Source organism: Streptomyces sp. VTCC 41912, assembly GCF_045799175.1.
GTDB lineage: Bacteria > Actinomycetota > Actinomycetes > Streptomycetales > Streptomycetaceae > Streptomyces > Streptomyces albulus_C.
Window position 1 is genome coordinate 1 of the sequence record NZ_JBJMAB010000016.1, and the last position, 112661, is coordinate 112661.

Here is a 112661-nt window from a genome sequence, read left to right on the forward strand (position 1 = left end):
TCACCCCCATCCCGCCTGGCCACATACCGCTGCTCAAACAACGACGACACATTCGCATCCACCAACGGATGCAACCCACCCGCAACAGCCCCGACAGCGGGCGCACTTGTCCCCTCGGCCGACCCGGCCGCGTGCACGGGCTCGTCCATCCAGACGCGCCGACCCTCGAAGGGGTAGGTGGGCAGGGAGATCCGCCGGCGTCGCTGGTCGGCGAAGTGCCCGGACCAGTCGACGGTGCCGCCGGCCAGCCACACCCGACGCACGGTCTCCAGCGGCGCCTCCGCGCTCGCCTCCAGCACCACCGCGGCCCCGTCGTCCGCCGAACGCCCCTGTGCGACAAGCGACTTCACCGCGAACCGCGGCCTGCGCCGCCCCTCGGGGCGTCCTTCCTGGGGCCCCTGCACGAACGCGTCCACGGCACCCCGGCCCTGGTCCAGCAGCGCCATCGCGTCCTTGAGCGTGAGCGAACCCGCCACGCACGCCGCGGCCAACCCACCCGGCCCCTGCCCGTACGCGACGGCGGGCACCAGACCCCGCTCCAGCCACACCCGGCCGAGGGCGTACTGCACCGCGAAGCCCGTACCGGCCGCGCCCCGCTTGCCCGCCCCGGCCCGCCGAGCGGCCTGGTAGTACCTCTTGAAGGGTTCTTCACTTGCGCAAAGTTCGGCGGCGAGGTCCTCCGCATCGGCCAGCTCGCCCCGGAAGACGAAATGCAGCGGAATTGCCGTGCGCACCGGCTTCGGCACGGAATTCCCGGCCGCCTCGGAATCCTTCTGCAAAGCGGCTTCCAAGGCTTCCGCAGCAGCTCCGGCATCGCCATGGGAGAGCACCGCGCGACGGTGCGGATACTGCTGTCGACCGACCGCCAACGTAAAGGCCGCATCGGCCGCGGAGAGATCCGGATGGGCCCGCAGGTGACCCGCCACATTCCTGGTCATCGCGTCGAGCGCGGTGGCGGTCTTCGCCGACAGGACGAATAGGTTCGCCGGCGCTCCGGGATCGGCGGGAACGCCTTCCGGTGCCTCTTCGAGGATCGCGTGGGCATTCGTGCCGCCGATGCCGAACGAACTGACCCCGGCCCGGCGCGGAATGCCGTCGCTTTCCCACGGGCGGAACTCGTCGACCACCCGGAACGGGCTGTTCGCGAAGTCGATTTCCGGGTTGGGGCGATCGAAGTTGATGGTGGGGGCCAGCGCCTTGTGGCGCAGCATGAGGGCGGTCTTGATGACTCCGGTGACGCCCGCGGCGGCATCAAGATGTCCAAGATTGGACTTTACCGAGCCGATGCCGCAGAAGCCCTTTCGGTCGGTGGCCGCACGGAATGCCTGACTGAGTGCGGAAACCTCGACCGGGTCGCCCAAGCGGGTGCCGGTGCCGTGCGCCTCGACGTAACCGATCGTCTCGGGGTCGATTCCGGAGACGGCGTGCGCCTCGGCGACGACCGCGGCCTGCCCGTCCTTGCCCGGCGCGGCGTAACTGACCTTCAGCGAGCCGTCGTTGTTGGTCGCCGTGCCCTTGATCACCGCGTGCACGGTGTCGCCGTCGGCGAGCGCGTCGCGCAGCAGCTTGAGCACCACGACACCCACCCCGTTGCCCAGCACCGTCCCGCTGGCGCCGGCGTCGAAGACCCGTACGTGGCCGTCCTTGGACAGGATGGCGCCCTCTTCGTACAGGTACCCCTTCTCCTGCGGAAGCTTGACGGTCACCCCGCCGGCCAGCGCCATGTCGCACTCGCCGTTGACCAGCCCCTGGCAGGCGAGGTGGATGGCCACCAGCGAGGTGGAGCAGGCGGTCTGCACGGTGTAGCCGGCGCCCTTGAGGTCCAGCTTGTACGCGACCCGGGTCGCCAGGTAGTCCTTGTCGTTGCCGACCATGACGGCGAAGTGGTTGGACGTCGTGGTCTGGTCCACGTTCGGCAGGACGTTGTTCTGGAGGTACGTGTTGATGGCCGCGCCGGCATACACGCTGATGAGTCCCGGGAAACGGGACGGGTCGTACCCCGCGTCCTCCAGTGCGGCATGGCAATGTTGCAGGAAAAGCCGCTGCTGAGGGTCGATGATCTCGGCCTCGGCGGGGGTGAACTCGAAGAAGGCCGTGTCGAAGAGGTCGACGTCTGGTATGACGCCGTGGGAGCGCACATAGCGCGGATCGGCGACCAGGTCGGATTTCCGCCCGTGCGCCAGGAGTTCCTCTTCGGTGAAGTGGGTTAATCCCTCGCGTCCCGTGCGCAGAAGGTCCCAGAGTTCCCCGACGCTGGTGGCTCCGGGGAAGCTCCCCACCATACCGACGATTGCGACGTCCGGGGTCTGCTCGGACTCTTCTTCTGGCACGAACGACACAGCCACCTGCTATCCCCCATTTTCGCTGGCACACGAGCTCGTTCAAGCTGAAAGTCTTTGGCGATGTGGTGCACTACGAAGGCACGGGGGATGGTCAACACCCCGGCTCCGGCAGCCTATACATCGATTCCGCCGTTGCGCCAGGACTTTCCGATCACATGAACGCTCTGATGTCACCACGCCACGCCGGCCCCGCCGGCCCCCGCCGGATGCGGCGCGATCCTGACCACGCGAGGGCGTTCCGCGCAAGGGCCGAACGGCCGAGCCCTGGGGGCCCACCGGCCCGTTCAGCCGGCGCCGTCCCCTCGCCCGGGGCGTCCGCGGCCTGACGAAAACCCCAGGCCAGTTACCCCCTCAGCCCCCCGCCGCGATGCCCTCGACCACCTCACCACCCCCCGGCCGAACCCCGCCGGCCTCCCCAACTCTCCCGCAAGTAAAGGAAGTTGATCGACCTCTTTCCGCGGCCGAATCCATGCCCTATGATCCATAGCCGTACGGTGGGCAGGCCCGACGCCCTCACTCCATTGCGTTTGCAATACCCAGCCATTGCACAGCACACCGCCGCCGTATGTTCCGACCGGGCTGCACCGCCGGGGAGCCCGTTCCCAGGTCCCGTCACCCCACCGCACGCGCGCTGCCACGATGCGGTGCGCATCCCTCCGACGGTGCACGACCGCCGGGCTGACGGCCTGCGTTCCGGCCCTGTGGGCCGTCCGACACTTCACGGAGGCATCATGAGCAACAGCTCCCTGCCCCACGCCGACGCCTTCACCGCCGAGAGCCTGCGCGATCCGCACGCCCTGTACGCGAAGATGCGCGACGAGGCGCCGGTGCAGAAGGTGGTTCTGCCCCAGGGATTAGCGGTCTGGCTGCTCACCCGCTACGACGACGTCCGCGCCGCGCTCTCGGATCCACGGCTGCGCTCCGACAAGTCCGACGTGGACGGCATCCTGCGCAATCACCTGGTGAGCCAGGAGGCCCGGGAGAGCTGGGTCGACGAGCTGTCCGGCAACCTCCTGAACACCGACCCGCCGGACCACACCCGGCTCCGCCGGCTCGTCAACCGCGCCTTCACCCCGCGCACGGTCGCCGCGATGCGGTCTCGCATCGAAGAAGTCACCGACGAGCTGCTCGACGCCCTGCCGCGGGGCAGCGAGGTGGACCTCCTCGCCTCCTTCGCGCTCCCGCTCCCCATCATCGTCATCTGCGACCTGCTGGGCGTCCCGCCCGAGGACCGCGGCGTCTTCACCGACTGGTCCAACGCCCTGCTCTCCTCGGCGGACGCCGCCGAGACCGCCGAGGCCGGCCAGAAGATGTTCGCCTTCCTCGGCGCGCTCCTCGCCGAGAAGCGCGCCCGCCCGGCCGACGACCTGCTCTCGGGCCTCGTGCAGGTCCGGGACGAGGAGGACCGGCTCAGCGAGGAAGAGCTGATCTCGATGGCGTTGCTGCTGCTGGTCGCCGGCAACGAGTCCACCGTCAACCTCATCGGGAACTCCGTCCTCGCGCTGCTGCGCCACCCCGACCAGCTCGCCGCCCTGCGGGCCGACCCCGCGCTGCTGCCCGGTGCGATCGAGGAGTTCCTGCGCTACGACGGGCCGATCAACACGGCCACGTTCCGCTCCACCGCGGAACCCGTCACCTTCAGCGGCGTGACCATCCCCGCCGGCGAACTGGTCGTGGTCTCCCTGCTGGCCGCCAACCGCGACGCCGGCCGCTTCGCGGACCCCGACCGCCTGGACGTCACCCGTCCCGCGGGTGGTCACCTCGGCTTCGGCCACGGCGCGCACTTCTGCCTCGGCGCTCCCCTGGCCCGGATGGAGGGGGAGATCGCCCTCGGGCGTCTCCTGGCGCGCTTCCCGGACATCAAGCCGGCGCTCGCCCTCGACGAGCTGACCTACCGCTTCAGCACGATCATCCACGGTCTGGAGAAGCTGCCGGTCATCGTGTGAGGCGTCCGCCCGACGGCGGCGGGTCGCACGCCGCGGGCACCGGCCGGCGCGTCGGCGCCGCTCAGGCCACGTTCACCCGTTGGCCGGGCGGCGCCGCCTCCAGCCACGCCAGGAAACCGGTCAGCGCGTCCTCGCTCATCGCCAGCTCAAGCCGCGTCCCGCGGTGCCGGCAGGTGAGCACGATGGCGTCGGAGAGCAGCGCGAGTTCCTCCTCGCCCTGCGGGGTGCGCCGCTGGACCACCTCGATGGAGGCCCGCTCCAGCAGTCGCCGCGGGCGCGGCGCGTACGAGAAGACCCGGAACCACTCCACCCGGTCACCGTTGTAGCGGGCGACCCCGTAGATCCAGCCCTTGCCGCTGGGGTCGCCGCTCTCCTCCGGCACGTTCCACCGGAGGCTGCAGTCGAACGTCCCCCCGGACTTCTGGATGAGCCTGCGCCGCAATCCGAAGACGAACAGGCCCAGCAGCACCAGTACCACGACGATGCCGCTCACAAGCAGAGCGAGGACCATCTCGACCGACCTCCTCGCTTCGCTGTGGGGGTACCCCCGGGTGGAGTCCGGGGATAGGGAAACGCACCTGCATTGCCTCAGCCGCGGACCGCTCCGGAACTCCGGGCAGCCCGCGGCTGAGGATCGATCTCGTCGGTGACGGGGCTCAGTGAACGCCCGCCACCGCACGCAGCCGGACATCGGCGCGACGCTCGGCGGCCGCGTCGGCCGCCGACTTCGCTCGCTCCAGAGCCCGCTCCGCGCGCTGGACATCGATCTCGTCCGACAGCTCGGCCACCTCTGCGAGCAGGGACAGCTTGTTGTCGGCGAACGAGATGAAGCCGCCGTGCACTGCGGCGACGACGGTGCCGTCCCCGCTCTCACCGGTCGTACGAATCGTCACCGGGCCCGACTGCAGCACGCCGAGCAGCGGCTGGTGTCCGGGCATGACGCCGATGTCGCCCGACGGGGTGCGCGCGACGACCAGGCTGGCCTCGCCGGACCAGACCTGACGGTCCGCGGCGACCAACTCGACGTGCAGCTCAGCCACGATGGCTCCTCGGGTCTCCACCTGCCTGGTGTGGCAGGTGTTGGGTCAAATACTAGTGGTCGTACGGGCCGGAGGCGGCCAGGGCCGCCTCCGGGACCGATGGGGTCAGGAGACGCCCAGCTCCTTGGCGTTCTTCTTCAGGTCGTCGATGCCGCCGCACATGAAGAAGGCCTGCTCGGGGAAGTGGTCGTACTCACCGTCGGCGATCGCGTTGAACGCGGTGATCGACTCGTCGAGCGAGACGTCCGAGCCGTCGACACCCGTGAACTGCTTGGCAGCGTGGGTGTTCTGCGACAGGAAGCGCTCGATGCGACGGGCGCGGTGGACGATGAGCTTGTCCTCCTCGCCGAGTTCGTCGATGCCGAGGATCGCGATGATGTCCTGGAGGTCCTTGTACTTCTGCAGGATCGACTTCACGCGCGAGGCGGTGTCGTAGTGCTCCTGCGCGATGTACCGCGGGTCCAGGATGCGGGACGTCGAGTCCAGCGGGTCGACCGCCGGGTAGATGCCCTTCTCCGAGATCGGACGCGACAGAACGGTGGTGGCGTCCAGGTGCGCGAAGGTGGTGGCCGGCGCGGGGTCGGTCAGGTCGTCCGCGGGGACGTAGATCGCCTGCATCGAGGTGATCGAGTGACCACGGGTCGAGGTGATGCGCTCCTGAAGGATGCCCATCTCGTCGGCCAGGTTCGGCTGGTAACCCACGGCCGAGGGCATGCGACCCAGCAGGGTCGAGACCTCGGAACCGGCCTGGGTGAAGCGGAAGATGTTGTCGATGAAGAACAACACGTCCTGCTTCTTCACATCGCGGAAGTACTCCGCCATGGTCAGACCGGCCAGGGCCACGCGCAGACGGGTGCCCGGGGGCTCGTCCATCTGGCCGAAGACCAGCGCGGTCTTGTCGAGAACGCCGGCCTCCTCCATCTCGTCCATGAGGTCGTTGCCCTCACGGGTGCGCTCGCCGACACCGGCGAACACGGAGACGCCCTCGTGCAGCTTCGCCACACGCATGATCATTTCCTGGATCAGAACGGTCTTGCCGACACCGGCACCACCGAACAGACCGATCTTGCCGCCCTTGACGTACGGGGTCAGCAGGTCGACGACCTTCAGGCCGGTCTCGAACATCTCGGTCTTCGACTCGAGCTGGTCGAACGCCGGGGCCTTGCGGTGGATCGCCCAACGCTCGGTGACCTGCGAAGCGGCCTCCGGGTCGTTCAGGATCTCGCCGAGGGTGTTGAACACCTTGCCCTGGGTGATGTCGCCGACCGGGACGGTGATGCCCGCACCCGTGTCGACCACCGGGGCCTGGCGGACCAGACCGTCGGTGGGCTGCATGGAGATCGCACGGACCTGGCCCTCGCCGAGGTGCTGCGCGACCTCCAGGGTCAGCGTCCGCTTCTCGCCCGGGTTGGCCGGGTCGTCGACCTGGACGTGCAGCGCGTTGTAGATCTCCGGCATCGCGTCGACGGGGAACTCCACGTCGACGACCGGGCCGATGACCCGGGCGACGCGGCCCGTGGCAGCGGCCGTCTCAACAGTGGTGGTCATAGTTGTCAGTCACTCCCCGCGGTCGCGTCGGCCAGTGCGGCACTGCCGCCGACGATCTCGCTGATTTCCTGGGTGATTTCGGCCTGTCGGGCCGCGTTGGCAAGCCGCGAGAGCGACTTGATGATCTCTTCTGCGTTGTCGGTCGCCGACTTCATCGCGCGCCGCGTGGCGGCGTGCTTGGAGGCGGCGGCCTGCAGGAGCGCGTTGTAGATCCGCGACTCGACGTACCGCGGCAGCAGGGCGTCCAGGACGTCCTCGGCCGACGGCTCGAAGTCGAACAGCGGGAGGACCTCGCCCTTGGGCGCGTCCTCCGACTCCGCCGTCTTGTCGAGGCTGAGCGGCAGCAGACGGTTGTCGATCGCCGTCTGCGTCATCATCGAGACGAACTCGGTGTAGACGATGTGGAGTTCGTCCACGCCGCCCTCGGCGGTGTCCTGCTGGACGGCCGTGATGAGCGGTGCCGCGACCGTCTTCGCGTCCGCGTACGTCGGGCTGTCGGTGAAGCCGGTCCACGCTTCCACGACCTTGCGCTCGCGGAAGTTGTAGTACGACACGCCCTTGCGGCCGACGATGTAGACGTCGACCTCCTTGCCCTCGGCCTTGAGCCGCTCGGTGAGCAGGTCCGCGGCCTTGATGACGTTGGAGGAGTAGCCACCGGCCAGACCGCGGTCGCTCGTGATGAGCAACAGCGCGGCGCGGGCCGGCTTGGCCGCCTCGGTCGTCAGCGGGTGCTGGGTGTTCGAGCCCGTGGCAACCGCCGTCACCGCGCGGGTCAGTTCACTCGCGTACGGCGTCGATGCCGCCACCTGGCGCTGCGCCTTGACGACGCGCGAGGCGGCGATCATCTCCATCGCCTTGGTGATCTTCTTGGTCGCGGTGACGGAACGGATGCGACGCTTGTAGACCCGGAGCTTGGCTCCCATGGATCAGGTCCCTTCCGTCGTCACTTGCCGGTGCCGGCCGGGGCGTCCTCGCCGAGCAGCTTGCCGTCCGAGGTCTCGAACTGCCGCTTGAAGCCGTCGATGGCCTCGGACACCGCACCGATGGTGTCGTCCGACATCTTCGCGCCCTCGCGGATGCTGGTCAGGAGGTCCTTCTTCTCACGGTGGAGGTAGTCGAGGAGCTCCCGCTCGAAGCGGCGGATGTCCTCGACCGGGACGTCGTCCATCTTGCCGTTGGTGCCGGCCCAGATGGAGACGACCTGGTCCTCGACCGAGTACGGGGCGTACTGGGCCTGCTTGAGCAGCTCGGTCATGCGCTTGCCGCGCTCCAGCTGCGCCTTGGAGGCCGCGTCCAGGTCGGAACCGAAGGCGGCGAACGCCTCCAGCTCGCGGTACTGGGCGAGGTCCACGCGGAGCCGGCCGGAGACCTGGCGCATGGCCTTGTGCTGCGCGGAACCACCGACGCGGGAGACCGAGATACCGACGTTGAGCGCCGGACGCTGGTTCGCGTTGAAGAGGTCCGACTCCAGGAAGCACTGGCCGTCGGTGATGGAGATGACGTTGGTCGGAATGAACGCCGACACGTCGTTCGCCTTGGTCTCGACGATCGGCAGACCGGTCATCGAGCCGGCGCCCATCTCGTCGGAGAGCTTGGCGCAGCGCTCCAGCAGACGCGAGTGCAGGTAGAAGACGTCACCCGGGTAGGCCTCACGGCCCGGCGGGCGGCGCAGCAGCAGGGACACGGCGCGGTAGGCGTCGGCCTGCTTCGAGAGGTCGTCGAAGACGATCAGGACGTGCTTGCCCTGGTACATCCAGTGCTGACCGATGGCCGAACCGGTGTACGGGGCCAGGTACTTGAAGCCCGCCGGGTCGGACGCCGGGGCGGCGACGATGGTGGTGTACTCCAGCGCACCGTTCTCCTCCAGCGCGCGGCGCACCGACGCGATGGTGGAGCCCTTCTGGCCGATGGCGACGTAGATGCAGCGGACCTGCTTCTTCGGGTCGCCGGAACGCCAGTTGTCGCGCTGGTTGATGATCGTGTCGACGGCCAGGGCGGTCTTGCCGGTCTGACGGTCACCGATGACCAGCTGACGCTGGCCGCGGCCGATCGGCGTCATGGCGTCGACGCCCTTGTAGCCGGTGGCCATCGGCTCGTGGACGGACTTGCGCTGCATGACCGTGGGGGCCTGCAGTTCCAGGGCACGACGGCCCTCGGTCTCGATCTCGCCGAGGCCGTCGATCGGGTTGCCCAGCGGGTCGACGACGCGGCCGAGGTAGCCCTCGCCCACGGCGACCGAGAGCACCTCACCGGTGCGCTGCACCGGCTGGCCCTGCTCGATGCCGCTGAACTCACCGAGGATGACCGCACCGATCTCGCGCTCTTCCAGGTTCAGCGCAAGACCGAGCGTGCCGTCCTCGAACTTCAGCAGTTCGTTCGCCATCGCCGAGGGCAGGCCCTCGACGTGCGCGATGCCGTCACCGGCATCGCTGACCGTGCCGACCTCTTCGCGCGAGGCCGCGTCCGGCTTGTACGCCTGGACGAAGTTCTCCAGCGCGTCCCGGATCTCCTCCGGCCGGATCGTGAGCTCCGCCATCTGGGTTCCCTGCTCTCCTTGTTGGGCCCGAAGTTACTTGCGGCTGTCCGGGGGCTCGTCCCCCGGCGTCTTCCGCTTACGGCCCAACTCGGGCCGCCGTCGTGCTTGTGCTGTTCTCCCGGAGCGTCGTCCGGACCACGGCCGGACCTGTCGGTCCGGCGGGTCCGGGGTGCGGCCGCCGGGTGCGCAGCTCTTGAGTTGGTGGCTGGGTCAGCCGGCCATCCGCCGAGACACCTCGTCGAGGCGCTCCACGATGGTCCCGTTGATGACCTCGTCGCCGATCCGGACCTGCACACCACCGAGGACCTCGGGGTCCACGTCGACGTTCAGGTGGATCTGCCGGCCGTACAGCTGGGCCAGCGCGGCGCCGAGGCGCTGGCGCTGTCCGTCGCTGAGCGGCACCGCGGAGGTGACCACCGCGACCATCCGGTCGCGGCGGGCCGCCGCCAGCTTGGAGAGGGCGTCGAGCCCCGCCTCCAGGCTACGGCCCCGCGGCTGCGCGACAAGACGGATGACCAGCCGCTCGGTGACCGGATTGGCCCGGCCGCCCAGCAGCGAGTGCAGCAGTTCCGTCTTGGCGGACACCGTCGCCTTCTGGTCGGTCAGCGCACGGCGGAGCTCACCGTTGGACGCGATGATCCGGCCGAACCGGAACAGCTCGTCCTCGACGTCGTCCAGTCGGTCGGCCCGCTGGGCCGCGACGAGGTCGGCGCTGTGGGCCAGCTCCTCGACCGCGTCCGACAGGTCGCGCGAACGCGACCAGCGGTCCCGGACCATGCCGGTGAACAGGTCGAGGGTGGCCTCGCCGACCTGTCCGCCGAGGAGCCGGCGGGCCAGCTCGGCCCGCGCCTCGCCGGGCTGCGCCGGGTCGGTGAGGACCCGGCGCAACGACACCTCACGGTCGAGCAGAGCGGTGACGGCAGCCAGCTCCTCGGCGAGCTTCGCCGCGTCGACGGACGCGTTGTCCGTCAGCGCGTTGAACTGCTCGCGTGCGGAGGAGAGTGCCTCGCGGCTCGCTCCATTCATCGGCCGGCCTCAGCCTTCGTCGCGTCCGACGCCGCCTTCGCCTCGAGCTCGTCGAGGAAGCGGTCGATGGTCCGGCTCTGCCGGGCGTGGTCCTCAAGGGACTCGCCGACGAGCTTGCCGGCCAGTTCGGTGGCGAGGGTGCCCACGTCCTGGCGCAGCGACTGCGCAGCCGCCTTGCGGTCCGCCTCGATCTGGGCGTGACCGGCGGCGATGATCTCCTCACGCTGCCGCTGGCCCTCGGCGCGCATCTCGGCGATGAGCGTCGCGCCCTGCTCCTGCGCCTCCTGGCGCAGGCGCGCGGCCTCGTGACGAGCGTCGGCGAGCTGGGCCCGGTAGTCCGCGAGAACCTGCTGGGCCTCGGCCTGAGTCGCCTCGGCATCCTCGATCCGGCCTTCGATCTGCGCCCGACGCTCGTCCAGAACCTTGTTGATGTTCGGGAGGAGCTTCTTGGCGAGGAAGCCGAAGACGATGAAGAAAGCGATCAGGCCGATGACCAGCTCTGGAATCGGCGGGACGAGGGGGTTCTCAGGAACCTCCGCCGCCAAGTTGACCAGGGCGTTCACATCAGTGCCTTCCGTCTGGATGGGTAGTCGATGCGGCTTCGGTTTACTTGTAGACGAAGCCCATGACGATGCCGATCAGGGCGAGCGCCTCACAGAAGGCGAAGCCCATGATCTGGTTGGTGCGGATCAGGCCGGCGGCCTCGGGCTGGCGGGCCAGGGCCTGGGTGCCGTTACCGAAGATGATGCCGACGCCGACGCCGGGGCCGATGGCCGCGAGGCCGTAACCGATGGCGGCGACGTTGCCGACGACCGTGGTCTTCGCGGAGTCGCCGGCGGCGGCGAGGTGGTTGACCATCTCGAGAGCAGCGGACATGCCGTTACTTCCTTCTCGTTTCACGTACCGGTGGGGGTTGGCCACCGGACAGCTATTGGGGTGGGAGGCGGGGTGCTCAGTGGTGCTCGGCGAGCGCGCCCTGGACGTAGTTGCAGGCCAGAAGGACGAAGACGTACGCCTGGACGGCCTGGATGAACAGCTCGAAGGCCGTCATCAGGAGGGTCATGATGAACGAGGCACCGGCGTAGACGAAGCCGACCCCGTTCAGCAGGTACCAGCTGGCGATGGTGAACATCAGGATCAGCAGGTGGCCCGCGAACATGTTCGCGAAGAGACGCACCGCGTGGGTGAACGGCCGGATGATCAGGTTCGAGAAGAGCTCGATGACCATGAGCAGCGGCAGGACCCAGCCGAGCGACTTGTCGTAGCCGGTGAAGTTCTTGAAGGCGCCGACGAAGCCGTGCTTCTTGAAGGTGAGGAAGACCCACAGGATGTAGACGATCCCCGCGAGACCCGCCGGGAAGGCGATCACCGATGTCACCGGGAAGGCGGCGACGGGGATGATCGACCAGATGTTCATGATCCAGACGAAGAAGAACAGCGAGACCATGAAGGGGACGTACTTCTCCCCCTCCTTCTTGCCCAGCGCGTCGTAGACGAGACCGCGGCGCACGAAGTCATAACCCGCCTCGCCGATCAACTGGAGCTTTCCGGGCACGACCTTCGCCCGGCCGAATGCAGCCCAGAAGAACCACACAACAACGACCGTGCTGAGCAGAGCCAGCAGCATCGGCTTGTTGAACTCGAAGCCGCCGATGGTGAAGAGCGGCTCGAAGACGAAGTTATGAAGCCCGGGGGCATCAAAGCCGCACCCGGAAAAGATGTGGCAATCGGTCTCGAAGGCGAGCATCGTTTCAGCACTCACCGCGAGCTCCTTCAGCGTGGCGCATGGGTACGGCAACCTCGTTGTGTCGGCGCGGCGTTGAACCACGGAGCGGCACTGGACTGGTGTTACGGATTAGGGGGCGGCTGGTCGACACAAGGCCGGACCTGGGCATCGGCCGCGAGAACTTCCCGTTCCTACGCGTGGACTCCGGGAGCTCAGCCGCCTGCGCCATCAGCGCCGCAGTTGGCACCGGACGATAGCAGGCCCGCCTGAGGCCATTTATCTCGGCCCTACGTGTCACGTCGGCGACCCCGCCGTCTCCGCCTTCTTGCCCTCCGCGGAGTCGGGGTCCACGTACAGAATCTTCGCCTTCATGTGACCGCGCGTCTGAGCGGCGATCCACACGAGGGTGGCAGCGAGCAGAGTGAGCGCAAATGCCTTGGTGTCGAAGAGGTTTGTGTCCTTGAAGGCGATGAGGAACACCGCCACGAACAGGATCTGCACGGTGTACAGCAGCAGCCCCATCATCTGGAACAACTGCGGAAGCTTTTTCGCGGTCTGCTGCAGGACGATGAGTCCTGCGCCCATCACCAGCACCACCAGTACGGTGCCGACGACGGCGCCGATCGCTCCCGTCGCACCCGCGATCGCCCCGCTCACGGCAACGGCGATGGCGCCGGCGGCAACGGTGGGCACAGCGGCGTGGAGGAGTAGTCGGGCGTCATTCGACTGCATGGTGGCGCTCCGGCAATGGGTGGGGGTGTGTCGTCAGGGACGAGCGTAGACCCGGCCTGAGGAAGAACCTGAGGCCAATGGACCGTCGCACTACGGTCCTTCGGCTCTATCGCCGGGTTTCGTGAACGGTATCACAAACTATTTGATGAGGTCTTTACCTGGTTCGTGTGGATCCTGTCACACGTGAGAGTGACGCCGCCCATAGGTGCACTGACAGGCCGTCGATTGTCTGGTATGGGGTCAACCATCCCGATTCTTACGGCACGTTCGAGCGACGACGAAGCGCCTCAGCGGTGACTCCCCGCCCTCCGGCGGTCCACGAAGCGTGACCGGTCGCCGATGGCAGTGGCCCCGTGGATCCCGGCCGGAATCGGCGTCCGACGCTCCTCTCCGGCCGCCTCGTCGACCGCACCGTCCGCGGGCTCCTCCCCCGCCGCCGCGGTCGCCGACAGCGGCTCACGGACGACCCTGCGGTAGCGCGGCGGGACCAGCCGCTGGGCCCACAGCGGGGCCCGCGGGGTGAAGCGCGGCAGCAGGAGCAGCACCAGGCCGACCGCGCTGAGCAGCACGATCCCCAGGACGATCCACATGCTCGCGTCGTTCGCCGAGTACGCCACCGCACCGAACGCGATCAGCGCCGACCAGAAGTACATGATCAGCACCGCACGGCTGTGGGAATGGCCGATCTCCAACAGGCGGTGGTGCAGGTGCCCGCGGTCCGCGGCGAACGGCGACTGGCCCTTCCAGGTCCGTCGCACAATGGCCAGAATCAGGTCCGCGACCGGCACCGCGATGATCGTCAGCGGCAGCAGCAGCGGGATGTAGACCGGCACCATCGCGTGGGTCGCCTCGCGCAGGCCGCCCGCCTTCTGGTTGAGCAGGTCCGGGTCGACCTGGCCGGTCAGCGAGACCGCACCGGCCGCCATCACCAGGCCGATCAGCATCGAGCCGGAGTCGCCCATGAAGATCCGCGCGGGGTGCATGTTGTGCGGCAGGAAGCCCAGGCACATGCCCATCAGGACGACCGAGAACAGGGTGGCGGGCGCGGCCGCCTCGATGCCGTAACCGAACCAGAGCCGGTACGTGTACATGAAGAACGCGGCCGCTGCGATGCAGACCATGCCGGACGCCAGACCGTCCAGGCCGTCCACGAAGTTCACCGCGTTGATGGTGATGACGACCAGCGCGACGGTCAGCAGCGTGCCCTGCATCGGCGTCAGCGCGACGGTGCCGATGCCGGGGACCGGAAGGTAGAGGATCGTCAGGCCCTGGAGGACCATCACGCCGGCGGCGATCATCTGGCCACCCAGCTTGACCAGCGCGTCCACGCCCCACTTGTCGTCCAGGACGCCGAGGATCCAGATCAGCGCGGCGCCGGACAGCAGCGCCCGCGGCTCGTTGGTCTCGAAGACGCTCTTGAGGTTGGTCAGGTGCGCGGCCACCATCAGTCCCGCGCACAACCCGCCGAACATCGCGATCCCGCCAAGCCGCGGAGTCGGCTCGCGGTGCACGTCACGGGCGCGGATCTCCGGCACCGCTCCGGCCGCGATCGCGAACTTCCGCACCGGGCCGGTCAGCAGGTAGGTCACCGCGGCAGTGACGCACAGCGTCAGCAGGTATTCACGCACGGGCTGCCCCATCGAGATAGCTGGCCATCACAGCCCCACACCTTATGCGCGTCCGACCCCAGGCCGTGAATACGGGGAACACCAGCAAGGACGCCCACCTGCCCGCGAACGGTTCCGGAACCCGCCCGAACCCGTCCGGACCCGGACGACTGCCGTTCAGTCCTGAGCCGGATACGGCGGGAACCGACCGACCAGACCGGCGACCGCGGCCCGCACCGCGCCGTCCTCCCGCAGCGCCGCCCCGATCAGCTCGGCGATCCGGCGCATCTCGGCCTCGGTCATCCCCTGCGTCGTCACCGCGGCGGTGCCCAGTCGGATGCCGGTCGGGCAGGGGCCGGCCGGCGCGGGCGCCCCGGCACGCGGCAGCGCGCAGGTGTCCAGCACGATGCCGGCGGCGGCCAGCCGGCCGCGGGCGGTGCGCGCGTCCACGCCGAGCGGACCGGTGTCGGCGGTGATCAGGTGGGTGTCGGTGCCGCCCGTGGTGAGGAGCAGGCCCTGTTCGGCCAGCGCCTGCGCGAGCACCCGGGCGTTGGCGATGACCTGATGGGCGTAGGCCCGGAAGGCCGGCCGGGCGGCCTCCGCGAACGCCACCGCCTTCGCCGCGACCGCGTTCATCTGGGCGCCCCCCTGGGTGAACGGGAACACCGCACGGTCGATGCGCTCCGCCAACCGCCCCCGGCACAGGATCATTCCGCCGCGCGGCCCGCGCAGCACCTTGTGCGTGGTCGCGCACACCACGTCGGCGTACGGCACCGGGCTGGGCGCCGTCCGTCCGGCGATCAGCCCCATCGGGTGCGCCACGTCGGCGATCAGGTAGGCGCCGGTCTCGTCGGCGATGTCGCGGAACTCCGCGTAGTCGATGTGCCGCGGATAGGAGATCGAGCCGCAGACCAGGGCCTTGGGCCGCCGTTCGCGGGCCAGGGCGCGGATCGCGTCGTAGTCCAGCAGGCCGCTGGCCGCGTCGACGCCGTAGCCCACGAAGTCGAACCACCGGCCGGAGAAGTTGGCCGGCGAACCGTGCGTGAGGTGCCCGCCGTGCGGCAGGGACATCGCCAGGACGGTGTCCCCGGGACGCAGCAGGGCGGCGTAGGCGGCCAGCACCGCGGACGATCCGGAGTGCGGCTGGACGTTGGCGTGTTCGGCGCCGAAGAGGGCCTTCGCGCGTTCCACCGCGATCCGCTCGGCGAGGTCGACGATCTCGCAGCCGCCGTGGTGGCGGGCGCCGGGATAGCCCTCGGCGTACTTGTTGCTCAGCGGCGACCCGAGGGCGGCCAGGACCGCGGGGGAGGCGAAGTTCTCGGCGGCGATGAGCTGGAGCCCGTCGCTCTGCCGGGCGCTCTCCGCGAGCAGCACGCCGGCGATCTCCGGGTCCTGCCGCAGCAGCGCCGCGAAGTCCGGGGAGCCGGGCGGTCGGGTGACGTCGTCGCGGGCGGCGGTGGTCGCCTGCTGCTGTGCGGTCTCGGCCGCCGCGGCCATGCGGGGCTCGGCGGCCGCGGTGCGGTCGGCGGAGGACGTACGGCGGGATGACGCGGTGGTGGCGGGCATCGCTGGCTCCGGGCCTCGTACGGGACCAGGGGCACGTCGTCTCGTGCTCCCCAGGGCCCGTCCGAACCCTCATCGCCCGGGCAGGGCCCAATCCCAATGTAGGCGCGGCAGGGGGATCGGGCGCGGCGGGCGGGGCATCGGGGTCCCGGAGCCGGCCCACGGGCCGCAGAGGGGCCGTCAGGGCCGTTCCCCGGGCCGTTGCGGTGCGCGGGGCCGTCCCCGGCGCTCCGCGGGCGTTACGCCGGCGCCGGGACGCCGGTCAGCGCCGTGACCACCGGATCGAGCGCGCGGTTGATCTCGTCACCGATGGAGCGGAAGAACGTGATCGGGGCGCCGTAGGGGTCGTAGACCTCGTCGGACTCCGGGTTGGGGGCGAGCAGCCAGCCGCGCAGCGCGGCGGCCGCGCCGACCAGGGCCCGGGCGCGCTCGACGAGCCCGCCGTCGGGCAGGTCCGGGTCGGGCGCCGGCAAGGTGGCCGGATCTATGGCGCGAACCAGGCGGTTGAACTCCTTCAGCGTGAAGGTCCGCAGCCCGGCGGAGTGCCCCATCGAGATGACCTGGGCCCGGTGGTCGCGGGTGGCGGTGAGCACCAGGTCGGCCCGGATGACGTGCTCGTCGAGCAGTTCGCGGCCGATGAAGCCGACCGGGTCCGCGCCGTAGTCGGCGAGCACGGTGGCGGCGTGCGTCTCCATGGGGGCGCCCTCGTGGCCCCAGGTGCCCGCGCTCTCCACCAGGAGGCCGCAGCCGCGGACGTCGCCGAGCCGCTCCTCCAGGGCGTGCCGGTGCAGCCGTTCGGTGATCGGCGAGCGGCAGACGTTGCCGGTGCTGACGTGGAGGATGCGGAAACGGGCCGTGGGGTCCGCCGGGACGGACCCGAAGTCGTCGCCTGGTCCCGCTATGCCACGCCCCGGGGGCGGCATCAATTCGCCACCTCGAGCTCGGGGACGACCTTGCGCAGCTCCTCGGCGCTCAGCGCGCCCGCGCGCAGCAGCACCGGCACCTTGCCGGTGACGTCCACGATGGACGACGGCACGGCGGCGGGCGTCGGGCCGGCGTCCAGGTAGACGGAGACCGAGTCGCCGAGCATCTCCTGGGCGGCGTCGCAGTCCTGCGGTGACGGGTGGCCGGTGAGGTTGGCGCTGGAGACCGCCATCGGACCGAACTCGTTGAGCAGCTCGATCGCGACCGGGTGCAGCGGCATCCGCACGGCGACCGTGCCGCGGGTCTCGCCCAGGTCCCAGGTCAGCGACGGCTGGTGCTTGGCGACGAGGGTGAGCGCCCCCGGCCAGAACGCGTCGACGAGTTCCCATGCCTGTTCGGAGAACTCGGTGACCAGGCCGTGCAGGGTGTTGGGGGACCCGACCAGCACCGGGGAGGGCATTCCCCGGCCGCGGCCCTTGGCCTCCAGCAGGTCGCCGACGGCCTCCGGGCTGAAGGCGTCCGCGCCGATGCCGTAGACGGTGTCGGTCGGCAGCACGACCAGCTCGCCGCGGCGGACGGCAGAGGCGGCCTCACGCAGGCCGGTCGCGCGGTCGGTCGCGTCGCTGCAGTCGTATCGCCGTGCCATTAGCGGTCCTCCTCGTGCGGAACGGTTACGCGGAACGAAAACTGCGGATGCATCGGGTGCATCGGCGCCGGAGCGGAGCGGTTCATGGCGTCGCCCGACGCGCGGTGGCGAAGCGGGGCCGCTTGTTGAGGTCGGGGTGGTCGGCCGCGTCCGCCCAGCCCAGTTCCTCGTTGAAGATCCACGGCACCTGACCGCCCTGGGTGTCGGCGTGCTCGACGACGACCACGCCGCCCGGCCGCAGCAGACGGTGTGCGGTCCGCTCGATGCCCCGGATGGTGTCCAGGCCGTCCTCGCCGGAGAACAGCGCCAGCTCCGGGTCGTGGTCCCGCGCCTCGGGGGCGACGTACTCCCACTCGGTGAGCGGGATGTACGGCGGGTTGGAGATCACCAGGTCGACCTGCCCGTCCAGTTCGGGAAGCGCGGTGAGCGCGTCGCCGTGGTGGAGAACGACGCGGGACCCCTCGACGTTCTTGCGGGCGTACCCCAGCGCCTCCTCGGAGAGCTCCACGGCGTGCACCCGCGACCGCGGGACCTCCTGCGCCAGGGCGAGTGCGATCGCCCCGGAGCCGGTGCAGAGGTCGACGATCAGGGGTTCGACGACGTCCATGGCGCGCACCGCGTCTATGGCCCAGCCGACCACCGACTCGGTCTCCGGACGGGGCACGAACACCCCCGGCCCGACGGCGAGTTCGAGGTAGCGGAAGAACGCCCGGCCGGTGATGTGCTGGAGGGGTTCGCGCGCCTCTCGGCGGGCGATGGCCTCCCAGTAGCGGGCGTCGAAGTCCGCGTCGGGGACCGTGTGCAGCTGGCTGCGCTTGACGCCGTGCACGTGCGCGGCCAACTCCTCCGCGTCGAAGCGCGGTGAGGGCACGCCGGCGTCGGCCAGCCGCTGGGTGGCCTGGGCCACCTCCGCGAGCAGCAGGTTCACTGGTCCTCCAGCCGATCCGTCCTGGGTCTTGCAGTCTTACTGTGCGGCGGCGAGCTTCGCCGCCGCGTCGGCGTCGACGCACGCCTGGATGACCGGGTCCAGCTCGCCGTCGAGCACCTGGTCCAAGTTGTACGCCTTGAAGCCCACCCGGTGGTCCGAGATGCGGTTCTCCGGGAAGTTGTACGTGCGGATGCGCTCCGAGCGGTCGACGGTGCGCACCTGGCTGCGCCGGGCGTCCGAGGCTTCCCGCTCCGCCTCCTCCTGGGCCGCGGCCAGCAGCCGCGAGCGGAGGATGCGCATCGCCTGCTCCTTGTTCTGGAGCTGGCTCTTCTCGTTCTGGCAGGAGACCACGATGCCGGTGGGCAGGTGCGTGATGCGGACCGCGGAGTCGGTGGTGTTGACCGACTGGCCGCCCGGCCCCGAGGAGCGGTAGACGTCGATCCGCAGGTCGTTGGCGACGATCTCGACCTCGACCTCCTCGGCCTCCGGCGTGACCAGCACGCCGGCCGCGGAGGTGTGGATCCGGCCCTGCGACTCGGTGGCGGGGACCCGCTGGACGCGGTGCACCCCGCCCTCGTACTTCAGCCGCGCCCAGACGCCCTGTCCCGGCTCGGTGGCACCGCCGCCGCCCTTGGTCTTCACCGCGACCTGGACGTCCTTGTAGCCGCCGAGGTCGGACTCGTTGGCGTCGAGGATCTCGGTCTTCCAACCGGCCCGCTCCGCGTACCGCAGGTACATCCGCAGCAGGTCGCCGGCGAACAGCGCCGACTCCTCGCCGCCCTCACCCGCCTTGACCTCCAGGATGACGTCCTTGTCGTCGCTGGGGTCGCGCGGGACGAGCAGCAGCCGCAACTTCTCGGTGAGCTCCTCGCGGTGGGCGTCGAGCTCCTTGACCTCGGCTGCGAAGTCCGGGTCGTCCTGGCCGAGTTCGCGGGCGGTCTCGATGTCCTCGCCGGTCCGCTTCCAGTCCCGGTACGTGGTGATGATCGGGGTCAGCTCCGCGTAGCGCTTGTTGAGCCGCATGGCCTCGCGCTGGTCCGCGTGGACCGCGGGGTCGGCCAGCCGCTTTTCGAGGTCGGCGTGCTCGCCGACAAGTTCTTCGACCGCCTCGAACATCGTGTGTTCCTCTGCTGACTGCTGGTGTGGCTTCGCGGGGTGGCTGTGCCCCGTTGCCGCGGTGCGGCGGGCCGGCCCCTCGGCCGGAGGGCAGAGGGTACGGACGACAAAGACGCCGGTCCGGTCCCCCTTGTCCAGGGGCGACCGGAGGCCGGCGCCTTGCGGGTCGCTACTTCTTGGCGGCCTGGGCGGACTTGCCGAAGCGGGCCTCGAAGCGGGCCACGCGGCCGCCCGTGTCCATGATCTTCTGCTTGCCCGTGTAGAACGGGTGGCACTCGGAGCAGATGTCGGCGCGGATGGTGCCGCCGGCAACGGTGCTACGGGTGGTGAACGACGCGCCACAGGTGCAGCTGACCTGGGTCTCGACGTACTCCGGGTGGATGTCGCGCTTCAAGGGATTCTCCTAGGTTCGGGAGTGCACCGGGTCGTGGCGCGGATTGCGTCACGTGAACCGGGGCCGACGGTCCAGTCTGCCAGGACTGGCCGTATCTCCCAAAACCGGGGTACGGCCACCGCTATTCCCGGGCGGCTCGTGGGCGCCGACGGCTACTTCACGTAGTTGGACGTGCCGCCCTTGTCACCCGCGGAGCCCTTGATGGCGGCCTTGGGTACGTCCTGGTCGTGGCGGAGCGCGTCCCAGACCTTGCGGCCCTGGGTGGTGAGCGGCAGCACCCGGTCGGGGTTGACCGGGTCGTAGGTCACCGGGAGCGTCACCATGTCGATGTGGTCGGCCGAGATCCCGCCGAGTTCCTTGGCCAGGCCGGTCAGCGCGGTGACCGAGTCGAGGTCGGTGTCGGTGGTGACGGCCTTGGTGGCGGTGTCGGCGATGTCGTAGAGCTTGGCGGGGTTGGAGAGCACCCCGACGCTGCGGACCTGCTTCATCAGCGCCTTGATGAAGGTCTGCTGGAGCTGGATCCGACCGAGGTCGCTGCCGTCGCCGCCGGGGACGCCGTGCCGGGTGCGGACCAGGCCGAGGGCGTCCTCCCCGTTGAGCGTGTGCCTGCCGGGCTGGAGGTGGAGGTGGCTGTACTTGTCGTCGATCGCCTTGGTGGTGGTGATGTCCACCCCGCCCAGCGCGTCGATGAGCTTCTTGAAGCCGGTGAAGTCGACCTCGACGAAGTGGTCCATGCGGATGCCGCTCATCGACTCGACGGTCTTGACGGCGCAGGCCGGGCCGCCGACCTCGAAGGCGGTGTTGAACATCGCCCGCTGCTGCCCGGGGACGTTCCGCCCGCCCTGGGTGCAGTCGGGCCGGGTGACCAGGGTGTCCCGCGGGATGCTGACGACGCTGGCCTTCTGGTGGCCCTTGTAGACGTGCACCACCATCGCGGTGTCGGAGCGCGCCCCGCCCTCGTCCTTGCCGTAGGAGGCGTTCTTGCCGGCCCGGGAGTCGGACCCCATGACGAGGATGTCCATCGAGCCGTTGTCGGGGTTCTTCGGACGGTTCGCGCCGAGGGCGGCGTTGATGTCGACGCCCGTGAGGTTGCCGTTGAACTTGAAGTAGAGGTACCCGAGTCCGGCGCCGCCGAGCAGGACGACACCGACCAGCGCGCACAGCGTGCGGGTCAGGACGCGGTGGCGCCGGCTCGGGGCCTTGCGCCGCTGGCCGGTGGCACGCAGGGGGCGGCCTCGGCCGCCGGCCTGCTGCTCGGTCCCGTCGCTCTGCGCCATCTGTTCCTCAGTCCTTCGTCGGTCGACTGCTCGTGGCCGTCCCCCTGCCGCACGCAGTTGAGTGCTCTGTCAGACGGGAGGCTGTCCGGAAGGGTTGCACAGCGGGTCATGAGCGTCTTCTTAGAAAGTCGCCCCGCCCGGCCGCTGCGCGTGGCCATCGGGGCGGCTCTCACCAGGGCTTTCGTCCCGGTGCACGCTTCGGAGGAAACTGCGTACGCGGTACGGATCTGTGCGAAAGGTCTCAAGCGGGGCACCTCGCGGCGCGGCGCGGGTCACACCCGGGCGCCCGGCGGCGCCGCGGAACGCACCGGGCCCCCTCACCCGGGGGGTGAGGGGGCCCGATCGTGCGTGCGGCGCGGCCGCGGGCGTCAGTCGTTGCCGTTGCCCGTGGTCGGCGTCGTCTTCTGGATCTGGAGCAGGAACTCCGCGTTGGACTTCGTCTGCTTCATCTTGTCCAGCAGCAGCTCGATGGCCTGCTGCTGGTCCAGGGCGTGCAGCACCCGGCGCAGCTTCCAGACGACGGCCAGCTCGTCGCTGCCCATCAGGATCTCCTCCTTGCGGGTGCTGGACGCGTCGACGTCCACCGCGGGGAAGATGCGCTTGTCGGAGAGCTTGCGGTCGAGCTTGAGCTCCAGGTTGCCGGTGCCCTTGAACTCCTCGAAGATCACCTCGTCCATCCGCGAGCCGGTCTCGACCAGCGCGGTGGCCAGGATGGTCAGCGAACCGCCGTCCTCGATGTTGCGCGCGGCACCGAAGAAGCGCTTCGGCGGGTAGAGCGCGGTCGAGTCGACACCACCGGACAGGATGCGGCCGGAGGCGGGCGCCGCGAGGTTGTACGCGCGGCCCAGGCGGGTGATGGAGTCCAGCAGGACGACCACGTCGTGGCCCAGCTCGACCAGGCGCTTGGCGCGCTCGATGGCGAGTTCGGCGACGGTGGTGTGGTCCTCGGCCGGGCGGTCGAAGGTCGAGGAGATGACCTCGCCCTTGACCGACCGCTGCATGTCGGTGACCTCTTCCGGACGCTCGTCGACGAGGACGACCATCAGGTGGCACTCGGGGTTGTTGCGGGTGATCGAGTTGGCGATCGCCTGCATGATCATGGTCTTGCCGGTCTTCGGCGGGGCCACGATCAGACCGCGCTGGCCCTTGCCGATCGGCGTCACCAGGTCGATGATCCGGGTCGTCAGGCCGCCCGACTCGCCCTCCAGGCGCAGTCGCTCCTGCGGGTAAAGGGGCGTCAGCTTCCCGAACTCCGCACGCTGGCGGCCCTGTTCGGGCGCCATGCTGTTGACGCTGTCCAGGCGCACCAGCGCGTTGAACTTCTCGCGCCGCTCGCCGTCCTTGGGCTGACGGACCGCACCGGTGACGTGGTCACCCTTGCGCAGACCGTTCTTGCGGACCTGGGCGAGCGAGACGTACACGTCGTTCGGACCGGGCAGGTAGCCGGAGGTCCGGATGAACGCGTAGTTGTCGAGGATGTCGAGGATGCCCGCGACGGGGATCAGCACGTCGTCGTCGGCCACCTGCGGCTCGTTGGCGAACTCCTCGCGGCCACGGCGCCCGCGGCGGTCGCGGTAACGACCGCGCCGGCCGCGCCGACCGCCATCGAAGTCCTCCTCGTCGACCTCCCGGCGGTCCCGCTGGCGGTTGCCGCCCTGGCCGCCGCCGTCGCCCGCGTCGCCCTTGCGACGGTCGCCGCGGTCACGGTCCCGGTCCCGGTCGCGCCGACCGCGTTCGCCCTTCTGGCCGCGGTCCTGACGGTCCCCGCGCTCCTGGCGGTCGCCGCCCTTGGCGGTCCGGCCCTCGCCGCTCTCCTGCGGAGCGGTCGCGGTGTCGGTACGGGCCTCGGTCTTGACCGCGGTGGCGGCCTCGGCCTTGGCGTCGGTGCGGACGTCGGCGTCCGGGCTGCCCGCGGGGGCGGTGGCCCGACGGCGACGACGCTCACCGGCCGGCGCCTCGTCGCTGACCGGCTGGCCCGGGATGTCGATCTGCTGCTGGGTGCCCGCCTTCTCCGTGGCCTTGGTGGACTTGGCCTTCTCGGACTTGGCGGCCGACTCGGCACCGTCCTCGCCGGTGCGGGCCTTGGAGGTCGTGCGGCGCTTGGGCTTGGTCTCGGCGTCGGTGGGCGCGTCGGCCTTGGCGGCGGTCCCGGAGCCGGCGCCCTGGCGCTCCTTGATGACCTCGATCAGCTGGCTCTTGCGCATCCGCGCGGTGCCCTTGATACCGAGGCCGGAGGCAACCTGCTGCAGCTCGGCCAGGACCATGCCCTCAAGGCCGGTGCCGGAACGGCGGCGTCGCGTGGTGGCAGGCGCGGCGGGAGCGTCCGTGGCGGGCGTGGTGGCACTGCCATCGGTGCGCGCGCCCATCAGATCGGTGGTGTCGCTCACGAAGGGTCCTTCCCTGGAGCGGGCGTCGGCCTGTCTGGCTCGGCGACCGGTTGTGCTGTCCGGCTGGGTCCTTGGTCTGACGGACCGGGCCGGGGCGGTGGTCCCGCCGGATACGGCGGAAAGATCAATTCATGGCTCCGGCGTGAAGATCTGGGGTCTGACTGTTGTCGACACGCCGATTCCGGAGCGTGCTCACTTCTGCTCAGGACAAAAGCTCCAAGCAGTTTGGGAGGCTCCCGGAAGAAAGTGGTCCCGACGGGGGACACGAAGCACCGCGCCACACTGGCGTCGAGTACTGACTTGAGGTTAACACTACCGGATCCAACAAACATTCCCCCTCTCTAGACCGGCAATCGTCGATCACTCGGTGTGATCACCCGGCGAGCGGCAGCACGCACGTGCCGGCCGCGTCGAGGGTCAGCCGGTTGGCCGCCCACCCCTCTCCCGCCAGTGCCGCGACCTTGTCGGCCGCCGCTTCTTCGACCAGTGCGAGCACCGTCGGGCCCGCACCGGAGATGACTGCGGGGACGCCGTCCGCGCGCAGTCGGTTCACCAGGCCCGTGCTCTCCGGCATCGCGGGGGCGCGGTATTCCTGGTGAAGTCGGTCCTCGGTCGCGGCGAGCAGCAGCTCGGGGCGCCTGGTCAGGGCCTCGACGAGCAGTGCGGCGCGACCGGCGTTGGCAGCGGCGTCCACGTGCGGGACGGTGCGCGGCAGCAGTCCGCGGGCGGTCTCGGTCAGTACCGGCTTTCCGGGCACGAAGACCACCGGAACGATGGAATCGGCCGGATCCATCCGGATCGCCCGGGCGGTGCCGGTGTCCATCCAGGCGAGGGTGAAGCCCCCGAGCAGGCAGGCGGCGACGTTGTCGGGGTGGCCCTCGATCTCGGTGGCGAGTTCCAACAAGGCGGCGTCGTCGAGCTTCTGCTCGCCGCCTATCGTCACGGCGCGGGCCGCGACGATCCCGGCGCAGATGGCGGCCGAGGAGGAGCCCAGACCACGGCCGTGCGGAATGCGGTTGGCGCAGACGATCTCCAACCCGCGCGGCTGCCCGCCGAGCAGGTCGAAGGCGGTGCGCATGGCGCGTACGAGCAGGTGGCTCTCGTCGCGCGGGAGCGTGTCGGCCCCCTCGCCGGCGATGTCGACGTGCAGACCGGTGTCGGCGACGCGCACCACGACGTCGTCGTACAGACCCAGGGAAAGTCCCAGGGCATCGAAGCCGGGGCCGAGATTGGCGCTGGTAGCGGGGGTGCGCACCCGGACGGCGGCGGCGCGGAACGCGGGACCGGCCATCGCTCGATGACTCTCCTTGATTGATGCTGCGGTACTGCCCCCGAGCGCAGCGCTGTGGCACCGAGGCGCCCGGCCGGCTCGTTGGGGACTGTTCTGACCTGCCCTGCGCACCACTGCGTTATGCCGTGGGGAGGGGAGTTGGGTGCCAGCCTATCGAAGGAAGGTTCTGTCGCGACATAGGGCGCACAGGAGGCGCACGATGCGTGTCGCGCGCCACCCCATGCCCCAACGTCGCCTTTGCAGTGTTTGCCCGGACTTTGCGCCCGGTGCGGCACGGGGGACGACGGACGGCTGGCGGGTCCGTCGTCCCCCGTGCTGCTGCGCGGGTCCCGGAGGGGGCCGGGACGGTCAGCCGAGGCCGAGGCGCTCGGCGGCGGCGTCGGCGTCGATCGGGACCGTGACGGGCTGCGGCGCACCGGCCACCGCCCAGTCCGGGTCCTTGAGGCCGTTGCCGGTGACCGTGCAGACGATCCGCTGGCCGGGGTCGACCTTGCCCTCTTCGGCGGCCTTGAGCAGACCGGCGACCGAGGCGGCCGAGGCGGGCTCCACGAAGACGCCCTCCTTCGCGGCCAACAGACGGTAGGCAGCAAGGATTTGACGGTCCGTCACGTCGTCGATCAGGCCGCCGGACTCGTCCCGGGCGCGCTCGGCGAACTCCCACGAGGCGGGGTTGCCGATCCGGATCGCGGTGGCGATGGTGTGCGGGTCCTTGACGACCTCACCGCGCACGATCGGGGCGCTGCCGGACGCCTGGAAGCCCCACATCCGCGGGGTGCGGGCGGCGATGCCGTCGGCCGCGTACTCGCGGTAGCCCCTCCAGTAGGCGGTGATGTTCCCGGCGTTGCCGACCGGCAGCACGTGGATGTCGGGGGCGTCACCGAGCATGTCGACGATCTCGAAGGCGGCGGTCTTCTGGCCCTCGATGCGCACCGGGTTGACGGAGTTCACAAGTGCGACCGGGTACTTCTCGGAGAGGCCCCGGGCCAGCGTCAGGCAGTCGTCGAAATTTCCGTCGACCTGGAGGATCTTGGCGCCGTGCACCAGCGCCTGGCCCATCTTGCCCAGCGCGATCTTGCCCTGCGGGACCAGCACCGCGCAGACCATCCCGGCCCGGACCGCGTACGCGGCGGCCGAGGCGGAGGTGTTGCCGGTGGAGGCGCAGATGACCGCCTTGGCGCCCTCCTCCTTGGCGCGGGTGATGGCCATCGTCATCCCGCGGTCCTTGAAGGAGCCGGTGGGGTTGGCACCCTCGACCTTGAGGTGCACCTCGCAGCCGGTGCGCTCGGACAGCACCTGGGCCGGCACGAGGGGCGTGCCGCCCTCGCGCAGGGTGACGACCTCGGTCGTGTCGCTGACCGGCAGCCGGTCGCGGTACTCCTCGATGATTCCGCGCCACTGACCGTTCGCAGTGGTGACGGTGGAATTGGCAGACATGGGTTCCTTTACTCCCCTTCGACCCGCATGATGCTGACGACACCGCGGACGGTGTCCAGCTCGCGCAGTGCCCCGACCGTCGACGACAGGGCGGCGTCGGTCGCTCGGTGGGTGACGACGACGAGGTCCGCCTCGCCGTCCTTCCCCTGCTGACGGACCGTATCGATCGATACGCCGTGTTCGGCGAAGATCGTCGCGACCTGAGCCAGAACGCCCGGCTTGTCGGCCACGTCGAGACTGATGTGGTAGCGGGTGACGACCTCACCCATCGGGCTGACGGGCAGCGCCGTGTACGCCGACTCCCCCGGCCCGGTGGCCCCGGCGAGCTTGTTGCGGCAGACCGCCACGAGGTCGCCGAGGACCGCGGAGGCGGTCGGCGAGCCGCCCGCGCCGGGACCGTAGAACATCAGCTGACCGGCCGCGTCGGCCTCCACGAAGACCGCGTTGTACGCCTCGCGCACGGAGGCCAGCGGGTGCGTCAGCGGGATCATCGCCGGGTGGACCCGCGCGGTCACCGACGCGCCGTCCGCGGCCCGCTCGCAGATGGCGAGCAGCTTGACGGTGCAGCCCATCCGCTTGGCGGAGGCGATGTCCGCGGCGGTGACCTCGGTCAGCCCCTCGCGGTGCACGTCGTCGATGGTGACGCGGGTGTGGAAGGCGATGCCGGCCAGGATCGCGGCCTTGGCGGCGGCGTCGAAGCCCTCGACGTCGGCCGTCGGGTCGGCCTCGGCGTAGCCCAGCGCGGTGGCCTCGTCCAGCGCCTCGCTGTAGCCGGCGCCGGTCGAGTCCATCTTGTCGAGGATGAAGTTCGTGGTGCCGTTGACGATGCCGAGGACGCGGTTGACCTTGTCGCCGGCCAGCGACTCGCGCAGCGGCCGGACCAGCGGGATCGCTCCGGCAACCGCCGCCTCGTAGTAGAGGTCGGCGTTGTGCTGCTCGGCCGCCGCGTGCAGTGCGGCACCGTCCGCCGCCACCAGCGCCTTGTTGGCCGACACCACGCTCGCGCCGTGCTCGAAGGCGGTGGTGATCAGCGCGCGGGCGGGCTCGATGCCGCCGATCACCTCGATGACGACGTCGATGTCGCCGCGTTTGACGAGCGCGGTCGCATCGGTGGTGATCAGCTCGGCCGGGATCCCGTCCCGCACCCGCTCCGGGCGGCGGACGGCGATCCCGGCGAGCTCCACGGGCGCACCGATGCGGGCCGCGAGATCGTCGGCGTGCGTCGTCATGATGCGCGCCACCTCTGAGCCGACCACACCACAGCCCAGCAGCGCCACCTTCAGCGGACGCGTACGCATCATTCGACCTCGACTTTTCTTCGATCCAGCGGTTTCATGCTCGGTCACGCACCAGTTTCCTGGTCATGCACCAGTCTCACGCACCGGACGGCGGTTTCTGCCGTTCGTCCGGATGCCGAGACATTTATTTCATCCAGGGCCCGGACCCGGCGATCCGCCCCTACCCGACATCCAACCGCAGGAGATCTTCCTCCGTCTCCCGGCGGACGATGACCCGGGCCGCACCGTCCTTGACCGCGACGACCGGCGGCCGCAGCGCGTGGTTGTAGTTGCTCGCCATCGACCGGCAGTACGCGCCGGTCGCCGGCACCGCGAGCAGGTCGCCCGGCGCCACGTCGGACGGCAGGAAGGCGTCCCGGACGACGATGTCCCCGCTCTCGCAGTGCTTGCCGACGACCCGCGAGAGCATCGGCTCGGCGTCCGAGGTGCGGGAGGCCAGCGACACGCTGTACTCCGCGTCGTACAGCGCCGTGCGGATGTTGTCCGACATGCCGCCGTCGACGGAGACGTACGTCCGCAGCCCCTCCAGTTCCTTGACCGTGCCGACCTCGTAGAGCGTGAAGGCGGTCGGGCCGACGATCGCCCGGCCCGGCTCGACCGAGATCCGCGGCGCCCGCAGCCCGGCCGCCTCGCACTCGCGGCCCACGATCTCGCGCAGCGCCCTGGCGATCTCGTGCGGTGCGCGGGGGTCGTCGTCGGAGGTGTACGCGATGCCCAGTCCGCCACCGAGGTCGATCTCCGGCAGCTCCACGCCGTGCTCGTCCCGCACCTCGGCGAGCAGCTGCACCACCCGCCGCGCGGAGACCTCGAAGCCGGCCATGTCGAAGATCTGCGAACCGATGTGGCTGTGGATCCCGATGAGTTCGAGCCCGTCGAGCTTCAGTGCGCGCCGCACCGCCTCGGCGGCCTGTCCGCCGGCCAGCGCGATGCCGAACTTCTGGTCCTCGTGCGCGGTCGCGATGAACTCGTGGGTGTGCGCCTCGACGCCGACCGTGACCCGGATCTGCACCCGCTGGCGCTTGCCCAGCCGCTCGGCGATGTGCGCGACCCGTGCGATCTCCTGGAAGGAGTCGAGCACGATCCGCCCCACCCCGGCCTCGACGGCCCGGGCGATCTCCTCGGTGCTCTTGTTGTTGCCGTGCAGCGCGATCCGCTCGGCGGGCATCCCGGCGTCCAGCGCGGTGGCCAGCTCGCCGCCGGAGCAGACGTCGAGGTGGAGCCCCTCCTCGGCCAGCCAGCGCACGATGGCCCGGGACAGGAACGCCTTGCCCGCGTAGAAGACGTCGGCGTCCGGCCCGAACGCGTCCTTCCAGGACCGGCAGCGGGCCCGGAAGTCCTCCTCGTCCAGGAAGTACGCCGGCGTGCCGAACTCCTCGGCGAGCGCGGTCACGGCCAGCCCGCCGACCGTCACCGCACCGTCGGCGTTGCGCCGGACGGTACGGGACCAGACCTGCGGGTCGAGGGAGTTGAGATCGGCGGGCGGCCCGGCGTAGTGCCCGTCGGGCAGTACGTCGCCATGCCGGGGCCCTGCGGGATGCGCGGAACGGCTCATAACGGAAACGGTCCCCTCAAGATTGTTCAGAGGTGCTGATCGGGGCAGTCGTCGGCGCGCCCCGAGGGTGTTCGGACGCGTGCATCGGACATTTCCAGACTCAGGTGGATGTGGTTCAGACGTGTTCAGGAGCAGAGATGCCGAGCAGGCGCAGGCCGTTCCCCAACACCGTCCCCGTGGCTTCGGCGAGGGCCACCCGGGCACGGTGCACGGCCAAGGGTTTCTGCTCGCCGACGGGCAGCGGCCAGAACTCCTCCTGCCAGCGCAGATAGGCGTCCGCGGTGACCTCCAGATGGCGCACCACCCGGTCCGGCGCGCATCGCCGCGCGGCGGTCGCGATGACCGTCGGATACGCGGCGAGACGGCCCTCCAGCGTCTGGAGGACCTGTACGTCCCCGTGGCCGGCGTCGGCCGTCGTCACGTCCCCCGGCTCGCCGACGAACCCCAGCTCGCCGGCGTTGCGCACCATCGCGCGGGCCCGGGCGTGGGCGTACTGCACCCGGAACCGCGGGTTGTCCTCGTGCTGAACCGGCCGCCGCGGCGCCCGCACCGGGTCGTGCGCCGCGGGCCTGAGCAGCACCCACCGCGCTTCGTCCGTGCCGAGCCGCGCCACCAGCCGGGCCAGTTCGCCCTCCTGGGCGTCCGCCGGCCGCCGCGGCTCCGCGGCGGCCCGACCGAGCCGGTCGAGCACCTCGCCCACCACGCTCGCCCGGGCCCGGGCCCAGTCCCCCGCGGGGGGCGCCGGTGCCTCGACGATCCGCCCGGGTCCCGCGCCCGTCGCCGCCCCGCTCTCCGGGGCCTGGCCGTACCGCTCGCCGCGGGCCAGCACGTCCGCCACGAGCCCGGCCGACGCGCCGTCGCCCAACGTGAAGTTCAAGAAGCCCGGCCCGGCGATCTCGACCCGGGCGATCCCCGCACTGCCCGCCAGCCGCCGCCGCAGGATCTCGGCCACCTCGCGCGCGGGCCGACCGGCCTGCTGCGCGAGCTGCAGCGCCACGTTGGAGGCGTAGTCCCCGCACCCGGGGCGCGGCGGTGCCTGCACCACGATCCGCGCCGGCACGGGCACGGAGAGCTCCCGCTCCGCAACGGCACCGCGCACGGAGCGCAGGACGGTACGGGAAAGCTCGGCCGGGGTCACAGGACAAGCGTATGGGAGGAAGGGGGGAGCCATGCGAACGGGTTTCGCGTGGTGGACACCCGACGGCGTCCTGCGGCGCACGCGGCCCGCCGCCGAGCCCGCGAACCGCCGGGGCGAACCCGGCGCCATCCCCCTCGCCCGGCGCCCGCAACCGGCCTCAGCTCGCGGCCCGACCGCCCCCGCTGCCCGGCTCGCCGCGCTCCGCGCCGTCCCCGGAAGCGCCGTCCGCCGACGCCCCACCACCCGCCGTGGACACGTCATCTCGCGATCCGGCACCGACGGCGCCGTTCTCCGCGCCACCGACACCGGCCCCCTCGGACGCGCCCCCGCACGCCTCACGCCCCGGGCACTCCCGCTGCTGCCGCCCCTCCCGCACCAGCATCCCCACCGTGCGCACCAACTCCGTCGGCTCGAACGGCTTGGCCAGGAAGGCGTCGATGCCCACCGACTGCCCGTTGTCCACCTCGCCCTGCGTGCAGGCGCTGACGATGGCGATCGGGATGTCCCACGTCCGCGGGTCGGAACGCAGCCGCGCCGCGGTGTGCAGACCGCCCAGCCGCGGCATCATGACGTCCAGGGTCACCACGTCGGGTCTCACCCGGTGCACGACGTCCAGACACTCGGCACCATCAGCCGCGGTCACGACCTCGAAGCCCTCCAGCTCAAGGTTGACCCTGATCAACTGCCGGATCACCTTGTTGTCATCGACCACAAGGATCCGACCGGACAAGCCAGGCACACCTTGAGACTAGGTCTGCCCCTGCACCTGCGTCCCGGTTTTCCCCACTTCCGCCCCCGTGCGAGGGACCTTTCAACGACCACCTCCGACCCGCCCACGACATGCGGTAAGGGCGACCTTCCTTGACCCCCGCCCACCCCCCGCCCGGGCTTCCGCCGACCGGCCCCCAAAACGTTCATGACCACCCCATCGGAGCTGGTAGTGTTCTACCCGTCGCCGCAACGAGCAGCGACAAAGCCCCCGTAGCTCAGGGGATAGAGCAACGGCCTCCGGAGCCGTGTGCGCAGGTTCGAATCCTGCCGGGGGCACTTCACTTGAAGTGCCGGAAGACCTCGCCACCAGCATCAGCTGACGGCGGGGTCTTTTTGTTTCCGCGGACGTGGGCGGCGCACGCCCGTCCATGGCGAGCGATGCGGCCCGTCCACGCGGCGGAACTCGAAGCGTCCGGTCCGATCGGCGCCCGGGGGCGGGAAGGCCCCCGGAGCGTTCCGGGGGCCTGGGGCTCGCAGCTCGGACGAGCGGGCCGCACGGGGCGGTGACCGCCCCTCAACCTTCGCTTGCCGCCTCAGGCGTCCAAGCGCACCGGCAACGAGTCCAGGCCGTAGACGATGGAGAGTTTGCGGAAGGCGAGGTCTTCGGGGCGGGTGGCGAGGCGCATGGTGGGGAAGCGGCGGACCAGGGCGGGGTAGGCGGCGCGGAGTTCCATGCGGGCGAGTTCGGCGCCGACGCAGCGGTGGATGCCGTAGCCGAAGGCGAGGTGGGAGGGGACCTTGGCGCGGTGGGGGTCGAACTGCTCCATCTCGGGGCCGAGTTCGCCGTCGCGGTCGGCGCCGCTGAGGGAGCACAGGACGACGTCGCCGGCGGCGATCTGCACGCCGCCGATCTCCAGTTCCTCGCGGGCGAAGCGGGGGAAGGCGACCTGGACGACGGTGAGGTAGCGCAGGAGTTCCTCGACGTAGCGGTCGACGACGTCGTCGCCGTCCTTGAGGGCGGCGAAGTGCTGGGGGTCCTGGAGGAGGACCAGGGCGCCGAGCGCGAGCATGCTGGCGGTGGTCTCGAAGCCGCCGGTCAGGACGCCGTCGGCGAGGCCGGCCAGTTCCTCGTCGGAGACCGAGTCGCCGTGTTCGCGGACGATCATGCCGAGCAGGCCGTCGCCCGGGTTCTCGCGCTGCTTCTTGACGACGTCGCGGAAGTAGGAGAGCGATTCCGATATGGCGCCGAAGGAGGCGTTGGCGCCGCTGAAGAGGTCGAACCGGGCGGCGCTGAGGCGCTCGAAGTCGGCCCGGTCCTCGTAGGGGACGCCGAGGAGTTCGCAGATGACGAGGGAGGGGATGGGGAGGGCGAAGTGGGTGACGAGGTCGACCGGGTCGCCGTTGCGGCCGGCGCGCTCCATGGCGTCGAGGCGTTCCTCGACGATGTCGTGGATGCGGGGGGTGAGCCGGCCGAGGCGGCGCATGGTGAATTCGGGGGTGAGCAGGCGGCGCAGGCGGGTGTGCACCGGCGGGTCGGCGAAGCCCAGGCCGCCGGGGTTCTGCTCGGCGCCGGCGCCGGCCTTGCCGATGAGGTTGGTGAAGTCGGAGCTGAAGGCGTCGGCCTTGCCGAGCACCGCCTTGACCTCGTCGTAGCCGGTGACCAGCCAGACGTTGGAGGCTATCGGCACCGGGAGCTTGCTGATGGGCTCGCGTTCCCGGATGTCGGCGAGGTCGGGCACCGGGTCGAGGCCGTCGCGGCGCAGCGGCATCAGGACGGAGTCCGGCAGGAAGGACATGCGGGAGAGGTCGAAGCCCTTCTTCCGCGTTCTCGCCAGGTAGAGGCGGCCGGCCCAGGCGAAGATCCGGGAACGGAGGGTCGTCATGGCGCTCATACTGCCTTTCGTCGCGGGGGACGGTCACCCGCGCTCGGCCGCCCCCGTGGGCCGAAACGGCGCGGGACCTTCACTCGGCGTGCTCGGTGTCGTACGCCATAGCCCCTCGCGAGCGGCGCCATGGCGTGTGTCCATGGCGTCGACCGGTGCGATCGGTCGTCCGCGTCAGCGTGACGAGCTCGGCCTTCTGCTTTTCGTTCTGACCGAGTTTACAAACTGCCGTTGACCTCGGTCACGGAACGGCCCGCGCCCCACCCCTATGAGGCCCCTGATTCTCCCCCTAGGGGAAGCGGGCCCGCCGCGCCGGGGGGGCGGAGTGTGAAGAGGGGGACGGTGGGGGCTGGGGGTGAGTGGCGTCGCCTGGGGGTGATATGGGCGAATTGAGGGAGTTTGCTTGCTACGTTGCCCGTGTGGATGTGGTGGACCGGGCGAACGGGGCGAGGGCGGTGGGCGGCGGGCCGGGGGCGGGCGCGGCCCCGGCCCGGACGGCGGTGCGACCGCCGGCCAAGCGGCGGGGCGTCGAACTGGCCCTCCTCGTGGGTGCCGTGCTCATCAGCGTCTGCGGCTATCTGGTGGTGGGGCTGGCCAGGTCGCAGGCGGTGCCGGCCGGGGCGCTGCGGTACGCGGCGGGGCTGGGCGGGCTGGCGTTGCTGGCGCACCTCGTGGTGCGGTTCGGTGCTCCGCACGCGGATCCGCTGCTGCTGCCGACCGCGGTACTGCTCAACGGGCTCGGGCTGGTGCTGATCTTCCGGCTCGACCTGGAGACCCGGGACGACCAGGCCGCGCCCGCCCAGCTGGTGTGGTCCGCGGTGGGCGTGACGTTGTTCATCGCGGTGGTGGCGGTGCTGCGCGACCACCGGGTGCTGGCGCGGTACGCCTACGGGTGCGCGGGGCTGGCGCTGGCCCTGATGGTGGTGCCGATCCTCTTCCCGGCGGTCAACGGCGCGCGGATCTGGATCCGGGCGGCCGGGTTCTCGCTCCAGCCGGGCGAGTTCGCCAAGGTGCTGATCACGGTGTTCTTCGCGGCGTACCTGGCGGCCAATCGGGAGGCGCTGGCGCACACCGGGAAGGAGGTGTGGCGGCTGCGGCTGCCGGCGGGCCGGGTGCTCGGGCCGGTCGTCGCCATCTGGCTGGTGAGCGTGGGGGTGCTGGTCCTGGAGCGGGACCTGGGGACGTCGCTGCTCTTCTTCGGGGTGTTCGTGGTGGTGCTGTACGTGGCCACCGGGCGGACCGGGTGGATCGCGCTGGGGGTGCTGCTGGCGGCGGCCGGGGCGGCGGCGGTGGGGACGCTGGAGCCGCACGTGCACGGGCGGGTGCAGGACTGGTTGGCGCCGTTCGCCGGGATCGCGGCGGGCCGGGGGCCGGGCCAGTTGGCGCAGTCGCTGTTCGCGTTCGCCGCGGGCGGGACGTTCGGGACCGGGCTGGGGCAGGGGCACTCGTCGCTGATCGGGTTCGCGAGGAAGTCGGACTTCATCCTGGCGACGGTGGGTGAGGAGCTGGGGCTGGCCGGGCTGAGCGCGCTGTTCGTGCTGTACGCGCTGCTCGCGGCGTGCGGCTACCGGGCGGCGTTCGGGCTGCGCGACCCGTTCGGCAGTCTGCTGGCGGTGGGGCTGGCCGCGCTGCCCGCGCTCCAGGTGTTCGTGATCGCCGGCGGGGTGATGGGGCTGATCCCGCTGACCGGGATGGCGATGCCGTTCCTGGCGCAGGGCGGTTCGTCGGTGGTGACCAACTGGATCATCGTCGCGCTGCTGGTGCGGATCAGTGACCGGGCGCGCGGGCCGCAGGGCGACGAGGACGTCCGGCCGTTGCGCGCCGCCCCGGACGCCGTCGGGGCACCGCGGTGATCCGCGGCGTCCGGCACACCGCCGCGCTCTCCTCACTGCTGCTGGCCGCGCTGTTGGTGAACGCGGTCCGGGTGCAGGTCTTCGAGGCGGACGACTACACCCGCAACCCGGCCAACCGGCGGGCCGCCATCGCCCGGTACGCCCAGCCGCGCGGCGCGCTCCTGGTGGGCGGCCGCCCGGTGACCGGCGCGCGGGACAGCGGCGGCCGGCTGCGTTACGAGCGGACCTACACCGACGGACCGCTGTACGCGCCGGTCACCGGCTTCGCCTCGCAGACGTACGGGGCCTCGCTGCTGGAGGGCGCCGAGGACGACATCCTGGCGGGGACCGACGACCGGTTGGTGACGTTTCCGTGGTGGGACCGGTTGATCCGCCGCCGACCGCCCGGCGGGCGGGTGGAGACCACCGTCGACCCGGCCATGCAGCGCGCCGCGTTCCGGGGGCTGGCCGGCCGCAAGGGCGCGGTGGCGGCGGTGGAGCCGCGCAGCGGGCGGGTGCTGGCGCTGGTCAGCTCGCCGTCGTACGACCCCGGCGTGCTCTCCGGGAACGGGCGGTCGGTGACCGCCGCCTGGCGGCGGCTCAACGCGGCGGCGGACCGGCCGATGCTCAATCGGGCGCTGCGGCAGACCTATCCGCCCGGTTCCACCTTCAAGGTGGTGACCGCGGCGGCGGCGCTGGACGGCGGGGTGGTCAAGGACCTCGACGCCCCGCTGGACGTGCCCGACCCGTACACCCTGCCGGGCACCCGCACCCAGTTGGGCAATCCCGCGGAGGGCTGCGCGCACGTGGGGCTGCGGGAAGCCTTCCGGCTCTCCTGCAACACGGTCTTCGCGCGCCTGGGGGTGGCGGTCGGGGTGCGCCGGCTGGCGGGCGCGGCGGAGCGGTTCGGCTTCAACGACCGGGGACTGCGGCTGCCCTCCCCCGTCGCGCCGAGCACCTTCGACACCCGGATGGAACCGGCGCAGCTGGCGCTCTCCGCGATCGGGCAGTACGACACCGCCGCCACTCCCCTGCAGATGGCGATGGTGGCGGCGGCGGTGGCCAACGACGGCCAGCTGACGCCGCCGTACCTGGTCGACCGGGTGACCGACGCGCACGGCGTGCTGGTCGCGCCCGGGGCGCGGGAGCCGACCCGGCAGGTGATGAGTCCGGCCACCGCCGAGCAGCTCCAGGAGCTGATGACCGAGGTCGTCGAGCACGGCAGCGGGCGGACCGCGGCGATCGACGGGTTCCTGGTGGGCGGCAAGACGGGGACGGCACAGCACGGGGTGCGCAACGAGGGGACGCCGTACGCCTGGTTCATCGCGTGGGTGCGGGACCGGCAGAGCCACGAGCCGCTGGCGGCGGTGGCGGTGGTCGTGGAGGACGCGGAGGCCGAGCGGGAGGACGTCAGCGGGGGCGGCAGCGCCGGGCCGATCGCGCGGGCGGTGCTGGCGGCGGGGTTGCGGTAGGTCCGGTCGCCGCGGCGGCTAGGCCGCCGGCACCATGACGCCGGCACAATGGCGCCATGGTGCGTGATGCGGAACACTCCCCGGACCCCGCGGTGCGGGCGCGGCTCTCGCTCGCCGAGGTGGAGGCGCTGGCCCGGCGCGTGCACGAGGGGCAGACCGACAAGGCGGGCCGGCCGTACGCCGAGCACCTGGCGGCGGTCGCGGCGGGGGTGCGGGCGCGCGGCGGCAGTGCGGCGCAGATCGCCGCGGCGTGGTTGCACGACGCGGTCGAGGACGGGGCGGTGAGCGCCGCGTGGCTGGACGGGGCGGCGCTGGACGGGGCGACCAAGGCGATGGTCCTGGCGGTCACCAAGCGGCCCGGGGAGCCGGTCGAGGAGTACACCGCGCGCATCCTGGCCGTGCCCGGTGCGCTGCTGGTCAAGGAGGCGGACCTGGCGCACAACGCCGATCCGGCCCGGCTCGCGGTCCTGGACGCCTCGACCCGGCGGCGGCTGACGGCCAAGTACGCCCGGGTGCGGACCCTGCTGGGGCTGGGCTGACGCGCCGCGCGGGCCGGCCGTCCGGCAGGGCCCGGGCGCACCGGCGGCCCGGGTGACCGGATCCGGCCGCCCCGGTTCCACGCATCGGACGCCCGCGCCGAAAGGTGTCGTACACAGCTAATCTGCCGCGATGACTCCCACGCAGCCTTCGGAACCGCAGCCCCCGGCCCCCGGGCCCGACGCCCTGCACGGCCCGGCGGCGGGGCGGGTGATCGCCGAGCTGACCGGCGTCGGCGTCCGCCGCTACACCACCGACCAGGTCATCCTCGACGGCGTCGACTGGACCGTGCGCTCCGGTGAGCACTGGGCGCTGCTGGGCGCGAACGGGGCCGGCAAGACCACCGTCCTGCGGTTGATCGGCGCCCTGATGTTCCCCACCGTCGGCACCGTCGAGGTGCTCGGCCACCGGCTCGGCCGGGTGGACGTGCGGGAACTGCGCGCCGCCATCGGCCTGGTGTCCAGCGCGCAGAAGGTGCCGCAGGACGCGACCGCGCACACGGTGGTGCTGACCGGTGCGACCGGCACCGTGCAGCCGCTGTGGCGCGCGTACGACACGGCGATGCGGGAGCGGGCGCACGAGCTGCTGGCCGAGTTGGAGCTCAAGGAGTTGACGGACCGCCCGTACGGCGTGTGCTCGGGCGGTCAGCGGGCCCGGATCCTGATCGCCCGGGCGCTGATGGCCGATCCCTCGCTGCTGCTGCTCGACGAGCCGTTCAACGCGTTGGACCTGCCCTCCCGCGAGGACCTGATCGACGCCCTGCACCGGCTGGCCGCGGGACGGCCGGAGCTGGCGACGGTGACCGTCACGCACCACCTGGAGGAGCTGTCCCCGGCCATCGGACGGGCCGTCCTGCTGCGGGACGGGCGGGTGCAGGCGCTCGGTCCGGTGGCCGAGGTGTTGACCAGTGAGCGGATGACGGCCTGTTTCGGGCGGCCGATCGAGGTGTCCCGGCACGAGGGGCGCTGGCTGGCCCGGTCCGGGCGGCCGTCGGTGCAGTAGCGGCGGGGGCGGGCGCCGTCGTCGTCACGTTCCGTCCGCCGCGTCCCGCGCGCCCGTCAAGAAGCGTCGGACCGCGGCCCGTTCGCCCTCGTCGAAGGCGTCGAGCAAGATACTTGCCCAGCGAGGTGCCTGTCGTCCGTCCCGCTGCCGTGGACCGTCCGTCCGCCGCCCTTCCCCGTCACGGAGGCGCACCGTGAACGTCAAGCGCACGCCGCCCGCCACCGCCGCGTTCCGGGCGGCCTACCGGGAGGCCCTGGCCCTCTGGCCGGTGCCGGTCGAACCGCTCGCTGTGGACGGGGAGTTCGGCACCACCCGGATCACCGCCTGCGGACCGGCCGACGGACCGCCGCTGGTGCTGCTGGGCGGTGGCGGCACCACCTCCGCCGGCTGGTACGCCCGGGCCGCCGGCCTCGCGCGCACACACCGGGCGTACGCGGTGGAGGTGCCGGGCACGCCCGGGCTGAGCGTGCCCGGCGGCCGCCCGCTGCGCCGGCCGGCCGACCTGATGGCCTGGTTGGACGGGGTGCTGGACGCGCTCGGAGCCGAACGGGCCGCGCTGCTGGGGCACTCGTACGGGGGCTGGCTGGCGCTGGGGTACGCGGTGCACGCCCCGGACCGGGTGGCGCGGCTGGCGCTGCTCGACCCGACGCAGTGCTTCGCGGGGTTCCGGGCGGCGTATCTGGCGCGCGCGGCCCCGCTGTTCGTGCGGCCCGGCCCGGACGCGGCCCGGCGGTTCCTGGCGTGGGAGAGCCGCGGCGGGCCGGGGGTGGCGCCGGAGGTGGTCCGGCTGATGGGCGTGGGCGGCCGGGAGTTCCGGGGGCGGCCGGTGACCGGGCCGCGGCCGGCGGCGGCCCGGCTGGGCTCCGCCGCGCCGCCCGCGCTGGTGCTGCTGGCCGGGCGGAGCCGGGCGCACGACGTGCGGCGGGTGGCGGCGGGGGCCGGGCGGGCGCTGCCGGGGGCGCGGATCGTGACGCTGCCGGGGGTCGGGCACCACGCGTTGCCGGAGCTGCGGTCGGCCGAGCTGGAACGGGAGTTGACGGGGTTCCTGGCGGGGTGAGGGCGGGCCGGCGCGCACCGGCCCGCCCGTTCACAGGGCGGCGGCCCAGTCCGGCAGGGGCTCCCGCCGCCGGGTCCACTCCTGCCCCAGCGCCGCGGTCCCGGTGCGGGCGCCCACCACCCCGCCGGTGATGGCGCAGGTGGTGTCCACGTCGCCGAGGCCGGCCGCGGCGGTCCACAGGGCGGCCGGGAGGTCGTCCGGGTGGCGGGCGGCGCACCACAGGGCGAACGGGACGGTGTCGTCGGCGCGGATCCGGCGGCCGCTGCCGAGGGCCGCGGCGGCCTCCTCCGGGCCGGTGCCGGACGGGAGGTCGGCGGCGCGCAACAGGCCCTGGCGGACCGGCCCGTCGGGGGTGCGGGCGGCGATCTCGGCGAGCGCCGGCGGCGCGCCGCGGGCGGCGAGCGCTGCGGCGACGGCCACCGCCACCGCGCCGGCGACGCCCTGGGGGTGGGCGTGGGTGACCTCCGCGGAGCGGGCGGCCTGGGCGGCGGCGCGGTCGAGGTCGTGGTGGAACCAGGCGCCGAGCGGGGCGACGCGCATGGCGGCGCCGTTGCCGAGGCTGCCCTCGCCGCCGAAGAGGGCGTGCGCCAACTCCTGCCACTGCGCGGGCTTGGCGGCGGCCCGGGGCAGCAGCGCGTGCATGCCGGAGCCGTAGCCGCGGCCCGGGTCCGCGCCGTGGGTGGCGGCGAACCGCGCCACCAGGGCTGGTTGCCGGACCTCGCCGTGCTCGACCAGGACGGCGAGCAGGTCGAGCGCCATGGCGGTGTCGTCGGTCCAGTGCCAGTGCGGCTCGGGCGGCAGGCGGCGGGCGGCGATCAGCGCCCGGGCCTGGTCCGCCGGCCGGAAGAGGCCGAAGAAGCGTTCGCCGAAGGCGTCGCCGTGCGCCAGTGCCTCGATGCTGCCGCGCACCGCGGCGCGCCGTCGGTCGTCGGTGTCCATGGGCGGATCCTGCCACTGCCGGTGCGGGCACGGCGGTGCGCGCGGCGCGGGCGGCGGCGCTCCGGACGGTCCGCGGCCGCCAGTCCGCGGCCGTCAGTCCCCGGCCGTCAGTCCCCGGCCGTCAGTCCCCGGCCGCGCCGCGGGCGATGGCGTCCGCGACCTCGGCCGCGCGGGCCGACTCCTCGGCGGCGAACCGTTCGGCGTCCAACTGCTCGGCGAGTTCCTCGTCCTGGGCCATCAGCAGGTCCAGGTTGGCGTCGCCCAGGTCGAAGACGCCGAGGTCCAGGTAGGCGCGCTGGAGGCGCGGGCCCCACAGGCCGATGTCCTTCACGCACGGGACGATCCGGCTGAACAGCAGCTTCCGGAAGAGCCGGAGGAACTCCGAGCGTTCGGTGAACTCGGCGGCCTCCGCGGGCGGGATGCCGAAGTTCTCCAGCACTTCCGTGCCGCGCAGCCGGTCGCGCATCAGGTAGCAGCCCTCGATGACGAACTCCTCCCGCTCGCGGAGTTCGACGTCGGTGAGCTGCCGGTAGTGGTCGCGCAGCGCCATCCGGCCGAAGGCGACGTGCCGGGCCTCGTCCTGCATGACGTAGGCGAGGATCCGCTTCGGCAGCGGCCGGGTGGTGGTGTCGCGGATCATGCCGAAGGCGGCCAGCGCCAGCCCCTCGATGAGCACCTGCATGCCGAGGTAGGGCATGTCCCAGCGGGAGTCGGCGAGGGTGTCGTCGAGCAGCGCCTTGAGGCTGTCGTTGACCGGGTAGAGCATCCCGATCTTGTCCTTCAGGAACCGGGCGTAGATCTCCGCGTGCCGGGCCTCGTCCATGGTCTGGGTGGCCGAGTAGAACTTCGCGTCGAGGTCCGGGACGGACTCCACGATCCGCGCGGCGCACACCATCGCGCCCTGCTCGCCGTGGAGGAACTGGCTGAACTGCCAGGCGGCGTAGTGCTGCCTGAGGTCGCCGCGGTCGCGCTCCGTCATCCGGTCCCAGTGGGGCGTCCCGTAGAGCGACAGGGACTCGTCGGGGGTGCCGAGCGGGTCCTTGGGGTCCACTTCCAGGTCCCAGTCGATGCGCGTCGCGGCGTCCCACTGCTTGTCCTTGCCCTTTTGGTAGAGGGCCAGCAGGCGGTCGCGCCCGGAGCCGTTCTTCTCCCCCGGATACATGGCCTCCCAGGTGAAACGGGCCGCGCCGGTGGCGGGCACGGTCCACCGGGAGTCGCCGGGGTCCTGCACGTACAGCTCTCGGGTCGACACCGCGCCGCACCTCCTCCGCCCGCCGAACGCCCTGTGGCGGGCGGGCCGTTGGCAGATTCACACGCTTCTTACCGGCGGGTCAATAAGTCGTGCGCGAGGGATTGACGTCCTTGCTGACAAGCAGTCTCATAAGAGGCAGCCGCATGTGACCGCGGGTAACTTCGACCGTGAGGTGTAGCCAGAGCCATGACGAGCGCGCCCACCGCAATGACCGAGGCGGACATCGATGTCCTGCGGGACGCCCTCGGGCTGCTCAAGGACCGGGAGCAGGTCGCCGAGCGACTGCTCGCCTCCTCCGCCAAGCACTCCTTCGACCCCGACGCCGAACTCGACTGGGACGCCCCCTTCGAGGAGGGCAAGTGGTTCTGGCCGCCGGAGCTGGTGTCGCTCTACGACACCCCGATGTGGCGGCGGATGAGCGAGGAACAGCGCATCCTGCTCTCCCAGCACGAGGCCGCCGCGCTGGCCTCGCTCGGCATCTGGTTCGAGATCATCCTGATGCAGCTGCTCGTCCGGCACATCTACGACAAGCCGGCCACCAGCGCGCACGTCCGGTACGCCCTCACCGAGATCGAGGACGAGTGCCGGCACTCCAAGATGTTCGCCCGGCTGATCTCGCGCGGGGACACCCCCTGGTACCCGGTCAGCCCGGTCCACCTGAACCTCGGCCGCCTGTTCAAGACGATCTCCACCACCCCGGGCTCGTTCACCGCGACCCTGCTCGGCGAGGAGGTCCTCGACTGGATGCAGCGGCTGACCTTCCCCGACGAGCGGGTGCAACCGCTGGTCCGGGGCGTGACCCGGATCCACGTGGTGGAGGAGGCCCGGCACGTGCGCTACGCCCGCGAGGAACTGCGGCGGCAGATGGTGACCGCGCCGAAGTGGTCGCAGGAGTTCACCCGGGTCACCTCCGGCGAGTTCGCCCGGGTCTTCGCCATCGCCTTCATCAACCCCGAGGTCTACACCAATGTCGGCCTGGACAAGCGGGCGGCCATGGCGCAGGTGAAGGCCAGCGGCCACCGGCGCGAGGTCATGCAGACCGGCGCCAAGCGGCTGACCGACTTCCTGGACGAGATCGGGGTGTTGCGCGGGGTGGGCCGGCGACTGTGGCGCAGCTCGGGACTGCTGGCCTGAACGCCCCGCCCGCACCGACGCGGCCCCCGAGCACCTGTACGAGGCGGAAACCCCGGCGGTTACGCTGCTGTTCATGAACGGCAGCGGCACCGCCCCAGCAGTACCCAGACCCGCCTACCGCAGGCTGAGCGTGGAGCAGCGCCGCAGCCAGCTGCTCGCCGCCGCGCTGGGGCTGTTCGCCCAGCGCGCGCCGGAGGACGTCTCGCTGGACGACGTCGCGACCGCCGCCGAGGTCTCGCGGCCGCTCGTCTACCGCTACTTCCCCGGCGGCAAGCAGCAGTTGTACGAGGCGGTGCTGCGCAGCGCCGCCGACGAGCTGGAGCAGTGCTTCGCGGAGCCGGAGTCCGGGCCGCTCACCCAGCGGCTGGGCCACGCCCTGGACCGCTACCTGGCCTTCGTCGACCAGCACGCCGCCGGATTCAGCGCCCTGCTCCAGGGCGGCAGCGTGGTGGAGACGTCCCGGACCAGCGCGATCGTGGACGAGGTGCGCCGGGCCGCCGCCGAACAGATCCTGCGCCACCTCGGCGAACCGGCCCCGGGTCCGCGGCTGCGGACCACGGTCCGGATGTGGATCACCGCGGTCGAGGCCGCCTCGCTGATCTGGCTCGACGAGGGCAAGCAGCACGCCCTCGACGAACTTCGGGTCTGGCTGGTGGACCACTTCGTCGCGCTGCTGACCGCCACCGCGGCCCGGGACGCACAGACCGCGCGGGTGATGCGGGCGGCGCTCAAGGGCGAGGCCCCGGACGGGCCGGCCGGCGACCTGGCTCGCCGGATCCTCCCCGTGGTCAGCGAGGCCGCCCACCTGCTGTGAGACTGGGGCGGTGCGCAGCGAGAACACCCCCTTCGTCGGCGGTCCCCTGGACGGCCGGGTCCTCCCCGTCCTGGTCGGCCCCACCGGCCTGCCCCCGAAGACCTACGAGATCCCGGTGCCCCGCGACGACGGCCGCCCGCCCGAGCTGCACGTCTACCGCCGGGTCCCCGGCCCCGCCGGGCGCCTGGGGCTGCCCCGCGGCTGGCGCTACGCGTACGACCCGGCGGGCCGGTCCGGCAGCGTGGGGCCCAAGTGGCCCTGGCGGAAGCGGCGTTGACGGGCGGGGCCCCGCTCTCCGTGGCCGCACCCCCGCCCACAGTACGATCAACGGGGTTTCCACATGTCTACCGAAGGAGGAGCCCCATGGCTCAGGTCACGCTGAAGGGCAACCCGGTGCAGGTCAACGGCGAGCTGCCCGGCACCGGCAGCCAGGCGCCGGCTTTCACCCTCGTCGCCGACGGGCTGGCGGACGCGTCGCTGAAGGACTTCGCCGGCAAGCGCAAGGTCCTGAACATCTTCCCCAGTGTCGACACCCCGACCTGCGCGTCCTCCGTGCGCACGTTCAACGAGAAGGCCGGCGACCTCGCCAACACCGTGGTGCTGTGCATCTCCGCCGACCTCCCCTTCGCCCAGGCCCGGTTCTGCGGCGCCGAGGGGCTGGAGAACGTGAAGAGCCTCTCCCTCTTCCGCAGCCCGGAGTTCCGCGCCGACTACGGCGTGGCGATCGCGGACGGACCGCTGGCCGGGCTCGCCGCCCGTGCGGTCGTCGTGCTGGACGAGAACGACACGGTCCTGCACGCGCAGCTCGTGCCGGAGATCAGCGAGGAGCCCGACTACGACGCGGCCCTCGCCGTCCTGAAGTAGTTCCCGGTGACGCCCGCCCCGCCCGGCGGGGCGGGCGCCCGGTCCCGGTCGGTCAGGCCCCGGTCAGCGACGCCAGGTACGCGCCGGTCTTCTCCGGCTCGAAGAAGAAGTTCTCGAAGTCGGACGGGTCGTTGAAGCCGTTGGCGAACCGGTCGGCGGCCGGCTGGAGCTGGCCGGCGGCGCCGAGCAGGTTCAGCACGTGCTCCGGCGGCGGCGCCAGCATCGCGTTGGTCCACTTGGTGACGTGCCGGGCGGTGTCCCAGTAGCGGTCGAAGGCGGCCCGCATCCAGTCCGCGTCGAACGGCCGGTCGCCGTGCTCGACGATGGCGGAGAGGTAGGCCGCGGCGCACTTGGACGCCGAGTTGGAGCCCTGGCCGGTGATCGGGTCGTTGGCGACCACCACGTCCGCGACGCCCAGGACCAGGCCGCCGGAGGGCAGCGTGCCGATCGGGTTGCGGACGGTGGGGGCGTAGCGGCCGGCCAGCGTGCCGTTGGCGTCGGTGAGTTCGACGCCCGCGCTGCGCTCGTACTCCCACGGCAGGAACGTCTTCATCAGGTCCAGCGTGAGCGCCAGGTGCTCGCGGGGGTCCCGCACGCCCTGGAAGGCGTCCACCGGGCCGCCGGGGATGCCCTCCCAGAAGAGGATGTCGGCGCGGCCCGAGACGGTCAGGGTCGGCATCACGAACAGTTCGCCGACGCCGGGGACGATGTTGCAGCGCACCGCGTCGAACTCCGGGTGCTCCGGGCGCGGGCCCATGCCGTGCACGTAGGCGACGGCCAGCGCGCGCTGCGGGGCGTCGTACGGCGAGCGGGCGGCGTCCCGGCCGAACATCGACACCAGCTCGCCCTTGCCGGCCGAGACCAGCGTCAGGTCGTAGCGCTGCGCGAAGAAGTCCAGGTCGGAGACTGCCGCACCGTGGATGACGAGCTGCCCGCCGCGCTGGGCGAAGGTCTCCATCCAGCCCGCCATCTTCACGCGCTGGTCGACGGACTGGGCGTAGCCGTCGAGCTTGCCCACCCAGTCGATGGCCCGCTGGGTGCCGCCGGGCTCGGCGTGGCTGCCGGGGGCGGCGACCGAGACGCCCAGGCCCTCGATGCGCGGCGCCTGGCTCTCCCAGAAGTTCAGCGCCAGGTCGCGCTCGTGCTGGAGGGCGGTGTGGAACATGCACTGCGTCGACATGACCCGGCCGGAGCGGATCTCGTCGGCGGTGCGGTTGGACATCAAGGTGACCTCGTAACCCTGGGACTGGAGGCCGAGGGCGAGTTGGAGACCGGACTGGCCGGCTCCGACGATGAGTATCTTCCGCATGGCGGGCTCTTCTCTGTTCCTGCTGTTCGGGGTGCTGAGGGGTGGCGTCAGGAGGCTATTCGGGCGTGACGTCCAGTGCGTGTCCGACCAGCGCGAGCAGCGCCTGGATGACCGTGGACCGGCGCCGTGCGTCCATCACCACGACCGGCACCTGCTCCGGCACGGTCAGCGCGTCCCGGACGTCCGCCACGTCGTACCGCTCGGTGCCCTCGAAGTGGTTGACCGCGACGACGTAGGGCAAGCCGCAGCTCTCGAAGTAGTCCAGCGCCGGGAAGCAGTCCTCCAGCCGGCGGGTGTCGGCCATCACGATCGCACCGATCGCGCCGCGCACCAGGTCGTCCCACATGAACCAGAAGCGCTGCTGACCGGGCGTGCCGAACAGGTACAGCACCAGTTCCTGGTCGAGGGTGATCCGGCCGAAGTCCATGGCGACCGTGGTCGTGGTCTTCTCCGGCGTCGCCGTCAGGTCGTCGGTCGCCTCGCTGGCCTCGGTCATCACCGCCTCGGTCTGGAGCGGGGTGATCTCCGAGACCGATCCGACGAAGGTGGTCTTGCCGACGCCGAAGCCACCGGCCACCACGATCTTCGTGGCGACCGGCGCCTGCGCCCGGTCCATCTGCCAGCTCTGCAACCCCGCGTCGGCGGTGTCCGGGCCGGCCGGTGCCGCGGGGCCGGCGACCGGCCCCGTCCCGGTCGCTATCGTGTCAGAGCCTGTGAAGTCCACTCAGCACCCTTTCGAGCAGCGCGCGGTCGGGCCGGCCGGTGCCGTGCCCGGTGCCGTAGACGCGAATCTTTCCCTGGTCGGCGAGATCGCTGAGCAGGACGCGGACCACGCCCAGCGGCATCTTGAGCAGTGCGGAGATCTCCGCGACCGAGCGCATCCGGCGACACAGCTCGACGATCGCGCGCATCTCCGGCATCACGCGGTCCCCCCAACCGCCCGAGGTGAGTTCGGGCCGCTCCTCGGGGGCCTCCAGCGCGGCCACGAAGGTCTCGACGAGGAGCACGTGGCCGAACCGGGTCCGGCCGCCGGTCAGCGAATACGGCCGGACCCGCGCGGGTTTGCGGTCCCCGCCGCGCACGGGGAGTTTGGAGGTACTACTCACTGGACGTTCTCCATCGACTTGCGCAGTTCGGTGCGGAGTTCGGGGGTGAGGACGTGACCGGCCCGGCCGACGAAGAGCGCCATGTGGTAGGCGATGACGCTCATGTCGCAGTCGGGGGTGGCGTGGACGCCGAGCAGCGAGCCGTCGCTGATCGCCATGACGAACAGGCTGCCCTCGTCCATCGCGACCATCGTCTGCTTGACGGCTCCGCCGTCCATCAGCTTCGCCGCGCCGTTGGTCAGGCTGCCGAGCCCGGACACGATGGTCGCGAGGTCGGCGCTGGAACCCAGGGGGCCGTCGGTGCCGGTGTCCGGCGCGGGGCCCTCCGCCCGCTCGGGGTCGGAGGACAGCAGCATCAGACCGTCGGAGGAGACCACCGCGACGGAATGGATGCCGGGCACCTCGTCGACCAGATTCCCCAACAGCCAGTGCAGGTTACGTGCCTGGGTGCTCAGCCCGTGTCCATACGCAGTGGGCGCTTGCGCCTTCAATCGCGTGCCTCCTCGCCGATATGGCTTTCTCCCGGGGCCCCCGCTCCGTCGGTGTCCGTCTGTGGGATGGTCTGCTCCGCGGTGCTGTCCGCGATCTCGGCCGCCACGTCGCGGCGGCCGTCCCGCGCCCCCTGCTGGAAGCCGCCGAGCCGGCGGCGCAGTGCCTCGGCGTTGGCGGAGCCCAGCTTGCGGGGCGCGGCGGGCGCCTTCTTCTGCGCCACGTTCTTCGGGGTGCGCTTGGGCAGCCCGGTGGTGGTCCGGCGCTGGGGCCGGGGCGCACCGGGTGCCTGCGCCGGGGATGCCTGGCCCGGCAGCTCCGGGTCGGCGGGCTCCGGGTCAGGGAGCGTGGGGTCCGGGGCGGCGACCGGCTCCGGGGCCCGGTCGGGGGTCCCCTCCGGTGCCGGGCGGGTGTGCTGGTCGGGGCCTATCGCGTAGGGATCGGCGTCGGCGGGTGCCGGGGCGGCGTGCCGCCGCTTGCCGGGTGCCGGGACGGCCGGGGCGCCCTCGGCCGGGGATCCCTCGGCCTGCGGCGTGGTCTCCCCGGGGCGGCTGTGCTCGCCGGTGGTGCCGGCGGCGGGCCCGGCCGCGTACGGGCCGGGTGACTGGGGCCCGTACGGGCTCGGTTCGGCGCCGGCGGTGGCGTCGTGGGCGGCGGGCGGCGCGGCCGGGCCCTGCGACTGGGCCGGTACGGCTGGTGCTGCCGGGGTGGACGGTGCTGCCGGGGTGGACGGCGTGGCTTCGGCCGCGGCCTGGGCGGTGAGTCCCGCCGCGTCGATGGCCCGCTCGGCCGCCGCGACGAACGGGTCGCCGGCGAGCCCGCGTCCGCCGGCCGGTGCCCGGTCGGCGGGCGCCGGTTCCGGCGCGGTCTCGGCGGGCGGGGCCTGCGGGGCGTCCGCCACCGGGGCGGGGGCGGGCGCCGCGGGCGTCTCGGCGGCCGACTGCGCCGCCGGGTCGAGCCGGTGCGTGCGGGTCTGCAGGGTGTTGGAGTTGGCCTCCGCGATCGAGCCCGGGAGGGTCGGCGCGGCCGCCCCGGCCCGGTTCGCCGCCGGGGCGGCGGGCGCCGGTCCCGGGCGGTTCGGCAGGATCGAGCCGGGCAGCACGACGACGGCGGTGACGCCGCCCTGCGCGCGGTCCCGCAGCTGGACCCGCGCGCCGTGCCGGGCGGCCAGCCGCACCACCACGTACAGGCCCAGGCCCAGCGCCTCGTCCACGGTCTCGGAGGTCGAGGCGGCCTCGGCGTCCGCGAGCCGCTCGTTGACCTCCGCCAGCCGGTCCGCGGTCATGCCGATGCCCTCGTCCTCGACCGAGAGCATCAGCTCGCCGCTCTCCAGCAGCCAGCCGGAGAGCTCGACGTGGGCGTCGGGCGGGGAGAACGCGGTGGCGTTCTCCAGGAGTTCGGCCACCAGGTGGCTGATGTCGTCGGCGGCGAACCCGGCGACCTGGGCGTGCGGCGGCAGCGAGGTGATGCGGACCCGCTCGTACCGCTCGATCTCGCTGACCGCGGCGCGCAGCATGTCCAGCAGCGGCACCGGCCCGGAGTGGCTGCTGCCGTGCTGTTCGGCGCCGGCCAGCACCAGGAGGTTCTCGCTGTTGCGGCGCATCCGCGCACCGAAGTGGTCCAGCTTGAAGAGGGTGTCCAGCCGCTCCGGGTCCTGCTCGGACTCCTCCAGCGACTCGATGACCGCCAGCTGACGCTCCACCAGGCCCAGGGTGCGCAGCGAGAGGTTGACGAACCGGCCGTGCACGCCGGTGCGCAGCACCGCCAGCCGCTCGTTGAGCGCGGCGACCTCGTCCTTGAGCGCTTCGGCCTGCTCCTGGAGGACCTCCCGCTCGGCGACCAGCCGCTGCCGTCCGCCGACCAGCCGCTTGCGCTCGCCCTCCATCTCGGCGGTGCGCCGGGCGGTGTCGGCGATCTGGGCGTGCAGCGCGTTGACCGACCGGACGGTGGCGGCGAACTCGTCGTTGCGGCCCTTGTAGCTGATCGGGTCCTCGTGGCCGGGGTCGGCCGCCAGTCGCTTGGCGCCGATCCGCAGCGCGGCCAGCGGCTGGGTGAGGGTGCGGGCGGCCCAGATGCCGGTGCCGACGGCGACCAGGAGGCACAGCCCCTCCAGGGCGATGACGATCTCCATGTCCGTCACGTCGTCGTCGCGCAGCTGGCCCAGGCGCTGGATCTCGGCGGTGGCGAGGGCCGATTCGACGCCGCGCATGAGGCCGATGCGGGACGTGAGCGCCGCCTCCACCCGGCGCCGGCTCAGGGCGATGTCCCCGGCGTCGAGGTAGGGCTGGTCCGTCAGCTTGGTGAGGTAGCGCTCGGCGGTGTCGACGTCGGTGCCGTTGACGGTCCGCTGGTAGCGGTCCCGGGCGTCCGGGCTGGCGGCCTGGTTGAAGTCGCCGAGGGCGCCCTGCTCGCGGACGTGCGCGACCTGTGCGGCGGCGGTCAGACGAGGCTGGGTGCCGCCCGCCTTGAGGCCGGCGAGCAGCAGCGCCCGGGAGGCGGCGGCCTGGTCGACGGCCCGGCCGAGGGCGGGCAGGGCGCGGGTGTCGGCGGCGCCGGCGTCGGCCCGGGCGGGCAGGCCGCGGGCGATGTCGTCGCTGATCGTGCCGAGCGCCTGGACGGCCTCGCTGTAGGCGTCGTAGACCTGCTCGGCCGTGGACGGTCCGGCGAGCGCCTTCTGGCGGGTCTCCGGCAGCTGCTTGAGGAGCTTGTCGGCGGCGGCGAACGCGACGGTGTCGCCGGCCACGCCCTGGGCCTGGCTGCGCAGTTCGTCGATCTGCCGGTCCACCTGGGCGCGCTGGTCCTCGGTGGGGGCCGGGGAGAGGTTGCGGCCGGTGCGGCCGGCGGCGACGTACGCGGTCATCGCGTCGCGCTCGTCGGCGAGGGTGTGCGCGAGGGTGACCGCCTGGGCGTTCACCCCGGCCAGGTCGACCAGGTGCTGGCTGTCGCCCGCGTCGTGGACGGCCGTCATCAGGGCGGGGGCGCCGGCCCCCAGTACCGCCACCGCGACCACCGCGACGGCTCCCATGAGCCGGTTGCGGACCCGCGCGGGACGTCGTCCCGTGCCGTCCCCGGCTCCGCCCGCCGTCCCCGGTCCCGCACCGGGGCCCGTGCCCGGTACCGAGACCGATCCGGCCGGTGAGCCCGGCTTCCCTGCGCCGCCCCGAAGCCGCTTCTTCCGCACCGCTGCTCGCATTCCTGTCTCGCCTGCCCACGCCGTGTTGGCGTCGCGGACCCGGTTCGCTCACCGCTCGCGGGGCGGATCTGCGCGAAGACCGCGGCAGCGCACAATTCCGCGAAGGGGAACAGCCCGGCTCTGCGCGTCGCGACGAACGTCCTGACCACCCCGGTTGATCCGGGAAACGACCATTCCACCGGCGCCGCGCAGTGGCTCGGCAACACATGTCCGGCCACCTGAACGAGTGAACAACAATCGGAGTTTGACCATCAACTTCCGTGCGCCGCCCGCTCCGGCCGCAACCTCGCGCAACCCCCGGGCGGGTTTGGAGATGCGTGCCGGTCCTGGAAGGATGCCCGCCCGCAGCCGGCGCCCGGGCCCGCCGCGGCCGTCCGGGCCGCCGGTACCCCACCGCCCGTCGTGGCCGTCGGCCACCGCTTGGTTCCAGCCACCTCCGGCACACTTTCCGACATGCGCATCGAACTCGCCACCGAGCCGGGGGACCCCCAACGCCCCAACGAGGACTACGCGTCGGTCGCCCTACCTGCCTCCGGGGAAGGCGGCGCCCTGGTGCTGCTGGACGGGGTGACCCCGCCGGAGGGGGACGACGGCTGCGTCCATTCCGTGCCGTGGTTCACCGCGCGGCTCGGGGGCGCAATGCTCGAACTGTCGGTTTCACGCCGTGACATGACGCTGACTGAGGTTCTTGCCGCGGCCCTCGCCAGAACGGCCGACGCGCACCGCGCCACCTGTGACCTTTCTCACCCCCGCACGCCGCAGGCGACGGTGGTCGCCGCCCGTTGGTCCCACGAGGCCGTGGAACACCTGGTGCTGTCCGATTCCGTACTGCTCCTGGAGAAGGCGGACGGCTCGGTGCATCCGGTGCGCGACACCCGGCTGGACGCGCAGCCGCCCGCGGTCCGCGCCCGGCGGGCGGCGGTCCGGGCGCTACCCCCCGGGTCGGCCGAACGCGCGGCCGCGGCCCGGGAGTACGTCCGTGCGGTGGAGGCGCGGCGGAACGCCGAGGGCGGCTTCTTCACCGCGGCGGCCGATCCGTCGGTGGCCGTCCGCGCGGTCACCGGCACCACCCCGCGCGCCGAGGTCCGCGGACTGACCGCGCTGAGCGACGGCGCGGGCCGCTGGGTGGAGGTCTTCCGCGCGGGCTCCTGGGCCGCGTGCGCGGCGCTGGTCGCCGGGGCCGGGCCGCAGGCGCTGATCGACCGGGTGCGGGCACTGGAGGCGGCGGACCCGGAGTGCACCGCGCATCCGCGGGGCAAGGTCCGGGACGACGCGGCGGTGATCCGCGTCGTCCCCTGACGCGGAACCAGCGGCCGGGGCCGAGGGCGGCGGCCGCCCCCTCCGCCCCGGGGGCCTACCCCTCCTCGCCCGCCTCCTGCTCCGCGTTCAGCCGGTGCAGCAGGCGGGCGAGTTCGGCGACCTCGGCGCGGTCCCAGGAGACGAGGTTGCGGGCGTAGCGGGCGCGGCGGGCGGTGCGGACGCGGTTGAAGCGGTCCCGGCCCTCGTCGGTGATCCGCACCAGGACCGCGCGCCCGTCGTGCGGGTCGGGGGCGCGGGCCACCAGGCCGAGCTTCTCCAGGGCGTTCAACTGGCGGCTTATGGTCGCCTTGCCGACGCCGAAGAACGCGGCGAGGTCGGTGGCGCGCTGGGCGCCGGCGTCGGCGAGCCGCACCAGCAGCCCGTAGGCGGCCGGTTCGAGGTCGGGGTGGACCTCGCGGGCGAGTTCGCCGGAGGAGGCCCGGGCGCGGCGCAGGAACACCGCCAATTCGCGCTCCAGGGACAGGAAGGCGGGGTCCACTCCCATCGGCTCGCCGTCCGCCGTGGTTCCGCCGGCTCCGGTGTCGTGCACGTCAGCGCCCTTTCCCGCGTCGTCACATCCAGGAATTCCCCCGCTGTGCCCCCGTGCGTTTCCGTCGCCTGAAAATTTCCTTCCCGGCCGGACGGACCCGCAGTTGGGACAGTATTTCGCAGGATTAGACCAACGGCAGCTCCCGACCCCCTTTTGTCACGGGGGTCTACGCGCGTATCGTCATTTGTGGCATGGCCACACCAAGTGTGGTCCTGGTATCTCCCCCCCTCAAGGTCACTTCTCCGCAAAGTCACCGACCGAGATCCACCGAGATCTACGGAGGCACGCAATGCCCGTGCTCAGATCCGGCTCCCCCCACCGTTCCGTGCGCTCGCGCGCAAGCGTGGCCGGGACCCTCCTCGCGACCGTCTCCCTCCTCGTCGGCCTGCCCGGTACCGCGGGTGCCGCGGCCGGCACGCGCGCGCCCGAGCCCCGCCACCCGGAACAGGACTGGGCGGGCTCCCAGATCGCCAAGCACGAGGGCACCAAGGGCGGCGTGCTGCCGCCGCCGCCCTCCCTGACCGCGTCCGTCGAGGGCGTGGACGTCAGCAGCCACAACGGCAACGTCGCCTGGTCGACGCTGTGGGGCGCCGGCGTGAAGTTCGCCTACGTCAAGGCCACGGAGTCCACCAGCTACACCAACCCGTACTTCGCGCAGCAGTACAACGGCTCCTACAACTCCGGCATGATCCGCGGCTCCTACCACTTCGCCACGCCGGACACCTCCAGCGGCGCCGCCCAGGCCAACTACTTCGTCGACCACGGCGGCGGTTGGTCCAAGGACGGCAAGACGCTGCCCGGCGCACTGGACATGGAGTACAACCCCTACGGCGCGACCTGTTACGGGCTGAGCGCGACCGGGCTGGTGAACTGGATGAAGGACTGGTTCGCCACCTACAAGGCGCGCACCGGGCGGGACGCCGTCATCTACACCTCCACCAGCTGGTGGCAGCAGTGCACCGGCAACTCCGGGGCGTTCGGCGCCACCAACCCGCTGTGGGTCCCGCGCTACGGCTCGTCGGTCGGCGAACTCCCGGCCGGCTGGGGCTTCCACACCATCTGGCAGTACACCTCGACCGGCCCGACGGTCGGTGACCACAACCGCTTCAACGGGGCCTACGACCGGCTCCAGGCACTGGCCAACGGCTGACGCCGCGGCGCGGCCGGCCCGTCCCCCAGGGGCGGGCCGGCCGTGCGCACCACCGGTGTCAGGACCGGGCTACGCGGCGACCGGGACCACCGGCCGCTCCCCGTTCGCGGCCGGCGTCAGGGCCAGCTCCAGCACCTGCCGGACGTCCGCCACCGGGTGGATGTCGAGCGCTTCGAGGACCTCGGCCGGGACGTCGTCCAGGTCCGGTTCGTTGCGCTTGGGGAGGATCACCGTGGTGAGGCCGGCCCGGTGCGCCGCCAGCAGCTTCTGCTTGACGCCGCCGATCGGCAGCACCCGCCCGGTGAGCGAGACCTCACCGGTCATCGCGACGTCCGGCCGGACCGGACGGCCGGAGAGCAGCGAGGCCAGTGCGGTGGTCATCGTGATGCCCGCGCTGGGACCGTCCTTGGGGACGGCGCCGGCCGGCACGTGCAGGTGGACCCCGCGCTCCTTCAGATCGCCCACCGGAAGCTCCAGTTCGGCGCCGTGCGAGCGCAGGAAGGACAGCGCGATGTGCGCCGACTCCTTCATCACGTCGCCCAGCTGGCCGGTGAGCGTCAGGCCGGAGGCTCCGGTCTCCGGGTCGGCCAGCGACGCCTCGACGTACAGCACGTCGCCGCCGGCACCGGTGACCGCGAGTCCGGTGACCACCCCGGGCACCGCGGTCCGCCGCTCGGCCGGGTCCTGGGCCGACTCCGGGATGTGGTGCGGGCGCCCGATCAGCGGGCGCAGCGCGTCCGGCACGACCGTGAACGGCAGCTCCCGCTCGCCCAGTTCGTGCTGGGCGGCCACCTTGCGCAACAGTCGGGCGACCGACCGCTCCAGGTCCCGCACGCCGGCCTCGCGGGTGTACTCGCCGGCCAGCTTGCGCAGCGCGTCGTCGCTCACGGCCACCTCGCCGGGGGCCAGTCCGGCCCGTTCCAGCTGGCGCGGCACCAGGTGGTCGCGGGCGATGACGACCTTCTCGTCCTCGGTGTAGCCGTCCAGCCGGACCAGCTCCATGCGGTCCAGCAGCGGTGCGGGGATCGCCTCCAGGACGTTGGCGGTGGCCAGGAACACCACGTCGGACAGGTCCAGTTCGACCTCCAGGTAGTGGTCCCGGAAGGTGTGGTTCTGCGCCGGGTCCAGCACCTCCAGGAGGGCGGCGGAGGGGTCGCCCCGGTAGTCGGAGCCCACCTTGTCGATCTCGTCGAGGAGGACGACCGGGTTCATCGAGCCGGCCTCCTTGATGGCCCGCACGATCCGCCCGGGCAGTGCGCCCACGTACGTCCGCCGGTGGCCGCGGATCTCCGCCTCGTCCCGGATGCCGCCGAGGGCGACCCGGACGAACGTCCGCCCCATGGCCCGCGCCACGGACTCCCCGAGCGAGGTCTTGCCGACGCCCGGCGGCCCGACGAGGGCCAGCACGGCGCCGCCCGCCCGCCGCCCGGAGGCGCCCGCGGACTCCGGGCCCGGCCCGCGCTCCGCCCGCCGCTTGCGCACCGCCAGGTACTCGGTGATCCGCTCCTTGACGTCCTCCAGCCCGGCGTGGTCGGCGTCCAGCACCCGCTTGGCGCCGGCGATGTCGTAGGCGTCCTCGGTCCGTTCGTTCCATGGCAGTTCCAGGACGGTGTCCAGCCAGGTCCGGATCCAGGAGCCCTCGGGGCTCTGGTCGCTGGCCCGCTCCAGCTTCTCGACCTCCTTCAGGGCGGCCTTGCGGACCTCCGCGGGCAGGTCGGCGGCCTCGACGCGGGCGCGGTAGTCGTCGCCCTCGTCCTCCGGGTCGCCGTTGAGCTGGGCCAGCTCCTTGCGGACCGCCTCCAGTTGGCGACGGAGCAGGAACTCCCGCTGCTGCTTGTCGACGCCCTCCTGGACGTCCTTGGCGATGGACTCGGCGACGTCCTGCTCGGCGAGGTGGGAACGGAGCACGTCGGCGGCGTACTTCAGCCGGGCCACCGGGTCGGTGGTCTCCAGCAGGCGGAGCTTCTGCTCGCTCGTCAGGAACGGCAGGTACCCGGCGTTGTCGGCGAGCGTGGGGACGTCGTCGATGCCGGTGACCCGGTCGACGACCTGCCAGGCGCCGCGCTTGCGCAGCCAGCTGGTGGCCAGCGCCTTGTACGCGGTGACGAGTTCGCCGACGGAGCCGGGCAGGGGGTCGGGGACCGTCTCCTCGACGGGGGTGCCCTCCACCCAGAGCGCGGCGCCCGGGCCGGTGGTGCCGGAACCGATCCGCACCCGCCCCAGCCCGCGGATCAGCGCTCCGGGGTCGCCGTCGGACAGCCGACCGACCTGCTCGATCCGCCCGAGCGTGCCGATCGCCGCGTACGCCCCGTCGATCCGCGGCACCAGCAGGACCCTGGGCTTGCCGCCCGCCGCCCCGGACGTGGCGGCGGACTGGGCCGCCTCCACCGCGGCCCGCACCTCGGCGTCGGACAGGTCCAGGGGCACCACCATGCCGGGCAGGACGACCTCGTCGTCGAGGGGCAGCACGGGCAGGGTCAGCGTGGTGGACGCCGTGGACTCAGCAGTCATGATCTCCCCTTCGGCAAGCAAGTTGAGCTTTACTCACTCAATGCCGAGGGCCGCGACGTTGTTCCCCCGGACGTGTTCGCTGTGAGCGATCACGTGGGGGCAACTCGGTTGCGGGGCGGGGCGCCTGGGGCGGGCGGGACCAGCACCGGCGGCGGGCGGCGCTACCAGTGGGCGGGGCGGCGCAGCCCCTCCGGCAGCCGGGTGGCCGCGTCGCCCCGGGCCGCGTTCACCTGGGCCTGGGTCAGGAAGATGCTGCCGGTGAGGTCGGCGCCGCCCAGGTCGGCGTCCCGGAGGTCGGCACCGATCATGTCCGCGGAGCGCAGGTCGGCGCCCCGCAGGTCGGCCGCGATGAGGTACGCCCCGCGCAGGTTGGCGCCCCGCAGGTCGGCGCCCTTGAGCCGCGCCCCCATCAGGTCCGCCCCGCGCCGCTCCTTCTTCCGGCCGGGCACCCCGGCCCGGACCGACTCGCTGACCTTCAGCAGCAGGACGTTGACCGCACCGCGGTGGGCGGCCACGTCCAGTCCGGCCAGCTCCTCGGCGGTGCCCCGCGTCAGCTCCTCGGTCCGCTCCAGGGCGGCCCGCAGCTCCTCGTGCACGCCGGCGGGCAGCGCGGCGCGACTCGCTCCCGCGCGGCCGGCGGAAGGGGCGGAACCGGAGTCGGCGGCGGACGGCAGGGCCACCGCCTCCGTGAGGTACCAGAGCAGCTCGTGCAGCTGGCGCATCACGCCGAACGCGTCGAACATCGGCCGGGCGGTCTCCGGCGCGGTCCGCCAGTCCGTCCCGCCGAAGGTGACCTGGGAGACCTTCTGGCCGGCGCCGAAGCACTCGAAGACCGTGCAGCCGGCGAAGCCGCGCTGCCGCAGGTCGCGGTGGACGCCGCAGGCGAAGTCGGTCCGCAGGTTCGGACAGGGCCGGCCGGCCTCCTTGTCCAGGGCGAAGTCCGCCGACCGCGCGAACGGCAGCGCCACACAGCACAGGCCGAAGCAGTCGCCGCAGTCGGAGAGCAGCGGGAGCCGGGCGGCGTCCGGTGCCGGCGACGGGGTGGACGGGCGGTCCTGGGCGGGGCGGCGGCGCTCGTGCGACACGGTTCTTCTCTGCTCCTGCGGCCGGCGGTCGCCCTTCGTCACGGCGCCCGCGAAGGGCCCCATTCTCCGCGATCGACGGGGTGCACCGCGGCGCGGCCCGGCCGGGCGGGCGGTGCCGGCCTCAGACCGCCCGGCCGGGCCGCAGCGCCGGGTGCCCGAGGTCGCCGAGCAGCGGGGCCGGGCCGGAGCGCTGCGCCCGCCAGTACCGGAGCAGCGGCCAGGCGGCGATCCCCAGGGCGAGCGAGAGCGCGTGCCCCCAGTCGGTCATCGGATCGGCGTAGTCCAGCAGCCCGGACAGCACCTGGTAGCCGCCGGCGACCAGCAGCGGCCAGCGCAGCCAGGCGGGCAGCAGTCCGGCGAGCGCCCCGACGCAGGTCATCACGCCGAAACTGATGCCGTAGTCGAGGCGGTGCAGCGAGCTGTCCGGCAGCCCGCCGGCGGCGACCGAGAAGCCGACCGGCAGCTCGGTGGCGAGCGTGGCCAGCGCGTGTCCGCCGAAGAACACCGCCGCGCTGCGCACCCCGCCGATCCGCCGCTCCAGCGCGGTCAGCACGAAGAGGAACGCCAGGGCGAACCCCGAGAGCAGTCCGCCGGCGCTCCACAGGGCGCTGGCGGCCAGCACCAGCAGCGGCGCCTGCGCGAGGTGGACCACGTCCGTGCTGGAGCCCTGGAGCAGGGCGGAGACCACGGACGGGTCACCGTGGTCGGCGTAGAGCGAGGTGCCCACGAGCAGGACGGCGTAGCAGAACGTGAAGGGGGTGCCGGTCGGAGTGGGCAGCAGCAGCCAGGGGCGCGGCCGGCTCCGGCGGGCCGGGGTGGGAGCCGGCGTGGGGGCCACCGCCGCCGCCACCAGCGCGGCCGGCGGGGCGTCGGCGACCGGTGCGGCCGCGTCGCCGCGCTGCCGGGGCAGCCCGGTCAGGAGCACCGGGGCGCCCTCGGCCGCACCGTCCCCGAGCTGCGGAGCACCGGCCGTCTCCACCGCACTCGCCATCGCACGTCCCTTCCGCCACCCGCACGCACCGTCCGCGGTCCACTGTGCACGGCCAAGCCATGAGTCAGCTGTGCGAGTGACATCCCTCACAGTCCGCAACCCCCGTGCGGTGCACCGCGTCCTTTTCGGCCCGCCTCCGGAGCCGTCCCGCAGCCGCCCCGAAGACAGGCCCGGAGGCCGTCCGTCACCGGTGGACCACGCCCCCGGGCGTTGGCCAAGATGACCGCATGGCTCCCGATCACCCCTGGCATCCGACCGCCGGCACCGAGCCGGCCGTGCACACCCTCGACCGACGCGAGGGCCCCTACGGAGAGGTGGTGCTGCGGCGCCGGGACCCGGGCGCCGCGGGCCCCCACGCCCCCGAACCGGCCGGCCCGGTCTACGAGATCATCGCCAACGGCTGCTTCCTGATGGACACCTCCGACGGGCGTTCCGAACGGCGGTTGGTGGACGCCGCGCTGGCCGCGCTGCCGCCCGACCGCGCCCGCCCCGCGGTGCTGATCGGCGGGCTGGGCGTGGGCTTCTCGCTGGTCCGGGCGGCCGGCCAGCCGCGCTGGGGCCGGATCGCGGTCGTCGAACGGGAGGCGGCGGTGATCGACTGGCACCGCACGGGTCCGCTGTCGGCGATCTCCGGCCCGGCGCTGGCCGATCCGCGCACCGAGGTCCTGCACACCGACCTGGTGGCCCACCTGCGCGAAGGGACCGACCAACTCGCCTACGACGCACTGTGCTTGGACATCGACAACGGCCCCGACTGGACCGTCACCGAGGACAACGGCGGGCTCTACTCCCCCGCCGGCCTGGCCGCCTGCCGGGACCGGCTGACCCCCGGCGGGGTGCTCGCGGTGTGGTCCGCGCAGCCGTCGGCGGCGTTCGAGCGGGCGCTGGGAAATGCCGGATTCGAGGGCGTACGGACCGAAGAGATCCCGGTTGCCCGAGGCGTCCCGGACGTGGTCCACCTGGCGCTCCGGTCCGCGTAGGGCGCGTAGCCGACTGTCACATCATGCCCTTACGCTGCTGCCCAGCAAGACGCGACCACGCAGGGCACATGCAGGGGCGGGCGATGGACCAGACTCAGACAACCCAGGGCGGCACCACCGCGGCCACGCCGGGCGCCCAGCGCCGGGTGCTGGTCGTGGAGGACGATCCGACGATCGTCGACGCCATCGCGGCCCGGCTGCGCGCGGAGGGCTTCCAGGTGCAGACGGCCACCGACGGCCCGGCCGCCGTGGACACGGCCGAGGCGTGGCAGCCCGACCTGCTCGTCCTCGACGTGATGCTGCCGGGCTTCGACGGCCTGGAGGTGTGCCGCCGGGTGCAGGCGCAGCGCCCGGTGCCGGTGATGATGCTCACCGCCCGGGACGACGAGACCGACATGCTGGTGGGCCTCGGCGTCGGCGCCGACGACTACATGACCAAGCCGTTCTCCATGCGGGAGCTGGCCGCCCGGGTGCACGTCCTGCTGCGCCGGGTGGAGCGGGCCGCTCTGGCCGCGCACACCCCGCGCAGCGGCATCCTGCGGCTCGGCGAGCTGGAGATCGACCACGCCCAGCGCCGGGTGCGGGTGCGCGGCAGCGACGTCCACCTCACCCCCACCGAGTTCGACCTGCTGGTCTGCCTGGCGAACACCCCGCGTGCGGTGCTCTCCCGCGAGCAGTTGCTGGCCGAGGTCTGGGACTGGGCGGACGCCTCCGGCACGCGGACGGTCGACAGCCACATCAAGGCGCTGCGCCGCAAGATCGGTGCCGAGCGCATCCGCACGGTCCACGGCGTCGGGTACGCGCTGGAGACCCCGCCCGCATGATCCGTCGGTGGCGGCCGCGGGCGCGGGACCTGTGGGACCGGTTCTGGGAGGCGTTGCGGCCCCTGGACCCGTACCGCTCGGTCAAGGCGGCGCTCGGCGCCCTGGTCATCGTCTCGGTGATCATCACCACACTCCTGGTGTTCGTGGCGATGCACTCGGCGACCGAGCTGCGGGTGATCACGGTCTTCTCGATCATCGCCTCGCTGCTGATCACCCAGTTCGTGGCCACCGGGCTGACCGCCCCGCTCGGCGAGATGACCGAGGTGACCCGGTCGATGGCGCACGGTGACTACACCCGCCGGGTGCGCGCGGACCGCCGCGACGAGTTCGGCGACCTGGCCGACGCGTTCAACCGCATGGCCGCCGACCTGGAAGCGGTGGACACCCACCGCAAGGAACTGGTCGCCAACGTCTCGCACGAGCTGCGCACCCCCATCGCGGCCCTGCGCGCGGTGCTGGAGAACGTCGTCGACGGCGTCTGCGAGCCCGACTCGGACACCATGCGCACGGCGCTGAAGCAGACCGAGCGGCTGGGCCGGCTGGTGGAGCACCTGCTGGACCTGTCCCGGTTGGACAACGGCGTGGTGCCGCTGCACGCCCGGCGCTTCGAGGTCTGGCCGTACCTGTCCGGGGTGCTCAAGGAGGCGAACATGAGCCGCGGCGCCACCACCCTCTCCGGGCTCTCCCGGCTCGCCGGCTCCGGCACCCACACCCGTGCGGACGTCCACCTCCACCTCGACGTCTCCCCGCCGGAGCTGACCGCGCACGCCGACGCCGAGCGGCTCCACCAGGTCGTCGCCAACCTCATCGACAACGCGATCAAGCACAGCCCCCGGCACGGCCGGGTCACCGTGCGGGCCCGGCGCGGCGACGGGCCGGAGAGCCTGGTGCTGGAGGTGCAGGACGAGGGCCCCGGCATCCCGGAGTCGGAGCGCTACCGGGTCTTCGAGCGGTTCAACCGCGGCGGGCCGGCCCCCTCGGGCCCGGGCGCCGACGGCGGGACGGGGCTCGGCCTGGCGATCGCGCGCTGGGCGGTGGACCTGCACGGCGGACGGATCGGGGTGGCCGAATCACCCCGAGGTTGCCGAATCCGGGTCACTCTTCCAGGGCTGGAGTCATCCCGAGGTTGACGCCGACTGTCGTAGGGTCGGTGGTGGGAGCACTCATTACGGGGTGCGACGGCGATCCGTGCTACCCGCACGCAGCCAAACCACGGGTATTTCCCGCCAAGTCGAGCCCCGAAACCCTTCGGTGAATGTGACGTGCGCGACGAGTGGCCCTCCCGGACTGCACCAAAGGTCACAAGAGGCGTAGCCTTTATTCCCGCTGTCCACCACCTTAGGAAGCGGAAGAGGGCGGTTGCCGCCGTGTCGCTACAGTCCCCCAACAGTGCGAGTGTCTCGTCCGAACAGGAAGAGCAGCGGAAGAATCCCGCTGCCGCGTTCGGCTCCAACGAGTGGCTCGTCGACGAGATCTACCAGCAGTACCTCCAGGACCCGAACTCGGTAGACCGAGCCTGGTGGGACTTCTTTGCCGACTACAAGCCAGGCGCCGCCAGCGCGCCGAGCCAGCCGGCAGCGGACGCTGCTCCGGCGGCCCCGGCCCCGTCGGCGCCGGCTCCCGCGGCGGCTCCCGCCGCTGAGGCCCCGAAGCCCCCCGCCGCGGCCGCCGCCCCGGCGAAGCCCGCTGCCAGCGCCGCGCCGGCGCCCGCGAAGCCCGCGGCGAAGCCGGCCCCGGCGGCCAAGCAGCCCGCCGCGAGCAACGGCGCGGCGCCCGAGGGCCCCGAGCTGGTGACCCTGCGCGGCCCGTCCGCGGCCGTGGCGAAGAACATGAGCGCGTCCCTGGAGCTGCCGACGGCCACGTCCGTCCGTGCGGTCCCGGTGAAGCTGCTGTTCGACAACCGGATCGTCATCAACAACCACCTCAAGCGCGCCCGCGGCGGGAAGGTCTCCTTCACGCACGTCATCGGGTACGCGATGGTGCAGGCCCTCAAGGCCATGCCGTCGATGAACAACTCCTTCGCGGAGAAGGACGGCAAGCCGACGCTGGTCAAGCCGCCGCACATCAACCTCGGCCTGGCCATCGACCTGGTCAAGGCGAAGGGCGAGCGCCAGCTGGTCGTCGCGGCCATCAAGAAGGCCGAGACGCTGAGCTTCTTCGAGTTCTGGCAGGCGTACGAGGACATCGTCCGCCGGGCCCGGGACAACAAGCTCACGATGGACGACTTCACCGGGGTCACCGCGTCGCTGACCAACCCCGGCGGCATCGGCACCGTCCACTCGGTGCCGCGCCTGATGCCCGGCCAGTCGATGATCATGGGCGTCGGCTCGATGGACTACCCGGCCGAGTTCCAGGGCACCTCGCAGGACGCCCTGAACAAGCTGGGCGTCTCCAAGGTCATGACGCTGACCAGCACCTATGACCACCGGGTGATCCAGGGCGCCGCCTCCGGCGAGTTCCTGCGGATCATGAGCCAGCTGCTGCTCGGCGAGAACGACTTCTACGACGACATCTTCAAGTCGCTGCGGATCCCCTACGAGCCGATCCGCTGGATGCGCGACATCGACGCGTCGCACGACGACGACGTCACCAAGGCCGCGCGGGTCTTCGAGCTGATCCACTCCTACCGGCAGCGCGGCCACGTCATGGCCGACACCGACCCGCTAGAGTACCACCAGCGCAAGCACCCCGACCTGGACATCACCGAGCACGGCCTCACCCTGTGGGACCTGGAGCGGGAGTTCGCGGTCGGTGGCTTCGCCGGCAAGTCGATGATGAAGCTGCGCGACATCCTGGGCGTGCTGCGCGACTCGTACTGCCGCACCACCGGCATCGAGTTCATGCACATCCAGGACCCCAAGCAGCGCAAGTGGATCCAGGACCGGGTCGAGCGCCCGCACAAGTCGCCCGAGCGCGACGAGCAGCTGCGCATCCTGCGCCGGCTGAACTCCGCCGAGGCGTTCGAGACGTTCCTGCAGACCAAGTACGTCGGCCAGAAGCGCTTCTCCCTGGAGGGCGGCGAATCGGTCATCCCGCTGCTGGACGCGGTCATCGACTCCGCGGCCGAGGCGCGGCTGGACGAGGCCGTCATCGGCATGGCCCACCGCGGCCGGCTCAACGTGCTGGCGAACATCGTCGGCAAGTCCTACGCGCAGCTCTTCCGCGAGTTCGAGGGCAACCTCGACCCGAAGTCGATGCACGGCTCCGGCGACGTGAAGTACCACCTGGGCGCCGAGGGCACCTTCACCGGCCTGGACGGCGAGCAGATCACCGTCTCGCTGGCCGCGAACCCCTCCCACCTGGAGGCCGTCGACCCGATCGTCGAGGGCATCGCCCGCGCCAAGCAGGACATCATCAACAAGGGCGGCACGGACTTCACGGTCCTGCCGATCCAGCTGCACGGTGACGCGGCGTTCGCCGGTCAGGGCGTGGTCGCGGAGACGCTGAACATGTCCCAGCTGCGCGGCTACCGCACCGGCGGCACGGTGCACGTGGTCATCAACAACCAGGTCGGCTTCACCGCCGCGCCGGAGTCCTCGCGCTCCTCCATGTACGCCACCGACGTGGCCCGCATGATCGAGGCGCCGATCTTCCACGTGAACGGCGACGACCCCGAGGCCGTCGTCCGGGTCGCCCGGCTCGCCTTCGAGTTCCGCCAGGCGTTCAACAAGGACGTGGTCATCGACCTCATCTGCTACCGCCGCCGCGGCCACAACGAGCTGGACAACCCGGCCTTCACCCAGCCGCTGATGTACGACCTGATCGACAAGAAGCGCTCGGTGCGCAAGCTCTACACCGAGTCGCTGATCGGCCGGGGCGACATCACCCTCGAAGAGGCGGAGCAGGCGCTCCAGGACTTCCAGGGCCAGTTGGAGAAGGTCTTCACCGAGGTCCGCGACGCCACCACCACGCCGGCCACGCCCGAGGTGCCGCAGCCGCAGGCGGAGTTCCCGGTGCACGTGGAGACCGCGGTCTCCCAGGAGATCGTCAAGCGGATCGCCGAGTCCCAGGTCAACATCCCCGACAACATCACCGTCCACCCGCGGCTGCTGCCCCAGCTACAGCGCCGGGCGACGATGGTCGAGGAAGGCACCATCGACTGGGGCATGGGCGAGACCCTGGCCATCGGTTCGCTGCTGATGGAGGGCACCCCGGTCCGGCTCGCCGGCCAGGACTCCCGCCGCGGCACGTTCGGCCAGCGCCACGCGGTGCTGATCGACCGGGAGACCGGTGGAGACTACACCCCGCTGCTGTACCTGTCCGAGGACCAGGCCCGCTTCAACGTCTACGACTCGCTGCTCAGCGAGTACGCGGCGATGGGCTTCGAGTACGGCTACTCGCTGGCCCGTCCGGACGCGCTGGTGATGTGGGAGGCGCAGTTCGGTGACTTCACCAACGGCGCGCAGACCGTCATCGACGAGTTCATCTCGTCCGCGGAGCAGAAGTGGGGCCAGACCTCCGGCGTCACCCTGCTGCTCCCGCACGGCTACGAGGGCCAGGGCCCGGACCACTCCTCGGCCCGGATCGAGCGCTTCCTCCAGCTGTGCGCGCAGAACAACATGACCGTCGCGATGCCGACGCTCCCGTCGAACTACTTCCACCTGCTGCGCTGGCAGGTGCACAACCCGCACCACAAGCCGCTGGTCGTCTTCACCCCGAAGTCGATGCTGCGTCTGAAGGCCGCGGCGTCGAAGGCGGCGGAGTTCACCACCGGCGGCTTCCGTCCGGTCATCGGCGACGCCGCGGTCAAGCCCGAGGACGTCCGCAAGGTCGTCTTCTGCTCCGGCAAGGTCTACTACGACCTGGAGGAAGAGCGGAACAAGCGCGGCGCGTTCGACACCGCGCTGGTCCGGATCGAGCGGCTGTACCCGCTGCCCGGCAAGGAGCTCCAGGCGGAGATCGCCAAGTTCCCGAACGCCGAGAAGTACCTGTGGGCGCAGGAGGAGCCGGCGAACCAGGGTGCCTGGCCGTTCCTCGGTCTGAACCTGATCGACCACCTGGACCTGGCGGTCGGCGCCGACGTCCCGCACGGTGAGCGCCTGCGCCGCATCTCGCGGCCGCACGGCTCGTCGCCGGCGGTCGGCTCGGCCAAGCGGCACCAGGCCGAGCAGGCCCAGCTGGTGGCCGAGGTCTTCGACGCGTGAGTGTCTAGCCACCGCTGAGCGCGGTCCGCGAAGGGCCCGTTCCCACCGTTCGGTGGGGCGGGCCCTTCGGGCTGTCCGGGGTGGTGCGGCCGCCCCCGACCGGTGGCACGGCGGCCCGGTGCGGCTGCCTATCCTGGCCGCAATGTCCTTTTGACCTGCTGGAGAGCACGTGTATTTCACTGACCGCGGCATCGAGGAGCTGGAGAACCGGCGCGGCGAGGAGGAGGTCACCCTCGGGTGGGTGGCCGAGCAGCTCCGCACGTTCGTCGACCTCAACCCGGACTTCGAGGTTCCGGTGGAGCGGCTGGCCACCTGGCTGGCCCGGCTGGACGACGAGGACGACGAGTAGGGGCGACGGGCGATAGGCCGACGGGGGCGCCGTCGCCGCCGTCACCTAGGGGAACGGAGGGGGCGCATCAGGGCACGGTCAGGGGCGGACCGGCTTGACTCCCACAGGCTGCGATATATCGTGTCTAACGAAGACGCGATATGTTGCGTTGTCTGCCTACCCAGGGGAGGCCAGGTATGTCAGCCCGGACCGAATGGACGGTCTCCGCACCGCGCACACTGGAGATCGAGGAGCCGGTCAACGCCCTCTCCGTGCGCCTGATGGGCGGCACCGTCAACGTCGTCGGCACCTCCGAGGAGGGGCCGGCCCGGCTGGAGGTGTCCGAGCTGCACGGCCCGCAGGTCGTGGTCTCCGTCGAGGACGGCACCCTCTCCGTCGGCTACGACGACCTGCCGTGGAAGGGCTTCTTGACGTTCCTGGAGCGCAAGGGCTGGAACCGCAGCGCGGTGGTCTCGGTGACGGTGCCGGCCACCACCCGCGTCGAGGTCGGGGTGGTCGGCGCCGGTGTGGTCATCTCCGGCGTCTCGGGCCGCACGGAGTTGCGCGGGGTCAACGGCGACAGCGCCCTCGTCGGGCTCTCCGGCCCGGTCCGCGCCGACACCGTCGCCGGCAACGTCGAGGCGCAGGCCCTGACCGGCGACCTCCGGTTCAACTCCGTCTCGGGCGACCTGACCGTCGTCGAGGGCACCGGCGGCGCGGTGCACGCCGACTCCGTCAGTGGTGACATGGTCCTGGACCTGGACCCGTCGGCCGGCGCGCAGATCGACCTGACCACGGTCTCCGGCGAGATCGCCATCCGGCTGCCCGACCCGGCCGACGCCAAGGTGGACGCCGGCACCACCACCGGCGCGGTCACCAACGCCTTCGACGACCTGCGGGTCACCGGCCAGTGGGGCGCCAAGCGCATCACCGGTTCGCTGGGGGCCGGCACCGGCCGACTCAAGGCCACCACCGTCTCCGGCGCCCTCGCCCTGCTGCGCCGCCCCGCCCACGACGAGCCGGACGGCCCCGCCGGCGGGTCGCCGGACGACGGAGCGGGCGACGACCCCTCCCCCACGACCCCGCCCGCCGGGAAGAAGGTGCTCTGAGCATGCCCCCCGTCTTCGCCCACGGCCGCCTGCGGCTCTACCTCCTCAAGCTGCTCGACGAGGCCCCGCGGCACGGCTACGAGGTCATCCGCCTGCTGGAGGAGCGCTTCCAGGGGCTCTACGCCCCGTCCGCCGGCACCGTCTACCCCCGGCTGGCCAAGCTGGAGGCCGAGGGCCTGGTGACGCACACCACCGAGGGCGGCCGCAAGGTCTACTCGATCACCGATGCCGGCCGGGCCGAGCTCGCCGACCGCGGCGGCGAACTCGCCGATCTGGAGCTGGAGATCCGGGAGTCGGTGGCCGCCCTCGCCTCCGACATCCGCGAGGACGTCAGCGGTTCGGCGCGCGATCTGCGCCGGGAGGTCCGGGAGGCCGCCCAGCAGGCCCGGGCCGGCACCGGGGCGCCGGGTGCGGGGAAGGCCGGGCGCAAGGGCCCGGCCGGCGGCCGGCCGTTCCCGGAGGCTTCGGACTACTTCGACGCCGCGTTCGGCGACAAGGACGCCTGGCGGCAGGCGAAGGAGGAGTTCCGGCGCGCCAAGGAGGAGTGGAAGGAGCAGGCCCGCCGCGCCAAGGAGGAGAGCCGCCGCGCCAAGCAGGACGCCCAGCGCGCCCGCAAACAGGCCAGGGACGCCCAGGTGTTCGCGCGCGAGGAGATCCAGCGGGTCATCAAGCGCGTCCAGGAGCAGACCCAGGAGGCGGTGCGCTCCGGCGACTGGTCGACGGCGGTGCGCGACGCGCTGTCCGAGGTCTCCCGCGAGGTCGGCCGCTACACGGGCGCCCCGTCCGGCACCGACCGGGCCGACGCGCACGACCGGGCCGCGGCGGACACCGGGGACCACGGGGACGGCACCGACCACCGCACCACCACCGACCACGGCACCGCCCACGACGGCCCGCGGATCACGGTCGAGCGGATCGACCTCACCAAGGAGGAGGCCGAGCCGCCGGCGGCCGGGGCGGCGCCCGTCGCCGAGGAGCCGGCCGCGCCCGCGTGGGCCGTTGAGGCCGGCAGCGGCGATCCGGCCCGCGACTTCGACCGCCTGCTGGACCGGTTCCGGGACGACCTGCGGGACGCCGCCCGCGACCACGGCGTCACCGCGGACCAACTCGCCGATTCCCGGCACCGGTTGGCGTCCGCCGCCGCCCACATCGGGGCGCTGCTGCGCCGGCCGGGGGCGGGCGGCGGGGCGGCGGACCGGGACGCGTAGCGGCCGACGCGCGTCGGCCGCCGGCCGGGTCTCCCCGGTCGGCGGCCGGCGCCTGCGCCCGGCGACGGCGCGTCAGCTCGCGCGCCCGGCGGCCCGTTCGCCGAGGACCCGCACCACCGCGTCGTGCGTCACCCCGTGGCCGGCGAGCACCGAACCGGCCGGGCCGGATCGGGCGGTCAGCGCCAGCAGCAGGTGCTCGTCGCCGATGTGCCGTTCGCCGCGGCCCGCCGCGATCCGCAGCGCGCGCTCCAACGCCGCCCGGGCGTCCGGCGCGAAGCGGTGCCGCGTCCACGCCCGGCGCCCGGCCCGGCGCCCACCGTCGGTCGGGCCGCCGGCCAGCGCCCCGACCCCGTGCGCGTCCTCCACCCGCGCCACGACCGCGTCGACGTCGATGCCGAGGCCGGCCAGCGCCGCCGCGTCGGCCGCCGAGACGCCGCCCCGCCGCCGGTCCGCCGCCAGGTCGGCGGCGAGCGCCGTCCGCGGCGCGCCGAGCCCGTCGAGCACCGCCGCGGCCGGGGTGTCCCGGCGGTCCAACAGTGCGAGCAGCAGCTCGGGTTCGCCGACCGTGCGGCTTCCGGCGCGGTCCGCGTGCGCCACCGCGCCGCGCACCACCGACCGGGCCGCCCCCGTGAACCTCTCCCACATCAGCGCCTCCCGTGCTTCTTGTGGACCGCCTGCCGGCTGACGCCCAGTTCGGCGGCGATCTCCTGCCACGACCAGCCCTTCGCACGGGCACTGCGCACCTGCACGGCTTCGAGTTGCTCCAGCAGCCGGCGGAGCGCGGCGACGGCACGGAGGCCGGCCCGCGGGTCCGGGTCGCTCGCCTTCGCGGCGAGGTCCGTTGCTTCGGTCATGACGTCAACTTACGTTGACACTCCGGCGGCGTCAACCTTCATTGACACATCGGGGTGCGCGTCCTCGACCCCCTTGACCTCAACCAGACTTGAGGAACCAGCATCGTGCCCGGTACGCGCCAGCCCGCCCACGGGAACGAAACGGAGCCCCCATGCCCCCGCACGCCGCCGCCCCCGCCTTCCCGGACGTCCGACGCCCCGACGCCGGCACCGTCCTGATCAGCCCCTGGCTGGTACCGTCCGACCGCTTCCAGCGCGCGGCGGCCGAAGCGGTGCTGACCGCCTGGGAGGCGGAACCCCGCCCGGCCGCGATGCTGGCGCTCACCACGTTCCTGAGCACCGACGGCGGCCACGTCCTGAACTACGCGCAGTGGACCGACGACGCGGCCCACCGGGAGTGGGCGCGCACCCGGCGCCCCGCGGCCCTCGCCCCCGTCGACGCGGCCCTCCCCGGCATCCGCCGCCCGGGCGTGATCCGTTACCGCCGCTACCGCAGTCACGTGGCCGAGGAGCGCGCCACCCGGACGCCGGCGTTCCTGGTGACGCCGGCGTTCGCCACCACCGGCCCGGACGCCCAGCGCGCACTGGCCGACACCGTCCTGCGGATGGTCGCCGAAGAGCCCGCCCCAGGGCTGCTCGGCGCCCACTTCCACTTCTCGCAGGACGGCCGGCGGGTGCTCAACTACGGCGAGTGGAGCAGCGGTTCGGCCTGGCGGGCGTTTGCCGGCGGTGCCCTCCCGGTCCGGCTGCGGGCGGCGATCGAAGCCCTGCCCGGGGTCGCTCCCACCCCGGCGGTGCCGGCGGACGATACGGGTGCGGGCACGCCCGGCGCACCGGCCGTGCCCGCCTACGTCCTGCACCGGAGCCTGGTCAACGTCCCGCCGCCCGACCGCGGCTGACGCCCCGACGGGTCGGGCCCCGCCGGCTCGGACGGCACCGACGGCTCAGGCGGCTCGGGCAGCTCAGACGGTCAGCACGACCTTGCCGAAGAGCTCCCCCTCGGCCATCTTCGCGAAGCCCTCGGGCGCCCGGTCCAGCGGCAGCTTGGAGTCGATCACCGGCCGGATGCCCTTGGCGGCGCAGAAGCTGAGCAGCCCCGCCAGTTCCTCCTTGGTGCCCATCGTCGAACCGACGACCTTCAGCTCCAGGAAGAAGATCCGGTTGAGCTCGCCGCTCTTCGGCGTGAAGCCGCTGGTGGCACCGGAGATGACCAGGGTGCCGCCGGGTCGCAGCGACTTGACCGAGTGCGACCAGGTGGCGGCACCGACCGTCTCGATCACCGCGTCCACCCGCTGGGGCAGCCGCTCGCCGGTCGCGAACGCCGCCTCGGCGCCGAGTTCCACGGCGCGCTTGCGCTTGCTCTCGTCCCGGCTGGTGGCGAAGACCCGCAGGCCCGCCGCGGCCCCCAGGACGATGGCGGCGGTCGCCACGCCGCCGCCGGCGCCCTGGACCAGCACGCTGTCCCCGGGCCGCACCCCGCCGTTGGTGAACAGCATCCGGTACGCGGTCAGCCACGCGGTGGGCAGGCAGGCGGCCTCCTCGAAGGAGAGCGCGGCGGGCTTGGGCAGGACGTTCCAGGAGGGCACGGTGACCCGCTCGGCGAAGGTGCCCTGGTAGCGCTCGGTGAGGATGGAGGGCTTCTCGTCCGGGCCGACGCCGTGGCCGGTCTGCCCGATGACGGAGTGCAGGACGACCTCGTTGCCGTGCTCGTCGATGCCGGCGGCGTCACAGCCGAGGATCATCGGGAGCGACTCCTCGGTGATCCCGACGCCGCGCAGCGTCCACAGGTCGTGGTGGTTGAGGGAGGCGGCCTTGACGTCGACGGTGGTCCAGCCGGGGCGGGCGGCGGGGGCCGGGCGCTCCCCCAATTCCAGGCCGTTCAGCGGCTGGTCGCGGTCGATGCGGGCGGCGTAGGCAGCAAACATGATCCCAACGTAGGCCGCGGGCGGGCCCCGCGACAGCGGGCGCGGGTGTGACACGCGCCGCCCCACCGGAACCGCGGACGGCCGGAATCCGACCGCCCCTTCCGGCCCGCGGCCCTCATGCCGGACGGGCCGGACCCACACCCACGAGGGGGTCGGTCCGGCCCGTCAACGGTCTCCGCGGCGGCGGGTCAGCGTCGCGCGACGCCCTCCGCACGGGCGGCCGCGGCGACGGCCGCGGTCACGGCCGGGGCGACCCGCTCGTCGAACGGCGACGGGATCACCTTGTCCGCGCTGAGCTCGTCGGCGACGACGGCGGCCAGCGCCTCCGCGGCGGCGATCTTCATGCCCTCGGTGATCTGCGAGGCGCGCACCTGCATGGCGCCGGCGAAGATGCCGGGGAAGGCCAGCACGTTGTTGATCTGGTTCGGGAAGTCGCTGCGCCCGGTGGCGACCACCGCGGCGTACTTGTGGGCGACGTCCGGGTGGATCTCCGGGTTGGGGTTGGCCATCGCGAAGATCATCGAGTCCTTCGCCATCTTCGCCACCGCCTCCTCCGGCACCGTGCCGCCGGAGACGCCGATGAAGACGTCGGCGCCGTCGAGCGCGTCCTCCAGGGAGCCGGTCAGGCCCGCCTTGTTGGTGAAGCCGGCCAGCTCGCGCTTGACGTCCGTGAGGTCACCGCGGTCCGCCGAGACGACGCCCTTGCGGTCGCAGACCGCCACGTCGCCGATGCCCGCCTCGACGAGGATCTTGGCGATGGCGACACCGGCCGCGCCGGCACCCGAGATGACCGCCCGCAGCTCGCCGAGCGCACGGTCGGTGAGCTTGGCGGCGTTGCGCAGCGCGGCCAGGGTGACCACGGCGGTGCCGTGCTGGTCGTCGTGGAAGACCGGGATGTCCAGGCGTTCCTTGAGCTTCTGCTCGATCTCGAAGCACCGGGGCGCCGAGATGTCCTCCAGGTTGACGCCACCGAAGGAGGGCGCGAGGCGGACGACGGTGTCCACGATCTCGTCGGCGTCGGTGGTCGCGAGCGCGATCGGCACCGCGTCCACACCGCCGAACTGCTTGAAGAGGATGGCCTTGCCCTCCATCACCGGAAGGGATGCCTCCGGGCCGATGTCGCCCAGGCCCAGCACCGCGGTGCCGTCCGTGACCACGGCCACGACCTGGGACTTCCAGGTGTAGTCGTGCACGAGCTCGGGACGCTCGGCGATCGCGCTGCACACCTTGGCGACGCCCGGCGTGTACGCGAGGGACAGGTCGTCCTTGTCCCGCACCGGGACGGTCGCCTGGATGGCCATCTTGCCGCCGCGATGCAGCGCGAAGGCCGGGTCGAAGAGTTCGCCGGACGTGCCGTCCGTGCCTTCTTCCGCACCGGTCGCGTTGTCGCTGCGAGGATTGACGATCTCCGCTGCCACTGTTCTCTGACCCCTTTGTCGTAAATCTGTTGAGGGTGGCCACTCCCTGGTTGGGGGGTGGGCGGGCACCGCGCCCGCGCCCTGCCCGGCGGATGGCCGCCGCGCGGGGGGAGGTACGGACGCCGGGCGCGCCGCACACGCGCCCTGAGCCCCGGATGAGGGGTGTAACGACCCTTTCTACCGGACGGGCGTGCAAGGCGACGAGTCAGATTCGTTACCTGCCGGTACAAGGCTCCGACATTAGCGACGGAACGCCTGAAAACGCCGGAGATACCCCGGGGCTGTCCGAATTCCGAGACAACGCAGGGGGCACCGCCTTTACCTTCGGTGCCGACGGCGGGCGTTTTCCCTTGTGCGACAAGGCCGGGGATGGCCCTTGCTCGTCCGTTATCCGATTTTGACCTGAACGACAGTCCGAATACCGGAGTCCGGATGGCAAGATTCCGTCACCGACCGAGGGCGCGACGCCCAAAGGTGCCCAAAGGTGTGTGCCCACCCCCTTCTCACCAGCACTTCGGCTGCCCACACTGGCACGTCGGCTACCCACCGCAGGAGGATCCGCATGACCGCAGACACCACCCGTCGCGCGGCGGCCGGCAGGTCCGGTAAGCCCGTCAAGACCGTCGCGGCAATAGCCACGGTCACCGCCTCGCTGCTGCTGCTCAGCGCCTGCGGTGACCAGACGGACGCGGCGATCGCCCGACGGGAGGCGGCCAAGAACCGCAATCCGCATGCCCCGCTTTTCAGCAAGCTCCCCAAGGACGTCCAGGACAAGGGGATGCTCCAGGTCGGCTCGGACATCACGTACAAGCCGGTGGAGTTCCGCTCGAACGGCAAGGTGGAAGGCATCGATCCGGATCTTGCGGCGGCAATCGGCAAGGAATTGGGCATCAAGCTCAATTTCAACAACGCCACCTTCGACACCCTCATGGGCGGTCTGAAGTCCGAGCGCTACGACCTCGCCATGTCGGCGATGACGGACACCAAGGACCGCCAGCAGGGCATCGACAGCACCACCGGCAAGAAGATCGGCGAAGGCGTCGATTTCGTCGACTACCTCAACGTCGGCGTCTCGCTCTACACCCAGAAGGGCAAGACCAAGGGCATCGACGGCTGGGAGACCATGTGCGGCAAGAAGCTCGCCGTGCAGCGCGGCACCGTCTCCCACGACCTGGCCAAGGACAAGTCCAAGGCGTGTGAGGCGGGCGGCGAGCAGCCCATCTCCATCGAGGCGTTCGACAACGACTCCGAGGCCCAGACCCGGCTGCGGACCGGTGGTGTGGACGCGGTCTCCAGCGACTACCCGGTCGCGGCCTACGCGGTGAAGGTCTCCGGCGGCGGCAACGACTTCCAGATGGTCGGCGGCGCACCGCTCAAGGCGGCCCCGTACGGCATCGCCGTCCCCAAGGGGCAGGAGCAGCTGCGCGACGCGATCAAGGCGGCCATGGAGCTGGTGATCAAGAACCACGCGTACGACCGCGTCCTGGCCAAGTGGAACGTCAAGGACGCCGCGGTCAAGGAAGTGCAGATCAACGGCGGCACCTGACCGGCGCCCGGTCCCGTCCCGCCGGGGCGCTCCGCGCGGCCCCACCACGCCTCTCCCGCCACACGCTGAAAGGCAACCCTCGTGTCAGTTGACGTCGACAAGCCGGCCGAGCCGCCGGCGGCCGCACCACCGGCCCAGCCCGAGCCCATCAAAGCCATACCGGTCCGCCACTACGGGCGCTGGGTCGCCGCGCTCGTCGTCATCGGGCTGCTGGTGCTGCTCGTCCGGGCCTTCGCCTCCGGGAAGGTCAACTGGGGCGCGATACCGGAGTACATGTTCAACGCGGACATCCTCAAGGGCCTGCGCAACACCCTGTGGATCACCGTGCTGTCGATGGTGATCGGCATCGTGCTGGGCGTGGTCCTGGCGGTCATGCGGCAGTCCAAGAACCCGGTGACCAAGTCCGTGGCGTGGTTCTACGTCTGGTTCTTCCGCGGCACCCCGGTCTACGTCCAGCTCTTCCTGTGGTTCAACCTCGGCCTGGTCTTCCAGTACATCGACATCATGCCGATCTACAAGGACGAGTGGTCGGACTTCATGACCCCGTTCCTGTGCGCGCTGCTGGGCCTCGGCCTCAACGAGGCCGCGTACATGGCCGAGATCTGCCGGGCCGGCCTGAACGCCGTCGACGAGGGCCAGACCGAGGCGGCGCACGCGCTGGGCATGAGCCACGGCAGGACGCTGCGCCGGATCGTCGTGCCGCAGGCGATGCGGGTGATCGTGCCGCCGACCGGCAACGAGGTCATCAACATGCTCAAGACCTCGTCCCTGGTCATCGCGGTGCAGTACTACGACCTCCTCCAGGCCGCGCAGAACGTCGGCCGGGACTCCGGCGTGGTGGTCGAGATGCTGATCCTGGCCGCCGCCTGGTACCTGATCGCCACCACGGTGCTCAGCATCGGGCAGTACTACCTGGAGCGCTACTACGCCCGCGGCGCCAGCCGTCAGCTTCCGCCCACCCCGTTCCAGCGCCTCAAGGCGAAGCTGGCCGGCCCGAACCGCGCCGGAGGTGCGGCATGAGCACGAGCAAGAGCAAGGCCACGAACACCGGCTCGGGCAAGGCCGCGGTCCCGATGGTCAAGGCCGAGGGCGTCCACAAGTCCTTCGGCGCGGCGCACATCCTCAAGGGGATCGACCTGGAGGTGGCGCCCCGGGAGGTCTTCTGCCTGATCGGCCCGTCCGGTTCCGGCAAGTCGACCTTCCTGCGGTGCATCAACCACCTGGAGAAGATCAACTCCGGCCGGCTGTCGGTCGACGGCGAACTGGTCGGCTACCGCGAGCACCACGGCAAGCTCTACGAGCTGCGCGACCGCGAGGTCGCCGCCCGCCGGCGGGACATCGGCATGGTCTTCCAGCGCTTCAACCTCTTCCCGCACATGACCGCGCTGGAGAACATCATGGAGGCGCCGGTCCAGGTCAAGGGCGAGTCCAAGGCGTCCGCGCGGGAGCGGGCGGCCAAGCTGCTGGACCGGGTCGGCCTGGCCGACAAGGCCGGCAACTACCCCTCGCAGCTCTCCGGCGGCCAGCAGCAGCGGGTGGCGATCGCCCGGGCGCTGGCCATGGAGCCCAAGCTGATGCTCTTCGACGAGCCGACCTCGGCCCTCGACCCGGAGCTGGTCGGCGACGTCCTGGACGTCATGAAGGACCTGGCCGCGGACGGCATGACGATGGTCGTGGTGACCCACGAGATGGGCTTCGCCCGCGAGGTCGGCGACTCGCTGGTCTTCATGGACGACGGCGTGGTGGTCGAGTCCGGCCACCCGCGTGACGTGCTCACCAAGCCCCAGCACGAGCGGACCAAGTCGTTCCTGTCCAAGGTCCTCTGAGGGCCGCCGGCCCCCTCGTTCCCGGACCGGCCGCGGCGGCGCGGCGGGCGGCACCCTCGTGGTCCCGCCCGCCGCGCCGGGCGTTACCTCAGGGCCAGGACGAGGCTGTCCGTCGGCGAGGCCCACACCGCGCGGGCCTCGGCGAAGCCGGCCGTGCGCAGCGCGTCGACGTGCCACTGCACGGTGGGGGTCTCCCCGTCGGCGTGCTCGCCGTAGATCTCGAAGCGCTCGGCGGTGGGCCCGGCCAGGCGCGGGTCCGCGGCGGCCAGCCGCCACCACTCGGCCCAGTCGACCGCGCCGGCCTCCTTGGCCCGGTCCATCCGGGAGTGCCGGAACGCCCGCTCGGCGGCGTTGATCCGCGGGGTGGCCCCGTCGGGCATGTGGTCGGCGTTGAGGAACACCCCGCCGTCCCGGACCAGGGCACCCAGCTGCCCGTAGAGCGTGCGCAGCTCGGGCGTGTGCAGCCAGTGCAGCGCGGTGGCGGTGAGCACCGCGTCGAAGGAGTCGTACGGCAGCTTCGTGGTCCACTGCGGGTCCTTGAGGTCCGCCCGGACGAACCGGATGCGGCGCTCGCCCGCGAAGTACCCCTCGGCGATGGCCAGCAGCGCCGGGTCCAGGTCGACGCCCACGCTCTCGGCGGCCGGGAACCTCGTCAGCAACCGGTCGGAGATGCTGCCGGTGCCGCACGCCAGGTCGAGCACCCGGGGCTCGGGGCCCACCAGCGCCTCGACCATGTCGAGCATCACCCGGAAGCGCTCCTCGCGGTCCGGCATGTACCACTCCTGCTGGCGGTCCCAACTCTCCTGCCACGCTCGCCAGTCGCCGCCGACAACGGTCTCGGTCATCGCAACCCCTCCGCCCCGTAATACCCTCGTAGTGACAACGCCCATTACGCATGGGTAGCAGCACCCTAGACGCGCACCCGTAAGGACTACAAGTGGAACTGGCCTATTACTCGGACTACGCCGTGCGCCTCGTCAACACCGAACAGCCCGAGCGCGGCGGGGACTCCCTCACCTCCGTCGAAGCGGTCCGGGAGCTCTTCGGCGTGGCCCAGCAGGCCGCCCGGCGGGCCACCGAGAGCGACGTCACCCGGCTGCGCGCGGTCCGCTCGCGGCTGCGCGCGGTCTTCGAGGCCGCCGACCGCGGCGACGAGGTGCTCGCCGTCGACCTGCTGAACGCGCTGATGATGGAGTTCCCGGTCAGCCCGCAGATCTCCGGCCACGAGTTCCGCGACGACGAAAACCGCCCCAAGTGGCACATGCACATCGCCGACCACGCCGCCAACGCCACCGCCGGCTTCACCGCGACCGCCTGCATGGGCCTGGCCTTCCACCTCACCGAGCTGGGCGTGGACCGCCTGGGCATCTGCGAGGCGAAGCCCTGCCGCAACGCCTACCTGGACACGTCCACCAACCGGTCCCGGCGCTACTGCTCGGACCGCTGCGCCACCCGCGCCAACGTCGCCGCCTACCGTGCCCGCAAGCGCCGGGAGAGCACCCGCACGGCCGAGAGCGCCCAGGACGCCACCGCCCGCGGCGAACGCTGAAGCCCGCGCGGCGGCCGCACCCGCAGCCAGGCCCGCGCGACCACCAGCTCGTCGGGGACCACCCCGAACTCCCGGCTGTCGTTCTCCACGTACGGATTGTCACCGCGCACCCACCAGCCGCCGTCGCGTCGTTCCACCGCGCGCTTGACGATCAGCAGGTCCTGCCGGAACGGGTGCCGCAGCACGACCACGTCCCCCGGGCGCACCACCGCCCCGTACCGCACCACGAGCTGGTCCCCCGGCCGGAGCGTCGGCACCATCGACGGGTTGTAGACCTCCGCCACCCCGAACGCCCGCAGCGGCCCGCCGCGCGCCGGCTCCGCGCCGTCGCCGCTGTCCTGCTCCGGCTCGCGCACCCGCTCCGGCATCCATGCCTCCCGCTCCAGCCCCCGTCCGACCGTCACCGGACCATCCTCCATCAGTCCCGGCCCGGCACCGGACTTTTGCCCTAAGACCCCCGGGCCACCCGAGAAAAGCCTTCCCGCACCGAGTAATCTCGCACCTGAGAAGACGATCACGAGGAAGGACTGAACATGCTCTCCCGCCTGTTCGCCCCCAAGGTCAAGGTCAGCGCCCACTGCGACCTGCCCTGCGGTGTGTACGACCCCGCCCAGGCCCGCATCGAGGCCGAGTCGGTCAAGGCCGTCCAGGAGAAGTACCAGGGCAACGAGGACGCTGACTTCCGCACCCGCGCCGTCCTGATCAAGGAGCAGCGGGCCGAGCTGGCCAAGCACCACGTCTCGGTGCTGTGGAGCGACTACTTCAAGCCGCCGCACTTCGAGAAGTACCCGGAGCTGCACCAGCTGGTCAACGACACCCTCAAGGCCCTCAGCGCGGCCAAGGGCTCGAACGACCCGGCCACCGGCCAGAAGGCCCTGGACCTGATCGCCCAGATCGACAAGATCTTCTGGGAGACGAAGAAGGGCTGAGCCCCGCTCACCCTGCCGACCCGCGGTCCCTGCGACCGCCCGGGTCCGTCGACCGCACCCGGTCCGCCACCCGCCGCAACCCGGCGGCCCCGGCGGGCCGGGTGCGGTCGTTCGGGGGCCGGGGCGGGCGATAGCCCCGGACTATAGGCTCCTGACGCCTCAGCGCCCGGAGCTCAGCACGCCGCCGTGCCGGACCAGCCAGTCGTGGTACGCCTCGCTGGCCCAGGCGATGTCCGTGTAGGCGGCGGTGAGGTCGGTGAAGAGGTCGGCGGCGGAGGCGGCCGAGGGGCCGTCCGCGCGGCAGGCCATGAAGAGCCGGACCGCCAGCGGGTCGCCGTGCAGCGGGCGGATCGCCATGCCGGGTCGGGAGCGGGCGGTGGGCTGGCAGGGCGTGACGACCTCGCCGGCCATGACGAGGTCCACGGCGGTGAGGTAGTCGCCGTGCACCACCCGGGGGTTGATGCCGGCCGCGGCCCAGATGCGGCGCAGGCCGGCCCATTCGCCGTCCACCGTAGGGTCGACCATCCACTGGTCGGTGGCCAGGTCGGCGACCCGGACCACGGCCCGGCCGGCCGCCGGATGGCTCTCCGCGAGGGCGATGAACTGCGGCTCCCGGGCGAGGAGTTCGTGCGTCAGAAGGCCGTCGGGGACGCGCAGCGGGGCGCCCTCGACCTCGTGCACGAAGGCCGCGTCGAGCTGGCCCATCGCGACCATGTGGAGCAGGGCGTTGGCGGACACGTCGGTCCGTATCGTGGTGTCGGTCTCCGGGAGCCGGGCCCGCAGCCGGCGCAACCAGCCCGCGACGGCCGGGCTGTTGGTGCTGCCGATCCGCAGCCGGGTACCTTCCTCCCGGACCGATACCGAGGCGATGTCCTCGACAAGCGCGCGCATTTCGGCCACTATCGGCCGGGCGCGACAGAGCACCGAATGACCGAGCGGAGTAGGACGGCTGCCGGTCGGCTCGCGGAAGAAGAGCTGACCGCCCAGTGCCTTCTCGATGCGGTGGAGCTGGGTCGTCAAGGAGGGCTGCGTCATTCCCAGCTGCCGGGCCGCCTTGCGCACGCTGCCGGAGTCGGCGATGGCGCACAGGGCCCGAAGATGCCTTACCTCTAGCTCCACGCCGGGAGCATAAACGCGCGGGCGCGGCTCACACCAGACTCTTCGGCCGGTCCGAACTCCGCCTCTTCACCAGCACGTTGGTCCGCGGCCACCGGGGGTATTGCCTCGGGCTATCGCCACCTGGCATCTCCGTCCCACGGGTGAACTCCGTCCACACTCAACGGCACCACGAAATCCGCAGGGCCCCGGCCGCCGCCCCACACGGCGGCCGTACGGCCCCTCGGAAATTAAGGAGCCCCCCACATGAGATCTCCCAAGACGGCGCTGTCGGCTGCGCTCGGCCTGGGCCTCGCCGCCGCGCTCGCCGCGGCCGCTCCGGTGTCGGCCACCGCCGCCACCGCACACTCCGCCCCCCACCACAGCACCCCCGCCTCGATCGCCGCCTACACCGGTTCGACGGCGGAGAAGGCGAACACCAAGGCGTTCTTCGAGGCCGTCATGAAGTCGGCCCGGGCCAAGATGAAGGCCAACCCGCACCTGAAGTCGGTCACGGTCACCTACGACCCGAGCGCCGCACCCACCTTCGCGAACGAGATATCGCAGAGCGCGTCGATCTGGAACAGCGCGGTCCAGAACGTCAAGCTGCAAGCGGGCAACGGCGGTGACTTCCAGTACAAGGAGGGCAACGACCCGCGCGGCTCGTACGCCAGCACCGACGGCCACGGCAAGGGCTTCGTCTTCATCGACTACAGCCAGGCCCAGCAGTACAACCGCACCCGCATCGTGGCGCACGAGACCGGCCACGTCCTGGGCCTGCCGGACCACTACGAAGGCCCCTGCAGCGAGCTGATGTCCGGCGGCGGGCCCGGCCCGTCCTGCCAGAACACCCAGCCGGACGCCAACGAGCGCGCCCAGGTGGACCAGCTCTGGGCGAACGGCCTGGCCGGCGTCCGCTTCGGCGGCTGACCCGCCGGTCCGTCCCCCGCACGCGGCACGACGGCCGGCCCGCCGTTTCCCGGCCGGGCTGACGGTGGCCGGGCAGACGACGGGCCGGGGCTGACGGAGCCGGTACCTGGCGGCCGGCTCCGTACCCCCCACCAGCCCCCGCATGCCGTACGTCCGCCCGAGCGGTGGGGCTCCTTCCCGGGCCCCACCGCTCGTCCGCGTGCGGAAGTCAGAGGGACGCCGGGCCCCCGCGGCACGGTTCAGAGGGCGTGGCCGAGGGCCACCCCGGCACAGGCGGCGGCCAGTCCGGCCGCCAGGCTCAGCCCGAGGTTGAGCACGGCGTACCCGCGCGCCCCGTCGGTGGCCAGCCGCAGGGTCTCGTAGGAGAACGTCGAATAGGTCGTCAGCGCCCCGCACAGGCCGGTGCCGAGCAGCAGTTGGACGTGCGGGCCCGCGGCGCCGGCGGCGACCGCGCCGCTCACCAGGCCGAGGATCAGGCTGCCGACGACGTTGACCGCACAGGTCCCCCAGGGGAAGACCGTGTCGTGCCGGGCCTGGACGAAGCGGTCGGTGAGGAAGCGCAGCGGTGCCCCGACCACGGCACCCGCCACCACCAGCAGCCAGTTCACCCGGACGGGTCCGCTCCGTCGGCGCCGGCCGGCCGGCCGCCGAACGTGAGCGCCTCGCACCGGTCGAGGGTCACCAGGCCACCGCCCGCCAGCAGTTCGGACAGTTGCGGCAGGAACGCCCGCACCCGCTCCTCGGTGTCCACCACGACCACCGCCACCGGCAGCTCCTCGCTGAGCGACAGCAGCCGCTGGGTGTGGATCATCGAGGTCGCCCCGAACCCCTCGACACCGCGGAAGGCGCTGGCCCCGGCGAGGCCCGCCGCACGGGCGCGGTGCACGACCTCCGCGTAGAGGGGCCGGTGGTGCCAGACGTCCTGCTCGCCCACGAGGACGGTCAGGCGCAGGGCCGGGGTGCTGACCGGGGGCGCGGCCGACGGGACCGGGAGGTCCGCCGGTCCGTCCGCCGCCGCCCGCTCGGTCCGGTGGTGCCGCCGGCGCTCCGTCATGCCGTCCGCCGCCTCAGGTCCAGGAGCGTCCGGGTGGCGCTGCTCGCGAGGGCCACCGCCGCCAGCGCGGCGAACAGGGTGCCGGCGAGGTAGGCCAGGGCGAGCGGCAGCCGGCCGGCGGCCGCCAGGCGCTCGGCGTCCACCGCGTAGGTCGAGAAGGTGGTGAAGCCGCCGAGGATGCCGGTGCCCAGGAACGGGCGGAGCAGCCGGTGGGCCGTCCACACCTCGCTGATCAGCACCATCAGGACGCCCATCGACGCGCAGCCGACCACGTTGACCAGCAGTGTGGTCCAGGGGAAGGCGGCGTCGGCGGTCGGCCAGATCAGGCCGGCGCCGTACCGGGCCGCGGCACCGAGGGCGCCGCCCACCGCCACCGCACCGATCACCGGCCACTCGCCCTGCCAGGGCCACGGCCGGCGGGCTCGTTCGTCCATGGGTCCGCGGATCCTTCTCTGCGTGCGTGCGGCCGGCACCGGAAGTCGTCCGCCGGGAGGCCGGCCGGCCCACCCCGACGGGGGCGGCACCGCCCTCAGGCTAAGCCCGGTCATTTGACAGCGCTAAACATGGGATGTTCCCATCACCGGTGGAATCTGGTGTCCGCTCCTTCGGGTCCCTCGGGTCCCTCGGGTCCCTCGGGCCCTTCGGGTCGTTCGGGTCCTTCGGGCACCGCCGCACGCAGAGCCGCGGAACGCGGACGGGAGGACGGCGCCGATGCCGCTGCGCAGCACTGCCCGCACCAGCCTCGTCGAGCTGGTCATCGAGCAGATGGAACGGCTGATCGCCGACGGCGAGTGGCCGGTCGGCACCAAGATCCCGGCCGAGCCGCTGCTCGTGGAGCAGTTGGACGTCGGTCGGAACACCGTCCGCGAGGCGGTCCGCGCCCTGGTGCACACCGGGATGCTGGAGCCGCGGCAGGGCGACGGGACCTACGTCCGGGCCCGCAGCGGCTTCGGGGCCGCCGTCCAGCGCCGGCTGCGCCGGGCCGCCAACCTGGAGGCGTACGAGGTCCGCGCCAGCCTGGAGCGGGACGCCGCCCGCCATGCGGCCGAGCGCCGCACCGACGAGGACCTGGCCGCGCTGCGGGAGGCGCTGGCACTGCGCGGCCGGGCCTGGGAGGCCGGCGACGTGACCCAGTTCATCGACGCGGACGTGCACTTCCACCGGGCGGTCGCGGCCGCCGCCCACAACGGCCTGCTGGCCGAGCTGTACGAGCAGTTCGGCGCCGCCCTGCGGGAGACGTTGCAGGCCGTGGTCGGCACGCCGCTGCTGCCCGACGCGGTCCGCCACCAGATCGACGCGCACACCGCGATCGTCGACGCCATCGAGGCACGGGACCCGGACGCCGCCGAGCGGGCGGCGCTGGCCCACCTCGCCGAGGCGGCCGACGCCCTGCGCGCGCAGGCCGCGGACGACGACCGGGACGCGGGGGAAACGGGGCACCCGACCGGCGCCGACGGACACGAAGCACCACAGGAGGAAACCCAGCGATGACACGCGGACCCGCATCGGGCATATCCCCGGCCCCGCCCCGGCCGACCGGCGGGGCGACGCCCACGGCCACGGCCGGCGACGCCGCCCCGCCCACCGGCGCCACCGGCCGCCGCGCCCTCACCCTCGGCCTCGGGGTCGTCCTGTTGGCGCTGAACCTGCGGCCCGCGCTGGTCGCGGTCTCCCCGCTGGTCGGCACGATCCGTTCCGACAGCGGCATGTCGGCGGCCGCCACCAGCCTGCTGACCGCGCTGCCGCTGCTCTGCTTCGGACTACTGGCCCCGATCGCCCCGCGGTTGGGCCGGCGCTTCGGCACGGAGCGGTCGCTGCTCGGCACGATGGTGCTGATCTGCCTGGGCACCGGGCTGCGGCTGGTGGACTCGGTGGTGGCGCTGTTCGCCGGGACGGTCGTGATCGGCGCCGGGATCGCGGTCGCCAACGTGCTGCTGCCGGGCCTGATCAAGCGGGACTTCCCGGCCAGGGCGGGCCTGATGACCGGGCTCTACTCGATGTCGCTGTTCGGCGGCGCGGCGCTGGCGGCCGGCATCACCGTCCCCGTGCAGCAGGCCGCCGGGCTCTCCTGGCAGGCCACGCTGGCCTGTTGGGGGGCGCTGGCGGTGCTCGCGCTGGTCGTCTGGCTGCCGCAGCTGCGCCGCCGCACCGAGGTGACGGCGGCCGCCGCCCGGCAGGCCGCCCACCCGGTCCGCGGACTGTGGCGCTCCCCGCTGGCCTGGCAGGTCACCGGCTACATGGGGCTCCAGTCGCTGAGCTACTACGCGGCCGCCGCCTGGCTGCCGACGATCCTCAAGGACGCCGGGATGGACGCGGGCGACGCCGGGTGGATGCTGTCGTTCTCCTCGCTGCTGGGGATCGCGGGGTCGTTCCTGGCGCCGGTGATCGTCGGCCGCCGGCTGCGGGCCGGCACGTTGGCCGCGCTGGGCGCGGTGCTGTGCGCGGCGGGGTTCGTCGGCATGTGGGCGGCGCCGGTCGGCGGCGCGTACCTGTGGATGACGCTGTTGGGCCTGGGACAGGGGGCGGCGATCAGCCTGGCGCTGCTGTTCATCGTCCAGCGCGCCCCGGACGCCCGGCACACGGCGCAGCTCTCCAGCATGGCGCAGTGCTTCGGCTACGTCCTGGCCGCCACCGGTCCGGCGGTGCTGGGGGCGGTGCACGACGCCTCGGGTACCTGGACGGTGCCGTTGGCGGTGCTGCTGGTGCTGTTGGTGCCGCAGGTGGTTGCGGGGCTCGGGGCCGCCCGGCCGCTGCACGTCGCCGGTCGGTGAGGGTGCGGGGTGCTGCCCCGCGGCCGGCCGTGTAACGGCGTTACAACCAGCCGTTGCGCTTGAAGCCGCGGTGCATCAGCCAGCAGACGCCCACCATCACGGCCATCACCAGCGGATAGCCGAACGGCCAGCTCTTCTCCGGCATGTACTCGAAGTTCATGCCGTAGACGCCGGTGACCATGGTGGGGACGGCCAGGATCGCCGCCCAGGCGGACATCCGGCGCATCGCCTCGTTCTGGGCGTTGGCGACCTGGGCGAGGTGCGCCTGGAGTATCGAGTTGAGCAGTTCGTCGAAGCCGGTGATCCGCTCGCGGACCTGGTCGAGGTGGTCGGCGACGTCCCGGAAGTAGGTCTTGGTCCGCGGGTCGACGTACTGCAGCGAACGGGTCGCCAGCTCCTGCAAGGGACGGTCCAGCGGCGTCACCGCCCGCTTGAATTCGAGCAGTTCGCGCTTGAGCTGGTAGATCCGGTCGGCGCCGCGGCTGCCGCGCACCGAGAAGACCTCGCTCTCGACGTCGTCGATGTCGTCCTGGACGGCGGCGGCGACGTCGAGGTAGTCGTCCACGACGAGGTCGGCGATGGCGTGCAGCACCGCGGACGGGCCGAGGGCGAGCTGGTCCGGATCGCGCTCCAGCTGCTCGCGCAGCGGGCCCAGCGAGCCGTGGCCGCCGTGCCGCACCGTGATCACGAAGTCGGTGCCGGTGAAGACCATGATCTCGCCGGTGTCGACGACCTCGCTGGTGTCGGTCAGCTGGTCGTGCTCGACGTAGCGGACGGTCTTGAAGACGGTGAACAGCGAGTCGTCGTAGTGCTCCAGCTTGGGGCGCTGGTGGGCGTGGACCGCGTCCTCGACGGCGAGCGGGTGCAGCCCGAAGAGCTCGACGATGCCGGCGAACTCCACCTCGGAGGGTTCGTGCAGGCCGATCCAGACGAAGCCGTCACCGGACCGCCGGACCTGCCGGATCGCCTCCTCGGCCGGCCGGTCGCCCTCCTGACGCACGCCGGAGACGTAGACCGCGCAGTTCACCACGGCGGTGCCGAGCGGCGAGCGGGCGGGGTGGCTGAGGTCCACCCCGCCCTTACGCGGCTGCGGCAGCCGGGCGGCCTTGCGGAGGTTGCTGATCATTGACACCGGCCAAGTATCGCCCGTGGGGGCGCGCCGGAGGTACGGCCCGGGTTTGATTTTGCGCACTCCGCACCGGGCCGTGGTCCGGGCCGTGCCGTCCATTTGCCCGCACGCCCCGGGCGTGCGCCCCCGCGGTGATCAGGGCACGAGCGCCGGTCGCTCCGCCGCCGGCGCGTCCGACGAGCCGCTGGCGGCGGCCGGCTCCACCGGCGCCGGGCTCCCCGCCCGGGCCCGCCGGGGCAGCCAGAACAGCAGGCCGAGGACGAGCACCAGCCCGCCGGCGATCCACCACAGGGCGTGCGTGGTGGCGGCGACGAAGCCCGCGCGCCCCGGGCCGTCCACCGCGCCGAAGAACGCCACCGACGACAGCGCCAGCCCCAGCGCCATGCCCACCTGACCGGTGGTGTTGAAGATGCCGGAGGCCGAACCGGAGTGCCGGACCGGGACCTCCGAGAGGACCGCGTCGGTGATCGGCGCGACGATCAGCCCCATGCCGGCCCCCATCAGGACCATCGCCGGGGCCATCTGCCAGGACTGCATACCGGTGCCGTAGTGGTCGGCCTGCCACAGGTAGAGCAGCGCCCCGCCGAGCATGATCAGCGCGCCGGCCTGGAGCACCGCGCGGCCGAACCGCGGCACCAGCTTCTGGACGGACAGCCCGGCCGCCGCCGAGCAGGCCAGCGAGAACGGCACCCCGGTCAGCCCGGCGTGCAGCGGCCCCCAGCCCAGCCCGAGCTGCATGTACAGCGTCCAGATGAGGAAGAACAGGCCGGTGACCGCCCCGAAGGTGAGCTGGACGCCGACGCCCGCCGCGAACGTCTTGATCCGGAACAGCGAGAGCTCGACCAGCGGCGAGCCGTCCTTGCGGGCCTTGAACCGCTCGTAGCGGACGAACCCGACGAGGACCAGCGGTCCGGCCGCCATGGCGACGAAGCCCCAGAGGGGCCAGCCGGCCTCGCGGCCGTGGGTGAGCGGGTAGAGCACCAGCAGCAGGCCGACGGTGAGCAGCGCGGTGCCCACCAGGTCGAGGCGGAGCGCGGTGTCCGAGCGGGACTCGGTGAGGAAGCGGCGGCCGAGCCAGATCCCGACGGCGCCGACCGGGAGGTTGATCAGGAAGATCGGCCGCCACTCCAGGCCGAAGAGGTCGCCCTGGGTGAGCAGGGCGCCGATCAGCGGGCCGCAGACCGCGCCGAGCCCGACCACCGCGCCGAACATCCCGAAGACCTTGCCGCGCTCGTGGGCCGGGAAGCTGACGTGGATGATCGCCAGCACCTGCGGCACCATCAGCGCGGCCATCGCGCCCTGCAGCACCCGCGCGGCGATCAGCATCGCCGGGTCCGCGGCGATGCCGCAGAGCGCGGAGGCCACGGTGAAGCCGCCCATGCCGAGCAGGAAGAGCTTCTTGCGGCCGTGGATGTCACCGAGCCGGCCGCCGGTGATCAGGCCGATGGCGAAGGCCAGGGCGTATCCGGCGGTGATCCACTGGAGCGCGCCGAAGCCGGCCCCGGTGTCCCGCTGGATGCTGGGCAGCGCGATGTTGACGATGGTCGCGTCGACCAGGTCCATGAAGCTCGCGGTCAGGACGACGGCGAGGGCGATCCAGCGTCTGCGGTCGGCGGGCGCGGGGACGGCGCCGGCCGGCGCGGCGGGGTGCGGATCGGACGGGGACATGCGGAACTCCTGGCGGTGCCGTGGGACGAGCGGAGGGGACGCGCCGGGACGGGCGTCCACCGCGCTGGTGCGGCGGACGCCCGTCCCGGACGTCCTCGACATTACGGCCCGCCTAGGACAGCTCCCGTCCTACTTCCTGGGCCATCATCGTCGCCATGAGTGAGACCTCGGCACGTCTGCTGAACCTGCTGTCCCTGCTCCAGACCCCCCGGGAGTGGCCCGGGCGGGAGCTGGCCGAACGGCTGCGGGTGACCACCCGGACCATCCGCCGCGACGTCGAGCGGCTGCGCGAGCTGGGCTATCCGGTGCACGCCTCGATGGGCGCGGAGGGCGGCTACCGGCTGGCCGCCGGCACCGCCATGCCGCCGCTGCTGCTGGACGACGAGGAGGCGGTGGCCATCGCGGTGGGGCTGCGCTCGACGGCCGGCCACACCATCGCGGGCATCGAGGAGGCGTCGGTCCGGGCGCTCGCCAAGCTGGAGCAGGTGCTCCCGGCGCGGCTGCGGCGGCGGGTCGGCACGCTGGGCACCGCCACCGTCCCGCTGCCGGCCGGTGACGGCCCGACCGTCGACCCGGAGCACCTGACGGTGCTGGCCGCGGCGATCGCCAACCACGAGCGGGTGCGCTTCGGCTACCGCGCCGGGGCCGGCGAGCTCACCCGGCGCCTGGTGGAGCCGCACCGCCTGGTCGCCGCGGGCCGCCGCTGGTACCTGGTGGCGTTCGACAACGACCGCGACGACTGGCGGACCTTCCGGGTGGACCGGCTGAGCGAGCCGTTCGCCACCGGCGCGCGGACCGTGCCGCGCGAGCTGCCGGCCACCGACGCCGGGGCGTACGTCCGGGAGCGGATGCGCGGGATGGCGACGACGTACCGGGCGGTGGCGACGGTGTACGGGCCGGCCGAGGAGGTGACCGCCCGGCTCGGCGGGCGGGCGGCGGGCGAGATCGCGCCGCTCGACGGGGAGAGCTGCCGCTGGCACAGCGCACCCGATTCGTTGGAGTGGCTGGCGATGCGGCTGGCGCTGCTGGGGCGGGAGTTCACGGTGCACGAACCGGTCGAGCTGATCGCGTACCTCCGGGCCCTGGGCGACCGGGTGCACCGGGCCACCGACGGCGGCGAGACGGACGCCACGGCCCGCCCCACTGGACTGGATACCCCAGGGGGGTAAAGTGTTGGCGGGGTCGTCGGAGGGTGGACGGGGGCCGACCGCCCCGGAGCCCCGCACTCCCGCGAACAGGAGGCACAGCCGTCATGACCACCGCGATCGATGGGCCCGTCGTCGAGCTGGAGATCGGCGGCATGACCTGCGCCTCGTGCGCGGCCCGCGTCGAGAAGAAGCTCAACCGGATGCCCGGGGTCACCGCCACCGTCAACTACGCCACCGAGAAGGCGCAGGTGACCCTCGCGCCGGACAGCACGCTGGCGACCGCCGACCTGATCGCCACCGTGGAGAGGACCGGCTACACGGCGGCGGTCCCCGAGCCGCCCGCACCGGAACCGTCCCCCGACGACGCCGCCGGCGCCGAGGACGGCCCGCTCGCCGCCCTCCGGCAGCGGCTGTGCGTCTCGCTGGCGCTCGCCGTCCCGGTGATCGCGATGGCGATGGTCCCGGCGCTGCAGTTCACCAACTGGCAGTGGCTGTCGCTCACCCTGGCCGCCCCCGTGGTGGTCTACGGGGCGTGGCCGTTCCACCGGGCCGCCTGGACCAACCTGCGGCACGGCGCGGCCACCATGGACACCCTGATCTCGATGGGCACCCTCGCCGCCTTCGGCTGGTCGCTGTGGGCGCTGTTCTTCGGCACGGCCGGCATGCCCGGCATGACCCACCCCTTCGAGCTGACCATCGCCCGCACCGACGGCAGCAGCGCGATCTACCTGGAGGCCGCGGCCGGCGTCACCACCTTCATCCTGGCCGGCCGGTACTTCGAGGCGCGCGCCAAGCGGAAGGCCGGCGCGGCCCTGCACGCCCTGCTGGAGCTGGGCGCCAAGGACGTCGCGGTGCTCCGGGCGGACCGCGAGGTCCGGATCCCGGTCGGCGAGCTGCGGGTGGGCGACCGGTTCGTGGTCCGCCCCGGGGAGAAGGTCGCCACCGACGGCCGGGTGGTGGAGGGCTCGTCCGCCGTGGACGCCTCGATGCTGACCGGCGAGTCCGTGCCCGTGGAGGTCGCCCCCGGCGACAGCGTCACCGGCGCCACCGTCAACGCGGGCGGCCGGCTCGTCGTCGAGGCCACCCGCATCGGCGCGGACACCCAGCTCGCCCGGATGGCCCGGCTGGTCGAGGAGGCCCAGAACGGCAAGGCGGCGGCCCAGCGGCTCGCCGACCGGATCTCCGCGGTCTTCGTCCCGGTCGTCCTCGTGCTCGCCCTGGCCACCCTCGGGGTCTGGCTCGGCACCGGCCACGGCGCGGTCGCCGCGTTCACCGCCGCGGTCGCCGTGCTGATCATCGCGTGCCCGTGCGCGCTGGGCCTGGCGACGCCGACCGCGCTGATGGTCGGCACCGGCCGCGGCGCCCAGCTCGGCATCCTGCTCAAGGGGCCGGAGGTCCTGGAGGCCACCCGCGCCGTCGACACCGTCGTCCTGGACAAGACCGGCACCGTCACCACCGGCGTGATGACCCTGACCGACGTCCACCTCGCCGACGGCGTGCCCCGCGCGCAGGCGCTGCGGCTGGCCGGTGCGCTGGAGCACTCCTCCGAGCACCCCATCGCCCGGGCCGTCGCCACCGCCGCCCTGGCGGCCGAGCCCAGCGGGGACCTGCCGGTCCCCGAGGGGTTCGCCAACGTTCCCGGGCTGGGCGTGCGCGGCGCCGTCGAGGGGCACGCGGTGCTGGTCGGCCGGGAGCGCCTGTTGGCCGACCGCGGCCAGCAGCTGCCGCCCGCGCTGGCCACCGCCAAGGACGCGGCCGAGCGGGCCGGGCACACCGCGGTCGCGGTCGGCTGGGACGGTGCGGCCCGCGCCGTGCTGGTCGTCTCCGACGCGGTCCGGCCCACCAGCGCCGAGGCGGTCCGCCGGCTGCGCGGGCTCGGGCTGACGCCGGTGCTGCTGACCGGCGACCACCGCGCGGTCGCCGAGTCGGTCGCCGCGGCGGTCGGCATCGACGAGGTGATCGCCGAGGTGCTGCCGGAGGAGAAGGTGGCCGTCGTCGAGCGTCTCCAGGCCGAGGGCCGCTCGGTCGCCGTGGTCGGCGACGGGGTCAACGACGCGGCCGCGCTGGCCCGCGCCGACCTGGGCCTGGCGATGGGCACCGGCACCGACGCCGCCATCGAGGCCGGCGACCTCACCCTGGTCCGCGGTGATCTGCGCGCCGCGGCGGACGCCATCCGGCTGGCCCGGGCCACCCTCGGCACCATCCGCACCAACCTGTTCTGGGCGTTCGGCTACAACGTCGCCGCACTGCCGCTGGCCGCCGCCGGCCTGCTCAACCCGATGATCGCCGGCGCCGCGATGGCCTTCTCCTCGGTCTTCGTGGTCGGCAACAGCCTGCGCCTGCGACGCTTCCGCGCCCTGGACTGAGCCCGTTCACGCGACCGTCACGCGTCGGAAGCCTCCAGTTCTGACGGCCGAACGTTGGCGGTTCGCACACCCGTCCGGCGCCGCCGACCGGCGAGACTGTGCGGGAACCGCCCGCTCCGCTCCACGTACCGCAGGGGACTCCATGACCGGGTCGCGCATCCTGGCCCTCGGCCACTACCAGCCCTCCCGTGTGCTGACCAACGACGACCTCGCCGGGATCGTCGACACCGACGACGCCTGGATCCGCAGTCGCGTCGGCATCCGCACCCGACACGTCGCGGCGCCGGAGGAGACGGTGGACGCGATGGCCGCCGCGGCCGCCGGCAAGGCGCTGGCCGCCGCCGGCCTGGACCCCGGCGACATCGACCTGGTGCTGGTCGCGACCTGCACCGCCACCGACCGCAGCCCCAACACCGCGGCCCGGGTCGCGGCCCGGCTGGGCCTGACCGCGCCCGCCACGATGGACCTCAACGTCGTCTGCGCCGGCTTCACCCACGCGCTGGCCACCGCCGACCACGCCATCCGGGCCGGTTCGGCGACCCGCGCCCTGGTCATCGGCGCGGAGAAGTTCACCGACGTGGTCGACTGGACCGACCGCTCGACCTGCGTCCTGGTCGGCGACGGCGCGGCCGCCGCGGTCGTCACCGCCTCCCCGGAACCGCTGATCAGCCCCGTCCTGTGGGGCTCGGTCCCGGAGATGGGCAACGCGGTCCGCATCGAGGGCGCCCCGGCCCGCTTCGCCCAGGAGGGCCAGACCGTCTACCGCTGGGCCACCACCCAGCTGCCCGCCATCGCCCGCAAGGTCTGCGACCGCGCCGGGCTGCGTCCGGACGAGCTGGCCGGCGTCGTCCTCCACCAGGCCAACCTGCGGATCATCGAGCCGGTCGCGGAACGGCTCGGCGCGGTCAACGCCGTCATCGCCCGGGACGTCGTCGACTCCGGCAACACCTCCGCCGCCTCGGTCCCGCTCGCCCTGGCCAAGCTGGTCGAACGCCGCGAGGTCCCGACCGGCGCCCCGGTGCTGCTGTTCGGCTTCGGCGGCAACCTCTCCTACGCCGGGCAGGTCGTCCGCGTCCCCTGACGGGCCGGCCGGCGGCGGTGTCCGATTCCTTCAAGACGGCGCCCGCGCGCCGCTCCTAGGCTCGCCGCCATGAACACCCCACCCGCACCCCGACTCGACGCGATCGGCCTGGTCGTGGCCGACATGGCCGCCGCCCTGGCGTTCTACCGGCGCCTGGGCCTGACCGTCCCCGACCGCTGTGACACCGCCCCGCACGCCGAGGCGCAACTGCCCGGCGGCCTCCGCCTGATGTGGGACACCCACGAGACCGCCCGCGCCCTCGACCCCGGCTGGACGCCGCTGCCGGCCGGCGCACCCACCGGCCTGGCCTTCGCCTGCGCGGACGCCGCGCACGTCGACGCGGTGTACGCGGACCTCACCGCCGCCGGGTACACGGGCGCGAAGGCCCCCTGGGACGCCGACTGGGGCCAGCGCTACGCAGTCGTGCAGGACCCCGACGGCCACGGCGTCGACCTCTTCGCCCCGCTGACCTAGCCGGACGGGACGGCCGAGCCGGTCACTCGATGTCCTGCGGATGCTCCTCCAGGTACATCACGCCGCAGGTGCGGCAGAACGGCTGCGCCTCGGCCGTCCCCCAGCGACCGGCCGATTGGGTGGCGGCGGCCGGGGCCAGCGGCTGGCCGCACATCGCGATGGTCGCGCCCACCCTGGTCATGTGCCACTTCTTGACCGGCGTGTCCTCGTGCGGCAGCACGCCCTCCGCGTACTCCGCGCGCATCTCATGCTCCATGGCAGGTGCACCTCCTACCGCCCACCATGCGCCGCCGCCCGCGACCCCACAACGCCAGCCCGCCCGGCCGGGCGGGTGTCGCGGGCGCGCCGGCCTAGAAGATCGACCAGCCGGTGAGCGTCGTGAAGTGGTCCAGCGCCGCCATGCCGGCCACGGAGTTGCCGCGGGCGTCCAGCCCCGGGCTCCACACGCACAGCGTGCACCGCCCCGGCACCACGGCCACGATGCCGCCGCCCACCCCGCTCTTCGCGGGCAGGCCCACGCGGTAGGCGAACTCCCCCGCCGCGTCGTAGGTCCCGCAGGTCAGCATCACCGCGTTGATCCGCTTGGCCTCGCGCGCCTCCAGCAGCCGGCTGCCGTCGGCCCGCAGCCCGTGCCGGGCCAGGAACCCGCCGGCCACGGCCAGGTCCCGGCACGACATCTCGATCGAGCACTGCCAGAAGTAGTGCTCGATCACGCTCGGCACGGGGTTCTCCAGGTTGCCGAACGAGGCCATGAAGTGCGCCAGCGCCGCGTTGCGGTCGCCGTGGTCGGCCTCCGAACCGGCCACCGCCTGGTCGAACGCCAGCTCCGGATTGCCGCTCTCGGTCTGGAGGAACTCCAGCATCGAGGTGCTGGCGTCACCGGTCATGGTCAGCAGCCGGTCCGTCACCACCAGCGCGCCGGCGTTGATGAAGGGATTGCGCGGAATGCCGTTCTCCCACTCCAGCTGCACCAGGGAGTTGAACGGCGTGCCGGAGGGCTCGCGCCCGACCCGCTGCCAGATGTCGTCGTCCCCGTGGGACCCGGCCATCACCAGGGCCAGCGAGAACGCCTTGGAGATCGACTGCACGGAGTACGGGATCTCCCAGTCACCGGTCCCGTACACGTCGCCGTTGATGTCCGCGACGGCGATCCCGAAGCGGTCCGGGGAGACCCGCGCCAACGCCGGAATGTAGTCGGCGACGTGCCCGCGCCCCACGAACGGCCTCGCATAGGCCGCTACCTCTTCAACAACGGCCTGGTAGTCCATACCGGACACGCTAACCCGCGCGCAGCAGCGTCCCCATCGGAGCCCCCGCGAGCGACTTCACCTCGCGCGCCAGGTGGGCCTGGTCCGCGTAGCCGGCCCGCGCCGCGACCTCGGCGTACGGGACGCCGGCGCGGGCCAGTTCCAACGCCCGCACCAACCGCAGCACCCGGCCCAACGTCTTCGGCCCGTACCCGAACACCGCCAGGCTGTGCCGGTGCAGTTGCCGCTCGCCCATCCCGACCAGGCGGGCCACCTCCGCCACCGGCCGGCCGCGCCCGAGCCCGGAGGCGATCGCCGCGGTCCGCCCGTCCCGCCCGGGCAGGACGTCCGCCGTGGCCCCGTCGGTCCACCGCCCCGCCGCCCGCAGGCGGTCCCGTGCGGCCTGCTCCAGGACCGCGCCCGGGGCGTCGGCCGCCGCCGCGCGGGCCGCCAGTTCCCGGGCCCGCCGGGCGCCCCACAGGTCCTCCAACGGCACCCGCCGGTCGCGCAGTTCGTGGGCCGGCACCCCGAAGACCGCCGGGCCCTGGCCCGGCGCGAACCGCAGCCCCACCCACCGCGTCCCGGCCGGCGCGACGCCGTCCTGGGCCTGCGGTGCGGTGTCCGGCCCGGCCACCAGCAGCCGGCCCGCGCTCCAGAGCAGGTCGGTGCAGCCGTCGGGCAGCACCGGCCCCGCCCCCGGCACCGTGGTGGTGGTCCACAGCACCGCCCCCGGCAGCCGCGACGTCCGCTCCCGGTAGGTCACCCGGACGGCCCGTCGGACGGCCGCGGCGGATGCGCCAACCGGCTCACCCCTGTCGCGTTCCTCGCCCACGTACCCCAGCCTGGCACGGGAACCCCACGGCCGTCCCCGCCGTTGATCCCTTACGAAACCGACACCGACCGGGTCCATCGGCCCGTCCGCCAGGGAGGCAGCAATGTCAGGGTTTCTCGACCGCGCCAAGGAGCAGGCCAAGCAGGGACTGGCGCAAGGCAAGCAGAAGGTCGACGAGTTGCAGCAGCAGCGGGCCGGCAACGACCTGCTGCGCAAGCTCGGCGCCGCCTACTACGCCGAGCGCCGCGGCAGCGGCACCCCCGACGCCACCCAGAGCGCCCTCACCGCCCTGGAAGCGCACATCTCCGCCCACGGCGACGGTTTCCTCCACGACTGACGCCGTGCCGTAGCCTGCACCCCCGTCCCCCTTCCCCGGCCCCCTCCGCTCCCCGTGACCAGTCCCGGCCCCGGTGCGCTCCGCCCGCGCCTGCCCTCCCCGCTCCAGCCCGTCGACGACGACCGGTTCGCCCGCCGGGGCGTCCGCCTGTTGGTCAAGCGGGACGACCTCATCCACCCCGACCTGCCGGGGTGTAAGCCGACTGGTGTTAGCGGTCATGGCCTGGGCATCTATTGCATGGACATGCCGTGACACCTTGACCGAAGGTGGATCGATGGGGACTGCGACGGATCCTGCCAAGCTGTGTGATCTGTTCCTGCGCCGCAGCACATTGCAGGACGACAAAACCACGCTCAAGGCACACGAACGTGATCTCCGGGAACGGGCGAAGCGTGAGGGTCTGACCGTCCGGAAGGTGTGGCAAGAGGAACTGTCCGCGTTCAAAGCGGGCGTCGTCCGCGAGGAGTTCGACAAGGCGATTGCCGCCGTCCTGGCTGGCGAAGTGCGGCACCTCCTCGTCTGGAAACTCGACCGACTCAGCCGTCGGGGCATGGGGCAGGTCGGGCAGGTCCTCGATCAGTTCGAGCTGAAGGGGGCTCGCCTGGTCGCCCACATGGACGGGCTGGACAGCAGCATTCCGCAGCATCGCGGGCTGTTCGCCTGGCTGGCTGAACAGGCACGCGCGGAGTCGTTCAACACGTCAACCCGCACCCGCAGTACCAAGGCTGAGAAGAAGCGCACCGGTGCCTGGCCGGGCGGTCAGCCTCCGTACGGGCTGCGTGTGCGGAAGGGACAGAAGACCGCAGAACAGCACCCCCGGGAGATCGGCACTGCGCGGCGAATCGCGGAAGCGCTGTTGCAGAACAAGTCGGCTGCGGCCATAGCTGAGATGCTCAACGCTGAAGGGATCAAGACCCGGCGCGGCCACAAGTGGCGCTCCTCCTCGATCACGCAGCTCGCCCACTCCCCCGCGTGGGCCGGACTGATGCCGGTTCACGAGCGCTACACCGATGCCACGGGACGGGTGCGCTGGCGGGCGACGGATCAGGCTCTGATGGGCCCCGACGGCAAGCCTGTGCGGGTGGGAGCGGAGGTCATCAGCTCCGGTGAGCGTGCGCGCATCCTGGCGGGCCTGCGGGCGCGTACCTCCGAAACGCTGGCCTCCGGACGGCGCGGCAAGCCTGCGGCTCAGTCGCTGCTCTCGGGCCTGATCAAGTGCGGGCGCTGCGGCGGCAACATGACCAAGGGCGGGCCTCAGTACCGCTGCTATCGGCGTGTGAACCTGGGCAAGGCTGCCTGCGCGGGCATGACCGCGCCCGTGAATGACCTTGATCGAGCGGTCTCGACGGCCTTCCTGGCGCGCGTCATCTCTTTCGAGTACGACCACGAGGTGTTCCAGACTCTGGCGCACCGCTGGCTGGCCTACCAGGACCCGGACGCGCACACCCGGCGGCAAGAGCTGACGCTGGCGGTAGACGACGCTGAGGCACGCTTGAGGGCTCTGGATGACGCGTTCTACGTACAGGGCCGGTTCAAGGGGCTGAGCGGTCAGCAGCGGTACGACGAACTGCGCGAAGCGATCGACGGTCAGATGGAAGCCGCGAAATCCGAACTGGCCGAGATCGCCACATCGATGGACGTTGCCACGTTGCAGCACGGCGACCGGCTGCACGACGCGTGGCGTTCCGCGGATCTGGAGCAAGCTCGGGCGCTGCTGAGGGTCGTACTCCACGCGGTGAGGGTTCTGCCGTCTCGGGGACAAGGGTGCACGCGCCCTGTTCACACGCTGCTGACCGACTGCTGCTTTCACTGGGTCGGCGAAAAGCCTCAGCCGCTTCAACGGGATGCGCGTCGACTGTCCGGCACGTCCTGGTGGGAGTCGGATGGGCCTCTGCCGGGGTGGGGCTTGACGGCATAGGCGCGGTGCCGGATCGGCGCACCTTGCCCACGCGGCCGGCGCCGTGAGGCTTTGGGCGGTAGCTGCCATGGGGCGAGAGAGCAGGGGGCCATACGCTGGCCCGGCGAGTCGGGCAGGCACCTGTCCTGCCCGCTGTAGTGCCCGACTGGCCCCCTGCTCTTGGAGGCTCGCCCCATGGGAGCTGCCTAAAGCCTCGCGGTGCCGTCCGCCCCAGCCACAAGCGCCCGCCCACGATGAGGCGAAGTCGAGGGAGTGCAGACGAGTCGCGCCGATGAGGGAGACGTTCGCACGACTCAAGGCCGCGGGAGGAAGCCGGGCGGCTGGCCGACCGGACGGGACCGGCCGAAGGCCGCACGCCCGGCCGAGGCGGCCGGGCCGCCCGGCGCGCCGCAGGCGCGCCCTTGAGGAAGTAAAGAAAAGTTACGCCGCATTCGGCGCCGCCCCGTCGCACACGGACCGAGAGCGACGCCGATTCGTGGTCGGAAGTGCAGAGGCGGTGGGCGGTCGGCTCAGCGGGGCTTGCGAGCTGCGCCCACGCGGGCCGAGACGGTCAGTCGGCAGGGGGCCGGTTGTACCTCAGCCTTCAGGGCTGGTACTCGTACCCGATCGTGAACCGGGGCGGCAGGCACCATTCCCCGTACTCGATGACCCCGTCGGCGTCCGACCAGCGGTGAGCGCCCGCCAGGATCGGGGAGCCCACAGGGAGCCCCAAGGCGCTCGCTTCGCGCGCGTCGGCGGGCCGGGCGTGCATGTCGTCCCTGGCGTGGGTGATCGTCCGCTTTGTGGCCTCCAGTACCTTCGCTGACAACCCGTGGTTGCGTCCCGGCGCGGTGTTCAGCAGGTCGGGTACGAGAGCGGCGAACGGCGCCGGATACCACGTAACGGCGAATACCGTCCGGGTCTTACCTCGCCCTGCCAGCCATTCCCGGCGAACGACCTGATCACCTGTGTCGAGATCGAAGATCTCGCCGATGTACAGGGGAGGGCTCACCAGCTCAGCAGCCGTGACCCGGCTTGTCTCGCCATCTGCGAGGAACGACTTCACGCGCTGAACCCTGGCCAGCCTGTCACGCGCTGAAAGCGTCCACACCGGGTCATCGGCAACGTACGTGCCACGCGGAGTTGTTCGGATGTACCCCTCGACCTGTAGTGCCTGGAGGGCGCGGGACACTGTGGCGGCGGCCACCTGCCATTGCCCCGAGATCTCTCGGTTCGTGGGCAACTTCGCCCCTGGCTCCAGATCGCCCGACAGGATCCGCTCTCGGAAGTGATCCGCGATCTTCGTGAATGTTTTCGGGCTGGCCATCTCCCCTGCTCCTCACGCAAGTTGAGTCCGGTTCCTGCTCGGCACACTAGAGCACTGGCAACCGTAGCGGGAGTGCTTCGGTCACTCAGATACTGAACTAGTTCACTCAGTCGGACGGCGAGCGAGGACGCAGTCATGACCAAACCGAGGACCTATCAGCAAACTCCCGTAGAGCTGCCGTTGGACGGCTGGCTGTTGGAGGGCGACCCTGCCACCGGCTGCAAAGTGTGTGCCGCGCTCGCCGTTCAGCGCCGGGAAGCACGGGCCCGAAACGACTGGGCGGCTGCCTGTGCCGCTGCTCGGGAGATCAGGAACCACGGCCGTGGTCACGGTGAAGCTGAATGACCGCCCCCGAGCTGGTCACGCCGGATGTCGACAGCCCTGAGGACCGCCGGACGCCGATGGGTGGGCACCCGGACGCGCCCTGCGTGGTGACCGTTCCCCTGGGAGCGAAGGTGCCGCCGTGCCCCTTCCCGTGCTCCGTCTGTCGAGCCAAAGGGCGTCAGTAGACGCTGTGCCGACGTGGGCCGCCGGTGAGGTTGCCCGCGCACAAGCCCCGTGCTGCTGACTCTGAGCGGCACGGAACGGCGACGCTCCCGACCGGATCAGCCTTGAGTAGGGACAGGTCGTGTCCCGTCTGAGCTGACGTGCTCAGGCTCTCGCCCCGGTCCGCCTTCCCTTGCGGGGGTGCCGCTTCGGCGGTGAGGGCGTAGCCACCGGCCCCGCTCGTCTGCCACCTCCGTGGTAGGCGGGCGGGGCCTTTCGCTGCCACTGCCTACCCCCCGACCGCAACGCACAATGTAGGGGTGAACCACCCCGTGAACCGCGCCACCGCGTTGCAGCCCCGGCCACCCTCCCCCCTCGAAGAGATCGACGACGAACGGTTCGCCCGCCGGGGCGTGCGCCTGCTGCTGAAACGGGACGACCTGATCCACACCACGCTGCCGGGGGATGCGCTTGGACCAGTGGACCTGTACCCTCCGGGCAACAAGTGGCGCAAGCTCGCGCCCAACCTGCGGGCCGCGGCCGAGGCGGGCGACCGGGCACTGCTCACCTTCGGCGGCGCGTACTCCAACCACCTGCGCGCCACGGCCGCCGCGGGCCGGCTGCTCGGCTTCCGGACCGTCGGCGTGGTCCGCGGCGACGAACTGGCCGGGGCCCCGCTCAACTGGTCGCTGACCCGCTGCGCCGCCGACGGGATGGTGCTGCACTTCGTCGACCGGGCCAGCTACCGCCGGGCGTCCGACCCGGCGTTCCTCGCCGCCCTCCGGGACCGGTTCGGCGCCTTCCGCCTCATACCGGAGGGCGGCAGCAACGCCCTGGCCGCACAGGGCTGCACCGAGCTGGGCCGGGAGCTGCGCGGGCGGGCCGACACGGTCGCGGTGGCCTGCGGCACCGGCGGCACCCTGGCCGGCCTCGCCGCCGGTCTCGGCCCCGGGCAGCGCGCCCTGGGCGTCCCGGTCCTCAAGGGCGGCGACCCGCACTTCCTCCACGCGGCGGTCGCCGACCTCCAGCACGCGGCCTTCGGCGGGCCGCGCGGCGACTGGTCACTGGCGGCGGACTTCCACTTCGGCGGCTACGCCCGCCGGACCCCCGAACTGGACGCGTTCGCCGACGCCTTCGAGGAGCGGCACGGCCTGCCCGTCGAGCGCGTCTACGTCGCCAAGCTGCTGTTCGCCCTGACGGCGCTGGTCGAGCGGGGCGCCTTCCGGCCCGGCAGCACCGTCGCCGCCGTGGTCACCGGCACGCCGTAGCGCCCGCCCCCGGTGCCGAAGGGCCGGCGGGGCGGCGGGGCGGCGGCCCGTCAGTCGGCGCCCTCGCGGTAGGCCGCGGCCTCCTCCAGGTCCAGTCGGCGCAGCAGCGTCCGCATCATCTCGTCGTCGATCCGGCGCGCGTCGCGGAGTTCGACGAAGACCCGCCGTTCGGCGTCGATCATCTCCCGGGCCAGCCGCCGGTAGGTGTCGTCGGCGGACTCCCCGGTCACCTCGTTGACCGCGCCCAGCCGCTCCCAGACCGCGTTGCGGCGCCGTTCCAGGACGGTGCGCAGCCGGTCGGCGAGCGGCCCGGGCAGCGTGTTGCGCTCGTCTTCCAGGAGGGCGTCGAGCCGGGCCTCGGCGGCCCGGGACGCCTCGCTCTGGGCCTGCGCCTCGGCGAGCGTCTCGGCCTGCGCGTCCCGGCCCGGCAGCCGCAGCGCCCGGATCAGCGGCGGCAGCGTCAGCCCTTGGACGACCAGGGTGCCGATGACGGTGGTGAACGTCAGGAAGAGCACGAGGTTGCGGGCCGGGAAGGGGCCGCCGTCGTGCACCGTCGTGGGGATGGAGAAGGCGATCGCCAGCGAGACCACCCCGCGCATCCCGGCCCAGCCGACGATGACCGGTGCCCGCCAGGTGGTGTCCGGTTCGCGGCTCCGGATCCGGGCCGAGAACAGCCGCGGCAGGTACGTGGCGGGGAAGACCCACGCGTAGCGGGCCAGCACCACGGCGCCGAACACCACCGCCGCGTAGCCGAGCGCCTGGGCGGTGCTGAACTCCCCCAGCCCGCGCAGCACGACCGGCAGTTGGAGCCCGATCAGCGCGAACACCGCGGACTCCAGCACGAAGGAGACCATCTTCCAGACCGCCTCCTCCTGGAGCCGGGTCTCGAAGTCGACCTGCCAGGACCGGTGCCCCAGGTAGAGGCCGACGACCACGACGGCCAGCACCCCGGACGCCCCGACCTGCTCGGCGGCGGCGTAGGCGGTGAACGGGATGAGCAGCGACAGGGTGTTCTCCAGGAGCGCGGACTCCCGCAGCCGGCAGCGCAGCCAGTGCAGCGGCACCATCAGCACCAGGCCGACCCCGATGCCGCCCAGGGACGCCACGGCGAACTCCCTGAAGCCCTGGCCCCAGGTGGCGCTGACGCCCACGGCGGCGGCCAGCGCCACCTTGTACGCGGTGATCGCGGTGGCGTCGTTGACCAGCGATTCGCCCTGGAGGATCGTCGTGATCCGGTGCGGCAGGCCCAGTCGGCGGGCGATCGCGGTGGCCGCGACGGCGTCCGGCGGGGCCACCACGGCGCCCAGCACGAGCGCCGCGGTCAGCGGCAGGTCCGGGACGACGAGGTACGCGACGTACCCGACGGCCAGCGTCGCGAACAGCACGTAGCCGACCGAGAGCAGCGCCACCGGACGCACGTTGGCCCGCAGGTCCAGGTAGGAGCTGTCCAGGGCGGCGGTGTGCAGCAGCGGGGGCAGCAGCAGCGGCAGCACGACGTGCGGATTGAGGGTGTAGTCCGGGATGCCCGGGATGTACGCGGCCCCCAGTCCCACGGCGACCAGCAGTAGCGGCGCCGGCACCGGGGTCCGTCGCGCCAACCCGGCGACCCCCGCACTACCCGCGACCAGCAGCAACAGCGGCATCACGTTCACGCCCGCACCGTCCCCACACTCCCCCGCCGGCCATCCCGGCGATCTAACCTGGCCATCATGAGCGAGTGCACGCACGTTCCCGAACTCCCGCGCGCCGAACCGACGCCGCTGAGCGCCACCTGCCTGGAGTGCCTGGCCGCCGGCAGCCACCCGGTGCAGCTGCGGCTCTGCCTGGTGTGCGGCCACGTCGGCTGCTGCGACTCCTCGCCGTACCAGCACGCCACCGGGCACTTCAAGGAGACCGGCCACGCGGTGATGCGGTCGTTCGAACCAGGTGCCGCGTGGCGGTGGTGCTTCGTGGACGAGGCGCTGGTCTGACGCGCGCGAGCGGTCCGCGCGACACCCCCTCGGGGCGCGGCGGGACGCCGGTCTAGCCTTGCCGCATGATCCGCGAAGCGACGCCCGACGACGTCCCCGTCATCCTCGCCATGATCGGCGAACTGGCCGCCTACGAACGTGCCGCCGAGTCCGCCGAGGCCACCGAGCCGCAGCTGAAGGAGGCGCTGTTCGGCCCCCAGCCGGCCGCCTTCGCACTGATCGCGGAGGACGCCGGCGGGCCGGTCGGCTTCGCCCTGTGGTTCCGGAACTTCTCGACGTGGACGGGCACGCACGGTGTCTACCTGGAGGACCTGTACGTCCGCCCCGAGGCGCGCGGCGGCGGCCACGGCAAGGCGCTGCTGGCGGCCCTCGCCCAGCTCTGCGTGCGCCGCGGATACCAGCGTTTCGAGTGGTCGGTGCTGGATTGGAACGAGCCTTCCATCGGTTTTTACCGATCCATCGGCGCCCAACCCATGGACGAATGGACGGTATTCCGGCTCACTGGAGAGGCACTGCACACGCTCGCGGACACCGCACCCGTCAACGGAGCGTAATCGGGCTCGATTTGGCGGCTCCCACCCCTACCACCGTCCGTGCCCGAGGTTTTACACTCAGTAACAGACGTGGCGCCGGTGAGCCGGCCGTCGCCGTCCGGACGGCTGCCCTGCTCCTTCCGGGCGACACCGGCCCGCCGATCGCGATAGCGTCACAGCCGAACCACGAGCCGCGCCGGATCGTTCTCCTTGCACCTGGCGGGAGGACCACCCGGCACGGATACCCCGAAGAACGCGAAGAAACGCGAACCGCAAGAGCTTCAGCACGCATTCCAGCTCTACCAGCTTGTGCCACCTTGGAGGTGAGGGTGTCCCAGATCGCAGGCGAGCCCGGGACTCAGGACTTCGTGGAAGTCCGTCTGCCCGCTGCGGGTGCCTACCTGTCCGTGTTGCGTACGGCCACGGCCGGCCTCGCAGCCCGCTTGGACTTCACCCTCGACGAGATCGAGGATCTGCGCATCGCGGTCGACGAAGCCTGCGCAATCCTGCTGCAACAGGCCGTCCCCGGCAGTGTGCTCAGCTGCGTCTTCCGGCTCATCGACGACGCACTGCAGGTGACGGTGTCGGCCCCGACGACCGACGGCCGCGCTCCCGAGCGCGACACCTTCGCCTGGACGGTGCTCTCCGCACTGGCCGGCAAGGTCGATTCCACCGTCGCCGAGGACCGCACGGTCACCATCAGTCTGTACAAGGAGCGCGGCGCCGGTCCCGGACCGTCATGACCGAACAGGGGGCCCCGTGAAAGATCTCGAACGCGGCGCGAGGATGGCGGCGGGCGCGGTCATCCCCGGGCAGCATGCCCAGCCGCACCCGACGGGAGCGGACGACCACGGCGGCCGGTTGGACGCGGCGGAGCAGGCGGAGCGGGCGGACCACATGGACCAGAGCGAGCAGCAGGGCCGACAGGCGGAACGGCAGGATCCGCCGGCTGCCGTGGACCGGCCCCAGGACCGGCGCTCCGCGGAGCCGGGGGACACCCACGACCGCGGCGGCGCCCGCGCGATGTTCTACGAGCTGCGCAAGCTCCCCGACGGCTCCCCGGAGCGCGCCGAGCTGCGCAACACCCTCGTGCGGATGCACCTGCCGCTGGTCGAGCACCTGGCCCGGCGGTTCCGCAACCGCGGTGAGCCGCTCGACGACCTGACCCAGGTCGCCACGATCGGTCTGATCAAGTCGGTGGACCGGTTCGACCCGGACCGCGGCGTGGAGTTCTCCACGTACGCCACGCCCACCGTCGTCGGCGAGATCAAGCGGCACTTCCGCGACAAGGGGTGGGCGGTCCGGGTCCCCCGGCGCCTCCAGGAGCTGCGGCTGTCGCTGACCACCGCGACCGCCGAGCTCTCCCAGCGGCACGGCCGGGCGCCCACCGTGCACGAGCTGGCCGAGCACCTGGGGATCTCCGAGGAGGAGGTCCTGGAGGGCCTGGAGTCGGCGAACGCCTACAGCACCCTCTCCCTCGACGTCCCGGACACCGACGACGAGTCGCCGGCCGTCGCCGACACCCTGGGGGCCGAGGACGAGGCGCTGGAGGGCGTGGAGTACCGCGAGTCCCTCAAACCGCTGCTGGAGGACCTGCCGCCGCGCGAGAAGAAGATCCTGCTGCTGCGGTTCTTCGGGAACATGACCCAGTCGCAGATCGCCCAGGAGGTCGGCATCTCCCAGATGCACGTCTCCCGCCTACTGGCCCGCACCCTGGCCCAGCTGCGCGACAAGCTGCTGGTCGAGGAGTAACGGCCACGGCACCGGCCGAACCACGGGTGCTGGTGCCGGCACTACGGACTACCGCTGGTGCCGGCACCACTGACTACTGCCGGTGCCGGCACCACTGCCGACGCGGACACCAGTACCGACACCACTGCCGACACCACTACCGGCGCGGACACCGGTGCCGGCACCGGGAACACCACCCCGCTCCACCGCGTTGTGGCCCCGCAGGGGGGCGCCGACGACCCCTACGGGATCCGTTCGGCCCACCCCTACGGGGCCACACGCGTGCGGGGGCATGCGCCGGGCGTCTCAGGACGCCTCGGGGCGCCGCAGTCCTACGGGGTCTCCCGCGGGGCGATGCCCAGCGCCGTGGTCGCGGTCGGATTGACCAGCAGAACGAGGACGACCAGCGCCGCCACCGCCAGCGCGGCACCGGCGGCGATCAGTGCGCCGCCGCCCTTGACCAGCGTCCAGGCGACCGGCAGCGCCACGATCTGGGTGATCAACGAGGGCCCCCGGCTCCACCGGCGGCGCAGCCACAGTCCGCGCGCGGCGACCAACGGCAGCACCGCCAGCGCCAGGATCGTCACCCCGCCCATCTCCGCCTGCTGCGGGCTGTCCGGCGTCCCGACCAGGCCGTCGACCAGCATGTACGCGCCGAGGGCGGCCAGGGCCAGGCCCTCGACGGCGGTGAGCGCCGCGGCGGCGCTGAGCCGGGCGGGCCGGGGCCCCTTGGGCTCGGACGCCGCGGGGGTGCCGGCGGCTCGCTTCGGGGACTGCTTCTGCTGACTGGTCACCCCAGCAGGGTAGCGCCGGGTCACCGCCGGACCGGGCGTGCCCGCAGCATGGACAGGGGCGGAGCGGGTACCGGCAGGTAGGTACGCTGCTGCATATGCGCGCACTTCTCGTGGTCAATCCCGCAGCTACCACCACGAGTGCCCGTACCCGTGAGGTGCTCACCCACGCACTGGCCAGCGACCTCAAGCTGGAGGTCGCCGAGACGCGGTACCGCGGCCACGCCCGCGACCTGGCCCGGGAGGCCGCCGAGGGCGGCCAGATGGACCTGGTGGTGGCGCTCGGCGGGGACGGCACGGTCAACGAGGTCGTCAACGGCCTCCTGTCGACCGGCCCCGACCCGGACTCGCACCCCCGGCTCGCCGTGGTCCCCGGCGGCTCCACCAACGTCTTCGCCCGCGCCCTGGGGCTGCCCAACGACGTCGTCGAGGCCACCGGCGCCCTGCTGGACGCGCTGCGCGACCGCACCGAGCGCACCGTGGGACTGGGCCTGGCCTCGGGCACGCCGGGCAGCCCGGACGAGGGGGTGCCGGCCCGCTGGTTCACCTTCTGCGCCGGCTTCGGCTTCGACGCCGGCGTGGTGGGCCGGGTCGAGCAGCAGCGCGAGCGCGGCAAGCGCTCCACCCACGCCCTGTACGTGCGACAGGTCGTGCGTCAGTTCCTCGGCGAGGCCAACCGTCGTCGGGGCACCATCACGCTCGAACGGCCGGGCGACGCACCGGGCACCACCGAGGTCACCGAGAACCTCGCGATGTCGATAATCTGCAACACCGCCCCGTGGTCCTACCTGGGCAACCGTCCGATCTACCCCTCCCCCGAGGCGTCGTTCGACACCGCGCTGGACCTCTTCGCGCTGGACAAGTTCTCGATGCCGGCGGTGACCCGCTACGCCTCCCAGCTCCTCGCCTCCACACCGGACCGCGGCCCACGGGGCAAGCACGTCCTCTCACTCCACGACCTCACCGACTTCACCTTGCATTCGCAGGCTCCCCTGCCGTTTCAGATGGACGGTGACCACCTCGGACTGCGCACGAGTGTGACGTTCACAGGCGTACGCCGTGCACTGCGTGTGATTGTGTGAGCAGTAGGGCCTAAAGTCCTTTCACTCGAACGTTTAGGCTGGCTTCCACCCCCTGGAATGACGGCTGTGAGCTAGGCGACACCAAGGAATCAAAAAAAAGTTTCCGGAAGGGGTTGTATCCGTCGCCGAGGTTTGCGAGTCTCTTCATGGCGATCGGGACGGCTGCTTTACCGGCCCCCTTGAGAGCCCGAATCCTCCTCCTCATTCCACAGGACCGCACCAGTCCTTGACTGGCTTTCGGCCCTTCCCTTGTGGAGGGATTCGTGAAAGCGTTCACATTCACAAGCAACGTTCCCGTCACACGAGGAGATGGAGCAGCCATGGACTGGCGTCACCGCGCCGTTTGCCGCGAAGAAGACCCCGAGCTCTTCTTCCCCATCGGCAACACCGGTCCCGCGCTGCTGCAGATCGAGGAAGCCAAGGCCGTCTGCCGCCGCTGCCCCGTCATGGAGCAGTGCCTGCAGTGGGCGCTCGAGTCCGGCCAGGACTCGGGCGTCTGGGGTGGTCTGAGCGAGGACGAGCGCCGCGCGATGAAGCGCCGTGCAGCTCGCAACCGGGCGCGCAACGCCAGCGCCTGAGCCAACCGCCCCGTGGCCCCCGAGCCGCAGCGCGCAGTACCTTCGATGCCCGCCCGGAGCTCATACCCGGTCGTTATCGCATCGCAGTAGCTTTGAGCCCCGGACCGCACGTCGGTCCGGGGCTTGTTGCTGTGCCCGGGCCGCGGCCGGGGTGCGGGCTTCCCGCTCGCGCCCGCCCCGCGGCCCCGTTCCCCGGCCGCTAGTGCTGCTTCTCGGCGCGCACCGGAAGGTCGAGGAGCACCTGGGTGCCGCCCTCGGGCCGGCGGACCATGTCGAACGTCCCGCCCAACTCCCCCTCCACCAAGGTCCGTACGATCTGCAGCCCCAGGTTTCCGGTGCGGTGCGGGTCGAACCCCTCGGGCAGGCCGCGGCCGTTGTCCTGGACGGTGACCAGCAGCCGGGGTTCGGTGCGGCTGCCGCCGCGCACCGCGGTGACCTCGACGGTGCCGTGCTGCTCCTGGTCGAAGGCGTGCTCCAGGGCGTTTTGGACCACCTCCGTCAGCACCATCGACAGCGGGGTGGCCACCTCGGCGTCCAGGATGCCGAAGCGACCGGTGCGGCGGGTGGTCACCTTGCCCGGGGCGATCTCCGCGACCATGGCCAGCACCCGGTCGGCGATCTCGTCGAATTCCACCCGTTCGTCGAGCGTCTGGGAGAGCGTCTCGTGCACGATCGCGATCGAACCGACCCTGCGTACGGCCTCGTTGAGCGCCTCGCGGCCCTGCTCGGATTCCATCCGGCGGGACTGCAGCCGCAGCAGGGCGGCGACCGTCTGGAGATTGTTCTTCACCCGGTGGTGGATTTCCCGGATGGTGGCGTCTTTGGTGATCAGTTCCCGTTCGCGGCGTCGCAGTTCGGTCACGTCGCGCAACAGGACCAGTGAACCGATATGCGTTCCTTTGGGCTTGAGCGGAATGGCGCGCAATTGGATCACGCCCTCGTCGCCCTCGACCTCGAATTCCCGCGGGGCCCAGCCGCTGGCCAGTTTGACCAGCGCTTCGTCCACCGGGCCGCGGGCCGGGGCCAGTTCGGCGGTGGCCTGGCCGAGGTGGTGGCCCACGAGGTCGGCGGCGAGGCCGAGCCGGTGGTAGGCGGAGAGCGCGTTGGGGCTGGCGTACTGGACGACGCCGTCGGCGTCGAGCCGGATCAGTCCGTCGCCGGCGCGCGGCGAGGCATCCATGTCGACCTGCTGACCGGGGAAGGGAAACGTTCCGGCAGCGATCATCTGGGCCAGGTCGGAGGCGCTCTGGAGGTAGGTCAACTCCAGCCGGCTGGGGGTCCGCACGGTGAGCAGGTTGGTGTTCCGGGCGATCACTCCGAGGACCCGGCCCTCGCGGCGGACCGGGATCGACTCGACCCGCACCGGCACCTCCTCGCGCCACTCCGGGTCGCCCTCGCGCACGATGCGGCCCTCGTCCAGGGCGGAGTCCAGCATCGGCCGGCGGCCCCGGGGCACGAGGTGGCCGACCATGTCGTCCTGGTAGGAGGTCGGTCCGGTGTTGGGCCGCATCTGGGCGACCGACACGTAGCGGGTGCCGTCGAGGGTGGGCACCCACAGCACGAGGTCGGCGAAGGAGAGGTCCGAGAGCAGTTGCCACTCCGAGACCAACAGGTGTAGCCACTCCAGGTCGGAGTCGCTCAGAGCGGTGTGCTGGCGTACGAGATCGTTCATCGAGGGCACACCTGGGAGCCTACCGGCGTACGGTATGTGTTGTGCCTGCACGGCCATGGACACGGCAGAATGGTCTAGTCCAGAATGTGCGGTGCGGTACCCCGGGGGAAACCCCGGACCGTTGAAGCCTCCGCCCTCCCCGCACAGGAGGGCGGATCGAGGCCCACGGCGCTCTCTGCCCTGACTGCGCCCGGGCCTCCGATCGACCGGTCCCAGGACGGGACCGCGTCCCCAACCGCACAGGGGGCGCGCCCCGCCCGTACCACGGGGCCGGCCGATGTCAGCTCCGGGCTGCGGTGCCGGACAGGTTGAGGGTCCTGTCCCGGCGCCGCGGCCCGCGGGTGTTTTCGGGGCCGGTGTCAGGCCCGCTCCCCCTTGGACGGCCCTGCCGTGTGCGGCCGTTCCGCACGCGCCTCCGCCGCGCTCGGCCAGGCGTTCATCGCGAGGGCGGCGACCGCTTCCAGGGTCGTGCGGTCCGTGCCGTCGCGCGCGGACTGCGACATCCCGGCGACGATCGCGCTCACGTACGCGGCCAGTGCCGACGCGTCCGTGTCGGCGGGGAGCTCGCCGGTGGCGACGTCCGCCCGGATCGCGCGCTCGATCTCGCGGAGGTTCGACTGCCGCTTGTGCCGCAGGGAGTCGGCGACCTCCGCGGAGGCGGGGGCGGTGTTCAGCGCAGCACTGATGACCATGCACCCGCGGGGGCGGTCCGGGACGGTGTATTCGGCCGCGGCCTCGCGCAGGGCCCGCTCGACGCCGCGGCGGGCGGTGGGCTCCTCGGCGAGCGCGCGGGTGATGAAGCCGCCGTAGAGCTGCCCGTAGACGGCGATCGCCTCGTCGAACAGCGCCCGCTTGTCGCCGAAGGCGGCGTAGAGGCTGGGGGCGCTGATGCCCATCTCGCGGGTGAGGTCCGAGATGGACGTGGATTCGTAGCCGTGCTCCCAGAAGGAGCGGACCGCCTTCTCCAGTGCTGTGTCCCGGTCGAACGACCGGGGTCGGCCGCGCTGCTTGGTCTCCTTGGCCACCATGGAGTGAATTCTATAGCGGTCGATAAGAAACGCGTGCTACGGTTTTTGTGTAGCGAGCACTACAGAAAGGGCTCGCCGGACCAGCGGACGTCCGCGCGCAGGAAGCGCGCGGACGCGCAGAAGAAGGGGAGGGGTCACGATGGGTGCTCTGAGCGGCAGGACGGCACTGGTGACGGGCGGCGGCCGGGGGATCGGCCGGGCCATCTCGGAGCGACTGGGGCGCGACGGCGCCCGGGTCGGCGTGCACTACGCCCGCGACGAGGCGGCGGCGAAGGAGACGGTCGCGGCGATCGAGGCGGCGGGCGGCGAGGCGTTCACGCTGCGCGCCGGACTCGGGGAGCCGGGCGACGCGGAGGCGCTGTGGACCGCGTTCGACGCCCATGCCGACGGAGTGGACATCCTGATCAACAACGCGGGGATCAACAAGACGCTGGACGGCGCCCTGCGCCCGTTCGGCGAGATGACGCGCGGCGACGTCGAGCACCTCTTCGCGGTCAACTCCACCGCACCGTTCTTCGTGATCCAGCAGGGACTGTCCCGCCTGCGGGACGGCGGACGGATCGTCAACGTCTCCACGCGGCTGACGCAGGGCGCCGCGCGGTCGGATCTGATCGCCTATGCGATGTCCAAGGGTCCCGTCGACGTACTGACCCGCTCGCTGGCGAAGGAGCTCGGCCCCCGCGGCATCACGGTCAACGCGGTGGCACCGGGCGCGGTCGACACCGACATGAACGCCGGCTGGCTGCGCGGCGAGACGAACGCCGAGGCCCGCGCCGCGACCGGCGCGCTCTCTCCGCTGGGGCGGGTGGCCGGACCCACCGAGATCAGCGACATCGTGGGGTTCCTCGCCTCGGACGACAGCCGCTGGGTGACGGGCCAGTGGATAGACGCCACGGGCGGCGCCCTGCTCTGACGGCCCCGCGCCCCGCCTCGTCATCCCGCCGCCGCACTCCGTCCGCCCCCGCGACCGCGGTCACCACGGCGACGGGGAACGGTCAGGAAAACGTGCCCTTGCGTTCAGCGACGCCACGGGGTCAGGGACGGCCTTCTCTGTTAGATTGGTCTATACCACATAGCCCATTCTCCAGAACGGCAGGCCAAGCGTGGAAGTTGTCATCGTCCCGGACGCCGCGGCAGGCGGCGCGCTCATCGCGGAGGCCATCGCCACCCTGGTGCGCCGCAAGCCCGAGGCGCTGCTCGGCGTGGCCACCGGCTCGACCCCGTTGCCCATCTACGAGGCGCTGGCGGCGAAGGTCCGCGCCGGTGCGGTGGACGCCTCGCGCGCGCGGATCTGCCAGCTCGACGAGTACGTGGGCCTGCCCGCCGGGCACCCGGAGTCGTACCGCTCGGTGGTACTGCGCGAGGTGGTGGAGCCACTGGGGCTCGACGAGAGCGCGTTCATGGGACCGGACGGCACGGCAGAGGACGTGCAGGCCGCCTGCACGGCGTACGACGAGGCGCTGCGCGAGGCCGGCGGGGTGGACCTCCAGCTGCTCGGCATCGGCACCGACGGCCACATCGGCTTCAACGAGCCCTGCTCGTCGCTGGCTTCCCGCACCCGCATCAAGACGCTGACCCAGCAGACCCGGGAGGACAACGCCCGCTTCTTCGACAGCCCGGACGAGGTTCCGCACCACGTCATCACCCAGGGCATCGGCACCATCCTGGAGGCGCGCCACCTGGTGCTGCTGGCCACGGGCGAGGGCAAGGCGGACGCGGTGGCGCAGGCCGTCGAGGGTCCGGTCGCCGCGCTGGTCCCGGCCTCGGCGCTCCAGATGCACCCGCACGCCACGGTCGTCGTCGACGAAGCCGCGGCGTCCAAGCTGAAGTTGGCCGACTACTTCCGCGCGACCTACGCCGCCAAGCCGGCGTGGCAGGGGCTCTGACGGCACCGACCGACGGCCTGAGGGCCCGTGCCGGTGCCGGCCCCTGAGGGGCGGGCGCCGACGCGGGCCCTCGGTGCGTTGGGGGGCGGGGCGGGGGCAACTCCGTGCCGGGGAGCTGTCCGTCGGGGGCGGTGTCCGTCGGGGCGGTGTCCCGTCAGGGTCCGTGCCCGTGCCCGGTCAGGGGCGGTGCCCGGTGAGGGCCTCCGCGGCGGCCTGGCTGCAGACGCGGGCGGCGCCGTGGGTGGCGAGGTGAGGGGTGCCCTGGGGCGGGGCCTGGGGGACACCCATCTCGACGACGGCGGTGCGGGGGCGGGCGACCAGCAGGGCGTGCAGGGCGTCGGCCATCCACGGGTGGCGGTGCAGGTCGCGGACGACGGCCACGACGGGGCGGTCGCCGGCGGCGGTGAGCAGGGTGTCGACGAGGGCGCGGGTCCCGGCCGCGGCGTCCTCGGCCGTGTAGGCGGCGGTCTCGGTGCCGGGGAGGAGCCGGGAGAGTTCGGCGGCGATGCCCCAGGGGGTCTCGTCACCGACGGCGATGTTGGCGAGGGGGGTGAAGGCGGCCACGTAGGCGGGGCGGGTCAGCGGCTCGTGCGGGGTGGTGGAGGTCAGGCGGACGGCCCGGCGGGCGGCGGTCAGGCCGATCCCGGGCGCGGGCGCGGTCCCCTCCCCCGCGCCCGCGTCCCGGGTCCAGTGCGCCAGGGTGCGGACCCGCGCCGCGGCGTCGGCCAGCCGCTCCTCCGGCAGTTCGCCGTCCCGGACCGCGCGCACCAGGGCGTCGCGCAGTCGCAGCACGGTGTCCTCGTCGGCCAGTCCGCCGCCGACGCAGATCGCGTCGGCCCCGGCGGCGAGCGCCAGGACGCTGCCGCGTTCGATGCCGTAGGCGGCGGCGATGGCCCGCATCTCGATGCCGTCGGTGACGATCAGTCCGTCGAAGCCGAGGCCGCCCTCGGTGGCGGGGGCGCGCAGCAGCCCGTGCAGCGCGGCGGGGCTGAGTGTGGCGGGCCGCTCGGCGTCGAGGGCGGGCAGCAGGATGTGGGCGCTCATCACCGCGCGGGTGCCGGCGGCCACCGCGGCGCGGAACGGCACCAGTTCGCGTTCCCGGAGGGTCGTCAGGTCGGCGGTGATGCGCGGGAGGTCGTGGTGGGAGTCGGTGTCGGTGTCGCCGTGGCCGGGGAAGTGCTTGGTGCAGGCGGCGACGCCGGCGGACTGCAGTCCCTGGACGTAGGCGGCGGTGTGACGGGCCACGAGTGCGGGATCGGCGCCGAAGGAGCGGACCCCGATGACGGGGTTGGCGGGGTTGGAGTTGACGTCGGCGGAGGGGGCCCAGTTGACGTTGATGCCGCAGTCGGCGAGGCGGCGGCCGAGTTCGCGGGCGACGGCCCGGGTCAGGTCGGGGTCGTCGACGGCGCCCAGGGCGAGGTTGCCGGGGAAGGAGGAGCCGCCGCGCACTTCGAGGCGGGTGACGTCGCCGCCCTCCTCGTCGATGGCGACCAGCAGGTCCCGGCGTACGTCGCGCAACCGACCGGTGAGGGCGGAGAGTTGTTCGGCGTCGTGCACGTTGCGGCCGAAGAGGGCGACGGTCGTCAGGCCCTCGTCCAGGCGGCGCAGCAGCCAGTCGGGGGCGGTGGTGCCCGTGAAGCCGGGCTGGAGGACGGCGAGCGCGTCCCGGGTGAGGGTGTCGGCGGAGCGACTGACGGTGGCCATGGGCTATCCCTTCACTGCGCCGGAGGTGAGACCGCCGACCGCCTTGCGCTGCAGGAACAGGAAGAGGATCAGGATCGGGAGGGCGAAGAGCGACGCGGCGGCCATGGTGGCGCCCCAGTCGTCGCCGAACTGGGTCTGGAACTGCGAGAGCCACAGCGGCAGGGTGCCGGCGCCGGGCTCCTTGTTGAGGACCAGCACCAGTGGGAACTCGTTCCAGGCGGTGATGAAGCCGAAGAGGGAGGTGGCCATCAGGCCGGGTGCCAGCAGGGGCAGGACGACCTTGACGAACGCCTGCCGGCGCGAGCAGCCGTCGACCATCGCGGACTCCTCCAACTCCTTGGGCACCGCGGCGACGTAGCCGCGCAGCGTCAGCAGGGTGAAGGGGAGCACCATCAGCATGTAGAAGAAGGTGAGCGGCAGCAGGCTGTTGAGCAGGTCCGCGTCCCGGACGATCATGTAGATCGAGATCACCATGACCTCCCAGGGCGCCATCTGGGCGACCATGAAGGTCAGCAGGATGCCCCGGCGGCCCTTGAACCGCATCCGGGCGATGGCGAACGAACCGCACAGCCCGATCAGCAGCGACAGTCCGACGGCGACCACGGTCACCACGACGGAGTTCCCGGCCAGGCGCCAGAAGTTCGGCGCGTCCACGGCCGTCACGAAGTGCGAGACGGTGCCGTGGAACGGGAACCACACCGGGTCCTCGCTGAGGATGTCCTGGGTCGGCTTGAAGGCCGTGGCGAACATCCAGTACACGGGGAAGACGAACAGCAGCGCGAGGACGGCGGCGGTCGCGTTGGGCCAGATCCGGCCGGCGAGTGAGCGCTTCACAGCGCGTCCTCCTCTTGCTTGAGGGTCAGGCGCAGGTAGTACGCGGTGAGGGCGAGCAGCACGACGATGGTCAGGACGGAGATGGCGGCGCCCATGCCGAAGTGCAGGTTGCCGACGCCCTCGGTGAAGGCGTAGATCGGCAGCGTCTCGGTGAGCCGGTCCGGGCCGCCCTGGTTGATCGCGAAGATCTGCGGGAACGCCTTGAAGACCCAGATGACTTCGAGGAACGTCGTGGCCATGAAGAAGGGGCGCAGGAAGGGGAAGGTGACGGAGGTGAAGATCTTCCAGGTGCCGGCGCCGTCCATCCGGGCCGCTTCGTAGAGCTCCTTGGGGATGGTCGTGGTGGCCGCGTAGAGGTTGAGGGCCACGAAGGGCAGCGACTGCCAGACGATCAGGACGGTGATCACGAAGAACGTGGACAGCTGCGTGCCGACCCAGTCGTAGTGGGCCATGGCGTGCCAACCAAGGTGT

Annotated in this window: 104 protein-coding genes, 1 tRNA gene and 1 pseudogene (1 of these 106 running past the window's edge); 45 read left to right on the forward strand and 61 right to left on the reverse strand. The window is 72.2% G+C overall.

The window, feature by feature from the left end; genetic code table 11:
* On the reverse strand, window positions 1–2345 hold a 2345-nt coding region (locus tag ACJ6WD_RS22145), incomplete at its 3' end, for a type I polyketide synthase (RefSeq protein WP_407616385.1).
* A gap of 728 nt (window positions 2346–3073) precedes the next feature.
* Here ACJ6WD_RS22145 and ACJ6WD_RS22150 point away from each other — a divergent pair.
* Window positions 3074–4288, forward strand: coding sequence for a cytochrome P450 (locus tag ACJ6WD_RS22150; RefSeq protein WP_233656774.1), 1215 nt, complete (start codon window positions 3074–3076; stop codon window positions 4286–4288).
* Between the two features lie 61 nt (window positions 4289–4349).
* Here ACJ6WD_RS22150 and ACJ6WD_RS22155 read toward each other — a convergent pair whose 3' ends face one another.
* The 25 genes from ACJ6WD_RS22155 to ACJ6WD_RS22275 form a co-directional block, all read right to left on the reverse strand.
* Window positions 4350–4799 carry a DUF2550 domain-containing protein gene (locus ACJ6WD_RS22155; RefSeq protein WP_016577952.1) on the reverse strand — a complete coding sequence of 150 codons (450 nt, stop codon included), beginning with the start codon at window positions 4797–4799 and terminating at the stop codon, window positions 4350–4352.
* 145 nt (window positions 4800–4944) lie between these two features.
* Entirely contained in the window at window positions 4945–5328 is a 384-nt protein-coding gene (locus ACJ6WD_RS22160) for a F0F1 ATP synthase subunit epsilon (protein ID WP_016577951.1), read from the reverse strand.
* Window positions 5329–5433: 105 nt separating this feature from the next.
* Window positions 5434–6876 carry a F0F1 ATP synthase subunit beta gene (atpD, locus tag ACJ6WD_RS22165; RefSeq protein ID WP_233656775.1) on the reverse strand — a complete coding sequence of 481 codons (1443 nt, stop codon included), beginning with the start codon at window positions 6874–6876 and terminating at the stop codon, window positions 5434–5436.
* 5 nt (window positions 6877–6881) lie between these two features.
* The gene (locus tag ACJ6WD_RS22170; RefSeq protein ID WP_016577949.1) at window positions 6882–7799 is read right to left on the reverse strand and encodes a F0F1 ATP synthase subunit gamma; all 918 of its coding nucleotides are present in this window, start codon (window positions 7797–7799) and stop codon (window positions 6882–6884) included.
* Window positions 7800–7819: 20 nt separating this feature from the next.
* Window positions 7820–9412 (reverse strand): F0F1 ATP synthase subunit alpha, encoded by a 1593-nt coding sequence (gene atpA, locus ACJ6WD_RS22175; protein ID WP_038521770.1) that lies wholly within the window; start codon window positions 9410–9412, stop codon window positions 7820–7822.
* Between the two features lie 210 nt (window positions 9413–9622).
* The gene (locus ACJ6WD_RS22180; RefSeq protein ID WP_233656777.1) at window positions 9623–10438 is read right to left on the reverse strand and encodes a F0F1 ATP synthase subunit delta; all 816 of its coding nucleotides are present in this window, start codon (window positions 10436–10438) and stop codon (window positions 9623–9625) included.
* The gene (locus ACJ6WD_RS22185) at window positions 10435–11001 is read right to left on the reverse strand and encodes a F0F1 ATP synthase subunit B (RefSeq protein ID WP_016570925.1); all 567 of its coding nucleotides are present in this window, start codon (window positions 10999–11001) and stop codon (window positions 10435–10437) included. Before ACJ6WD_RS22185 ends, ACJ6WD_RS22180 begins: the two co-directional genes overlap by 4 nt.
* Before the next feature lie 43 nt (window positions 11002–11044).
* Window positions 11045–11314 carry an ATP synthase F0 subunit C gene (atpE, locus tag ACJ6WD_RS22190; protein WP_016570924.1) on the reverse strand — a complete coding sequence of 90 codons (270 nt, stop codon included), beginning with the start codon at window positions 11312–11314 and terminating at the stop codon, window positions 11045–11047.
* Window positions 11315–11390: 76 nt separating this feature from the next.
* Window positions 11391–12185, reverse strand: a complete 795-nt coding sequence (atpB, locus tag ACJ6WD_RS22195; protein WP_016570923.1) for a F0F1 ATP synthase subunit A — start codon at window positions 12183–12185, stop codon at window positions 11391–11393.
* 273 nt (window positions 12186–12458) lie between these two features.
* Entirely contained in the window at window positions 12459–12896 is a 438-nt protein-coding gene (locus ACJ6WD_RS22200) for a hypothetical protein (RefSeq protein WP_016570922.1), read from the reverse strand.
* Between the two features lie 287 nt (window positions 12897–13183).
* Complete coding sequence (locus ACJ6WD_RS22205) at window positions 13184–14536, reverse strand: MraY family glycosyltransferase (RefSeq protein ID WP_233656778.1); 1353 nt, start codon at window positions 14534–14536, stop codon at window positions 13184–13186.
* 144 nt (window positions 14537–14680) lie between these two features.
* Complete coding sequence (gene glyA / locus ACJ6WD_RS22210) at window positions 14681–16069, reverse strand: serine hydroxymethyltransferase (protein WP_233656779.1); 1389 nt, start codon at window positions 16067–16069, stop codon at window positions 14681–14683.
* A gap of 236 nt (window positions 16070–16305) precedes the next feature.
* Window positions 16306–16989 carry a protein-tyrosine-phosphatase gene (locus ACJ6WD_RS22215; RefSeq protein ID WP_233656780.1) on the reverse strand — a complete coding sequence of 228 codons (684 nt, stop codon included), beginning with the start codon at window positions 16987–16989 and terminating at the stop codon, window positions 16306–16308.
* A complete protein-coding gene (locus ACJ6WD_RS22220; protein ID WP_016570918.1) occupies window positions 16989–17636 on the reverse strand; it encodes an L-threonylcarbamoyladenylate synthase in 648 nt (215 codons plus the stop codon). Before ACJ6WD_RS22220 ends, ACJ6WD_RS22215 begins: the two co-directional genes overlap by 1 nt.
* 82 nt (window positions 17637–17718) lie before the next feature.
* The gene (gene prmC, locus ACJ6WD_RS22225; RefSeq protein WP_016570917.1) at window positions 17719–18564 is read right to left on the reverse strand and encodes a peptide chain release factor N(5)-glutamine methyltransferase; all 846 of its coding nucleotides are present in this window, start codon (window positions 18562–18564) and stop codon (window positions 17719–17721) included.
* Between the two features lie 36 nt (window positions 18565–18600).
* Window positions 18601–19680, reverse strand: a complete 1080-nt coding sequence (gene prfA / locus ACJ6WD_RS22230) for a peptide chain release factor 1 (protein WP_233656781.1) — start codon at window positions 19678–19680, stop codon at window positions 18601–18603.
* A gap of 169 nt (window positions 19681–19849) precedes the next feature.
* A complete protein-coding gene (gene rpmE / locus ACJ6WD_RS22235) occupies window positions 19850–20074 on the reverse strand; it encodes a 50S ribosomal protein L31 (RefSeq protein WP_016570915.1) in 225 nt (74 codons plus the stop codon).
* Window positions 20075–20226: 152 nt separating this feature from the next.
* Window positions 20227–21351, reverse strand: coding sequence for an LCP family protein (locus tag ACJ6WD_RS22240; protein WP_233656782.1), 1125 nt, complete (start codon window positions 21349–21351; stop codon window positions 20227–20229).
* Between the two features lie 368 nt (window positions 21352–21719).
* Window positions 21720–23738, reverse strand: coding sequence for a transcription termination factor Rho (rho, locus tag ACJ6WD_RS22245; protein ID WP_233656783.1), 2019 nt, complete (start codon window positions 23736–23738; stop codon window positions 21720–21722).
* A 373-nt stretch (window positions 23739–24111) separates the two neighbouring features.
* Complete coding sequence (thrB, locus tag ACJ6WD_RS22250) at window positions 24112–25029, reverse strand: homoserine kinase (protein ID WP_233656784.1); 918 nt, start codon at window positions 25027–25029, stop codon at window positions 24112–24114.
* 348 nt (window positions 25030–25377) lie between these two features.
* Window positions 25378–26463: a threonine synthase gene (gene thrC / locus ACJ6WD_RS22255; RefSeq protein WP_233656785.1), complete on the reverse strand. Its 1086-nt coding sequence runs from the start codon at window positions 26461–26463 to the stop codon at window positions 25378–25380.
* A gap of 8 nt (window positions 26464–26471) precedes the next feature.
* Window positions 26472–27764, reverse strand: coding sequence for a homoserine dehydrogenase (locus tag ACJ6WD_RS22260; protein WP_020930737.1), 1293 nt, complete (start codon window positions 27762–27764; stop codon window positions 26472–26474).
* 157 nt (window positions 27765–27921) lie between these two features.
* Window positions 27922–29313 (reverse strand): diaminopimelate decarboxylase, encoded by a 1392-nt coding sequence (lysA, locus tag ACJ6WD_RS22265; RefSeq protein WP_407616386.1) that lies wholly within the window; start codon window positions 29311–29313, stop codon window positions 27922–27924.
* A 115-nt stretch (window positions 29314–29428) separates the two neighbouring features.
* Window positions 29429–30451 (reverse strand): ArgS-related anticodon-binding protein NrtL, encoded by a 1023-nt coding sequence (gene nrtL / locus ACJ6WD_RS22270; protein ID WP_233656787.1) that lies wholly within the window; start codon window positions 30449–30451, stop codon window positions 29429–29431.
* A 157-nt stretch (window positions 30452–30608) separates the two neighbouring features.
* On the reverse strand, window positions 30609–31181 hold the full coding sequence (locus ACJ6WD_RS22275; protein WP_376440320.1) for a PleD family two-component system response regulator: 573 nt from the start codon (window positions 31179–31181) through the stop codon (window positions 30609–30611).
* 245 nt (window positions 31182–31426) lie between these two features.
* On the opposite strand from ACJ6WD_RS22275, the gene ACJ6WD_RS22280 reads away from it, so the two are divergent.
* Window positions 31427–31498: transfer RNA gene (locus ACJ6WD_RS22280), tRNA-Arg, on the forward strand.
* Window positions 31499–31755: 257 nt separating this feature from the next.
* Here the strand turns inward: ACJ6WD_RS22280 and ACJ6WD_RS22285 are convergent.
* Entirely contained in the window at window positions 31756–33054 is a 1299-nt protein-coding gene (locus ACJ6WD_RS22285; RefSeq protein WP_233656789.1) for a cytochrome P450, read from the reverse strand.
* A 446-nt stretch (window positions 33055–33500) separates the two neighbouring features.
* Here ACJ6WD_RS22285 and ACJ6WD_RS22290 point away from each other — a divergent pair, with 446 nt between their 5' ends.
* The 5 genes from ACJ6WD_RS22290 (at window position 33501) to ACJ6WD_RS22310 (ending at window position 38945) form a co-directional block, all read left to right on the forward strand.
* Entirely contained in the window at window positions 33501–34898 is a 1398-nt protein-coding gene (locus ACJ6WD_RS22290) for an FtsW/RodA/SpoVE family cell cycle protein (RefSeq protein ID WP_407616414.1), read from the forward strand.
* A complete protein-coding gene (locus tag ACJ6WD_RS22295; protein ID WP_407616387.1) occupies window positions 34895–36349 on the forward strand; it encodes a penicillin-binding transpeptidase domain-containing protein in 1455 nt (484 codons plus the stop codon). Before ACJ6WD_RS22290 ends, ACJ6WD_RS22295 begins: the two co-directional genes overlap by 4 nt.
* Before the next feature lie 56 nt (window positions 36350–36405).
* Complete coding sequence (locus ACJ6WD_RS22300; protein ID WP_407616388.1) at window positions 36406–36888, forward strand: HD domain-containing protein; 483 nt, start codon at window positions 36406–36408, stop codon at window positions 36886–36888.
* A gap of 130 nt (window positions 36889–37018) precedes the next feature.
* A complete protein-coding gene (locus ACJ6WD_RS22305; protein WP_233656792.1) occupies window positions 37019–37888 on the forward strand; it encodes an ABC transporter ATP-binding protein in 870 nt (289 codons plus the stop codon).
* Between the two features lie 193 nt (window positions 37889–38081).
* Window positions 38082–38945, forward strand: coding sequence for an alpha/beta fold hydrolase (locus tag ACJ6WD_RS22310; RefSeq protein WP_233656793.1), 864 nt, complete (start codon window positions 38082–38084; stop codon window positions 38943–38945).
* Between the two features lie 30 nt (window positions 38946–38975).
* On the opposite strand, the gene ACJ6WD_RS22315 is transcribed toward ACJ6WD_RS22310, so the two are convergent.
* Together ACJ6WD_RS22315 and ACJ6WD_RS22320 are read right to left on the reverse strand one after the other, a co-directional pair.
* Window positions 38976–39884 (reverse strand): ADP-ribosylglycohydrolase family protein, encoded by a 909-nt coding sequence (locus ACJ6WD_RS22315; protein ID WP_407616389.1) that lies wholly within the window; start codon window positions 39882–39884, stop codon window positions 38976–38978.
* A gap of 121 nt (window positions 39885–40005) precedes the next feature.
* The gene (locus ACJ6WD_RS22320; protein WP_331247243.1) at window positions 40006–41136 is read right to left on the reverse strand and encodes a diiron oxygenase; all 1131 of its coding nucleotides are present in this window, start codon (window positions 41134–41136) and stop codon (window positions 40006–40008) included.
* A gap of 186 nt (window positions 41137–41322) precedes the next feature.
* On the opposite strand from ACJ6WD_RS22320, the gene ACJ6WD_RS22325 reads away from it, so the two are divergent.
* The 4 genes from ACJ6WD_RS22325 (at window position 41323) to tpx (ending at window position 43948) form a co-directional block, all read left to right on the forward strand.
* Entirely contained in the window at window positions 41323–42270 is a 948-nt protein-coding gene (locus ACJ6WD_RS22325) for a diiron oxygenase (protein ID WP_037635726.1), read from the forward strand.
* A 73-nt stretch (window positions 42271–42343) separates the two neighbouring features.
* A complete protein-coding gene (locus ACJ6WD_RS22330) occupies window positions 42344–43084 on the forward strand; it encodes a TetR/AcrR family transcriptional regulator (protein WP_044371116.1) in 741 nt (246 codons plus the stop codon).
* A 10-nt stretch (window positions 43085–43094) separates the two neighbouring features.
* Window positions 43095–43361 carry a hypothetical protein gene (locus ACJ6WD_RS22335; protein WP_407616390.1) on the forward strand — a complete coding sequence of 89 codons (267 nt, stop codon included), beginning with the start codon at window positions 43095–43097 and terminating at the stop codon, window positions 43359–43361.
* A gap of 86 nt (window positions 43362–43447) precedes the next feature.
* Window positions 43448–43948 carry a thiol peroxidase gene (gene tpx / locus ACJ6WD_RS22340; RefSeq protein WP_016575699.1) on the forward strand — a complete coding sequence of 167 codons (501 nt, stop codon included), beginning with the start codon at window positions 43448–43450 and terminating at the stop codon, window positions 43946–43948.
* A 52-nt stretch (window positions 43949–44000) separates the two neighbouring features.
* On the opposite strand, the gene ACJ6WD_RS22345 is transcribed toward tpx, so the two are convergent.
* From ACJ6WD_RS22345 to ACJ6WD_RS22365, 5 genes are all read right to left on the reverse strand, one after another.
* Window positions 44001–45257 carry a styrene monooxygenase/indole monooxygenase family protein gene (locus ACJ6WD_RS22345; RefSeq protein WP_233656797.1) on the reverse strand — a complete coding sequence of 419 codons (1257 nt, stop codon included), beginning with the start codon at window positions 45255–45257 and terminating at the stop codon, window positions 44001–44003.
* A gap of 55 nt (window positions 45258–45312) precedes the next feature.
* Window positions 45313–45873 carry an ATP/GTP-binding protein gene (locus tag ACJ6WD_RS22350; protein WP_233657105.1) on the reverse strand — a complete coding sequence of 187 codons (561 nt, stop codon included), beginning with the start codon at window positions 45871–45873 and terminating at the stop codon, window positions 45313–45315.
* An 88-nt stretch (window positions 45874–45961) separates the two neighbouring features.
* A complete protein-coding gene (locus ACJ6WD_RS22355) occupies window positions 45962–46363 on the reverse strand; it encodes a DUF742 domain-containing protein (protein ID WP_016575702.1) in 402 nt (133 codons plus the stop codon).
* The gene (locus ACJ6WD_RS22360) at window positions 46360–46854 is read right to left on the reverse strand and encodes a roadblock/LC7 domain-containing protein (RefSeq protein WP_233656798.1); all 495 of its coding nucleotides are present in this window, start codon (window positions 46852–46854) and stop codon (window positions 46360–46362) included. The genes ACJ6WD_RS22355 and ACJ6WD_RS22360 overlap by 4 nt, the downstream gene beginning before the upstream one ends.
* Window positions 46851–49877, reverse strand: coding sequence for a nitrate- and nitrite sensing domain-containing protein (locus ACJ6WD_RS22365; RefSeq protein ID WP_407616391.1), 3027 nt, complete (start codon window positions 49875–49877; stop codon window positions 46851–46853). Before ACJ6WD_RS22365 ends, ACJ6WD_RS22360 begins: the two co-directional genes overlap by 4 nt.
* 621 nt (window positions 49878–50498) lie before the next feature.
* On the opposite strand from ACJ6WD_RS22365, the gene ACJ6WD_RS22370 reads away from it, so the two are divergent.
* On the forward strand, window positions 50499–51344 hold the full coding sequence (locus ACJ6WD_RS22370; RefSeq protein WP_407616392.1) for a hypothetical protein: 846 nt from the start codon (window positions 50499–50501) through the stop codon (window positions 51342–51344).
* Window positions 51345–51399: 55 nt separating this feature from the next.
* Here ACJ6WD_RS22370 and ACJ6WD_RS22375 read toward each other — a convergent pair whose 3' ends face one another.
* Complete coding sequence (locus ACJ6WD_RS22375) at window positions 51400–51894, reverse strand: MarR family winged helix-turn-helix transcriptional regulator (RefSeq protein ID WP_016574676.1); 495 nt, start codon at window positions 51892–51894, stop codon at window positions 51400–51402.
* A 289-nt stretch (window positions 51895–52183) separates the two neighbouring features.
* Between ACJ6WD_RS22375 and ACJ6WD_RS22380 the strand changes: the two genes are divergently transcribed.
* Window positions 52184–53044, forward strand: a complete 861-nt coding sequence (locus ACJ6WD_RS22380) for a lysozyme (protein ID WP_233656801.1) — start codon at window positions 52184–52186, stop codon at window positions 53042–53044.
* Window positions 53045–53113: 69 nt separating this feature from the next.
* Here ACJ6WD_RS22380 and lon read toward each other — a convergent pair whose 3' ends face one another.
* The 3 genes from lon to ACJ6WD_RS22395 all read right to left on the reverse strand — a co-directional run bounded on the left by lon (window position 53114) and on the right by ACJ6WD_RS22395 (window position 57631).
* A complete protein-coding gene (gene lon / locus ACJ6WD_RS22385) occupies window positions 53114–55555 on the reverse strand; it encodes an endopeptidase La (protein ID WP_407616393.1) in 2442 nt (813 codons plus the stop codon).
* Window positions 55556–55716: 161 nt separating this feature from the next.
* The gene (locus ACJ6WD_RS22390; RefSeq protein ID WP_407616394.1) at window positions 55717–56640 is read right to left on the reverse strand and encodes a pentapeptide repeat-containing protein; all 924 of its coding nucleotides are present in this window, start codon (window positions 56638–56640) and stop codon (window positions 55717–55719) included.
* 121 nt (window positions 56641–56761) lie between these two features.
* Entirely contained in the window at window positions 56762–57631 is an 870-nt protein-coding gene (locus ACJ6WD_RS22395; protein WP_407616395.1) for a rhomboid-like protein, read from the reverse strand.
* Between the two features lie 227 nt (window positions 57632–57858).
* On the opposite strand from ACJ6WD_RS22395, the gene ACJ6WD_RS22400 reads away from it, so the two are divergent.
* From ACJ6WD_RS22400 to ACJ6WD_RS22430, 7 genes are all read left to right on the forward strand, one after another.
* Entirely contained in the window at window positions 57859–58611 is a 753-nt protein-coding gene (locus tag ACJ6WD_RS22400) for a spermidine synthase (RefSeq protein ID WP_407616396.1), read from the forward strand.
* A gap of 83 nt (window positions 58612–58694) precedes the next feature.
* On the forward strand, window positions 58695–59435 hold the full coding sequence (locus ACJ6WD_RS22405; protein ID WP_016570288.1) for a response regulator transcription factor: 741 nt from the start codon (window positions 58695–58697) through the stop codon (window positions 59433–59435).
* Window positions 59432–60565 (forward strand): cell wall metabolism sensor histidine kinase WalK, encoded by a 1134-nt coding sequence (locus ACJ6WD_RS22410; RefSeq protein WP_016570287.1) that lies wholly within the window; start codon window positions 59432–59434, stop codon window positions 60563–60565. The genes ACJ6WD_RS22405 and ACJ6WD_RS22410 overlap by 4 nt, the downstream gene beginning before the upstream one ends.
* Before the next feature lie 237 nt (window positions 60566–60802).
* Window positions 60803–64579 (forward strand): multifunctional oxoglutarate decarboxylase/oxoglutarate dehydrogenase thiamine pyrophosphate-binding subunit/dihydrolipoyllysine-residue succinyltransferase subunit, encoded by a 3777-nt coding sequence (locus ACJ6WD_RS22415; protein WP_331247249.1) that lies wholly within the window; start codon window positions 60803–60805, stop codon window positions 64577–64579.
* Window positions 64580–64748: 169 nt separating this feature from the next.
* Entirely contained in the window at window positions 64749–64928 is a 180-nt protein-coding gene (locus ACJ6WD_RS22420) for a DUF6104 family protein (RefSeq protein WP_004937694.1), read from the forward strand.
* Window positions 64929–65104: 176 nt separating this feature from the next.
* Window positions 65105–66016 carry a DUF4097 family beta strand repeat-containing protein gene (locus tag ACJ6WD_RS22425; RefSeq protein WP_331247250.1) on the forward strand — a complete coding sequence of 304 codons (912 nt, stop codon included), beginning with the start codon at window positions 65105–65107 and terminating at the stop codon, window positions 66014–66016.
* 2 nt (window positions 66017–66018) lie between these two features.
* Window positions 66019–67224, forward strand: a complete 1206-nt coding sequence (locus tag ACJ6WD_RS22430; protein WP_407616397.1) for a helix-turn-helix transcriptional regulator — start codon at window positions 66019–66021, stop codon at window positions 67222–67224.
* A gap of 72 nt (window positions 67225–67296) precedes the next feature.
* On the opposite strand, the gene ACJ6WD_RS22435 is transcribed toward ACJ6WD_RS22430, so the two are convergent.
* Window positions 67297–67869: a Clp protease N-terminal domain-containing protein gene (locus ACJ6WD_RS22435; RefSeq protein WP_233656810.1), complete on the reverse strand. Its 573-nt coding sequence runs from the start codon at window positions 67867–67869 to the stop codon at window positions 67297–67299.
* Window positions 67869–68078 (reverse strand): helix-turn-helix domain-containing protein, encoded by a 210-nt coding sequence (locus ACJ6WD_RS22440; protein WP_016571568.1) that lies wholly within the window; start codon window positions 68076–68078, stop codon window positions 67869–67871. The genes ACJ6WD_RS22435 and ACJ6WD_RS22440 overlap by 1 nt, the downstream gene beginning before the upstream one ends.
* Before the next feature lie 152 nt (window positions 68079–68230).
* Between ACJ6WD_RS22440 and ACJ6WD_RS22445 the strand changes: the two genes are divergently transcribed.
* Window positions 68231–68977, forward strand: coding sequence for an antibiotic biosynthesis monooxygenase (locus ACJ6WD_RS22445; RefSeq protein WP_407616398.1), 747 nt, complete (start codon window positions 68231–68233; stop codon window positions 68975–68977).
* A 63-nt stretch (window positions 68978–69040) separates the two neighbouring features.
* Here ACJ6WD_RS22445 and ACJ6WD_RS22450 read toward each other — a convergent pair whose 3' ends face one another.
* Entirely contained in the window at window positions 69041–70003 is a 963-nt protein-coding gene (locus ACJ6WD_RS22450; protein WP_233656812.1) for a zinc-binding dehydrogenase, read from the reverse strand.
* Window positions 70004–70191: 188 nt separating this feature from the next.
* Entirely contained in the window at window positions 70192–71421 is a 1230-nt protein-coding gene (locus ACJ6WD_RS22455) for an NADP-dependent malic enzyme (RefSeq protein WP_016571565.1), read from the reverse strand.
* Window positions 71422–71983: 562 nt separating this feature from the next.
* On the opposite strand from ACJ6WD_RS22455, the gene ACJ6WD_RS22460 reads away from it, so the two are divergent.
* From ACJ6WD_RS22460 to ACJ6WD_RS22470, 3 genes are all read left to right on the forward strand, one after another.
* The gene (locus tag ACJ6WD_RS22460) at window positions 71984–72967 is read left to right on the forward strand and encodes an ABC transporter substrate-binding protein (RefSeq protein WP_016571564.1); all 984 of its coding nucleotides are present in this window, start codon (window positions 71984–71986) and stop codon (window positions 72965–72967) included.
* A gap of 81 nt (window positions 72968–73048) precedes the next feature.
* Window positions 73049–73987, forward strand: a complete 939-nt coding sequence (locus ACJ6WD_RS22465) for an amino acid ABC transporter permease (protein ID WP_016571563.1) — start codon at window positions 73049–73051, stop codon at window positions 73985–73987.
* Window positions 73988–74040: 53 nt separating this feature from the next.
* The gene (locus ACJ6WD_RS22470; protein WP_037635773.1) at window positions 74041–74793 is read left to right on the forward strand and encodes an amino acid ABC transporter ATP-binding protein; all 753 of its coding nucleotides are present in this window, start codon (window positions 74041–74043) and stop codon (window positions 74791–74793) included.
* A gap of 83 nt (window positions 74794–74876) precedes the next feature.
* Here the strand turns inward: ACJ6WD_RS22470 and ACJ6WD_RS22475 are convergent, their stop codons facing one another.
* The gene (locus tag ACJ6WD_RS22475) at window positions 74877–75638 is read right to left on the reverse strand and encodes a methyltransferase domain-containing protein (protein ID WP_376439906.1); all 762 of its coding nucleotides are present in this window, start codon (window positions 75636–75638) and stop codon (window positions 74877–74879) included.
* Between the two features lie 92 nt (window positions 75639–75730).
* On the opposite strand from ACJ6WD_RS22475, the gene ACJ6WD_RS22480 reads away from it, so the two are divergent.
* Complete coding sequence (locus ACJ6WD_RS22480) at window positions 75731–76342, forward strand: CGNR zinc finger domain-containing protein (RefSeq protein WP_233656814.1); 612 nt, start codon at window positions 75731–75733, stop codon at window positions 76340–76342.
* Here the strand turns inward: ACJ6WD_RS22480 and sodX are convergent.
* Window positions 76264–76710 (reverse strand): nickel-type superoxide dismutase maturation protease, encoded by a 447-nt coding sequence (gene sodX / locus ACJ6WD_RS22485; protein WP_233657106.1) that lies wholly within the window; start codon window positions 76708–76710, stop codon window positions 76264–76266. The two genes, ACJ6WD_RS22480 and sodX, sit on opposite strands and share 79 nt — an antisense overlap.
* 165 nt (window positions 76711–76875) lie before the next feature.
* On the opposite strand from sodX, the gene sodN reads away from it, so the two are divergent.
* The gene (sodN, locus tag ACJ6WD_RS22490; protein WP_016570886.1) at window positions 76876–77271 is read left to right on the forward strand and encodes a superoxide dismutase, Ni; all 396 of its coding nucleotides are present in this window, start codon (window positions 76876–76878) and stop codon (window positions 77269–77271) included.
* 159 nt (window positions 77272–77430) lie between these two features.
* On the opposite strand, the gene ACJ6WD_RS22495 is transcribed toward sodN, so the two are convergent.
* Window positions 77431–78390, reverse strand: coding sequence for a LysR family transcriptional regulator (locus ACJ6WD_RS22495; protein WP_233656815.1), 960 nt, complete (start codon window positions 78388–78390; stop codon window positions 77431–77433).
* A 243-nt stretch (window positions 78391–78633) separates the two neighbouring features.
* Between ACJ6WD_RS22495 and snpA the strand changes: the two genes are divergently transcribed.
* Window positions 78634–79296, forward strand: coding sequence for a snapalysin (snpA, locus tag ACJ6WD_RS22500; protein ID WP_038521705.1), 663 nt, complete (start codon window positions 78634–78636; stop codon window positions 79294–79296).
* 239 nt (window positions 79297–79535) lie between these two features.
* On the opposite strand, the gene crcB (ACJ6WD_RS22505) is transcribed toward snpA, so the two are convergent.
* From crcB (ACJ6WD_RS22505) to crcB (ACJ6WD_RS22515), 3 genes are read right to left on the reverse strand one after another with little or no spacing between them, the layout of a single operon-like run.
* On the reverse strand, window positions 79536–79904 hold the full coding sequence (gene crcB / locus ACJ6WD_RS22505) for a fluoride efflux transporter CrcB (RefSeq protein ID WP_331247255.1): 369 nt from the start codon (window positions 79902–79904) through the stop codon (window positions 79536–79538).
* Entirely contained in the window at window positions 79901–80350 is a 450-nt protein-coding gene (locus ACJ6WD_RS22510) for a DUF190 domain-containing protein (RefSeq protein WP_233656817.1), read from the reverse strand. The genes crcB (ACJ6WD_RS22505) and ACJ6WD_RS22510 overlap by 4 nt, the downstream gene beginning before the upstream one ends.
* Complete coding sequence (gene crcB, locus ACJ6WD_RS22515; RefSeq protein WP_233656818.1) at window positions 80347–80784, reverse strand: fluoride efflux transporter CrcB; 438 nt, start codon at window positions 80782–80784, stop codon at window positions 80347–80349. The genes ACJ6WD_RS22510 and crcB (ACJ6WD_RS22515) overlap by 4 nt, the downstream gene beginning before the upstream one ends.
* A 277-nt stretch (window positions 80785–81061) precedes the next feature.
* Here crcB (ACJ6WD_RS22515) and ACJ6WD_RS22520 point away from each other — a divergent pair, with 277 nt between their 5' ends.
* On the forward strand, window positions 81062–81841 hold the full coding sequence (locus ACJ6WD_RS22520; protein ID WP_331247256.1) for a FadR/GntR family transcriptional regulator: 780 nt from the start codon (window positions 81062–81064) through the stop codon (window positions 81839–81841).
* Window positions 81838–83121 (forward strand): MFS transporter, encoded by a 1284-nt coding sequence (locus ACJ6WD_RS22525; RefSeq protein ID WP_233656820.1) that lies wholly within the window; start codon window positions 81838–81840, stop codon window positions 83119–83121. Before ACJ6WD_RS22520 ends, ACJ6WD_RS22525 begins: the two co-directional genes overlap by 4 nt.
* A gap of 40 nt (window positions 83122–83161) precedes the next feature.
* On the opposite strand, the gene corA is transcribed toward ACJ6WD_RS22525, so the two are convergent.
* Together corA and ACJ6WD_RS22535 are read right to left on the reverse strand one after the other, a co-directional pair.
* Window positions 83162–84247 carry a magnesium/cobalt transporter CorA gene (gene corA, locus ACJ6WD_RS22530; RefSeq protein WP_233657107.1) on the reverse strand — a complete coding sequence of 362 codons (1086 nt, stop codon included), beginning with the start codon at window positions 84245–84247 and terminating at the stop codon, window positions 83162–83164.
* A gap of 138 nt (window positions 84248–84385) precedes the next feature.
* Window positions 84386–85918 carry an MFS transporter gene (locus ACJ6WD_RS22535; protein WP_376439891.1) on the reverse strand — a complete coding sequence of 511 codons (1533 nt, stop codon included), beginning with the start codon at window positions 85916–85918 and terminating at the stop codon, window positions 84386–84388.
* A gap of 155 nt (window positions 85919–86073) precedes the next feature.
* On the opposite strand from ACJ6WD_RS22535, the gene ACJ6WD_RS22540 reads away from it, so the two are divergent.
* From ACJ6WD_RS22540 to ACJ6WD_RS22555, 4 genes are all read left to right on the forward strand, one after another.
* The gene (locus ACJ6WD_RS22540) at window positions 86074–87087 is read left to right on the forward strand and encodes a helix-turn-helix transcriptional regulator (protein WP_407616399.1); all 1014 of its coding nucleotides are present in this window, start codon (window positions 86074–86076) and stop codon (window positions 87085–87087) included.
* A gap of 83 nt (window positions 87088–87170) precedes the next feature.
* On the forward strand, window positions 87171–89432 hold the full coding sequence (locus ACJ6WD_RS22545) for a heavy metal translocating P-type ATPase (RefSeq protein WP_407616400.1): 2262 nt from the start codon (window positions 87171–87173) through the stop codon (window positions 89430–89432).
* A 142-nt stretch (window positions 89433–89574) separates the two neighbouring features.
* Window positions 89575–90513, forward strand: coding sequence for a beta-ketoacyl-ACP synthase III (locus tag ACJ6WD_RS22550; RefSeq protein ID WP_016570898.1), 939 nt, complete (start codon window positions 89575–89577; stop codon window positions 90511–90513).
* 69 nt (window positions 90514–90582) lie between these two features.
* On the forward strand, window positions 90583–90987 hold the full coding sequence (locus ACJ6WD_RS22555; RefSeq protein ID WP_233656824.1) for a VOC family protein: 405 nt from the start codon (window positions 90583–90585) through the stop codon (window positions 90985–90987).
* A gap of 22 nt (window positions 90988–91009) precedes the next feature.
* On the opposite strand, the gene ACJ6WD_RS22560 is transcribed toward ACJ6WD_RS22555, so the two are convergent.
* The 3 genes from ACJ6WD_RS22560 to ACJ6WD_RS22570 all read right to left on the reverse strand — a co-directional run bounded on the left by ACJ6WD_RS22560 (window position 91010) and on the right by ACJ6WD_RS22570 (window position 93066).
* Entirely contained in the window at window positions 91010–91243 is a 234-nt protein-coding gene (locus tag ACJ6WD_RS22560; protein WP_016570900.1) for a hypothetical protein, read from the reverse strand.
* Between the two features lie 94 nt (window positions 91244–91337).
* On the reverse strand, window positions 91338–92255 hold the full coding sequence (locus ACJ6WD_RS22565; protein WP_233656825.1) for a glutaminase: 918 nt from the start codon (window positions 92253–92255) through the stop codon (window positions 91338–91340).
* 10 nt (window positions 92256–92265) lie between these two features.
* Complete coding sequence (locus tag ACJ6WD_RS22570) at window positions 92266–93066, reverse strand: helix-turn-helix domain-containing protein (protein WP_233656826.1); 801 nt, start codon at window positions 93064–93066, stop codon at window positions 92266–92268.
* A gap of 103 nt (window positions 93067–93169) precedes the next feature.
* Between ACJ6WD_RS22570 and ACJ6WD_RS22575 the strand changes: the two genes are divergently transcribed.
* The 3 genes and pseudogenes from ACJ6WD_RS22575 to ACJ6WD_RS22585 all read left to right on the forward strand — a co-directional run bounded on the left by ACJ6WD_RS22575 (window position 93170) and on the right by ACJ6WD_RS22585 (window position 95321).
* Complete coding sequence (locus ACJ6WD_RS22575; protein WP_016570903.1) at window positions 93170–93403, forward strand: hypothetical protein; 234 nt, start codon at window positions 93170–93172, stop codon at window positions 93401–93403.
* 54 nt (window positions 93404–93457) lie between these two features.
* A pseudogene (locus ACJ6WD_RS22580) lies at window positions 93458–93601 on the forward strand (1-aminocyclopropane-1-carboxylate deaminase); the annotation flags it as partial.
* A gap of 76 nt (window positions 93602–93677) precedes the next feature.
* Window positions 93678–95321 (forward strand): recombinase family protein, encoded by a 1644-nt coding sequence (locus ACJ6WD_RS22585; RefSeq protein ID WP_407616401.1) that lies wholly within the window; start codon window positions 93678–93680, stop codon window positions 95319–95321.
* Window positions 95322–95904: 583 nt separating this feature from the next.
* Here the strand turns inward: ACJ6WD_RS22585 and ACJ6WD_RS22590 are convergent.
* Window positions 95905–96627: a GntR family transcriptional regulator gene (locus ACJ6WD_RS22590; protein WP_407616402.1), complete on the reverse strand. Its 723-nt coding sequence runs from the start codon at window positions 96625–96627 to the stop codon at window positions 95905–95907.
* A gap of 806 nt (window positions 96628–97433) precedes the next feature.
* Here ACJ6WD_RS22590 and ACJ6WD_RS22595 point away from each other — a divergent pair.
* Window positions 97434–98381, forward strand: a complete 948-nt coding sequence (locus ACJ6WD_RS22595) for a 1-aminocyclopropane-1-carboxylate deaminase/D-cysteine desulfhydrase (RefSeq protein WP_407616403.1) — start codon at window positions 97434–97436, stop codon at window positions 98379–98381.
* A gap of 50 nt (window positions 98382–98431) precedes the next feature.
* Here the strand turns inward: ACJ6WD_RS22595 and ACJ6WD_RS22600 are convergent, their stop codons facing one another.
* Window positions 98432–100024 carry a Na+/H+ antiporter gene (locus ACJ6WD_RS22600; protein ID WP_376439914.1) on the reverse strand — a complete coding sequence of 531 codons (1593 nt, stop codon included), beginning with the start codon at window positions 100022–100024 and terminating at the stop codon, window positions 98432–98434.
* A 66-nt stretch (window positions 100025–100090) separates the two neighbouring features.
* Here ACJ6WD_RS22600 and ACJ6WD_RS22605 point away from each other — a divergent pair, with 66 nt between their 5' ends.
* The 4 genes from ACJ6WD_RS22605 to ACJ6WD_RS22620 all read left to right on the forward strand — a co-directional run bounded on the left by ACJ6WD_RS22605 (window position 100091) and on the right by ACJ6WD_RS22620 (window position 102636).
* The gene (locus ACJ6WD_RS22605) at window positions 100091–100351 is read left to right on the forward strand and encodes a UBP-type zinc finger domain-containing protein (protein ID WP_016570332.1); all 261 of its coding nucleotides are present in this window, start codon (window positions 100091–100093) and stop codon (window positions 100349–100351) included.
* 65 nt (window positions 100352–100416) lie between these two features.
* Window positions 100417–100905: a GNAT family N-acetyltransferase gene (locus ACJ6WD_RS22610; protein WP_016570331.1), complete on the forward strand. Its 489-nt coding sequence runs from the start codon at window positions 100417–100419 to the stop codon at window positions 100903–100905.
* 308 nt (window positions 100906–101213) lie between these two features.
* Window positions 101214–101627 (forward strand): anti-sigma factor, encoded by a 414-nt coding sequence (locus ACJ6WD_RS22615; RefSeq protein ID WP_003985353.1) that lies wholly within the window; start codon window positions 101214–101216, stop codon window positions 101625–101627.
* A 43-nt stretch (window positions 101628–101670) separates the two neighbouring features.
* Entirely contained in the window at window positions 101671–102636 is a 966-nt protein-coding gene (locus ACJ6WD_RS22620; protein WP_331247270.1) for an RNA polymerase sigma factor SigF, read from the forward strand.
* Between the two features lie 311 nt (window positions 102637–102947).
* Here ACJ6WD_RS22620 and ACJ6WD_RS22625 read toward each other — a convergent pair whose 3' ends face one another.
* Complete coding sequence (locus tag ACJ6WD_RS22625) at window positions 102948–103409, reverse strand: hypothetical protein (RefSeq protein ID WP_233656830.1); 462 nt, start codon at window positions 103407–103409, stop codon at window positions 102948–102950.
* A 95-nt stretch (window positions 103410–103504) separates the two neighbouring features.
* On the opposite strand from ACJ6WD_RS22625, the gene ACJ6WD_RS22630 reads away from it, so the two are divergent.
* Together ACJ6WD_RS22630 and ACJ6WD_RS22635 are read left to right on the forward strand one after the other, a co-directional pair.
* Entirely contained in the window at window positions 103505–104488 is a 984-nt protein-coding gene (locus tag ACJ6WD_RS22630) for a diacylglycerol kinase family protein (RefSeq protein ID WP_233656831.1), read from the forward strand.
* Window positions 104489–104808: 320 nt separating this feature from the next.
* Entirely contained in the window at window positions 104809–105066 is a 258-nt protein-coding gene (locus ACJ6WD_RS22635; RefSeq protein ID WP_003983230.1) for a WhiB family transcriptional regulator, read from the forward strand.
* A 199-nt stretch (window positions 105067–105265) separates the two neighbouring features.
* Here the strand turns inward: ACJ6WD_RS22635 and ACJ6WD_RS22640 are convergent, their stop codons facing one another.
* Entirely contained in the window at window positions 105266–106738 is a 1473-nt protein-coding gene (locus tag ACJ6WD_RS22640; protein ID WP_016570327.1) for a sensor histidine kinase, read from the reverse strand.
* Window positions 106739–107097: 359 nt separating this feature from the next.
* On the reverse strand, window positions 107098–107766 hold the full coding sequence (locus tag ACJ6WD_RS22645; protein WP_407616404.1) for a TetR/AcrR family transcriptional regulator: 669 nt from the start codon (window positions 107764–107766) through the stop codon (window positions 107098–107100).
* 139 nt (window positions 107767–107905) lie between these two features.
* On the opposite strand from ACJ6WD_RS22645, the gene ACJ6WD_RS22650 reads away from it, so the two are divergent.
* Complete coding sequence (locus ACJ6WD_RS22650; RefSeq protein ID WP_407616405.1) at window positions 107906–108679, forward strand: SDR family oxidoreductase; 774 nt, start codon at window positions 107906–107908, stop codon at window positions 108677–108679.
* Between the two features lie 190 nt (window positions 108680–108869).
* Window positions 108870–109652 carry a glucosamine-6-phosphate deaminase gene (gene nagB / locus ACJ6WD_RS22655; protein ID WP_233656834.1) on the forward strand — a complete coding sequence of 261 codons (783 nt, stop codon included), beginning with the start codon at window positions 108870–108872 and terminating at the stop codon, window positions 109650–109652.
* A gap of 177 nt (window positions 109653–109829) precedes the next feature.
* Here nagB and ACJ6WD_RS22660 read toward each other — a convergent pair whose 3' ends face one another.
* The 3 genes in view from ACJ6WD_RS22660 to ACJ6WD_RS22670 are tightly spaced (at most 3 nt apart) and all read right to left on the reverse strand, a layout consistent with a single transcriptional unit that may run on beyond the window.
* On the reverse strand, window positions 109830–111356 hold the full coding sequence (locus ACJ6WD_RS22660; RefSeq protein ID WP_407616406.1) for a glycoside hydrolase family 3 protein: 1527 nt from the start codon (window positions 111354–111356) through the stop codon (window positions 109830–109832).
* Between the two features lie 3 nt (window positions 111357–111359).
* The gene (locus ACJ6WD_RS22665; protein WP_233656836.1) at window positions 111360–112190 is read right to left on the reverse strand and encodes a carbohydrate ABC transporter permease; all 831 of its coding nucleotides are present in this window, start codon (window positions 112188–112190) and stop codon (window positions 111360–111362) included.
* On the reverse strand, window positions 112187–112661 hold the final stretch of the coding sequence (locus ACJ6WD_RS22670) for a carbohydrate ABC transporter permease (RefSeq protein ID WP_407616407.1). It continues 500 nt past the right edge of the window; the window shows 475 of its 975 coding nt (coding positions 501–975); the start codon falls outside the window, past its right edge; the stop codon is at window positions 112187–112189. Before ACJ6WD_RS22670 ends, ACJ6WD_RS22665 begins: the two co-directional genes overlap by 4 nt.

Coding starts and splice junctions, on each gene's coding strand:
- ACJ6WD_RS22150 (WP_233656774.1), top strand. CDS start 3,074: ATGAGCAACAGCTCCCTGCCCCACGCCGACGCCTTCACCGCCGAGAGC.
- ACJ6WD_RS22155 (WP_016577952.1), bottom strand. CDS start 4,799: ATGGTCCTCGCTCTGCTTGTGAGCGGCATCGTCGTGGTACTGGTGCTG.
- atpD (WP_233656775.1), bottom strand. CDS start 6,876: ATGACCACCACTGTTGAGACGGCCGCTGCCACGGGCCGCGTCGCCCGG.
- ACJ6WD_RS22170 (WP_016577949.1), bottom strand. CDS start 7,799: ATGGGAGCCAAGCTCCGGGTCTACAAGCGTCGCATCCGTTCCGTCACC.
- atpA (WP_038521770.1), bottom strand. CDS start 9,412: ATGGCGGAGCTCACGATCCGGCCGGAGGAGATCCGGGACGCGCTGGAG.
- ACJ6WD_RS22180 (WP_233656777.1), bottom strand. CDS start 10,438: ATGAATGGAGCGAGCCGCGAGGCACTCTCCTCCGCACGCGAGCAGTTC.
- atpE (WP_016570924.1), bottom strand. CDS start 11,314: ATGTCCGCTGCTCTCGAGATGGTCAACCACCTCGCCGCCGCCGGCGAC.
- atpB (WP_016570923.1), bottom strand. CDS start 12,185: ATGCTCGCCTTCGAGACCGATTGCCACATCTTTTCCGGGTGCGGCTTT.
- ACJ6WD_RS22200 (WP_016570922.1), bottom strand. CDS start 12,896: ATGCAGTCGAATGACGCCCGACTACTCCTCCACGCCGCTGTGCCCACC.
- ACJ6WD_RS22205 (WP_233656778.1), bottom strand. CDS start 14,536: ATGGGGCAGCCCGTGCGTGAATACCTGCTGACGCTGTGCGTCACTGCC.
- glyA (WP_233656779.1), bottom strand. CDS start 16,069: ATGCCCGCCACCACCGCGTCATCCCGCCGTACGTCCTCCGCCGACCGC.
- ACJ6WD_RS22215 (WP_233656780.1), bottom strand. CDS start 16,989: ATGCCGCCCCCGGGGCGTGGCATAGCGGGACCAGGCGACGACTTCGGG.
- ACJ6WD_RS22220 (WP_016570918.1), bottom strand. CDS start 17,636: ATGGCACGGCGATACGACTGCAGCGACGCGACCGACCGCGCGACCGGC.
- prfA (WP_233656781.1), bottom strand. CDS start 19,680: ATGTTCGAGGCGGTCGAAGAACTTGTCGGCGAGCACGCCGACCTCGAA.
- ACJ6WD_RS22240 (WP_233656782.1), bottom strand. CDS start 21,351: ATGGCGCAGAGCGACGGGACCGAGCAGCAGGCCGGCGGCCGAGGCCGC.
- thrB (WP_233656784.1), bottom strand. CDS start 25,029: ATGGCCGGTCCCGCGTTCCGCGCCGCCGCCGTCCGGGTGCGCACCCCC.
- thrC (WP_233656785.1), bottom strand. CDS start 26,463: ATGTCTGCCAATTCCACCGTCACCACTGCGAACGGTCAGTGGCGCGGA.
- ACJ6WD_RS22260 (WP_020930737.1), bottom strand. CDS start 27,764: ATGATGCGTACGCGTCCGCTGAAGGTGGCGCTGCTGGGCTGTGGTGTG.
- lysA (WP_407616386.1), bottom strand. CDS start 29,313: ATGAGCCGTTCCGCGCATCCCGCAGGGCCCCGGCATGGCGACGTACTG.
- ACJ6WD_RS22285 (WP_233656789.1), bottom strand. CDS start 33,054: ATGAGCGCCATGACGACCCTCCGTTCCCGGATCTTCGCCTGGGCCGGC.
- ACJ6WD_RS22300 (WP_407616388.1), top strand. CDS start 36,406: ATGGTGCGTGATGCGGAACACTCCCCGGACCCCGCGGTGCGGGCGCGG.
- ACJ6WD_RS22305 (WP_233656792.1), top strand. CDS start 37,019: ATGACTCCCACGCAGCCTTCGGAACCGCAGCCCCCGGCCCCCGGGCCC.
- ACJ6WD_RS22315 (WP_407616389.1), bottom strand. CDS start 39,884: ATGGACACCGACGACCGACGGCGCGCCGCGGTGCGCGGCAGCATCGAG.
- ACJ6WD_RS22325 (WP_037635726.1), top strand. CDS start 41,323: ATGACGAGCGCGCCCACCGCAATGACCGAGGCGGACATCGATGTCCTG.
- ACJ6WD_RS22330 (WP_044371116.1), top strand. CDS start 42,344: ATGAACGGCAGCGGCACCGCCCCAGCAGTACCCAGACCCGCCTACCGC.
- tpx (WP_016575699.1), top strand. CDS start 43,448: ATGGCTCAGGTCACGCTGAAGGGCAACCCGGTGCAGGTCAACGGCGAG.
- ACJ6WD_RS22345 (WP_233656797.1), bottom strand. CDS start 45,257: ATGCGGAAGATACTCATCGTCGGAGCCGGCCAGTCCGGTCTCCAACTC.
- ACJ6WD_RS22350 (WP_233657105.1), bottom strand. CDS start 45,873: ATGGACCGGGCGCAGGCGCCGGTCGCCACGAAGATCGTGGTGGCCGGT.
- ACJ6WD_RS22365 (WP_407616391.1), bottom strand. CDS start 49,877: ATGGGAGCCGTCGCGGTGGTCGCGGTGGCGGTACTGGGGGCCGGCGCC.
- ACJ6WD_RS22370 (WP_407616392.1), top strand. CDS start 50,499: ATGCGCATCGAACTCGCCACCGAGCCGGGGGACCCCCAACGCCCCAAC.
- ACJ6WD_RS22380 (WP_233656801.1), top strand. CDS start 52,184: ATGCCCGTGCTCAGATCCGGCTCCCCCCACCGTTCCGTGCGCTCGCGC.
- lon (WP_407616393.1), bottom strand. CDS start 55,555: ATGACTGCTGAGTCCACGGCGTCCACCACGCTGACCCTGCCCGTGCTG.
- ACJ6WD_RS22395 (WP_407616395.1), bottom strand. CDS start 57,631: ATGGCGAGTGCGGTGGAGACGGCCGGTGCTCCGCAGCTCGGGGACGGT.
- ACJ6WD_RS22400 (WP_407616396.1), top strand. CDS start 57,859: ATGGCTCCCGATCACCCCTGGCATCCGACCGCCGGCACCGAGCCGGCC.
- ACJ6WD_RS22405 (WP_016570288.1), top strand. CDS start 58,695: ATGGACCAGACTCAGACAACCCAGGGCGGCACCACCGCGGCCACGCCG.
- ACJ6WD_RS22410 (WP_016570287.1), top strand. CDS start 59,432: ATGATCCGTCGGTGGCGGCCGCGGGCGCGGGACCTGTGGGACCGGTTC.
- ACJ6WD_RS22425 (WP_331247250.1), top strand. CDS start 65,105: ATGTCAGCCCGGACCGAATGGACGGTCTCCGCACCGCGCACACTGGAG.
- ACJ6WD_RS22430 (WP_407616397.1), top strand. CDS start 66,019: ATGCCCCCCGTCTTCGCCCACGGCCGCCTGCGGCTCTACCTCCTCAAG.
- ACJ6WD_RS22435 (WP_233656810.1), bottom strand. CDS start 67,869: ATGTGGGAGAGGTTCACGGGGGCGGCCCGGTCGGTGGTGCGCGGCGCG.
- ACJ6WD_RS22440 (WP_016571568.1), bottom strand. CDS start 68,078: ATGACCGAAGCAACGGACCTCGCCGCGAAGGCGAGCGACCCGGACCCG.
- ACJ6WD_RS22445 (WP_407616398.1), top strand. CDS start 68,231: ATGCCCCCGCACGCCGCCGCCCCCGCCTTCCCGGACGTCCGACGCCCC.
- ACJ6WD_RS22450 (WP_233656812.1), bottom strand. CDS start 70,003: ATGTTTGCTGCCTACGCCGCCCGCATCGACCGCGACCAGCCGCTGAAC.
- ACJ6WD_RS22460 (WP_016571564.1), top strand. CDS start 71,984: ATGACCGCAGACACCACCCGTCGCGCGGCGGCCGGCAGGTCCGGTAAG.
- ACJ6WD_RS22470 (WP_037635773.1), top strand. CDS start 74,041: ATGGTCAAGGCCGAGGGCGTCCACAAGTCCTTCGGCGCGGCGCACATC.
- ACJ6WD_RS22475 (WP_376439906.1), bottom strand. CDS start 75,638: ATGACCGAGACCGTTGTCGGCGGCGACTGGCGAGCGTGGCAGGAGAGT.
- sodX (WP_233657106.1), bottom strand. CDS start 76,710: ATGCCGGAGCGGGTGCGCGAGCCGGAGCAGGACAGCGGCGACGGCGCG.
- sodN (WP_016570886.1), top strand. CDS start 76,876: ATGCTCTCCCGCCTGTTCGCCCCCAAGGTCAAGGTCAGCGCCCACTGC.
- snpA (WP_038521705.1), top strand. CDS start 78,634: ATGAGATCTCCCAAGACGGCGCTGTCGGCTGCGCTCGGCCTGGGCCTC.
- ACJ6WD_RS22510 (WP_233656817.1), bottom strand. CDS start 80,350: ATGACGGAGCGCCGGCGGCACCACCGGACCGAGCGGGCGGCGGCGGAC.
- crcB (WP_233656818.1), bottom strand. CDS start 80,784: ATGGACGAACGAGCCCGCCGGCCGTGGCCCTGGCAGGGCGAGTGGCCG.
- ACJ6WD_RS22520 (WP_331247256.1), top strand. CDS start 81,062: ATGCCGCTGCGCAGCACTGCCCGCACCAGCCTCGTCGAGCTGGTCATC.
- ACJ6WD_RS22525 (WP_233656820.1), top strand. CDS start 81,838: ATGACACGCGGACCCGCATCGGGCATATCCCCGGCCCCGCCCCGGCCG.
- corA (WP_233657107.1), bottom strand. CDS start 84,247: ATGATCAGCAACCTCCGCAAGGCCGCCCGGCTGCCGCAGCCGCGTAAG.
- ACJ6WD_RS22535 (WP_376439891.1), bottom strand. CDS start 85,918: ATGTCCCCGTCCGATCCGCACCCCGCCGCGCCGGCCGGCGCCGTCCCC.
- ACJ6WD_RS22540 (WP_407616399.1), top strand. CDS start 86,074: ATGAGTGAGACCTCGGCACGTCTGCTGAACCTGCTGTCCCTGCTCCAG.
- ACJ6WD_RS22545 (WP_407616400.1), top strand. CDS start 87,171: ATGACCACCGCGATCGATGGGCCCGTCGTCGAGCTGGAGATCGGCGGC.
- ACJ6WD_RS22550 (WP_016570898.1), top strand. CDS start 89,575: ATGACCGGGTCGCGCATCCTGGCCCTCGGCCACTACCAGCCCTCCCGT.
- ACJ6WD_RS22555 (WP_233656824.1), top strand. CDS start 90,583: ATGAACACCCCACCCGCACCCCGACTCGACGCGATCGGCCTGGTCGTG.
- ACJ6WD_RS22560 (WP_016570900.1), bottom strand. CDS start 91,243: ATGGAGCATGAGATGCGCGCGGAGTACGCGGAGGGCGTGCTGCCGCAC.
- ACJ6WD_RS22565 (WP_233656825.1), bottom strand. CDS start 92,255: ATGGACTACCAGGCCGTTGTTGAAGAGGTAGCGGCCTATGCGAGGCCG.
- ACJ6WD_RS22575 (WP_016570903.1), top strand. CDS start 93,170: ATGTCAGGGTTTCTCGACCGCGCCAAGGAGCAGGCCAAGCAGGGACTG.
- ACJ6WD_RS22585 (WP_407616401.1), top strand. CDS start 93,678: ATGGGGACTGCGACGGATCCTGCCAAGCTGTGTGATCTGTTCCTGCGC.
- ACJ6WD_RS22590 (WP_407616402.1), bottom strand. CDS start 96,627: ATGGCCAGCCCGAAAACATTCACGAAGATCGCGGATCACTTCCGAGAG.
- ACJ6WD_RS22600 (WP_376439914.1), bottom strand. CDS start 100,024: ATGCCGCTGTTGCTGCTGGTCGCGGGTAGTGCGGGGGTCGCCGGGTTG.
- ACJ6WD_RS22605 (WP_016570332.1), top strand. CDS start 100,091: ATGAGCGAGTGCACGCACGTTCCCGAACTCCCGCGCGCCGAACCGACG.
- ACJ6WD_RS22610 (WP_016570331.1), top strand. CDS start 100,417: ATGATCCGCGAAGCGACGCCCGACGACGTCCCCGTCATCCTCGCCATG.
- ACJ6WD_RS22620 (WP_331247270.1), top strand. CDS start 101,671: ATGGCGGCGGGCGCGGTCATCCCCGGGCAGCATGCCCAGCCGCACCCG.
- ACJ6WD_RS22630 (WP_233656831.1), top strand. CDS start 103,505: ATGCGCGCACTTCTCGTGGTCAATCCCGCAGCTACCACCACGAGTGCC.
- ACJ6WD_RS22635 (WP_003983230.1), top strand. CDS start 104,809: ATGGACTGGCGTCACCGCGCCGTTTGCCGCGAAGAAGACCCCGAGCTC.
- ACJ6WD_RS22640 (WP_016570327.1), bottom strand. CDS start 106,738: ATGAACGATCTCGTACGCCAGCACACCGCTCTGAGCGACTCCGACCTG.
- ACJ6WD_RS22645 (WP_407616404.1), bottom strand. CDS start 107,766: ATGGTGGCCAAGGAGACCAAGCAGCGCGGCCGACCCCGGTCGTTCGAC.
- ACJ6WD_RS22650 (WP_407616405.1), top strand. CDS start 107,906: ATGGGTGCTCTGAGCGGCAGGACGGCACTGGTGACGGGCGGCGGCCGG.
- ACJ6WD_RS22660 (WP_407616406.1), bottom strand. CDS start 111,356: ATGGCCACCGTCAGTCGCTCCGCCGACACCCTCACCCGGGACGCGCTC.